Genomic DNA, 115,343 nt, shown 5'->3' with positions numbered 1-115,343 from the left:
CGCCCCCGCCCTGGGAGGGCTCCCGCACGGGGATATCGCCGGGAGACGGCGCCGGCTCACGGGCCGTCGGCTCGCGCTGTGCCGGGGCAGGCCGGGGAACCATCCGCGGCTGCTGCCGCGAGGGGAGCGAAGCAATCCGGTCCCGGTCCATATCGCCGCGAGGGGCCATTTCCCGGGGGACACGGTGCCGATCCTCGGCAAAGCGCCGGGCCTCCTTCCTGTCGGTCGCCGGCGGCTGGGGGGACAGATCGGGGATGTCTTCCAGGTCGATCATGATCGGCTCCTGGCGAACCACCTGCCTCTGCTGCGGGAAAACGAGAAAAAGGGCGAACACGCCCGCATGAAGGAGAAGGGAAAGAATCAGGAGATATAGAAACGATTTTTCGACGTAGTTGTCGGGCATCGGGCTCTCGGGGAGGGGAATCCGGATCACGGGAACGGCGACTGGACAGGGGCTGTCGGAGCGGCCCGCAGATCACCATGCCGACACCCGCTCAATCAGGGACAATTGTACGGGGCCGCCCCGAAAAATGCAATCGCTCAGGGCCCGGTGAAGGTCTGGTAGAGGATGACGAGGCCAAAGACGAGAAAAAGCACCCCGGCCACCCGGTGAATCGTGCCGAGGGGGATGACCCGCATGAGCTGCTTGCCGATGAATATGCCCAGGAGCGATACCCCCCAGAGGGCCAGGGTCGAGCCGGCAAATACCGACAGAGGCGATTCGTGCTGGGCTGCCAGACTGGTGGTTACGAGTTGGGTCTTGTCGCCCAGCTCGGCCAGCAGGATCATCAGAAACGCCGTGAGCATCGGCCCTCGGGCCGAGGCGGGGCCTTTTTCGCCGTCATTGTCACCGTCTCCTCCCCGGAGGGTAGAGATGCCAAAGAAGAGGAAGAGACCGCCTGAGACGAGCTTGATCCAGAAAATGGGCAGCACGGCAAAGAGAAACTTGCCCAGCGCCACGGCGCCCACGTTGAGAACGGCAAACGCCAGGGCGATGCCGATGAAAATCTTCTTCCAGGGGTAGCGGGTGGCCAGGGCCATGGCGGTAAGCTGGGTCTTGTCGCCCAGTTCGGCCAGGAAGATAATACCGAAGGTCGTAAAAAAAACGGCTGCGTCCACGGAAATTGTCCCTCTTAAAATGGTTATGGGCGGAAACAGACCGGGGATGGTACCGCATGTCCCGGAGATATGCAAGGACCGGAATGTGCCGCCACGAAAACCCTTGACATCGCTGGGGCGGCTGATTATCATTTTCTTTGTTAAAGGGGAGTAGCAATCGGCGTTATCCATCCGTGCGCGCCGACCCACGGCTCGTCATCACGGTGGCAACACCCGGGCCCGGGGCTTCGTGAAACATTGATTCCGATGTTGAGCGTTACAGCATGCAAGACCTTTATCCACGGCTCAGTCGCGCCGCGGGTAAAGGTTTTTTTTATTTGCCCCGGCCACAACGCATAACCAACCGGAGGTACCAACACATGATGAACCGACTCAAAACCACCCTGCTCCTGACCCTGCTCACCCTTCTCATGGTGGCCATGGGGAGCGCCATAGGCGGCAAGACCGGCATGGTCTTCGCTTTCTTCATGGCCTGCGCCATGAACTTCTTTTCCTACTGGTTCTCGGACAAGATCGTTCTCTCCATGTACGGGGCAAAGGAGATAACCGAGACCGAAAACCCGACCTTCTACGGCATGGTGCGCCGGCTGGCCGTGCAGGCGGGCCTGCCCATGCCGCGGGTCTACATCATCCCCAGCGACAGCCCCAATGCCTTCGCCACCGGCCGCAACCCCAATCACGCGGCAGTGGCCGCCACCCAGGGCATCCTCCGCATCCTCTCCCCCGAGGAGCTCGAGGGGGTCATGGCCCACGAGCTGGCCCACGTGAAGAACCGCGACATCCTGGTGTCCACCATCGCCGCCACCTTTGCCGGTGCCATCTCCATGCTCGGCAATATGCTCCAGTGGGCGGCCATGTTCGGCGGCGGCCGGAGCGACGACGAGGAAGGGGCCGGCGGCATGATCGGCGGCCTGGCCATGGCGATCATCGCCCCCATCGCCGCCATGCTGATCCAGATGGCGGTATCCCGCTCCCGCGAGTATTTGGCGGACGAGTCGGGTGCGCGCATCTGCGGCAATCCCCAGTCCCTGGCCAATGCCCTGCGCAAGCTCCAGATGGCGTCCCAAATGATCCCGATGCAGCAGGCGTCGCCGGCTTCGGCCCACCTCTTCATCGTCAACCCGCTCAGCGGCAGTTCGCTGTTCAAGCTTTTCTCCACCCACCCCCCCATGGAAGAGCGGATCGCCCGGCTCGAAGCCATGGCGTACAGTAGAAATTTCTAGCGCCCCTTGCAGCGGCGGGGCGGAAGGAGCATACCCCGGTAACCTTCCGCCCCGTCCTCCAGTCACAGATCCCGGAGTTACTCTGAATGGAAATCACTACGATGATGTGGATCGGCTTTGCCGTCATTATGCTGGTTGTTTTCGCCCTCGACCTGGGGGTGTTCAATCGCAAGAGTCATGAGATCAAGTTTCGCGAAGCCCTGACCTGGACCTTGGTCTGGGTCTCACTGGCTCTCTCGTTCAACGCCTGGATCTACTTTGAAATGGGTCCCACAAAGGCGATGGAGTTCTTCACCGGCTATCTCATCGAACAGTCCTTGTCGGTGGATAACCTTTTCGTCTTCATCATGATCTTCACCTACTTCCACATCACCAAGGTCCACCAGCCAAAGATCCTCAAGTGGGGAATCATCGGCGCGCTGGTATTGCGGGCGATCTTCATCCTGGCAGGCATAGAGCTGATCGAACGGTTCCACTGGATGATCTACGTGTTCGGCGGAATTCTGGTGGTGACGGGATTCAAGATGGCCTTCGGCGGAGAGGAAAAGATCGAGCCGGAAAAAAACCCCATAGTGCGGCTCGTGCGCAAGCTGGTACCGATCACCAAACGTATTCGCGACGACCGCTTCTTCATCAAGAAGGGAGGGGTGCGGGCGGCCACGCCGCTATTCCTGGCCTTGGTCATGGTGGAGTCGAGCGACCTGATCTTTGCCGTGGACTCCATTCCGGCGGTGCTGGCGGTGAGCCGGGACCCCTTCATCGTGTACACCTCCAACGTGTTCGCCATCATGGGACTGCGTTCCCTCTACTACCTGCTGGCCAACGTAATGGAGATGTTCGTCTACCTGAAGCTTGGCGTGTCCGTCATCCTGGCCTACGTGGGGGTGAAGATGCTGCTGGTGGACATTTACCACATCCCCATCATCTTCTCCCTGGGAACCATCGTGGGGGTGCTGGCAATCTCGATCCTCACCTCGGTCACCATCGGCAACCGGAGAACCCGCACCGCCCAGCGCGGATAACCAAGCCTTCCCTAACCCTCCCCCGGGCGGGGCCCGGCGTCATCGTCGCGTCCCGCCATTTCCTCCTGATACATATCGAAGAGTGCCAGGAACAAGGCAAGCACGAGGGGACCGATCACGGCCCCCAGCAGCCCGAAGGAGGCAAGACCTCCCAGGCCGCCAATGGCGATGACGAGCACCGGCAGCTTGGCCTTGCCGCTGATGAAAAAGGGACGGATCACGTTGTCGATGGAGCTAACCACGGCAAATCCCCAGATCATGAGCCCGACCCCCTGGACTATTTGCCCGTTAAGCAGCAGGTAGATAGCGGCAGGCAACCAGATGAGGGCCGTTCCCACCACCGGGATCAGGGCGCAGACTGCCATTATGGCTCCGAAGAGGACCGGCGAGGGGATACCGGCAACCAACAGGCCGATGCCACCGAGGGCGCCCTGCACGAGGCAGGTGAGAAAAACGCCGAACATGACCGCTGTGAGCACCCGCCGAACGGTATCGGAAAGTTCGATCTTGTGCTGCTCGGTGAGGGGAATGATCGCGAGAACCCGGCGCTGGACCCGTTCGCCGTCGAGATAGATGAAGAACAGGGCAATCACCATCAGGATAATCTTGAGGATAAAGAGGAAGGCGTTCTTGACCGCCTCCTTGGAGTAACCGAGGATCTTGGCCGCCACCTCTTTCACCTCGGGGAGAAAGGTGGTGTCGATCTCAAGGCTGAGGGGGCCGGTGTAAGCCTCGATCCGCGTAATCCAGGGGTGTATCAGGTGGTGGGCCCGAATCTTGGCCAGCACCGCCTCTCCTCCGTCGGCGGCGACCCGTTCCAGGAACTGGTAGGCGAGGGTCGCTTCCTGGATGATGAAGAACGTGAGGCCGACCACGGGGACCACGAGGGTGATGACCACTGCGGGGGTCATTATTCCCGCGGCAAGCAACTCCCTGCCGCCGACCCCGGCCCGGAGCTTCCGGTAGAGGGGAAAGGTGAGCACGCCGATGACGGCGGCCCATCCCAGCGGCGCCAGGAACGGCGCCACAATGGCATAGACGAGGTACAGCATGAGGGCAACGGCCAGAAAACCGAGCAGCGCGAAAAAGTGTCCCCGGTCCATGCCTACTCGTGCTCCGTTCCGTACTGTTCGTCACCCGCCTGGGGCGGCAGATTTTCCACGATGCGCACCTTGACGATCGCCGTCTGCTTGACCTCCTCGCAGATGAGGCTGAAGCGGTCCCATTCAACCGTCTCGCCCCGCTCGGGGAAGCGTCCCAACTGGTCGAGAATGAGGCCAGCAAGGGTGTCATAGGGCACATCCTCTTCCAGCTTGATCTTGAGCAGGTCTGCCAGGTCTCCGATCGACATGAGGGCGTCCACCAGCAGACTGCCGTCCGGCAGCCGCTGCACGGTCCCGGGCTCGCCGATGTCGTGTTCGTCCTCGATCTCGCCCACCAGCTCCTCCAGCAAGTCCTCCGTGGTGACCAGGCCGCTGATGCCGCCATACTCGTCGACTACCAGCGCCATGTGAATCCTGAGCCGCTGCATCTCCTTGAGGAGTTCGTTGACCTTTTTCCCTTCGGGCACATAGAAGGGAGGGCGGACGATCGATTCCATGGCGAATTCCGGATCGGTCACGGTCCTCCCCAGCAGATCCTTGCCATGAATGAAGCCTACGACGTTCTCGATGCTCTCGCGGTAAACCGGATAGCGTGAATACATGTTGTCCAGCACCTCCCGGACCAGCTCCATCCGGGGACGCGCCAGATCGAGCGCCACCATGCGGGTGCGCGGCACCATCACCTCACGGACGCAGGTGTGGGTGAAATCGAAGATGTTCCTGATGTACTCCTGCTCGGTGGCGCTGAACACCCCCGCCTCGTGCCCCTCGGCAACGATGTGCTGAACCTCCTCGCGGGTGACGAAGGCCTGGCTCCCCTCGGCCTTGATCCCCATCATGGCGAGCACTGCCTTGTTGGAAATGGTGAGAAAGCTGACCACCACTCCCGCGACCTTTGCCAGGGAGCTGATCGGCTTGGCCACGCGAAGCGCCATCTGATCAGCATACTGGAGTCCCACGGTCTTGGGGACCAGTTCACCGAAGATGAGGGAGAGATAGGAGATGAATACGACTGCCAGGCCGATGGCCAGAGGCTCAGCCGCATGGCGGATGAAGTCGACGGGAACCGCCTCCAGCAGCGGTTTGACCGATTGCACCGCCGCAGCGCCGCCCACGGCGGAGGCAAGAGAGCCAACCACCGTCACCCCTACCTGGACCGTGGCCAGAAAGCGGTGCGGATCATTCTGGAGTCGTTCAACAATCTGGGCGCGGGAGTCGCCGGCTTCGACCAGCTGGGCAATTCTTCCCTTGCGGGCGGAAATGATGGCAAGCTCCGAGCCGGCAAAAAAACCATTGCCGAGAATCAGGACAAAGATGACCAATAATTCTTCAATCATGGATGTTGAAACGTACCTCCCGGGAATGGAAAGAATTCATGCACTGCATCACATTCAGCAGTTGAATGGTAGCACAAATTTGGCATAGTAACATCAGTGTCGGCCAAAGAAGCCGAAAATCCGTTCGGTATCGGTATATCATTAATGGCGCGGCAGCCATGCGAAGGGGGTCCCATGCACGCGAAACACCTCTTGCTCGCCCTGATGCTGTTCCTGACCGCCGGGTGCGCTCAAACGGCCGTGTCCCTGCGTCCGGCCGAAACCTACCCGAACAGCTACGAATTCTTCGACTTTGCCTTTTCCTGGAAAACCACGATCGGCCCCGACGGCGCTACCATCGACGGCGTGGCCGAGAACAGGACCTATTACTACATCCGCGACCTGGAACTGACTGCCACGCTGCTGGACGAAGGGGGCACGCCCATCGGGACGGGGTCGTTCCTTTTCTTCCCCAACCAGCTCGCCATCGGCGAACGTGCCGACTTCTCCATCCCGGTGCGTGCCGTAATGACGGCGAAACCCAAGACCATACGGTTTTTCTACCGGTACTACCTGTCGGAAGAGCGCATGAGCGGCATCTCCCGGTTCCACACCTTCTACGGATCTCCGTGAAAAACTACCAGCGCCGGTAGGGCCTGCCCCCCCGGCGCGCCGCCCCGAAAAGCCAGAGACCTACAATCCCGGCCACAAACCCGCCGATGTGTGCGAAATAGGCCACGCCGCCACGCAATTCCCCCCCGCCGAGCCAGTTGGCGTTCAGGAACTGGATGAGCACCCACCAGCCGATGATGATGAATGCCGGTACTTCGATGAAGGTAAAAAAGAAGATGATCGGCACCAGCGTCAGTATCCGCGCATGGGGGAACAGGAGCAGATAGGCCCCCATCACGCCGGCAACGGCGCCGCTGGCCCCCACCATCGGGATATCGGAACCGGGCGCGCTTGCCACCTGGGCCAGGGCCGCCACGGCGCCGCAGCCCAGATAGAACACCACGAAGCGGAACCGCCCCAGCACATCCTCCACATTGTTGCCGAATATCCAGAGGTAGAGCATGTTTGAGCCGATGTGGAGCCAGTTGCCGTGGAGGAACATTGAGGTGATGATGGTGGGCAAGGCAAGGAGGGGATGGGAAGTAAGCACGGCGGGAACCAGCGAGTAGTCCGCCGACAGTCCTCCGACGAACTGCCGCGTTCGGACCAGCCCCCGGGCCGTCTCAACGATCAGCGGCTCGTAGTGGCCGGTGTAACGGTCGAACAGGAACGCGGCACAATTGAGAATGATGAGCGCGACGCTCACCACCGGCAAGCGTCGCGTCGGGTTGTAGTCCTTGAGCGGGATCACGGAAGTGCGAGGCCTCCGCTATTTCTTCTGCCCCTCGTCCTCGCACTTGACAGGAGCACCGGGAGCCATGCCCTCGGCGGTCTTGCACGTGCCGATCACCTTCTCGATGAGCTGGGTATTGGCGCCGTTCACATAGGTTCCCTGCACCCAGAAGGTGGGAGTAGAGTTCACGCCCAGCTTGGCCACGATCGCCTTGTGGGCGGCGAGAAGCCCCTTGTCGTCCCGGGGGGCGTCAAGGATCTCACGCTTGTTGTCCAACTCGCCCGAATAGACTTCCCAGAAGGCCAGTTCCTTGTTCTCGGCGGACAGGATGTAGCGGATCTTCTTCTCGGCATCGGGATGCATGGCAAGGGGAAGGAAGAAGACGTAACGGGTCACGTCGGGCCTGCGGCCCCAGTACTCGTGCATCTTGCGGCAATAGGGGCAATCGGGGTCGGTGATCTCGATGACCTCGTACTTGCCGTTGCCGACTTTCACCGCTTTCTCCTTGTCGGCGGCGGTGATGAGCTTGTAGCGATCCGCTACCAGGCGGTTGCTCGCCTCTGCCGTCAGGTTCTTGCCCTCCTTGGTGAAGAGATTGCCGATGATGACGTTGCCGGTCTTCGGATAGATGTAGATGACGTTGCCGTCGGTAATCACCTCGAAGAGGCCGTCGATTGGGGTTTTCTTAACGCTTGTCAGAGGCAGCGTTGGGAAGAGCGCCTTGATCGTCGCTTCGGGGCTCTCCTCTTTGGCCCCCTCCTTCGGGGAAGCGAGGGCTGAGCCTGCTGCCAGTACGGCAACCAGCGCCCCGACCAGACAGGAGTTGATCAGTCGTTTCGTCATGATACCTCCGTGGTAAAACGTTTCGCTTAATGGGTTCAGTGATACCATTTAATATAGGTTTCATCAAGTTACATATCCTAAAACCCCCGTCGCGACTAAACGGGAATGGCCGGAAAATAGGTGTTGTCATCAAGGCGAAAATATTCTATTTTACGAATGTCTTTTTCGTTGATGTCCCGCCCCATACGGAGGTACGTCGGTCGCTGGTGGGCCGCCCGGTCTTCAAAACCGGTGTGGGGGTTGAGAAAACTCCCAGGTGGGTTCGATTCCCATGTACCTCCGCCAATTATTGCAGGCTGGCACAGCTGCAGACATGAGCATCCCCTCGCACCTTAGACAAGATTAAGTCTACCTCCCCGGCCGGCCCAGAGCTGCGTGTTCGCCAGGCACCCCTCATACCAGCGAGGGGATCAGGTCTCTTTCTGCTTTCAGAAAAAGGATATTGTTTTCGAGGTGCACATGCTTGTGGAGATCATCCTCGAATTCCTTAAGTTGCTTGTACGTGACCGCGTAGGTGTTACAAGCGTCGCCGGGGACCGTAAAATCTCTGGCGAGATGGCGAATGGCGTGAACCCTATCGCCCACCTCCTCGTGCTCCCGGCGCAGCCTTATCAAATCTCCCCTGATTGCGTCGACATCCTGTTGCGCTGGTTTCTTCCCTGCCTTTCCTGCTGAGTCGGCCCGCTTCAGGGCCGGAAAAAAGATTTCTTCCTCCTCGCGCAAATGGGCTGCCAGATCGGCTGCAATCTTCTCGAACATAGCGGCGATTTCGGCCAACTCGGGATGCCGGGGGCCGTGGACCTCGGCAATCTTGTGGGTATGGGAGACAATCTGCCCGATATTCTCTTTGATGTACCCATGGTGAACAGCGACGATATAGTCTGCCAAAAACGGAAGTTCCCACGCCGCAAAGTTCTCGCTCCGTGCGACGGGGTCGGTCTTCGCAGCCTCAATTTCCAGCACGATCAGAGCCGGGTCGATTCCCTTTTGCCGGCAGGCGGCAGAAAGCGCACTATTTCCGCCGCAGCAGAAGTCAATCCCGTATTTCTCGAAAACGCCCGCCGTCCGGTAGTCCTCGGCAACAAACTCGCCGATGGTCTTGCCTGCTGTTTCTTCCCCTCGTGGATTCTTCGGCTCGTTCATTGTTCCTCCTTTCGAGCGGGCGGGAAATGCACTTAACGTTATCACATTCCCCTGCACGTTCAAGTTTCCGCCGGAAGCGCTCAGTTAATGCCGATCGGCCGATAGTCGTTATCGACCTGAATCAACTCACCAATCATCTGCCTGAGTTGTATTCTGCGGGAAGTGTAGTACCCTTAGTCCTACTCGCCGCAACTATATTCAGGTTTGTTACGTGTCCAAGAAGGCGCCGAACATGTTCGGCGCCTAAACTTTTACCTGGAGGATGCCCATGATCAAGGCACCATGGATTGACAAGGAAGAATGCATAAGCTGCGGGCTCTGCGTGGACAACGTTTCCGAGGTGTTTCGTTTCGATGACGAAAACAAGGCGGAGTGTTACGACCCCAATGGCGCATCCGAGGACGATATCCAACATGGTGCCATTGATGTCTGCCCGGTTTCGTGCATCAGCTGGAGTACCGAGCCCGACTATCTGAGGAGTTTTGCCTGACCCGGACCACAGCCGGCAAAAGCCTCCGCCATCCGCCGGCCACGTGAAACAGGGGCGGAGAGAAGAAGGAGCATGTGCATGCAGCGTTGGATCTGCACCGTCTGTCAGTATGTCTATGATCCCTTCGTGGGCGATCCCTTGAACGGTGTCCCGCCCGGAACTCCTTTTGAGGAACTTCCCGACGGGTGGGTTTGCCCGGCATGCGGAGTCGCCAAAAACATGTTCGTGCCAGCTTGAACGGGAGATTGCGCCTGCACCGGAGCGGACGGAGAAAATGGAGAAAAAGCGACCGTGCTACTGAAAAAGGAGCATCACGTCATCCGGAGGTGGTGGGCGTCGTGGTCGCTAGTGCCGACGGGTTGGACGCGGAGAAAGGGCCGGACTGCTGACAGAACAATCCGCATAGATATTCAGCACAAAACGGAGTGAGGTGAGAGCATGCAACGAAACACCCCCGACAGTTTCGGGAGCCGAGCGATCCTGGCCGTCGGCCGATCCCGCTACAACTACCACTCCCTGCCGAAGTTCGCCGAGTCGTTCCGTGCGGACATTTCGCGCCTTCCCTACTCAATCAAGATTCTTCTGGAAAACCTTTTGCGCCGCGAGGACGGTGTAACGGTCAAACGCGACGATATCGTGGCGCTCGGCCACTGGCATCCCCGGACTCTCCCGGACCGTGAAATCCAGTTCATGCCGGCCAGGGTTCTGCTCCAGGACTTTACCGGCGTGCCCGCCATCGCCGACCTCGCCGCCATGCGCTCGGCCCTGAAACGTCTGGGTGGCGACCCTGCCCGGATCAATCCCTTGCAGCCAGCCGACCTCATCATCGACCATTCGGTGCAGGTGGACCGGTACGGCACGCTCGCGTCGACCGAGACGAATGCCGAGCTCGAATTCCGGCGCAACCGTGAGCGCTACCAGTTTCTCCGCTGGGGACAGAGGGCGTTCCGCAATTTTCGGGTGGTACCGCCCGATACCGGCATCTGCCACCAGGTCAACCTCGAATACCTCGCCCGGGTTGTCGTGGTGGCCGAACAGAATGGCGGGAAATGGATCTATCCCGACACCATCGTCGGCACCGACTCCCACACCACCATGGTCAACGGTTTGGGGGTCGTGGGGTGGGGGGTGGGGGGAATCGAGGCGGAAGCGGCGCTCCTGGGCCAGCCCTGCTCCATGCTGATCCCCCGGGTGGTGGGGTTTCGGCTCGCGGGAAGGCTACCTCCCGGGGCAACGGCAACGGACCTGGTCCTCACGGTCACCCAAATGCTTCGCAAGAAGGGGGTGGTCGGCGCGTTCGTGGAGTTCCTCGGTCCGGGGCTCGCCTCGCTCACGGTTGCCGACCGCGCCACCATCGGCAACATGGCCCCCGAGTACGGGGCGACCATTGGAGTTTTCCCGGTGGACGAACAGACGCTCGACTATATGCGTCTCACCGGCAGGGCCGCTCTGGTACCCCTCATCGAAGCCTATTTTCGGGAGCAGGGCCTGTGGTACGGCCCCGACCAGCCGGAGCCGTGGTACTCGGACACCATCGAGCTGGATCTCGGCACCGTGGAGCCGTGTGTGGCCGGCCCTTCCCGCCCCCAGGACCGGATACCCCTCGCAGAGGTGCGCGGCTCATTCCGGAAATCCCTGGCCGGACTCATGCAGAACGAGGCGGCCCGCATCGACCGGAGCATCCTGGATTGCTGGCTCGGCGACGGGGGGGCTCCCCGCTATGTGGCCCCGGAGCTTTCCATCGCCCCGCCGGACGAAAAGCTCGGCCCACTGGAGCGGTGCGTGCCGGTCAGGCAGCCCGACGGCGTGGCCTACAACCTCTGCCACGGCTCCATCGTGATTGCCGCCATCACCAGTTGCACCAATACCTCGAACCCGTCGGTCCTCATGGCCGCCGGGCTCCTTGCCAAAAATGCCGTGCAGCGGGGCCTGCAGGTCAAGCCGTGGGTAAAGACCAGCTTTGCCCCGGGTTCACGGGTTGTGACCGATTATCTCGCCTCCGCCGGACTCATGGCATACCTGGAAGGGCTGCGATTCCATCTGGTGGGCTTTGGCTGCACCACCTGCATCGGCAACAGCGGACCGCTCCCCGACCATATCGCCCAGGCCGTTGTGGACGGCGGCCTCGCCGTGGCGGCGGTCCTGTCGGGAAACCGCAACTTCGAGGGGCGGATCAACAACTACGTCCGGACAAACTACCTTGCCTCGCCCCCCCTGGTGGTAGCCTATGCCCTGGCCGGCAACATCGCCATGGATCTTACCCGCGATCCGGTCGGCGTCGATCCGAACGGCCAGCCGGTCTACCTCAAGGATATCTGGCCCGCCGACGAGGAGGTTGCCGAACTGGTGCGCCGCCACGTCACGCCGGAGCACTTCAGCCGCGGCTACGCCGATATCCTGCGGGGCAACGGGGCCTGGGAGGAGCTCCCCGTTCCCGCGAGCGAACTGTACCAGTGGGAGGAAACATCCTCCTATCTCAAGGAGCCGCCATTTTTCGCCGATGTCATGGCCGTGCCGGCACCGGTCGACGATATCCGTGGCGCCCGGGTGCTGGCGCTCCTGGGAGACTCGGTCACCACCGACCATATCTCCCCGGCCGGCGCCATCGCCCGGGAGTCCCCGGCCGGCCGCCATCTCGTCTCCCTGGGGGTGAAGCCCGAAGACTTCAACTCCTACGGCTCCCGGCGCGGCAATCACGATGTGATGGTACGGGGAACGTTCGCCAACGTCCGGATCAGAAACCTCTTGGTGCCGGGTGTCGAAGGGGGGATAACGAACTACTTCCCGCCGGGGCAGGACCAGGGAGAGACGATGCCCATCTACGACGCTGCCATGCACTACCAGCAGGACGACATTCCCCTCATCGTCGTGGCCGGTGCCGAGTACGGCACCGGATCGTCCCGGGACTGGGCCGCCAAGGGGACCAGGCTCCTGGGGGTCCGCGCGGTGATCGCTCAGAGTTTCGAGCGGATCCACCGCTCCAACCTGATCGGCATGGGGGTGCTGCCGCTCCAGTTCATGGCGGGTGAAAACCGCGAGACCCATCGCCTCACCGGACAGGAGACTTATGATATCGAGGGGCTCGCCTCCCTTGTTCCCGGCGGGACGCTTCGGGTCACGGCCCGGAGCGCCGCCGGGAGCGTCAAGGAATTCCAGGTGCTGGTCCGTATCGACACTCCCAATGAGCTCGATTATTACCGTCATGGCGGAATTCTGCCCTATGTGCTGCGCCAGGCATTACTGTAATGAAACGGAGGAAACCGACATGCAGTTTGCCGCAAAGCTCGCCGAAGTCCCCCTCTGGGGCAAGAAGCTCGTCACCGTCAACGGCGAAGAAGTGGTGCTGATCAATGACAAAGGAACGATAACAGCCTGCGAGAACTATTGTCCCCACCAGGGAAGCCCGATGCTGGCAGGGGTGGTCAAGGACGGCGCCATCTCGTGTCCGCGGCACGGCTGGCACTACGATCTGGCCAACGGCGCCTGTACCGACCATCCCGGCTATACCCTGAAAACCTACCGGGTCGAGGTGGTTGGCGACGATATCATGATCGGCACGGCAACCGAATCCGACTGAACGATTGAGATGGGGCCGAGATCGTGATCGTTACCGTAACCATACTGGCACTGGCATCCCTCTTGTTCATCTCCGGGATCATCCGCCCGGATCTCGTTGCCGTCAGTGCGTTGATTCTTCTCATGCTCTTCGGCATCCTGACGCCGGACGAGGCGTTGTCCGGCTTCTCCAGCCCGATTGTCATGATGATGATCGGCCTGTTCGTCGTGGGTGGCGGCATATTTCAGACCGGCCTGGCAAAGCAGGTGAGCAGGAGGCTGCTGAAGCTGGCCGGGACGAATGAGACGACTCTGCTGATCATGGTGATGGTTGTGACGGCGGCATTCGGCACCACGGTAAGCAACACGGGCACGGTGGCGGTGTTGATGCCCATCGTGGTCAGCCTGGCCACGAGCGCCCGCATCAACCCGGGCAGACTGCTGATGCCGCTGGCCTTTGCCAGCAGTTTTGGCGGCACCCTGACACTCATCGGGACACCGCCCAACCTGGTGATTCAGGAGACGCTCGTCAGCGCGGGATACGGGAAGCTGTCCTTCTTTTCATTCACGCCGATCGGGCTGGTCGGGTTCATGGTCGGGCTTGTCAGCCTGCTCTTCCTGCGCCGGTTCCTGCCGAGGAATGAGACGGGGAAGAAGACGCGCAGCGGGCGCTCGCCCGGCGAGCTCGCCCGGAAGTATCAGCTCTCGGACAACCTGTTCCGGGCAAAGGTGGGAGCAACATCCTCCGTTGCATCGAGAACTCTGAGTGAATTGAATATCTCGGCCCGGTTTGAAGTGAATATCATCGAGATCCGGCGCAAAACATCAGCAAGGAATCAATTCCTCAAGACGATCGACCAAGAGATTGCCGGACCGGCTACGGTGCTTGAGGAAGGGGACATCCTGTATATCCACGGCACATTCGATCAGGTGCGGCGGGTTACGAAGGAGTATGGCCTGATCCTGCTGGATCACCAGGTTCCCGAGGACAGACAGCCGGCCGGCGCTGAGCAGTACGCGACCGCGAAGATCGGCATCGCCGAGGTCATGCTGACTCCCGGCTCGAACCTGATCGGCAAGCTGGTCGAGCAATCCGGGTTTCGCGAGAAATACCGGGTAAACATCCTGGGCATCCAGAGAAAGGACCGCCTGCTGCTGCATAACCTGAAGGGAGAGAAGATGCTCTTCGGTGACGCCCTGCTTGTCCAGGGCACCTGGAAGGACATCGCCCTGCTTTCCGCCGAGCAGGCCGATTACGTTGTCATAGGTCAGCCGGCCGAAGAGTCGCGCAGGGTTACCATGGACAACAAAGCGCCCATTGCCGCGGGAATCATGCTGCTGATGGTGGTCCTGCTGGTCACCGAGCTTATTCCGGCGGTTGTCTCGGTCATGATTGCAGCGGTGCTGATGGTGCTGCTGGGCTGCGTTCGCACCATGGAGGACGCATACAAAACCATCAATTGGGAGAGCATTATCCTGATCGGCGGCATGCTTCCGATGTCGACCGCCATCGCGAAGACCGGCGCCGCCGAACTTCTGTCGAACAGCCTGGCAAGCTCCCTGGGCAGTTATGGGCCGGTCGTGCTGCTTGCGGGAGTTTATGTCACGACATCCGTGTTAACATTATTCATCAGCAATACGGCATGTGCGGTGCTGCTCGCCCCGATCGCACTGAACGCAGCGGCACAGCTCGGCGTCAGTCCCTACCCGTTTATGTTCGCTGTCTCGATTGGAGCCAGCATGTGCTTTGCATCGCCATTTTCGACGCCTCCCAATGCGCTCGTCATGTCGGCCGGCCGCTATACATTCGGTGACTATATAAAGGTAGGGCTGCCCCTTCAGGTTGTCATGGGGATAGTGATGGTTTTGGTTCTGCCGCTTTTTTTCCCGTTTTGAGACGGCTGGAGAAAGCCGGACAAATCAGCTCAACCCCGTGGAGGTGATCAGATGAAAACGGTAATTATTGGCGGAGTAGCCGGCGGGTTGTCCGCCGCCAGCCAGATCAAGCGCGCGGACCGGGATGCAGAGGTGATTGTCCTGGAAAAGTCCGGCGATCCTTCCTACGCCGCGTGCGGCATGCCCTATAACCTCTTCTTCAAGGATACGCCGGTGGAAGCGCTCTATGCCCTGAGCCTCGACACGATCCGGAACGGACGTGGCATCGACTACCGGCTCCGCCATGAAGCTGTCGCCATCGACCCCCGGCGGCAGGAGGTTACGGTTGTCGACCATGAGCAGAACCGGGAGTACCGCGAACGCTACGACTTCCTGGTCTATGCCACGGGCAACCGGCCCGCCCCCCTTCCCTTGCCCGGATTCGATGATCCGGCGGTCTGCTACTTCAAGACCCTGGACGACACGAGGCGGGTCAAACGTCTGATCCATGACCAGGCACCAGCCTGTGCGATTCTGGTGGGGGCCGGGTATACCAATCTGGAGGTGGCCGACGTCCTCTACAACATGAAGATCCGGCCGGTTATCGTGGAAAAGGCCCCGGCGATCCTCCCCGCCTTTGCAGCGGAGATCCGGGATAAGGTGATGGAGAAGATTGCTGAAAAGGGGATCGAATTCCACGCCGGCGTGGACGTCCAGGGGAAGGAAGGCGCCACGGTACGGACCACTGCAGGCGATTTCGACGCCGGCCTCGTGGTCGTTGCCATCGGCGTGAAGCCGAACACCGGCCTCTTCGCCGCGGCCGGGGGCGAGCTCGGGGCGGCCGGGGCCGTCAAAGTCGACCAGTTCCTGCAGACGAACCTCCCCGGCGTCTTTGCCGCCGGGGACTGCGCAGAGCACTATGTCCGCCAACTGGGGAGAAACAGCTACATGCCGCTCGGCCCCGTGGCCAATAAACAGGGGCGTCTTGCGGGCAACAACATCGCTCACCGCGATGCCATGACGATGTTTCACGGCATCGATCAGACCGCGGCGTTCAAGTTTTTCGACCTGACGATTGCCACGACCGGCCTCAACGAACGACAGCTTCGGGAGATGGGGACAGATTTCGGGAAAATCCACGTGGACACACCGACAAGGGGATCATTCCCCGGAGGAGGCACCATGCGGACCGTGCTTCTGTTCGAGAAGGGAACCGGCCTGCTCCTCGGCGGCCAGATGGTGGGACAGGACGTGGTGGCGAAACGGCTCGACGTCCTTGCCGTCGCCGTGTACAAGCAGATGACCGTTTTCGAGCTGGCGGAGCTCGATCTGAGCTACGCGCCCCCCTACGCACCGGTGTGGGATCCTCTCCTCATTGCGGCGAACCAGGCGGTCAAGGCCGTGTGACCTGATGCCTGTCCTGTTCGGCAAGAATTTTCCTGCCACGCAGGAGGCTCCCTTGGTGGCAGGAACACAATTCCGGACAGACACAACGTAGCGAAATGCAATGCGTTGAAATAACAGCGGGTTGACGTAGGGCTGGCATTGGTATGTGCCGTGCAACCGTGCTGGTCAGAAGTGGAGCCGGTTAGCAGGAGTAGCGAGACTCACCGGAACGATGAACCCGCCGTCGGTCTGCGGTGCAATCATCATGTATTCTCCAAGACAAAACGGTAGGCCCGGAAAAGACGATCCCATGCCCATAACGATTCCTTCTGTGTTCAAAGCAAGACTGACTCCCCTGTCGATCGCGCTCATCTATGCCCTGGCCGGCGGAGCGTGGATGGTGGTGGCGAATGCCCTGATCGGCACCCTATTCGGGGGGCAGCCAGTGGCGGCGTGGCTGACCGCGTTGAACGGGGTGCTTCTGATTGGCGTGTCGGCGGTTCTGCTGTTTCTGCTGGTCCGCCGCAGAGAAGCGACCATCATACGCTCGCAGGAGTCGCTGCGGAGAACCAACCGTGCGCTTGCGACCCTCAGCGAGTGCGACCAGGCTCTCCTGCGTGCCGACGACGAGCAGGGGTTCATCAAGGATGTATGCCGGATTGCGGTGGAACACGGAGGGTATCGTCAAGCATGGGCCTGGTTTGCGGAGGCCGATGGAGTGGCATCGGTGCGGCCGGTGGCGTGCTGGGAAAGTACGGTTACGGATGCAAAGTTTCAACTCGACTCGGACATGGGACAGGGGATGGCACGGGAAGCGCTCGCTGCCGGCGTTCATGTCGTGCGGAACATCAATGCCAGACAGGGTGCCGGCGAACTCTTCAGGCGCATCACCTCTTCCGTGCTATCGCTGCCGCTGTCCGACGACGAAGGGGCCTTCGGCGCCCTCGTCATATACGCCGACGGTGCCGACGCCTTTGCCCCGGAAGAGGTCGAGCTCTTGCGGAAGCTGGCCGGCAACCTCGCGCATGGGATTACGACGCTCCGGGTTCAGGCCGAGAAATGCCAGCTTGAAAAACAGCATGCGGTTCTCGCCGCTGTTCTTGACCAGTTCATGCAGGGGGTTGTCCTTTTTGCCCCCGACGGGCTGATACGCTACGTCAATCAGGCATTTGAACGAATCAGCGGGACAGACCACGCCGGTATCATCAATAAGCGCATTCACAACTACGGCAAATCGCTCTTCGGATCTCCATTCATTCAGGCACTGACCGACGTTGTCGCCCAGGCGAGGACGCGAACCGGAAGATATGTCATCGTACGGGACGACGGCAGCAATGTGGATGTCGAGGTAATTCTTTCCCCGGTCAGGGAGACGTCCGGCACCGTCGCAAGCTATGTTGCCATTGTCCGTGACGTGACGCCGGAGATGCAGCTGGAAAGCCAATTGCGCCACGCACAGAAAATGGAAGCCGTGGGGACACTGGCCGGAGGGATCGCCCATGATTTCAACAATATTCTGGGGGCCATAATTATCAGTACCGAGTTGGCTCTTGATGACGCAAAAGAGGGGGCAAGCAACCCGGAGCTGCTTGAAATAGTGCTCAATGCGGCCGAACGCGGCAGGAACCTGGTCACGCAGATTCTCGCCTTCAGCAGGCAAGGCGAGCAAAAACGGCAAACGGTGCGAATAGCCCCGATCGTAAAGGAATGCCTGAAACTGCTGCGGGCTTCCCTGCCAACAACCATCGACATTCGTCCCACCATCTCCTGCGAAGACGCAATGGCTTCGATCGACCCGACCCAGATCCATCAGGTCATCGTGAACCTTTGCACCAATGCGGCCCATGCGATGCACGGCAAGGTGGGGATGCTCGAAGTCACCCTGACCGCGGTCACCCTCCATGATGATATAACCGGCACTCATCCCGACCTGCATGCCGGCCCCTATGTGGAACTTTCGGTCAAAGATACGGGACACGGCATGGGAAGCGAGGTTCTGGAGCGTATCTTCGATCCGTTTTTCACCACGAAGGAGCAGGGACGGGGAACAGGACTGGGTCTGCCCGTTGTCTATGGTATCGTAAAGGACCATGGCGGGGGGATCGTGGTGGAGAGCGAGCCCGGCAGCGGAACGACCGTGCGGGTCCTGATTCCGAGGGCGGAACAGATCGAGGAACAGCCGGAGGCCGCGCCTGACGGTGCACCCGCCGGGGGGGACGAGAGGATTCTCTATGTGGATGACGAAGAAGACCTGGTCGCCACCACCGGCGAGATGTTACGGCGGCTCGGCTACGACGTTGTTGCCACCACGGGCAGTGTCGAAGCGCTGAAGCTGTTCACCGCTCAACCCGGGCTCTTCGACCTGATTATCACCGATCAGACCATGCCCCTGCTGACCGGAACGGAACTGACCCGTGCACTACGCCGCCTTCGGCCGGATGTGCCGGTTCTGCTTTGCTCCGGCTTTATCGACCAGGATGAACGAACGATCCTTGAACAAGCCCGTTCGGCAGGCATTGCCGACGTCCTGCGGAAGCCGGTTGACAGAGACGAAATGGCCCGGGCTGTTCGACGGATATTGGACAGGAGAGTATAAGAAACCATGGCTGCAATCCTTATTATCGACGATGACGACTCCATGCGCTCTTCCCTGTGGCACATGGTAAAGCGGATGGGGCACCAGGTGGACAGCGCCCCGACCCTCAGGGAAGGTCTTGAAAAAGCCTCGACTGGAGCATTTGACGTGGTCCTGCTCGATGTGAGCATGCCGGATGGGAACGGCCTCGACATTCTGCCGGATATCCAGCGGACCCCGGCCGAACCGGAGGTGATCATCATCACCGGCTACGGCAACCCGGACTCAGCCGAACTGGCCATCAGGAGCGGAGCCTGGGACTACATAGAAAAGGGGACCTCGCTCAAGGCGATGACCCTGCATCTCGTACGAGCACTCCAATACCGGCAGGAGAAAATTGCCAGCCGCGGTGCGAGCGTCACCGCCCTCAAGCGTCACGATATCGTCGGCAACAGCCACAAGATCAGGGACTGCCTGGACCTGGTGGCCCAGGCGGCCGCCGGCGACACCTCTGTGATGATTACCGGAGAAACCGGCACAGGTAAGGAACTCTTTGCCCGGGCCATCCACAGCAACAGCCGCCGGGCCGAAGGCAACTTCGTGGTGGTTGACTGTGCCGCACTGCCGGAAACCCTGGTGGAAAGCCTCTTGTTCGGTCACGAAAAAGGGACTTTTACGGGCGCGGAAAAAGCCCGGGAAGGGCTCATCCAGCAGGCGCACGGTGGTTCGCTCTTTCTGGACGAGGTCGGCGAGCTGCCCCTTTCGGTCCAGAAGGCGTTCCTGCGGGTCCTCCAGGAACGCCGGTTCCGTCCCCTTGGCAGTCAGCGCGAGCAGGTGAGCGATTTTCGTCTCATCTCCGCGACCAACCGGGATCTCGACCAGATGGTGCGCGATGGCGGTTTCCGTGACGACCTGCTGTTCCGGCTCCGTGCGTTCGCCATCGAGCTTCCGCCACTTCGGGAGCGCCCGGAGGACATCAAGGAGTTGGCGCGTCACCATGTGGACAGACTCTGCGAACGCTATGGATTAGCGCCGAAAGGGTTTGCGCCGGAATTCCTAGACACCCTGGCCCAGCACTCGTGGCCCGGCAACGTGCGTGAACTGGTCAATACGCTGGAGCGGGCACTCGCATCAGCACGCCTGGAACCGACCCTCTTCCCCCAGCACCTGCCCCTCGACATCCGCATACAGATCGCGCGGGCAGCAGTGGAGCAACCAGAGCCCGGTGCAGCGCCCCAGCGGATCACCCAATCGCTGCCCCGGCTCCAGGACTTTCGCGAAACGGTATTCGCCCAGGCCGAAAAACAATACCTGCGCGACTTGCTCTCCCTCACCGACAATGATCTCAAGGAAGCGTGCCGCATTGCCGGACTTTCACTCTCCCGCTTGTATGCCCTTCTCAGTAAGCACGGAATTAAACCGGCATAGACCACCCTGCGGTTCCAGTCGTACGGAGCATTCCTGTACGACTGGAACCATTCCCGCCTGACAGGAAAATTCTCTGCCTCCCCCGAGGCTCCCGCCAGCATATCTATTTGATATTAATAGACAATCAACATCACGCCTTTCTGGCACAGGCCGTGCTTTAGCGTCATTGAATACTCAGACACGGAGCGAGGTTATTGCCTATGGATGTGCTTTTCTACGCCCCCGAAAGAGTTGGCGAGGATATTCGAAAAACGGTTTCGGGGGTTATTCCCGGCCTTGAGGTGTATCGATCAATGGCAGCGCTCGCTGAACGGTTCCGGCGGATACTGGAGCAACCCGCGATCACCGTTCTGGTAGTTCGGGACAGGGATGAGCTGGAACGCCTGCTTACCATGCGAACCGCTTTCCGGGACACAAAGACCGTCCTGGTTCTCCCCGACAGGCGAGCCGAGACGGTCTCCCGGGGGCACTGCCTGGAACCGCGATTCATGACGTACCTGGACCAGAACCCGGCGGAGGTGGTTGCCGTGCTTGCCAGAATGGCGAGTCCGGGTAACGGACCCGGGAATCCTTCAAGGAGACAGGCATCGCTGCCGTAGCGGCTGCGGGAACGCACTGAAGGCGAGGAGGCCGGGATATGGAAGTGAACGACAGGGTGCGCACCGTTGATCCGTCCGGGCCCGGAACCTGCTGGACGGGTCGATCGCTTACGGCGTGCCCGGGCCTCGCGCACTGACGACGGAGAATACTGCAATGCGTACACGATTGTCATCCAAGGGCTGGAGACTGGCCAGAGCACCGCTGGCCTGCGGTATGTGCAGTAAACAATGCAAAACTGCCGGGGGTGTCGAACACGACATCACCGGTGGAGTCGATGCCCATCAAAACCACGTTACCGGCCGGAGGCGACGTGCCGGCAGCGGAACCTTCTGTCATGGAGGATACCGCCCGGGCATGACCGATGACACCTTCTGCCCGAACCTGACCGGGTAGCGGCAATGAGACATCAGAGAGAGGAATAATGCAATGGATGCTTCGAACATATTGTTTGCCGTGGAGAACGACTGTGACCTGACTATCCTGGAAGAGCTTTTCGACAGAAACAACACCACAGTCCATCGTGTCGGCAGCGGAGAAGAGGCCCTCGCCACCCTGCACGCGATGCCCTTTGAAATCATGCTCACCGACATGGTGATGCCGGACATGGATGCCATCACGCTGGCCCGCCGAGCCCGCAGGGTCAGTCCCGGACTCACCGTTTTCATGTATACCGACTTGCCGACACGCGCCCTGCGGCGAGAGATCAGCGAAGCGGGCATTGAACGGATCTTCGACAAGCCCTTATCTCCCAACCTGGTGGGGTATCTGTTGCGGGAAGCCCGCAGGGCATCGGACAGGAGGAATGACATGAACAGTACGTCCGCTAAAGGAATGTAGGGCTTTTTCACGCTCACATGGTCTGAATACAAGAACTTACACTTCATCATCATGAGGAGGAAACATATGGACACACGAGCTATCTACGTAACAGAAGACGATCTCTCAAGACTTGAAGAGATTCTCGATACGATACCGTTTCGCGACCGTAAGGATCTCCAGAAACTGGAAGACGAACTGGCATCGGCCATGATCGTCGATCCCAAGGATGTTCCGCCGAATGTCGTAACCATGAACTCGCGGGTTAAGCTGCGCGATCTCCGTGCCGACAAGGAAATGACCATATCGTTGGTCTTTCCCAACGACGCAAACATTGCGGAAGGAAAAATCTCCATCCTGTCACCCATCGGGACCGCGATTCTCGGCTTTGGCGCCGGCGACACCCTGGACCTGGCAGTCCGTTCGTTTGCCAAAAAAATCAGAATCGAGGAGGTTCTCTATCAGCCCGGGGCGGCGGGGAGTCACGCCCGGTAAGGCATCGCCGGGAGATCAGGACTCATCGGACACACAACGGGAAGGAGATGAAGGACCATGAAATGCCCCATCTGTAACGATCGCACGACAATCGAAATCGTCATGCACTCCGACGGATATGCCGATAACCTGCTTGAATGCACCCGCTGCGGGACCATCTGGATTGCTAACGTGGATGGGATTATTCTGCTTAACAACAACGTTGTTTCCGGCTGACAAGGATTCTCCGCAGCCAGGTCTGCCGTGCCCGCCGCAGAAGGAGAGCCTGATTGACGAGGCATACGCCCACGCAGCCACCTGTGACCCGCTGACAATAAAGCCCATGGACTCATCGTCCATGGGCTTTTGTACTGCCGCTCCCGCCGCAGTCCGGCGGGAGGTGGAAGATACCGGCAGGAGGCGGTTGCGTCCCGGATGGCTAACGCTTACCCCCCAGCATCAGGACGCGCAGCATGTCCTTTGCCTCGTCACGCTTCCGTTCGAGCCGGTCCAGTTCCGCCGCGGTGTAGACGCGCTCCCCCTTGGCGATCTCTTTTTCCAGCCTGGTGATACGTTCGGGCAGGCTGTCCCGGGAGGTACAGTTCACAAGGCGGTCGTCCTTGCCCGTCGGTTCGGGTTGGGCGAAGACAGGCAGGGCGTTGAGGCCAAAGGATACGATTGCCGCAAGAACAAGTAGCTTTTTCATGGTATTCACTCTCCGTATTTGTGTAATTTACGGCCGGCATTCCCGGGGAAACCCGGCCGCAGCATTGACTGGTTCACATTCTCCGTGCTGGGTAGCCAATGCCGGACGTGGAGGGTGAAATATCGACCTGGGGGGCGGATCGGGCGGATACCCGTCACCATCCCCCCAATCGACCGAGTGGACGGCCGGAGGGCTCATGGCCAGCGCTGAGCCGGGGAGGATGGTGGTCGTGCAGTGGCAGCGGTGGCAATCGGGGTTGTGGCATGGAGTGGGACAGGGGCTATGCTCACCCCGAGCGTGCCCGTCCGCATGAGCCACGGCTCCGCCCGCAGGGTGCGGGATGACGCCGGCTCCTGCGGCAGTGACCGTTGCTACGGCGAGGACGATCAACGCTATCATTGCGACAACCCGCACCAGCATGGCTTGTCTGGATGGGAACGGTGGCGTCATTGCCTGCACCCGACCTCTCAACGTGGTGTTCTCCGGTTATTTCCGCCGCCGCGACAATCGGGCGGGAGAAGTTAAAAAGCGGCGCACTCCCGAAGGAAGAGTGCAAAGGAGTGCGCCCATTGCATACTGATGTATCTGTCGGGCCCTGGCGCCCTTACTTCTCCTTGCCGTTGAACACAACCCTCAGCGACCGGATTCCTTCGTTGAAATCGGTCACATTGTAATTCCAGGGCCGGCTCCGCACGGGCATTTTCCCGTACACCGGCTCCAGCACCAGGGTGTTGCGGCTCCCGTCGGCAAGGGTGATCTCCTTTTCAACGGCGATGGTGTCGTCAGGGATGGCCATCACGGTGCGGTGGGTGCCGGCCTTGACGTGCAGGGTCCGGCTGAACTGATACCTCATTCCGTCTCCGGCTTCCGGGTCGCGCGGCCCGACCGGCTCCTTGCGTTCGGGACGGGGATCACCCGACAGTTCCAGGGCCTGGCCGCCGATATTCAGCAGCAGCTTGTAGCCCGGGGTGCCGTGGACGTCGGCGGAGGAATACAGGCCCGGCTTATGTGTCTTCAGGAGCGAGACGATCCGGAGCTCAGCATAGCCCGGCGGCAGGGGCTGCCCCTCTGCCTGCGTGACGAATACGTCCTGACGCTCGGCTATGCCAGCGGTCCGGATAAGCTCCGCGGACCTCGCGCAGCCGCTGAGCAGGGCAATAGTAAAAACGGTCAGCACTATCCTGGTGATCCTGTTCATGGTTTCTCCTTTCATTGTTCGCGTCGTTGTAATCCATTGCCCCGTCGGGGCGGTCAGATGGCATCTCTGCCCCGTTCGTTGGTTCTGATCTTGATGATGTCGTCGACCGTGGAAACGAAGATCTTGCCGTCTCCGGCAGTGCCGGTATGAGCATGTTTCCGGATCACGGCGACGACTTCCTCGACCATCCCGTCATCAACGACGACCTCCAGCTGAATGCGGGGAACGAGCTCAACCATTTCATACACAATCTTGTCTTGTGCGTTTTTGGCCCTGCTTTTGCCGAAGCCTTTGATTTCCGATACGGTCACTCCCGGTAGCCCGTCAATGGCGTGAAGCTCCTCGGTTACCTCCAGCAATTTGGCCGGCCGGATAATCGCTTTTATCTCTTTCATGGCATGCTCCTCGGCAACATGTGTTGCGGGATGTTTGTGCTGCAGCTGGCGCTACATCTCCTCTTCCACGCTTCTCTTCTCAAACCAGCTGTACACCGACGGGATGACCAGCAGCGTCAGCAGGGTGGACGTTACCAGGCCACCGACCACAACCGTTGCCAGCGGCTTCTGGATTTCGGACCCGGTGCCGCTGGCCAGAAGCATGGGAATCAGGCTGAATATGGCGATGGATGCGGTCATCAGCACCGGCCGCAGGCGGTCGACGGTCCCCCGCCGGATGGCCTCCTGCAGCTCGAAGCCTTCATCCCGCAATTGGGATATCCGCGACACCAGCACCAGGCCGTTCAGCACGGCCACGCCGAAGAGGACCACGAAGCCGACGGATGCCGGCACTGACAGGTACTGGCCCGAGATGAACAGGGAGAAGACGCCGCCGATCAGGGCGAACGGGAGGTTGGAGATGACTAGGAGCGCCAGGCGGATGGACCGGAAGGTCACGTAGAGCAACAGCAGAATCAGGCCGATGGCCACCGGCCCGATGATCATCAGCTTTTTCATGGCCCGCTGCTGGTTCTCGAACTGTCCGCCCCAGGTAAGGTAGTAACCGGGGGGGAGCTTGACCTGCTCTTTGATCTTCTGTTTCGCCTCGGCCACGAAACCGCCGATATCCCGGCCGGTGATGTTCATTTCAATGCCGATGCGGCGCACCCCGTCCTGGCGGCTGATCTGCACCGGGCCCTCGATCATCTTCACCTCGGCCAACTGTTCGAGGGGCACGTTGATGCCGGTTTTCGTAGTGATGATCAGGTTCTTGATCGCGTCCAGAGAGTTCCGCTTTTCTTCCGGCAGGCGCACGGTTATGTCGAAGCTGCGGTTCTCTTCGTAGAGCTGCGAGGCTGCCTTGCCGGCAACCGCGATCTCGATCACCTTCTGCACGTCGCTGATGTTCAGGCCGTACCGGGCGATCCTGGACCGGTCGATGTCGACGGTGAGATACGGCTGGCCCGAGATCTTCTCCGCGTTCAGGTCGGTCCCTCCCCTGATGGTGGAGAGCACCTTGGCGATTTCCTGGGATTTAGCGCTGAGCACGTCGATATCGTCGCCGAAGAGCTTCAGGATCAACTGGGCCCGGGTGCCGGCCACCAGTTCGTCGATGCGGCACTGGATCGGCTGGCTGAAGCCGAAGGTGATGCCGGCTACCGATTCCAGGGACTCGCGCATCTCGTTGGTCAGCTCCTCCTTCGAGATGTCCCGCGGCCATTCGTCCTTCGGCTTGAAGATCCCCACGTAGCCGGTCTTGTCCGAGCCCCTGGTGTCCAGGGCCACCCCGGTCTGGCCGGTCCGCGACACCACCGTGCCCAGCTCGGGGAACTGCTTCAGCTTCTCTGCGACGCGCTGGTTGACCTCCATGGCCTTGTCCAGGGAAACGCCGGGGAGCATGGAAACGTCCATGTCGAATGCGCCTTCGTCCATGGTCGGAATGAACTCGGTGCCCAGCCGGGAGACCAGAAGCACCGACGCCACCAGGAGCACGCCGGCAACGCCCAGCACCACGCGCTTTTTGGCCATGGCGTAGTCGAGCAGCGGCAGATAGAGCCGGTGGGCGTGCCGCATGATGAAGCTCTCCTGCTCCGGCTGCGGTTTCAGGAACAGGCTGCAGAGCACCGGAATGATGAAAATGGAGAGAAACAGGGAGGACAGCAGCGCAATGGCCACGGTGATGGCCAGGGGCCCGAACATCTTACCTTCGATTCCCTCCAGGGACAGGATCGGGATAAAGGTGAGCGCGATGATCAGTTCGCCGAAGATGCTCGGCTTGCGGACCTCCATGACGGCCTTCAGCACCGTTAGCAGCTTGGGATGGTGCTCCCCTCCCTCGCTCAGGTGGCGCTGGACGTTCTCCACCTGAATGATCGTGGTGTCGATGATCATCCCGATGGAGATGGCCAGGCCGCCCAGCGACATGAGGTTGGCGCTGATCCCCGTGAGCCTCATCACGATGAAGGTGGCCAGCAGGGAGAGCGGCAGCGCGATCAGGACCACGATGCTCCCCCGGACGCTGTTCAGCAGCAGGTACAGGATAATCAGGACGAGGATCGATCCCTCGATGAGCGCCCTGTTGACCGTCCCCACGCTTGCCTTGACGATGTCGCTGCGGTCGTAGAAGGGGACGATTTTGATCCCTTCCGGCAGCACGTTGTTTTCGTTGATCTCCTTCACTTTATCCGCGACCCGGCGCACCACGTCGCGGCTGTTTTCCCCCCGCAGCATCATGACGATGCCGCCGACGCACTCGTCCTTGCCGTCCTTCATGGCCGCGCCCATGCGGACCGCCTCGCCCACCTTGACTTCGGCCACGTCGCGGATATAGGTGGGAGTGCCGCCGGAGGACTTCAGGACGATAGTTCCAATATCGTTCGTATCCGTGATCAGGCCGACACCGCGGACGATGTACTGGTCCGTCCCCCGCTCCAGCAGGTTGCCGCCGACGTTTTCGTTGTTGCTGCCGATGGCGGTATAGACGTCATCCACGGTAACGCCGTACTTCAGGAGTTTTTCAGGCGATACGAGCACTTGGTACTGCTTGAAGTAGCCCCCGAAAGAGTTGATCTCGTTGACGCCGGCAACACTTTTGAGCTGCGGGGTGACGATCCACTCCTGGATGGTCCGCAGGTTGGTCAGGTACTCGATCTTCTGCCGGGGGTCTCGGGGCATCTCCCCTTCCAGGGTGTACTGATAGATCTCTCCCATGGCCGTGCCGATGGGCCCCATGGCGACTTCGACCCCCTTCGGCACCTTCTCCCGGGCCTCGGCCAGACGCTCGAACACCAGTTGCCGGGCAAAGTAGATGTCCACGTTGTCCTTGAAGACAATGGTAACAATCGACAGGCCGAACTTGGTGACCGAGCGCATCTGCTCGATGTCGGGCAGGCCGCGCATGGCCATCTCGATCGGGTAGGTGACGTTCCGCTCGATCTCGATCGCCGACAGGCCGTCGGCATGGCTGACGACCTCAACCTGGATGTTGGTCACGTCCGGGAAGGCGTCGATGGGCAGTTTCGCGTAGGAATACACTCCAATGACGATAATCAGCAACGCCAGGAAGATGACCATCCCCTTCTGGCGCAGCGTATAGGCAATCAGTTTCTCCAGCATCGGAACCTCGCTTTACGTAATGGTCGGTGGTGGTCATTCGCCGTGGCCGTGCTCGTCCGTCATCTCGCCCTTTTTCAGCTCCGACTTCAGAATGAACGAGCCCTTGACGGCATAGCGTTCCCCCTCGTTCAGCCCTGAAACGATTTCCACCAGGCCGCCGGCCGCCCGGCCGATCTGTACCGGACGGGCCGCGAATACCGAATCCTTCTCCACTACGAAAACGACCTTTTTCCCGTCCAGATCCTGCAGGGCATCCTCGGGGACCGCCAGGACCGGCGGCGCGTCGGCCGCCAGCGTCAGTTCCACCGTGGCGAACATCTCCGGCTTCAGCTTCCGCGCCGGGTTGGGTACCTCGACCCGGGCCTTGACGGTACGGGTGCTGACGTCGACGAGATCGGCAATGTAGGTGATGCGCCCTTTCAGCTTCACGTCGGGAAACGCACCAAGGGTGACGGTGGCGGATTGCCCGCGGTGGACCTTAGCCAGGTCCTTTTCGTTGATGTCCACCATCACCCAGACCGACGAGAGGTCGGCCACGGTAAAGAGGCTCTTTGAAGGATCGGCCAATTCGCCGACGATGGCGTGTTTTTCAGTGATGACGCCGCCGATGGGAGAGCGGACCGGCAGCAGCGGCTTCCTGTGGCGTGCGTTTGTGAGGTCCGACGCCGAAACGCCGTACAGGGCGAGGCGCTCCTCGTCGGTATGCAGTTCGGTCTGGGCCATTGTGTAGTCGGTCTCCGCCTGGAGGATGTCCTTGCGGGCCGCGATCTTCTTCTCCACCAGTGCCTTGATCCGGTCCATGTTGGACTGGGCCAGGGCCAGCCGCGTCTTCGACTGGTGGTAGCGGTTCAGGGCTTCGCCCAGCTCGACGCTGTCCAGGGTCACAAGGGGCTGGCCGGCGGCGACGCTGTCGCCGAGGGAGGCCCGGACACTGACGATCTTGCCGGAAATGCGCGGCGAAACATGGGCGGTCCGGTCGGCATTGGCCTCCACTTTGCCGGTGGCGCTGATCACGCCGGCAAGCCGCTGTGCTGCGGCGGCGGCCACGACCACGCCGTTCTGCTTCTGTGCCTCGACTGCCATTGAAATCCGGCCTTCCTCCCCATGTCCGTCATGGCCGCCGTTCTCTTCGCCGTGCCCCTTTTCCCCGTCGTGACCGGCCTTTTCCTCCTTGTGACCGGCATCCTTCGAGCCGGTGTGCCCGCCGGCGCCGTCCGTCACCTGGGTGGAACGATAGGCGAAGAAACCACCCCCCAGGGCCATGGCCAGGACAAGGCCGATAATGATCCCACGTTTCCTGTTCACTGCGCACCTCCGTTGGTTCTGTTCTGGAAATCGGTCCCGACAGAGGCTTCGAGCCGGGCCAGGGCCGCCTGCCGCTCGGCGAGGGCGACAAGGTAACCGTCGTTGACTTCGATATACTTTTTCTGCTCTTCAATGACTGCGAGGATTCCGACCTCGCCCAGCCGGTACGCCTCCTGGACGAGCTTCAGGTTGTCCTCAAGCTGGGGAAGAATGCCGTCGGCGTAGAGCCTGAGGGTCTTCTCGGCCGCTGCAAGCCGCGCGTAATCGCCCTCGATCTCCCGGGGCACGCTCGAACGGGCGAACTCCAGCCGGTTGTCGGCCCCCTGCCTGACGGCCCGGGCCTCGCGGATGCCGGCCTGATTGCGGTCGAAAAGGGGGAGCGGAATAGACAGGGTCACCCCCAGCAGGTTATCGCGGGTCTTTTCATCGCCGGAGCCGGTGGCGTCCGTGCTCCGCTCGTGGGTGAAGCCGAGGCCGAGCGTCACGTTCGGGATGCGCTCCGCCTCGGCCAGCTCAACGGCGGCCTCACCCTTTGCGCTGGTGGCCTGGAATGCCTTCAGATCGGGCCGGTTCTCCAGGGCCAGACGAATGAGATCGTCAAGGGAAATCGACAGGGGCGACTGCTCGGGAATGCCGTCGAAACCGATCTCCTCCCCCGCCGGAACCCCCAGCAGAGTCCTCAGCCTGGCCAGCAGCGGAGCGAACTCCCGTTCCGCCTCGATTTTGCGTCCTTCGCTCCGGGCCACCTCCACCCGGGCAAGGTTAACCTCCAGTTCCGGAATATCGCCCGCTGCCAGACGCTCCCGTGTTATCTCCAGCAGCTTTCCGTTCAGCTCCACTGCACGCCCGGCGAGTTCCCGCCGTTTCTGAGCCAGAATCAGTTCGGAGAAAGAACTCTTTACATCCAGGGAGAGCTGCCGCTCACGGTCGGCGATCTGGAAATGAACCGCCTCCGCCTCGCGTTCGGCAACGGCCCGGCGCTTGGCCCGCTTGCCGCCGGTCAGGAACTCCTGAGAAATGCCGATGGAAAGGGCGGTTTCGTCGGGACTGCCGGTCATGACGCCGGAGTCGGCCGACAACTCCAGGGTAGGATTGGGCAGAAGCACGGCGCGCTCCAGCCCTGCCCGCGCCACGTCCTTTTCGTTGCGCAGAGCCTTCAGCTCGCCGTTGTGTGCCAGGGCATACTCAACCGCCTGCGGCAGGGTCAGTGTGCGAACCTCGCCTGAAGCCCCCAGTGGGGCGAGAATTACAGCTGTCAGGAACAGATGGACTGCTCCAGACACGAAACGAGATGCTCGTACCAAGACAGTACCTCCTTGCAGGTATTCAATGTCCGATTGGTTGGGGAAAACGAAGGAGTGCTGAAGAATGGGAATCCGGGCGCTGGACGCACCAATCCCTAACGGCCTGGCGGCCGCTACTTCAGCAGGTTAGGCGAGTATCTGGGGTGGAACGAAAATGGAGAGATACACGTCGGGTGGTGCGTTGCGATGTTCGAGGAAAGAGATGCTGGCAATAAGGGGAGCATAGGAAACCAGGGCTCCGTGGCTGCTCAGGGGGGCGCTGCAGGGGCAGGAAAAACAGGTACTGCAATGATCCGAAGCGGAATCATTGTCAGTGGGGCAACAGGGAGTCTCCTCCCCGCAGCAGGACTTGAGCACGGTCTCTCCGGCTTTCCCGTACGATGGCTGGAGGGAATTGCCCGCGTCCAGGGCAAAGCAACGACCATTGCCGGCAATGGCGACCAGAGCCACGAGGAGCATGACGGCTATCATTTTTTTGAGCACGCTGGATCGCATACGCACTGGCCACGCTTTCATGAGTTGAGTCATCATAGTCGTGCGTTGTTGAGCATGTCAATAGACAATTTCCAGACCAGCAATCGCAATTTTACCGCAACGAGCCAAAGATCAGCAAAATCAAACAACTTCTAATCGATAAGGTAACGAAGTTCAGCGGCCGTGCCGGCGGCGGCGTCCCCCCCCGAAACCGATGCCCCCAAGGGCTGGCAGGGGGGCAACGGGAAACGGACATGCCCCCTGAACAGCATGGCAGAGAGAATAACGGACAAAAGGAGACGCCGGGCCGCCCATGGGAGGCGGAAAGGAGACGTGCGGGGGAAGGATCGGTCGACCGGGGTTGACGGTCAGGCGGCTAGTCGTCGCTCGGGCCCGACGTACGGAGCCCTGTTGCCTCTGCGGCGAACGGGGTCTTCACCGATCACGACCCAGCCGCTGGAGCGGAGGAACCGGGAAATCTTCACGGAATCGATCAGGTCGTCGAGACGCGTGTGCTTCACGTAGTCATAACGGCCGTCAGGATACTGGACACGGATCAGCATAATTGATCACCCCCCAGAAAAAAATAAATAAACATTGCATACCAGCTTAGCATCTATATAGACCTAAAACCATTACACGTCAAGGGGATACACGTTACAGTCGCATAAAAATTCCAGGACACTTCCGATCCCGGCCCTGCTACGCCTACCGGTGCTTGATGAACCTCCCCTTTTCGTACTCCTCAAAGGCGGTCCGCAGTTCCTCGTTGGTATTCATGACAATGGGGCCGTACCAGGCCACCGGCTCATTGAGGGGTTTGCCGGAAATGAAGAGAAAGCGGACCGGCCGGTCGCCGGCAGTCACCGCCACCGCAGCGCCGTCGCGCTCGTAGAGGATGACCGTTTCGGGGCCGCAGACACAGCGCCGCGTCACATCCATCCAGCCCGAGCCTGTCATTTCAAAAGCAAAGGGATCGCGGCGGTCGTCGAAATACCCCTCGCCGTCAAGGACATAGGCCACGGCCGTATGCCCCTCCTTGACCGGATGGGTGAAAACCTCACCGGCCGGGACGCTGACGTCGAGCATTTCCGGGTCGATGATAATGTCGCGCACCGGGCCCTGAACGCCGTTGACCGTGCCGCTGACGATCTTGACCCGGATGCCCCGATCCAGAACGACTTCCGGGATGTCGGCGGCCTTCACGTCGCGGTAGCGGGGGTCCATCATCTTGCGGTCCGCCGGCAGGTTCGCCCAGAACTGGAATCCCCACATCATGCCGGTGGGGCTCGGCTGGGGCATCTCCTGGTGGATGATGCCGCTGCCGGCGGTCATCCACTGCACATCGCCCGCGCCGATGACCCCCTTGTTCCCCATGCTGTCGCCGTGCTCCACCAGTCCTTCGAGCACATAGGTGATGGTTTCGATGCCCCGGTGCGGGTGCCAGGGAAAGCCCGGCAGGTACTCGGCAGGGTTGGCGGTGTGAAAGTCGTCCAGCATGAGAAACGGGTCGAACAGCGGCACCTGCGAATAGCCGAAGGCGCGCTTGATGTGGACGCCGGCCCCCTCGACGGTGGGCCGGCTTTTGAAAACGCGGGAGATGCGGCGTGCGGTCATGGCTGACTCCTCTCCGGATGGCCCGCAAGGCCGGGCCTCCTTCAAACGCGGAATACCGGGTTTTCCGACAGCATCACGGCAACGGCCCCACCGGGGGGCAGGGAGGAACTGCTTACCCTTGCTGCTTCGCGGCCGCCGCGTTGCAGCGTTCGACCACATCCCTCAGCCATGCGATCTCATCGGGGAGAAACTGCTTGGAGTACTCGGTGCCGGCATTCAGCGCCCAGTGCAGCGGCGGCATGGTGGTGGCGGCCAGCACGTACCCCGGCACTTCCACGTAGCGGGCATCGGCCTGCGTCCATTCCTGCAGGCGCTCCTTCGTGTCGAACAGCATCAGGTAGTCATTGCCCTCCGCTTCGATGACGAGCGGCAGCACCTCACCCTTCTGAGCGGCGTTGTCCTCCACTTCCGCGGCTTCGTCCAGAATCGGAACATAGAAGGTGGCGTTGAGGAACAGGTCGTAAAAGGCCGACTGGCTCTTGGCATCGGTCATGTCCTGACGCAGAACGGTCAGGGCTTTGTCGAGTTCGGTCATGGGTGTGTCTGTCCTTTCAGGGCGTCGTTTCGGTTACCAGCGCTTGGTGATTTCGATGAGATGGTACCCGAACTGGGTCCGGACCGGACCGAGCACCTTGTTGATCTCGCCGGAGAAGACGATATCGTCGAATTCCTTTACCATCTGTCCCTGGGTAAAGGTCCCGAGATCGCCTCCCTGGGCGCGTGAGGGGCAGAGGGAATGCTGGCGGGCGACATCGGCGAATTCGGCGCCGGCCTCGATCTCGGCCTTGAGCTGCAGGCACTCGGCTTCCGAAGAAACGAGGATGTGACGGGCAGTTGCTGTGGGCATGAACGGTTCTCCTTGCTCAGTGACGGATAGGGAAATCTCTAGGGAACAGGGTATCGGGAAAGGGAGGCCTCGGCAACTGGAAAGCTCTCTCCGCTTCGATCTACTGGATGCAAACCCTCTGCAACCGGACGAACGGGTAGGTAAAATTATTATTTCTTGTGAAGTTATGGCGCTTAACTATAATGGTACACACACAATGCGGCAACGAGCCGACATGAATTTTGAATTGGATTTTCGGGAATCCGGCCAGCAGGGCAGAGACAGGATACGCCGCATGCCCGTCACCGGCGCGGTCCCACCGATAATCACGCCACCATGAAACTCAGGACAAAACTCATTATTCTGGTGTCGATTCTCGTAATCATCCTGATGGTGGTGACCTCGAGGATCACGCTGGGCTACCTGGAGCGGCACCTCCACGACTCCATCGCCGCCCAGCAGACCGCCACCGTCGTCCACGTGGCCACGGACATCGACAGCACCCTCCGCTCCATGCTGGAGTTGCTGACGGCAAGCGCCCGGGTCGTCCCGCCCGCAGCACTGGCCGACCCCTCGGGCGCCAAGGCGTTTCTGGAAAGCCGGACCGGCCTGCGCACGCTGTTCAACAATCACCTCTTCGTCGTTGATGCCGCCGGCAACCTCCTGGCAGAAGTGACCAACCAGGAAGTCCGACGGGTGGAAAACTTCTCCGGTCACGCCTTCTTCAACAAAGCCAGGGCAACCCGCAAGCCGCTCATCTCCGAGCTGACCACCTGCTGCACCGGCACCGCCAACTTGAGGGAAATCGTCTTTATCAGCCCCATCCTCGGGAAAAACGGATCATTCAAGGGAGCCTTGCTGGGGGGAATTGACCTGAGCGAGGAAAACGCCCTGAGCCGGTTCGGCCGGATCACCGTGGGCAACAAGGGGTTCATCCGCATCATTGACCGCAACCATATGGTACTGATCCATGCGGAACGGGAGCACACCCTGATCAAGGCGGTTCCTGAAGTTGCGCGCCTGGCCGACGCCGCCCGGGAGGGCTACGTGGGCACCCGCGAAACAAAGGGGCGATACGGCGACATCCTTCTGACATCGGTAGCGAAGCTCGGCAGCAAGGATTGGGTCGTGGCGGCGAGCTATCCGCTCACAGTGGCCTACGAGCCCGTGAAGGTGGTACGCCGGCTGTTCATCATCAGTACCGTGGTCGCCATCCTCGGTGTTCTGGTAGTGGTCTCGCTCTCCATGCAGTACCTGACCCGCCCCATTCTGGCGCTGGAGCGGCACATCAACGAACTGAGCGGCAAAAAAGGCAAGGAACGGCTGGTGCCGGTATCGAACGAGGACGAGTTGAGCCGGCTCACCGAAACCTTCAACACTATGCTTGCGGAGATCGACCGGCAAACCGAGAGCCTCAGGGAGAGCGAGGACCGTTTCCGGGGGGCTTTCGAGCAGGCGGCGGTGGGCATGGCCATCATCGACCGCGAAGGGCTGCTGCTCAGGACAAACCGGCGCTTCTGCGACATTACCGGTCGCCATGACGAGGATCTGGCGGGGCTCGACTGCCTTACCCTGGTGCACCCGGAGGACCGCAACGCCACCCGGGAGATCATGCCGACCATGGCCGCCACTGAAGGGGAGCCGTTGACGCGTGAGCTCCGGTTCACCCATGGCACGGGCCGGACCGTCTGGGCAAATACCGCGTTTTCGCCGGTCCGGGGGAGGAGTGGCACCGACGATTCCTTCATAATGGTGGTGGAGGATGTCACCGAGCGCAAGCGTGCCGAAGAGGAAATCCTGCGGTTGAACTCCGACCTGGAACAGCGGGTGGCGGATCGTACCGCCGCACTGGAGAGCGCCAACCGGGAGTTGGAGGCATTCAGCTACACTGTCTCCCACGACCTGAAGGCCCCGGCCCGCCATATCTCCGGGATCGTCGACATAGTGCTGGAAGATTGGGGTGGCTGCATGGAGCCTGCGCACCGCGAGTTGATGGAACGTGTGGCCGCGGCAGCCGGCAGGATGCAGTCCATGATCGACGGATTGCTGGAACTGAGCCGCGTTGGCAGCGATGAACTGCGGCGCCAGGAGGTTCGCCCGGCCCACCTGGCCCGGGAGATCTGCATCGAGCTGGCCGCGGCAGAGCCGGCGCGGCAGGTGGACTGGAGCGTAAAGGATGTGCCGCCGGCCAATGCCGATCCCGAACTCCTCATGACCGTGCTGGAAAATCTCCTGGGCAACGCCTGGAAGTATACCTCGCGAAACGAACGGGCTGAGGTGGAATTCGGCTGCGAATACTGTTCGGGAAAAAACATGTACTACGTAAAGGACAACGGCGCCGGGTTCGACATACGCGAGGCCCAGCGGCTGTTCGCCCCCTTCCAGCGCTTCCATCCGGCATCCGAGTTCGAAGGAAACGGCATCGGGCTCGCCACGGTCGCCAGGATCATCCATCGCCACGGCGGCACCATCCGCGCCGAGTCGGCCCCCGGCCGGGGAGCCACCTTCTATTTCTCCCTCGACTGATACCCCGTCTCCAGCCGAATGTGCCATTCCGGCCGTCACGTCCCCACGGCTCCTGTCGCCGCCTTGCCGGCATGCGCCACGCAGGGATGGGCCATCCGCTCCCGCCCGATTAACCGGTGGACTTATGGCGAGAGTACGGCTATGGTCAGCAGGGCCAGGGTGCAGAATCACACGGGGAGAACAGGGAGAGCTTGATGACCCACCAGATCGACGAACTGATCCGCAGGATAAAAGAGCTGCAAGAGGAATTGGAAACGGAGTTCAAACAGAAGCGGGAGGAATTCCAGTTTGTCATCGAAAAGAAGCGGATCCGCTTCGCCGAAGAGGTGGCCCGGCAGCAGCGTCGCCTGAAAACGGGACTCTTTCGCTACCTGATCGAGGCGCGCCCCCTGAACATCCTCACCGCGCCGATCATCTACGCCGGGTTCATCCCGTTCATGGCGCTGGATCTCTTTCTCTTCATCTACCAGGCCATCTGCTTCCCGGTTTACGGCATTCCGAAAGTGAAGCGCGCCGACTACCTGATCTTCGACCGGGAGGATCTCCCCTACCTGAACATCATCGAAAAGTTCAACTGCTTCTACTGCTCCTACGGCAACGGGCTGGCCGCCTACGCGCGGGAGATTTCAGCCCGCACCGAGCAGTACTGGTGCCCCATCAAACACGCCCGCAGGATCAAGGCGGCCCATGACCGCTATCCCCGCTTTTTCGAGTTCGGCGATGCCGAAAGCTTCAGCAAGGGGCTGGAGCGTCTCCGGCAGGAACTGGAAAAGGAACGGGAACAGGGCGAAGAGCGCCGCTGAGCCCGGCCACTGGCGGGCTGTCGATCACCAGGGGCGCCAGAGATACATGAACTGGCCGCCGCCAGTCATGTCGAACCCGCCCAGCAGGTCCGCCATGGACGGCTCGGCTGCCGACTCCGCATAGATGCTCCCCTGGTAGCTGCCGGGTCGGAAGTAGGTGACAACCCGGGCGTCGGGATCTCCTATGCGGTCACGCAGGGAGGCGATGACGTCGTCCAGGTAGCCGATCCGGTCGATGAGGCCCGCGGCAAGGGCGTCGGCGGCGGAGAAGATGCGGCCGTCGGCCAGCGTGAGCAGGTCGTGGCGCGAAAGCCGGTTCCCCGGCCGGGCCTGGACCACGTCCACGAAGCGCCCGTGGAACTGGTCGATGACCCCCTGAACCAGCCGCTCCTCCTCCGGGGTGGCGCGGCGGAACGGCGACAGGAGGTCCTTTTTCCCGCCCGACTTGATGGTCTTCTCCTCCACACCCACCTTCCCCAGCAATCCCTCCACGTTGAAGGTCATGAGCAGCACCCCGATGCTCCCGGTCAGGGCCGTGGGATGGGCGGTTATCCCGTCGGCGGCGGTGGCCACGTAGTAGCCACCCGAGGCGCCGATCCCCATGATGCAGGCGGACACCGGCAGATTCCGGCGCTCCTTGAAGGCGAGCAGGTCGTGGCGGATGATGTCGCTGGCCGTCACCGTCCCCCCGGGCGAATTGATCCGCAGGATCAGCCCGGCCACCTTGGGATCGCGCTCGGCCTTCAGGAGGACCTCCCGCACCAGGGAGACCGTGGAGGGGGTTCCCCGGCTCAGCAGGCCGCCCCCCTTGGCCTGATCGCCGATGGCGCCGCTTATGTCCACGATCAGGATCTTTTTCGTCCCCTCCCCTTCCAGCACCTGTTCGGCCAGGGGCTGAGGCGCACTCATGAGCGGCACGCTGACAAAGGCGCACCCCGTTGTCAGGAACATGCCGAGGCAGCCGAGCAGAAACGCGATGATCATCCTCATGGTACCCTCCCGTATGTCAGCGGCACGTCGGTTGAGAGATTCAATCACACCTTCCCCACCGGCGCAAGATAGACGGTGAACTCCTCCCGGCCGTCCACCCCCAGCAGTTCGTCCGCCAGAGCCTGGCGGTAGGCCGCAATGGCGCAGGTGCCGGCGCCGATGGCCTCGCAGGCCAGGTAGAGGTTCTGGCAGACGTGGCCGGCATCCAGGGCGATCACCTTGTAGGAGGCCTCGGCATAGCGCCATTCGGTGCGGGCGGGAATCGCCGTCCAGACAAAGGTAACGGCCGCCTCCCCGGCGAAGCGCTGACCGTGGGCGGCCGCGGTTACGGTGGCGGCGAGATCGGGGACCTCCCGCTCCAGAACCAGGGCATGATCGAGGGGGAGATAGCGATAGACGGCCGGCTCGATCCCCGTGACGGAGAGGATCGCCAGGTACGTTTCGAACGGATGGCGGCACCCCGCAGACGGGACAGTGCGGAGCACCGCCGCCTCGTTGAGCCGCGCGCGCACACCCTGGGTGGCCCAGAGCAAAAACGCCAGCTCTTCCGGTGTCAGGGGCACCGCCCGGAACCGGCGCCTACTCTCGCGCCGGGCAATGCCATCCGCCAGGCTGCAGGGCGGAATCCCCCAAGTCGCGGGAGGCGGCAGCGGGATCACCATCGCCCCCGGCGCAACGGGCTTCTGGACCGGCGGCGGCTCCTCCCCCCGGGCCTGGGGAGTGTTCCACCAGTCCACCTCGTGCCTGATCCGGTCGGTCAGAAAATAACGGCCAGCATCCCTGGTGATGATCGGCTGCCCCATGGTCGCCCCCTCGATTTTCGCTGTTGGCACATGGCCGGTTTTCGTTTATACCTTTGTATAACAGTCACCAATGCAAAAGGAAATGCCATGGAACAGTACACTCGGTATTCCGTCGGAATCGTCGGTGCGACCCTGGTGGTCTTCCTCGCAGCCGCGGCGCTCATGCCCGGCCGGGCGACTGCGCTGGAGGAGGACCCCAGCGGCATGTACCGCTGCATGACCCTCTCCCGGGATAGTGACGGCGACCTGAACGGCGACGGCGCGGTCACCATCCAGGATGCCCTTGCGGCGCTCCGGATAGCCGTCGGCCAAGCCACCCCCACCGACGAGCAGGCCACTCGGGGCGACGTCTACCCCCGCATCAACGGCGCCCCCTGTCCGGACGGGAAAATCGACCTCCGCGACGTCATGGCGATCGTGAAAAAGGCGAACGGAGTACAGAACTGATAACACCGCCGGCCCTCCCCGCCGGGATTCCGTACCGTATACCTCCTTGCTTCCCCGCTGAAACTGATTAAACTTCTTTCAGCATACCACGCGCCAGGAGGAAACGCCCCATGTCCATCGCGGAACGCATCCCCACCTTCTTCCCTTCCCCGGATGAAATCCCTCCCCAGCAGCTCCTGTCCGCTCCGGTGGAACTGCGGGACTACCTGCTGAACGGCGAGCTCCGCCACTGGCAGGGGGCCGTTCAGGATGTATTCTCCCCGGTCTGCGTCCGGACACCCGGCGGCCCCGAGCGCGTACGGATCGGAAGCTTCCCTCTCATGGGCGAGGCCGACGCCCATGCCGCCCTCGATGCCGCCACCGCGGCCTACGACTGCGGCAGGGGACGGTGGCCCACCATGGGAGTGGCCGACCGGATCCGGCATGTACAGCACTTCGCGTCCCTCATGAAGGAACAGAGGGAAGCAGTGGTCCGGCTGATCATGTGGGAGATCGGCAAGACCCGTTCCGATGCGGAAAAGGAATTCGACCGGACCGTCGTCTACATCACCGACACCATCGACGCCCTCAAGGAGCTGGACCGGGTCTCCTCCCGCTTCGTGATCGAGCAAGGGATCATCGGCCAGATCCGCCGGGGCCCGCTTGGGGTGGCCCTCTGCATGGGGCCCTACAACTATCCCCTCAACGAGACCTTCACCACCCTGATCCCGGCCCTGATCATGGGGAACACGGTGGTCATGAAGCCCCCGCGCCACGGGGTGCTCCTGTTCGCGCCGCTCCTGGCCGCCCTGCGCGAGGCGTTCCCTCCGGGGGTGGTAAACGTACTGCTCGGCGCCGGACGTGCCCTGACCCCCACCCTGATGCGGTCCGGCCGGATCGACGTGCTGGCCTTCATCGGCACGAGCAAGGCGGCCAATACACTGCTGAAGGATCATCCCCGCCCCAACCGACTCCGGCTGGTCCTGGGGCTCGAAGCGAAAAACCCCGCCATCGTCCTGCCTGACGCCGATCTCAACCTGGCGGTGGAGGAATGCCTGGCCGGCAGCCTCGCCTTCAACGGCCAGCGCTGCACGGCCCTGAAGCTCCTCTTTGTCCACGAATCCGTGGCGCAGCAGTTCATTGCCCTCTTTTCCCGGGCCCTGTCGGCCATCGGCACCGGCATGCCCTGGCAAGCGGGGGTGATGATCACCCCCCTGCCCGAGGAGGGGAAGACCGCCTACCTGGAGGAACTGCTGGCCGATGCCTCGGCCCGCGGGGCAGCGGTGGTGAACGAGGGGGGCGGCACGGTCACCGGCACCTACTTCCACCCGGCCCTGGTCTATCCAGTGGCGCCGGGGATGCGCCTCTACACCGAGGAGCAGTTCGGACCGGTAGTGCCAATAGTCCCGTTCACCGACATCGAGGAGCCGATCCGCGCCATCCGCGAATCGGACTACGGCCAGCAGGTAAGCATCTTCGGCCGCAACAGCGCCCTGCTGGCACCGCTCATCGACCATCTGGTGAACCAGGTGTCACGGGTCAACATCAACAGTCAGTGCCAGCGGGGTCCCGATGTCTTCCCCTTCACCGGCCGCAAGGACTCGGCCGTTGGGACCCTGTCGGTGTCGGACGCCCTGCGCGCCTTCTCGCTCCGGACCCTGGTGGCGGCACGAAACCACGAAATCAACAAGGAAATCATCACCGACATCGTGCGAGAGCGGCGCTCCACCTTCCTCTCAACGGACTTCATCCTGTGAGGCGTCACCCCCCGCAGGCCGTGATGAACGAGCTCTAATGCTTTACTTTGCGCGGTTTGTGCGTATACTGTGACCCGTCAACCTCACATCCGGAGCGTTCCTTGCTGGTATCATCCATTGAAAAGATCGGCGCCCTCACCCTCTTCGTGGTGAGGGAGATGGGGAAGATGCTCATCTTCCTCACCTATGCCCTCGTCAACATCGTGATCAGGCCCGGCAAGCCGATCCACATCTACAAGCAGATCCACTTCATCGGCGCCAAATCGCTCTTCGTCATCGTCCTGACCGCCGCCTTCACGGGGATGGTGCTGGGTCTCCAGGGGTACTACACCCTGGCAAAATTCGGCTCCGAGGGAATGCTCGGCTCGGCCGTGGCCCTCTCCCTCATCCGGGAGCTGGGGCCGGTCCTCTCGGCCCTCATGGTGGTTGGCCGGGCCGGCAGCGCCATTACCGCCGAGATCGGCATTAAAAAGATCACCGAACAGATCGATGCCCTGAAGACCATGGCCCTGGAGCCATTCAAGTATCTGGTTTCCCCCAAGATCCTGGCAGCTCTGATTGCACTGCCGCTTCTCTGCGCCATCTTCGACGTGGTCGGCATCTACGGCGGTTACGTGGTGGGGGTGAAACTGCTGGGAGTCAACCCGGGCGCCTACTTCTCCGAGATGGAGCGGAGCGTGGAGTGGAAGGACGTCTGGTCCGGCATCGTGAAATCGTTTTCCTTCGGAGGCATCATCGCCTGGGTCTGCTGCTACAAGGGATATCACGCCAGCCACGGCGCCGAGGGGGTTTCGCGGGCCACCACCGAGGCGGTGGTCATGTCGTCGGTGCTGGTGCTCATCTGGGACTACTTCCTGACTTCAGTTATGTTATAGGCCATGATCAGACTCGTTGACGTCCATAAATCATTCGGCAGCCAAGTGGTGCTCGACGGCCTCACCATGGAGATCCCTGAAGGGAAGATCACCGCGGTGATCGGCCCCAGCGGCGAGGGAAAGAGCGTGCTGCTCAAGCACATGATCGGCCTCATGAAACCGGACCGGGGCGAGGTGTTCGTGGAAGGCGAGAACATCACCACCATGCGCCGCTACCAGATGAACCGTGTCTGGGAGAAGTTCGGCATGCTGTTCCAGAACGCGGCCCTGTTCGACTCCCTGACCGTGTTCGAGAACGTGGCCTTCCCCCTGGAGGAGAAGACCCATCTGAGCCGCTCGGAGATCAGCGACCGGGTCCACGATGCGCTTGAGCACGTGGGGCTCAGGAATGTGGACAAGAAATTCCCCGACGAACTGTCCGGAGGCATGAAGAAGCGGGTGGGGCTGGCGCGGGCCCTGCTCCTGAACCCGCGGATCATCCTGTTCGACGAGCCGACCACCGGACTCGACCCCATCATCTGCCGGGCCATCCATGAGCTGATCCGGGAGACCCACGAGCGGTTCGGTTACACGGCGGTCATCGTTTCCCACGAAATCCCGGAGATCTTCGACATCTCCGAGAACGTGGCGATGTTGTACCGGGGAAAGATCATCGAGCAGGGCACGTCGGAGGATATCCGGCGCTCGGAGCATCCGGTGGTGCGGCAGTTCATCAGCGGCAGCCTCGAAGGCCCCATTCAGTTCATCTAAAAAGGTAGGCCCATGAAAAGAGTCACTCTCGAATTGATAGTAGGCATATTTGTCCTGGTCGGCATCATCTGCCTTGCCTGGCTCTCCGTAAGGCTGGGACAGATGGAGTTGCTGGGGGGGGACCACTATCAGGTCTCCGCGGATTTCGACTCGGTATCGGGCCTCAAAAAAGGCGCCACCGTCGAAATAGCCGGGGTGGAGGTCGGTCGGGTCGACCGGATCGAGCTCGACTCCTCCAACGACCGGGCACGGGTCTACCTGAGGATCAGGGACGGCGTCAAGCTCCAGGACGACGTGATCGCCTCGGTTCGGACCAGCGGCATCATCGGCGACAAATTCATCAAGCTCAAGCCGGGGGGGGCGGACAAGCTGCTGGCCGACGGCGGCCGCATCCGCGACACGGAATCGACCGTGGACCTGGAAGAGCTCCTGAGCAAGTACATCCACGGGAACGTCGAATAAAACGGGACGCAGAATTCATCCGGACACCTGACGGAGGGACCAACCATGAAGGCACTCAGACGGACGGCTCTCGCACTGGCCGTAACGCTCCTGCCGCTGGCAGCGGCGTGGGGCGCCGACGCCGGCGCCGGGACGAAGCTCACCCTCGACGACTGCATCAAAAAGGCGCTCACCGCCGCCCCTGAACTGGGCGAGGCCCAGGCGGACATCGACGCCACCTCGGCCAAGCTGGACGAGGCCAAGGCCCACCGCTATCCCCAGATCGAATTCCTGGGCCTCATCGGACCAGTGCCCCAGGCACGGGGCAACCAGGTCTACTCGCCGGACGGCATCAACGACACCGAGCGCTGGACCTGGTTCCAGCGGGGCGACGCAACCCTGGTCCAGCCCCTCTACACCTTCGGCAAGATTTCCGAGAACATGAAGGCCGCCAGCCACGGCATCGAGGTTGACCGGGCCAAGAAGGACCAGAAGGGCACCGACGTGGCGCTCCAGGTCAAGGAATACTACTACGGCATCCTCCTGGCCCGGGAGCTGAGGGAACTGGTCCTGGAGACGCGCGACATTCTGGACGACGCCAAGACCAAGGCCCGCAAGCTGATCGACAAGGGATCCCCCAACGCCGACGAACTGGACATCTACAAGCTCGACGCCTTCCGGGGCGAAGTGGCCAAATACCTGGAGGAGGCCACCAAAGGCGAGCAGCTTGCCCTGGCCGCCCTCAAGACCCGCATGGGGCTCTCGCCCGCCGAAGCGGTCGACATCGACGCCGAACGGCTTCAGCCCGCCGGCGCCACCCTGGGCGACCTGACTGCCTACGTGGAAGAGGCCCGGACCCGGCGGCCGGAGTTCCGCCAGCTCAACGAGGGGATCAAGGCCCGCGAAGCCCTGGTGGAGGCGGCAAAGGCCAACTACTGGCCCGACCTCTTCCTGGGGGGCTACGTCTCTGCCGCCTACGCCGACAAGCGGACCCGAATCGACAATCCCTTTGTGCCCGACGATTTCAACCACGTCTGGGCCGGCATCGCCCTGGGGGTAAAGTGGAAGCTTGACTTCGGCATCACCGGCGCCAAGGTGGCGGGCGAACGGGCCCAGTACAACCGGCTCCTCTCCACCAAGGCCTACGCCGACGAGTTCATCCCGCTCCAGATCCGCAAGGCGTGGCTCGAAGCCAGGGAGGCCGAGGCGAGCGCCACCGCCATGAAAGAGGCGTACACCAACGCCAAGCGCTGGGTGGTGGCCTCCGTGGCCAACTATGACTTCGGCGTCGGACCGGCCCAGGAGATCTTCGACGGGCTCCAGAACTACGCCCGCATGCGCGCCGCCTACTTCCAGGCCATCTACAACCAGAACATGGCCCTGGCCCGGCTCGACCACGCCGTGGGCCAGGCGCCGCTTAACTGAGCACCAGGAGGTCTCTGCTCCATGAAATGGATCCTGCTTCCCATCCTCTTCGTCACCCTGGCCGTCTCCGGCACCGCCCTGGCCCAGCCCTCGCCCACCGAAACGGTGAAGAAGACCGTTGACGACGTCATCAAAATCGTCTCGGACAAGGAACTGAAAAAGCCCCAGAACGAAAAACGGCGCCGCCAGGAGATCAAGCGGGCCATCGGCACGGTGTTCGATTCCGCCGAAATGGCCCAGCGGGCCATGGCGCGCCACTGGCGCGATCGGAACGCCGCCGAGAAGAAGGAGTTCGTGGATCTCTTCGAAAATCTGCTGGAGAACTCCTACGCCGGCAAGATCGAGTCCTACAACCAGGAGAAGGTGGTTTACCTGAAGGAGGCCATCGACGGCGACTATGCCGAGGTCAGGAGCAAGATCGTCACCGCCCGGCGCGACGAGTACTCTCTCGACTACCGCCTCATGCTCAAGGGCGGCAAGTGGGTGGTCTACGACATCGTCATCGAAGGGGTCAGCCTCGTCTCCAACTACCGGACCCAGTTCAACAAGATCATCACCAACCAGGGGTACGCGGAACTGGTAAAAAAACTGCGCTCCAAGAACAAGGAGATCAGCATGCCGTAAGCGTGACGGCACTTGGCAGCATCGACGCGGGGAGAGGCCACTCTCCCCGTTTTTTCATCCGGGGCGTATTTCTCCCGCCACATCGACTCCTTGCATAATCCGCTGCGTTCCGCTAGAGTGTGACTGTTGCATTTACGCCACACCTCGGACGCCCCATGGACAAACGGACCACGGACAGCACGCCTACAGCAACACCAGCCGAACGGGAACGGATCAAGCGGCGCCGCGAAGGGATCGTCATCGCCCTGTCGGTGCTCCTGATCCTGATCCTGACCCGGGTGGAGATCCACCTGTCGCGCATCAGCTCCGATGTGCCGATGGGGAGCAACTTCCTGATCTTCGGCGTCATCAACGTCATCATCCTGCTGATCATCCTCCTCATCTACCTTCTGTTCCGCAACGTGGCAAAGCTTCTGATGGAGCGACGGGGCAAGGCCCTGGGGGCCAACCTGCGCACGAAACTCGTCATCGCCTTCGTGAGCCTCTCCATCATCCCCACCATGCTCCTGTTCTTTGTCTCGGCCACCTACGTGAACCAGAGCATCCGCAACTGGTTCAACACCCAGATCGAAAACTCCCTCTCCGAATCGCTGGAGGTTGCCCAGACCTACTACAAGAATTCGGCGGCCAACGCTCTCTACTACGGTAACCAGATCAGCGCCATCATCCGGGACCAGCGCCTGCTCAACGACGAGAACCTGCCGCGGATGAAGGAGCTGATCCGCCAGAAGCAGAAGGAGTACAACCTGGGAATCGTGGAGGTCTACTCGGCCCAGAATGAGGAGCTGGTCCGCGCCGCGAACCCGGGGCTCCCGCTGGGGGAGTTCACCAACCCTTCCTCCGAAGACATCAAGCAGGGGCTCAACGGCAAGGAACTGACCCGGGTCAACACGGTGGGTAAGGCCGACCTCATCCGCGGCATCGTGCCGATCTATTCCACCTACCGCGCCGACGAGGTGGTGGGGGCGGTGGTGGTCAACTACTTCGTCCCCTACTCCCTGGTGGAGAAAATGCGGGAGATCACCGCCTCCTACGAGCAGTTCCGTCAGCTCAAAATCCTGAAGAATCCCATCCGGTCCGGCTACATCCTGGCCCTGTTCCTGATCACCATGGTGATTATCTTCCTGGCGGTCTGGTTCGGACTCCACCTGGCCAACAGCCTCACCACGCCGATCCAGGAACTGGCCGAAGCGACCCGTCAGGTGGCCGAGGGAAACCTGAACATCCGCCTGGGCCAGCGGACCGACGATGAGCTGGGCATGCTGGTGGCCGCCTTCAACAAGATGACCGACGACCTGCGAAGCAACCAGCTGGCCCTGAAAAACGCCAACGACGAGTTGTCGCGCAGCAACCAGGAACTGGAACAGCGGCGGCGCCATATGGAAATTGTGCTCCGCAACGTGGCTGCCGGGGTCATCGCCGTGGACCGGGGGGGGACGATAACCACCATCAACCCCTCAGCGGCCCGGCTCCTGCAGATCGACATGCCCCGGGCCGTGGGCCACAACTTCCGGGAGGTGCTCAAGGGAGAGCAGCTCGACATCGTGAAGGGGGTCCTGCGGGACATGGTCATGGCCAAGAAGGACAGCATCAGCCGCCAGATCACGGTGCCGGTGCGGGACAGCCGGGCGACGTTCCTCTTCAACCTGTCGGTCCTGCGGGACGAGAGCGGCGAATTCCTCGGCACCGTGGTGGTCTTCGACGACATGACCCAGTTGATCAAGGCCCAGCGGATGGCCGCCTGGCGCGAGGTGGCCCGCCGCATCGCCCACGAGATCAAGAATCCGCTGACCCCGATCCAGCTCTCGGCCCAACGGCTGCGCAAGCGCTACCTTCCCCGCTTCGGCGACGAAGACCGGGTCTTTGACGAGTGCACGGCCATGATCGTCAAATCCGTTGACGAACTGAAGACCCTGGTGGACGAGTTCTCCAACTTCGCCCGGATGCCTGCGGCCCATCCCTCCCCCAACGACCTGAACGCCGTCATCCGCGAGGCAGTCACCCTCTTCCGGGAAGGGCACCGCGGCGTCGCGTTCGGCTTCAGCGCCGACGACCGGCTGCCCCTGCTGCAGCTGGACCGGGACCAGATCAAGCGGGTCTTCATCAACCTCCTGGACAACGCCGTGGCGGCCATGGGGGGGACGGGCGAGGTCCGGATCATGAGCCGCTTCGATCCGGAGCTGAAAATGGCGGTGGTGACCGTGGCCGATACGGGGCCGGGCATCCCCCCGGAGGACAAGACGCGGGTCTTCGAGCCCTACTTCTCCACCAAGGCGTCGGGCACCGGCCTGGGGCTCGCCATCGTCAGCAGCATCATCACCGACCATCACGGGTTCATCCGGGTGCGGGACAACGAGCCCCGGGGGACCAAGTTCGTCATCGAACTGCCCGTGACGGGATAGAGAGGATTACGTGAACGAAACGATACTCGTCGTGGACGACGAACAGGACATCCGCACGGCCCTGGCCGGCATTCTGGAGGACGAGGGGTACCGGACCGCCTTCGCGCGCGACGGCGTCGAGGCCCTGGAGACGGTCCAGAAAGATCGGCCCGACCTGGTGCTTTTGGACATCTGGATGCCCAGGCTGGACGGCATGGAGACCCTCCAACGGCTCAAGACGGCCGACCCCGGCCTCACGGTGGTCATGATGTCGGGCCACGGCACCATTGAAACGGCAGTGAAGTCCACCAAAATGGGGGCCTTCGACTTCATCGAGAAACCCCTCTCCCTGGAAAAGATCCTGGTCACGGTCCGCAACGGCCTGGACGCAGGACGGCTCCGGGCCGAGAACGATTCGCTGCGCGCCCTGAGCTTCAGGGGACACGAGATCATGGGGGAGTCGGAGGCCATGGGACGGCTGCGGGAGCAAGTCCGGCTGGCCGGCCCGGCCGACGCGCCGGTGCTCATCACCGGCGAAAACGGGGCCGGCAAGGAACTGGCGGCCCGGTCGCTGCACTACCACAGCCCCCGCCGCGACCGGCCCTTCGTGGAACTCGACTGCGCCGCCCTGCCCGAAGAACTCATCGAGAGCGAGCTCTTCGGCCACGAAAAGGGCTTTGCCGGTGCCGCGACCCAGAAAAAGGGGAAGCTCGACCTGGCCAACGGCGGCACCATGTTTCTGGATGAGATCGGCGACATGCCGCCCCGCGCCCAGGCGAAGCTCCTGCGCCTCATCCAGGAGCGGAAATTCGAGCGGGCCGGTGGAACTAGGTCCATCGAGGCGGACGTGCGCATCATGGCCGCCAGCACGAGGAATCTGGAGGAAGAGGTCCGGGCGGGCCGCTTCAGCCCCGACCTGTTTTACCGGCTGAACGTGGTCAGCCTCGCGGTGCCGCCGCTGCGGGAGCGGCAGGATGACATCGTGCCGCTGGTGGAGCACTTCCTCGACATCTTCGCCCGCCGGGAGGGCCAGGAACGCAAAACCATGCCTCCCGAAGCCTTGGCCATCCTGGCCCGGCACGACTGGCCCGGCAACGTGCGGGAGCTGCGTACCATCGTGGAGCGGCTCGTCATCATGACCCCGGGGCGGGTGATCACCCCGGACAGCATTCCCCCGTCGATTGGCGAAGGCGCGGGTCGCGAGGGAGTTCTGCCCCGAAGCGAGGCCGCCCTGGAGCCCTCGTCGCTCCGAGAGGCACGGGAAGAATTCGAGCGGGAATTCATCATCCAGAAACTGGAGGAGTACGGCTGGAACATCTCGCGCACCGCCGACGCCATCGAGCTGGAGCGGAGCAACCTCTACCGCAAGATGAAGAGTTACGGGATCGACGCTAAAAAATGACGGGCATATCCTTTCGCACGAAAAAGGCCGTCTTCCCATGGGGGAGACGGCCCTTTTTCTTCAGATCGCGGCCGCTACTTCTTGATCACGCAGTCGATGATGGCGTTGATCCGCCGGTTGAGGGCCCGGCCCTCGGCCGTGGAGTTGTAGGCGATGGGCCGGCTGAAGCCGTATCCCTTGGCGGAGAGGCGCGAACGTTCGATGCCGAAGTGTTCGACCAGGTAATTGACTACCGCCTCGGCCCGGCGCAAGGAGAGCTTCATGTTGTGGTCGGCGGTGCCGACCCGGTCGGTATGCCCTTCGATGATTGCCGTGGTAGTAGGATTCCGCGTCATGAAATCGCCCACCTTGGCGATCTCTCCGCGGTATTGGGGCTTGATGTCCCACTTGTCCGTGTCGAACTGGACCTTCAGGGCGATGCAGAGCCGGTCAGGCAGGGCCGCGATGACCTTGGGGTCCTCCAGGGCGCAGTCGATGATCGCCTCGATCCGGCGGTTGCGCTGCTTTCCCGCCTCGGTGGAGTTGTCGGCGATGGGGCGGGTCTTGCCGAAGCCCCGGGCGGAGAGGCGTGTCCTGTCGATCCCGAAATTGTCCACCAGGTAGTTGACCACGCTTTCGGCGCGCCGCTGGGAAAGCCTCATGTTGTAAGCGTCGTCCCCCACATTGTCGGTGTGTCCCTCAATCACGGCCGTGGTCGAGGGATACTCCTTCAGGAAGTCAGCCACCCGCTTCACCTCGTCGTGGTATTGGGGACGGACGTCGGCCTTGTCGATGTCGAACTCAATGTTGAGGGTGATGCAGTACTTCATGAGGCCCGGCGTCGGCTCGGCAGCCATGGGGAGCGGCGCAGGCTCGGGTTCGACGACAGGGGCGGGCTCCGGAGCCGGCGGTGCGGGCGCAGCCTGCGGCGCTGGAACTGCCCTGGCCGCCGGGGCGGCTCCGCCGAACAGATAGCTCAAGCCGACCGTGTACTCGACGTTGCTGTACGAATATCCCAGATCGAAGATGCCCCGCACGTCGCCCCGTACCGCCACGACGTCGGTGATGAAGTACTTGACCCCGCCGCCGTAGGTGAGGATGCCGTCCGTGCGATCTCGGCCGTTGGAACCGGCGGCGTAGTCGAGGGTCGTCCCGCCCGCGCCGACCGCCAGGAACGGCACAAGGGAGCTTTCCGGCATGAAATGGTAGAGCCCCTCAAGCCGGTAGGTATAGGAGTCCACGTCGACCTGGCTGCCCTTGGTCTCCTCGGCCGGAGAGAAGCCGAACACGGTCTCCACCCCCCAGGTTGGAGTAAGGTTGTATCCGCCCCGGATGCCGAAAGTGGGCGCTGTGCGGATGTGCTGCTCCCCGTCGAAGGTATAGCCTCCGAAATAGGGACTGAGTGAAAAGAAACCGGCCCTGTTCTCCGCGGCTGCCGTCGACGCGACCAGCAGGGCGACGGCAAACGCGACACCAACGATGGTTCTCACCTTCATGGCGACCTCCCTGTAGACAGGCAACGGATATCGGGATCAAATCCCTTTCAAACCTTACCAGCGCACGGCAAATTGTCAAACTACGTCGCAGAGTTACACGCTATCACCCTCTGCAGTGGCAGGAGAAACCCATTGACAGGAGGGACGGCCGCCGGTATATATGGCGTCGCTCAAACCTGTGCGAGGAAATGCCATGACCCTTCTCGACACCATTCTGGACGCAAACAGAAAGTTCGTCCGCCCCGGCGCGTTCCCCCCCCTGGCCAAGAACCCGAAAAAACAGTTCGCCATCTTCACCTGCATGGACACGCGCCTGGTGGATTTCCTGGAACCAGCCATGGGAATCAGGCGGGGCGACGCGAAGGTCATCAAGAACGCCGGCAACACCATCGTGGATCCCATCAGCGGCGGCGTCATCAGGAGTCTCGTGGCGGCGGTGTTCATGCTCGGCGTGGAAGAGATCTTCGTCATCGGCCACCGGGACTGCGGCATGGCGGCGGTGGATTCCGGCGACCTCAGGCAGCGGATGGTGGCGCGCGGCATAGACCCCTCCGTCATCGAAGCCCAGGTGCCTGATCTGGCCCAGTGGATGGGTGCATTTTCGTGCCCCGAGGAAAACGTGGCCCGCGTCACGTCGGTGATCCGCCAGAACCCCCTCATCCCGCGGGATGTACCGGTCCACGGCCTCATCTTCTGCCCCAACGACGGCCATCTTGAAGTAATCGTCAGGGGATACTGATCCCCCGGTTCGCGAGGATCCCATGTCCAGGAACCACCTGCCGTTCAGCGCCGGCGAACTGGAAGCGCTGCCCCTGTTCCGCTTCGTTCCCCTCGAGTGCATCGAAGGCATTCTTGAGCACAGTTGCGTGGTCAGCCTGGAGCGGGGCGAGCGCTTTGAGCCGGCCGGCCCTCTGGGTCGAACCATCCACCTGATCCTGGACGGCCGCCTCGCCCTCTACTACGACGTCCGGGAACGGGACGACACGCCCCTGCACCTGGAGCGGGGCGACATCGTCGGTCAAAGCCTCGTTTCCGGTGAGCCGGAAGTCCCCTGCACCCTCGTGGCCGCTGAAGAAACGCGGCTCATGATCCTGGAGGAGGACCTGATCTGGTCCCTGGCCCAGGCATCCCACGCAGCCGCCTGCAACCTGCTCGGCATCCTTCTGCGCGGCAGGGGAGGCTCTCCCCAGGAGAGCTTCTCGGGGACCGTGCGCGACTACGCCCTCCGCAACCAGGCGGTGGTGGACCCCCTTACCGGTTTCCAGAGCAGACGTTGGCTGGAGGGGATTCTCTCGCGGCAGGTGGATCGCTTCACCGCCAACGGCCGGCCCCTGTCCCTGGTGATGATCGACATCGATGGCTTTCGCGCGTTCAACGAGCGCCACGGTCGCGCCGGCGGCGACCGGGCCCTGCACGACGTCGCCAAAACCCTCCGGAACTCCCTCCGCCCCGGCGAGCTGGTGGCGCGCTACGGCGGCGACACCTTCGCGGTGCTCCTCCCCGAAACGGAACCATCCACAGCATGGATGATCGCGGACCGGCTCAGGCAACGCCTGATGCGCACCGTCATCGACATGGGGGACGGCGCCATGCTGCCGCCGCTCTCCATTTCGGCGGGGGTGGCCGAAGCCACCCCGGGCATCGACGGACCCACCATTGCGGATAACGCGCTCGCGGCGCTCGACAGGGCAAAGGCAGCGGGGGGCAACACCGTTTCCCGTTAGCCTCCCGACCGGATCGTTCCTTCTCGCAATTTTGTTCTGTGACCGGAGCCGGCAGCGGTCACAAGGGCAGACATTGCGGAACGTGCCAGTCAGCCGGACCACGAGCCTCCTTCCCCTCTTTAATGTATACACGTTATTATTTCCGCAGCCTCCATGCTACAATAAGCAACGGTATTCACCGACATCGAGTTGTCGGCCTAGTCGGAGTGGTGGAGCGCCCCATGGACGTACCCTCGAAAACGTGGCGCGGATGCGCCGTTCTTAGTCCCGGCCTTTCCGCACGGCGCCAGGACGTGCTTTCCCTCTACCTGGACGCCGGCTACCCGACCACCCTGATCCTCTCCCTGGCTACGCCGGAGGGCGGTCTTGACGACCGGCTCGAAGCAGCTCTGTCGATTACCTTCCGGAACTTGGTGAAGGTTCTCCCCGAGCTGCTCAACCTCAAGAAATCTGGTGACAAGGACGATACATATGCTATTATGCACGTCCCTTTGGACGCGATTGAGGTTAAAAGACGCTGTATTGCCCTGGAGATGGGAACACCTTTTTCGCAGCTCATCGATCTGGATGTGTACGACGGCAGCGGAACCCGGATAAGCCGGGCGCTCCTCGGACTCACCCCTCGTCCTTGTCTCGCGTGCGGCCAACGGGCCGCCGACTGCATCCGCCACCGACACCTCACCCCGGCGGAGATACCCGGGAGGCTTCATGAACTCCTCGCGCATCTTCGAGATTGAGCAGTTTGCCCAGTCCCTCGTCAAGGGGGGGGCCATGGCACTCTATCTGACGCCGAAACCGGGGCTCGTGGACATGGCCAACCAAGGGTCCCACCCCGATCTTACACTCGACAAGATGGAGCGGTCGCTCCATATTCTGGGCGACTACCTGGCGGAACTGATCCGTTCGCTTACCGACGGAGAGCGTTTCCTCTGTCAGGCCGTGATCGGCCGACGGGCCGAAGAGGTCATGATGGAGGAGCTGGGCTCAAACACCCTCAAGGGCTACTTCTTCCTGAGCGGACTTCTGCTGGTTGCCCGCTGGCGCTGCGACTCAGATGACGAAAAGCGGTTGAGCCGGGCGGTGTCCGAGCTGGGCGAGGAATTCTTCGCCCTGCGCCGTGAGCAGGCAACCAACGGCCATTCGGCCCGTTCCCGCTTCGGCACCGGCGGGGTCGTGCACGAGGTCCTGGACGGGCTCCCGTCCCTGTTCACCTGTGCCGTGCCGGTGTATCTGGCGGCCATCGAACGGACCGGCTGCTTCACCAGCGCCTCCTTTGCCATGCTTGCCCGCCTCATGCAGACGGTGGACGACACCACCACCCTCCATCGCTGCGGCACCATGGGGCTGGCCCGGTTGCGGCGCGACGGCCAGACCCTGGAGCGGCTCATTGCCGAGGGGGGCGATCCGGTCGCGTTTCTCACGGAACTAGACCGCAAGTACGTGCGGATGAATCTCACCATGGGCGGTGTCGCCGACGTCCTCGGCCTGGCCTACGGCTACCTCGTGGCCACGGGACGGCTGGCGGGCGCGTCGGAGACCACCCGCTCCAGAAACTCCAAGCCGCGGCTGCGCCTCTGCATGGGCGACGCCTGAGGGCCGTCCCCGCGTCCCCGGCGCGCTGCCGCGCTCATCCTTCATGCTCCTGAGACTCTTTCTCATCTTCAGTGTTGTTCCGATCATCGAGCTCTACCTCCTCATCAGGGTGGGCAAACTGATCGGCGCCCTGCCCACCGTGGCCCTGCTGCTGGTCGTCAGCCTCGCCGGCGCCTGGCTGGTCCGCTCCCAGGGCTTCGTGATCCTGCGCCGCATCCAGGATGAGCTGGCCATGGGGCGGCTCCCGGCCGCCGGCCTGCTCGACGGCGCGCTGGTTCTCCTGGGAGGGCTGCTCCTCCTGACCCCCGGCTTTTTCAGCGACGTGGTCGGCCTGTTCTTCATCATTCCCCCCACCCGTGCCGTCATCAAGCAGTTCCTGGGCCTCTGGCTCCAGAACAGGCTCGCCCGCGGCCAGTTCGTCATCCGCCGGTTCTGACCCTCTCCCCGCCGCTTCGTTGCATCCCCGCCGGATTGCGATACGCTTTTTCCTGCTGGTCACCACTGCCGTCAGGAGGAGCTTTGTCATGAACGTACTCATTGTCTACTATTCCATGTACGGCCACATCCATCGTATGGCCGAAGCCGTGGCCGAGGGGGTCCGCGAGGTGCCCGGCGCCGAGGCGGTGCTCCGCCGCGTGCCAGAAACGCTGTCGCCCGACGTGCTCGAAAAGATGGGCGCCGTCGAGCCCCAGAAGGCCTTTGCCCACATTCCGGTGGCCACGGTGGACGAGCTTGCCTCGGCAGACGCCATCATCTTCGGCACGCCCACCCGCTTCGGCAACATGTGCGGCCAGATGCGCCAGTTTCTGGATGCCACCGGCGGGCTCTGGGTGAAAGGCTCCCTCGTGGGCAAGGCCGCCGGCGTCTTTACCAGTTCCGCCACCCAGCACGGGGGCCAGGAATCCACAATCCTCACCTTCCACACCTTCCTCCTCCATCAGGGGATGGTCATCGTGGGCCTTCCCTATGCCTTTGCCGGCCAGACGCGGATCGACGAAATCACCGGCGGCTCCCCCTACGGCGCCTCCACCATCGCCGGCGGCCAGGGGGAACGGCTGCCGAGCGAGAACGATCTGGCCGGGGCCCGCTTCCAGGGCAGGTATGTGGCGCAGATCGCCGCCAAACTGAACGGATAGGAAGCACAGGGAGGTTCTTCCATGTCCTGGATTCGCTGGTTCTCGGAAATAACCATTGATGACGTCCCCCTGGTCGGGGGCAAGAACGCCTCCCTCGGCGAAATGTTCGGGGAGCTCAGGCCTCTGGGGGTGCGGATTCCCAACGGCTTCGCAATCACGGCGGAGGCCTACTGGCACCTGATCCGGTCGGCGGGTATCCTGGAAGAAATGAAACAGGCCCTGGCGGAACTGGTCAAGGAGGACGTGGATGACTTGGCGCTCCGGGGGCGCCGGCTGCGGGAGCTGGTGTACGGCGCCCCCCTCCCGGGGGAATTGGCGGAAGAGATCAGGGAGGCCTACCGGGGGCTCTGCGCCGAGTATGGCGATAACTGCGACGTGGCGGTCCGCAGCTCGGCCACGGCAGAAGATCTCCCCACCGCCTCCTTCGCGGGGCAGCAGGAGACCTACCTGAACGTCCGGGGCGAGGCGCAGCTCCTGGACGCCTGCCGCCGCTGCTTCGCCTCCCTCTTCACCGACCGTGCCATTTCATACCGCATCGACCAGGGGTTCGACCACTTCAAGGTGGGGCTCTCCGTGGGCGTCATGAAGATGGTCCGGTCGGATCTCGCCTCCAGCGGGGTCATCTTCACCCTAGACACCGAGACCGGCTTCCGGGACACGGTTTTGATCACCGGCGCCTGGGGGCTGGGCGAGAACGTGGTCCAGGGGGCCGTGAACCCGGACGAGTTCACGGTTTTCAAGCCCGCGCTCCGGCAGGGATTCCGCCCCATCGTCCGGCGGCGGCTGGGGGAGAAGAAAATCCGGATGATCTACGGCACCGGCACCTCCAAGCACCTGACCAAGAACGTGGAGGTGCCCCGGGAGGAGCGGCGCCGCTTCTGCCTCAGCGACGACGAGGTGCTGGAGTTGGCCCGCCAGGCCCTCATGATCGAGTCGCACTATGAGAAGCGGGCCGGCCGCGAGATGCCCATGGACATCGAATGGGCCAAGGACGGGGAGTCGGGCCGGCTCTTCATCGTCCAGGCCCGGCCCGAGACGGTGGAATCCCGCAAGCGGCTCGACTTCCTGGAGACCTACATCCTGGAGCAGAAGGGAGAGGTGCTGGCCACCGGTACCAGCGTGGGCGGAAAGATCGCCGCCGGCCCGGCCCGGGTCATCACCGACATCCACAAGCTGGGCGACTTCAGCCCCGGCGAGGTCCTGGTGGCCGATACCACCACCCCCGACTGGGAGCCGGTCATGAAGACCGCCGCGGCCATCGTCACCAACAAGGGGGGGCGCACCTGCCACGCCGCCATCGTCAGTCGCGAGCTGGGCATCCCGTCGGTGGTCGGCACCGGCGACGGGACCGAGCGGATCGCCAGCAACCGGGAGATAACGGTGAGCTGCGCCGAAGGGGAAGTCGGCAGAATCTACAGCGGCGAACTCCCCTTCCGGGTGGAGCGGGTTGACCTGGCCGGCATGCGGCGCCCCCACACCAGGATCATGATGAACCTGGGCAATCCGGAGGAAGCCTTCTCCCTCTGCCGGATTCCCAACGACGGGGTGGGGCTCGCCCGGATGGAGTTCATCATCACCAACCACATCAAGATCCATCCCATGGCCCTGGTTCACCCCCTCCGGGTGGAGGACGAGGCATCGCGGCGCGAGATCGCGCGCCTCACCGCCGGCTATGCCGACCCGCCCGCCTACTTTGTGGAAAAGCTTGCCGAGGGGATCGGCACCATTGCCGCCGCCTTCCATCCCAAACCGGTCATTGTCCGCATGAGCGACTTCAAGACCAACGAGTACGCCTCGCTCCTGGGGGGCCGGGCCTTCGAGCCCGACGAGGAGAACCCCATGATCGGCTTCCGGGGGGCGTCGCGCTACTACGACGAGCGCTACCGGGAAGGATTCGCCCTGGAGTGCCGGGCCCTGAAGCGGGTCCGGGACGAGATGGGACTCGTGAACGTAATCCCCATGATCCCCTTCTGCCGACGCATCGTGGAGGCGGAGAAGGTACTGGCCGAAATGGCGGCAAACGGCCTCGTCCGGGGCGAAAACGGCCTGGAAGTCTACGTCATGTGCGAGATCCCCAACAACGTCATCATGATCGACGAGTTCTCGCGGCTTTTCGACGGTTTTTCCATCGGCTCCAACGACCTGACCCAGCTCACCCTCGGCGTGGACCGGGACTCGGCCCTGGTGGCCCACGTCTTTGACGAGCGGGACCCGGGGGTCATGGAACTCATCGGCCGGGTCGTGGAGGGGGCGCGCCGCAACGGACGCCACAGCGGCATCTGCGGCCAGGCCCCCAGTGACTACCCCGAGTTCGCGGCCTTTCTCGTGGAGCAGGGAATCGACTCCATTTCGCTCAACCCCGATTCGATCCTCAAGATCACGATGAGGGTCCTGGAAATGGAGGAGCAGCTGGCGCAGCAGGGGAACAAGAGGAGTTAGACATGTCGCTCAACGATGCAAAGGTAGTAGTGATCGGCGGCAGTTCCGGCATGGGGCTCGCCGTGGCGAAGATGGCCGCGGACGAGGGGGCCCGGGTGGTGATTGCCGGCCGGTCGGAGGAGAAGCTCCGGCAGGCCGCGGACGAGATTCGCCAGCCGGTTGAGACCCGCTCCCTTGACGTGACGCAGGAACAGGCCGTGCAGGCGTTTTTCGTCGAAACCGGCGAACTGGACCACTTGGTCGTAACCGCGGCCACCGGCGTGGCGGGATCGTTCCTGGAGCTGGAAACCCCGTCGTTCCGCCAGATCTTCGACAGCAAGTTCTGGGGTCAGTACTTTGCGGCCCGCTACGGGGCCCAGCGGATCAGGGAGGGGGGCTCGATCACCTTCTTTTCCGGCGTGGCCGCGGCCAAGCCCGTGGACGGCCTTTCGGCGTACGCCGCAGTGAACGGCGCCGTGGAGGCCCTCTGCCGGAGCCTGGCCGTGGAACTGGCGCCCCTGCGGGTGAACGCCGTCTCGCCGGGGATCGTGGATACTCCCGCCTATGCCGGCATGAGCCCCGCCGAACGGAAGAGAATGTTCGATGCCCTCGCCGCCCGGCTCCCGGCCCGGCGGATCGGCAGGCCCGAAGACGTGGCCGCTGCAGTGATCTCGCTTATGAAGAACGGTTATGTCACCGGATCAGTGGTGTACGTGGACGGAGGACACCGGCTGGTCTAGCAGACAGCCGGCGGTCGCGGACAGCCCCAGCGGCGCCGGGACCGCCGGCCCCCCCTGGCGGCTCCATCCGACACTCCCACCGGCAAGATCATTGCATTGTCGCTTAAACCAGAGGACCGGGAAGCAGGCACCTCTCGGAGCGCCCGCATTCCACCTTCCGACATGGCGTGTGCCACACCCCGGCCTCGCCCACCCAGATCGAACATTCCGATATCCCATCTCGTCGCAACGGCTGTGCGCCTTCGTGCCGCGCCCGGGTGCGCGCCCGCGAAGCGGATCATTCGGCCGGGGACTACAGAGGAGGCTGACGGAGCAGTGAGCGTGAAGATGCCGAGATCCGGTCGTACCCTGATGTTCCATGCCGCGGCGCTCGCCTTGGCAATGGCGCCGGTTGCCGCGGCCGCGGCGGCAGGAGAGAATGGCGGTGACGGGAAAGGACGGCGGTATCAGCTGTGCCGGTTCGACGAGGACTGGTCGTATCTGCGCGCCCCCTCCCGCCGCGACGACCTCTGGGACCCGGTCAAGTACCTGCCACTGACGTCATCGGGCGACGCGTACCTCTCCCTTGGGGGCGATGCCCGGCTCAGGTACGAGTACTTCAACAATGCCAACTGGGGGCGCGGCCCCCAGGACAATGACGGCTACCTGCTCCAGCGCTACCTGGTCCATGCCGACCTTCGGCTGACCGATGCGGCGCGGCTGTTCGCCCAACTCCAGAGCAGTCTCGAGGAAGGGCGGAGCGGCGGACCGCGCCCCACCGACGAGGACCAGCTCGACCTCCACCAGCTTTTCGTCGACGCAACACCGGCAGTGGGAGACACCCGCCCCCTCACGGTCCGGGTGGGGCGGCAGGAGCTGACCTTCGGCTCGTCACGCCTCGTATCGGTGCGCGAAAGCCCCAACAACCGCCGCAGCTTCGACGGGGTCCGAATCATCGGCCGGGTGGCCGGCATGAGGCTTGATGCGTTCGCCACCCGGCCGGTGGAAACAAAGCCCCATGTATTCGACAACCGGAGCGACGATGCCCAGGCATTCTGGGGAGCCTATGGCGTAGCCCCGCTGCCCGTGCTACCCGGCGGCTCCATCGACCTTTACTACCTGGGGCTGTACCGCAGGGGCGCACGCTTCGACCAGGGCCGCGCCCGCGAAACGCGCCATGCCGGCGGCACGCGGATCTGGGGCGCGGCCGGGGCGTGGGACTACAATGCCGAATTCGTCTTCCAGTGGGGCAGTTTCGGCAACGGCCGCATCCGGGCATGGACCGCGGCATCGGACACCGGCTACACCCTGAGGAACGCGCCGTGGCAGCCGAGGCTCGGCCTCAGGGCGAACATCGCCAGCGGCGACAGCGACCCCACGGACCGCACTCTCGGCACGTTCAACCCGTTCTATCCCAAGGGCAACTATTTCAGCGAGGCCGGACTCATGGGACCCGCCAACCTGATGAATCTCCACCCCGAGATTACGGTGAAGCCGGCCCGAAACCTGTCGATGCGGCTCGACTGGGACGTCATCTGGCGCCACAGCAGGCATGACGGCATCTACGCCAACAGCCTGAGCGTTGTCCGCTCCGGCACCACCGGCGGTTCGCGCTCCGTGGGGAGCCAGCTCCAATGCCAAGTCGACTGGCAGGTCGACCGGCACCTGCTGCTGACGGCCAACTACTCCCGCTTCTTTGCCGGTCCGTTCATCCGGGAGAGCGGACCGGGAAAGGATGTGGATTACGTCGGCACCTGGGCGACCTATCGTTTTTGAGCAGGGGCAAAGAAGAATGGGGCTTCCCGCCGCAACGGGGCAGTTGCACCGGGACGAGCCGGCCCGATTTCCACGATGCATCGGCAGGCTTCTCATTACTTGACGCACTGTCACCTTTCTGCAATAATTCGCGTTCGGTGTTGGCAAATTGTTGTTCCATGCAGTTAAATTCATTTTAAGGAGAGGTGCCGAACGTGAAAAAACTCGTATTGCTGATGGTCTCTGCCCTGCTCGTTGCTTTTGCCGCAACCGCCTTCGCGGCCGACGGTTCCTGGAACCGGGTCAAATCCGCCGGGAAACTTGTCATCGGCCTCGATGACGCCTTCCCCCCCATGGGATACCGCGATGCCAGCGGCAAGCTGATCGGCTTCGACATCGACGCCGCCGAAGAAGTGGGCAAGCGCCTGGGCATCAAGATCGAGTGGCAGCCCACCGCCTGGGACGGGGTCATCCACTCCCTCAACTCCAAAAAATTCGATGCCATCTGGAACGGCATGACTATCACCGATGAGCGGGCCAAGCAGGTAGCCTTCACCAAGCCCTACATCATGGACGGCCAGATCGCCGTGGTGAAGTTCTCCGAGAAGCGCTTCAAGAAGATCGCCGACCTGAAGAACGTGAAAATAGGCGCCCAGAAGGGCTCCTCGGCCCTCAACGCCGTGAAGAAGCTCCCCACCGCTCCGGCCGAGCTCAAGGAGTACGAGGACAACCCCAAGGCGCTGCTGGATCTTGAAGCGGGCCGCATCGACGTGGTGGTGATCGACAACGTGACCGGCCGCGACTTCATCGCCAAGCGTCCGGGCCAGTTCAAGGTGGTCCCCGGCTTCATCAGCAAGGAGCCCTTCGGCGTCGCCTTCCGCAAGGAAGACAAGGAACTGCGTGAGAAGGTGCAGAAGACCCTGGACAAGATGGTGAAGGACGGCTCCCTGGCGAAGATCTCCCGCAAGTGGTTTGCAGAAGACATCACCAACCCCAAGAAGTGGTAAGCAAAGCGCAGCTTTTCCGCAATCTCGGCATTGGGCTTCGGATTTGATTGTGCGGCGTACAGAAGTACGCCTCCGCTCAAATCCTTGCCCGCCTTGACCTTTGCGAAAGATCCACGCTTCTCAAATGAGCTTTTCTATGAACCTTAAACCATACACTCTCGGCAGGGTCGCTACGGCCCTGCTTTTTTTGTGGATCACCACTGCAACGGCGTTGGCGTCCGAAGCCGATTACGACGCCCTCTTCCGCGAGGCCAATGACCTCATGGGGGCAGGAGATCTCCCCGCCGCCATGGAGGTACTGAAAAAGGTCCCGGCGCCCCGGGCGGGCGAAGAAGGTGATGCCTTTGTCCGGAGTCGGATGCAGATCGCCAAGCTCCACTTCGCGGCCAAGGAGATGGACGAGGCCCTGGCCGCGGCCCGGGAGGTGCTTTCCCTCTACCCCGACAACAGTGAGGCGAAAAACTTCACGGCCTCGGTGGAGCGGGAGAAGAAGCCCGGCTACGTCACGTTCCTTCAGGACTGCCTGAAGTTCCTGCCGGTGCTTCTCAAGGGTGCGGTGATGACGCTCCTGCTGGTGCTCTGCACCATGTTCATCTCTCCCATCGGCGGGCTCCTCATCGCCTTGGGGCGGATCAGCACCTTCAGGCCCCTGTCGGCCCTCTGCTGGTTCGTCATCTGGCTCTTCCGGGGCACCCCCCTCCTGCTTCAGCTCTTCTTCATCTACTACGGCCTCCCCTCCCTCGGCATCACCCTCAAACCCATCACCGCCGCGGTCATCGGCCTGGGGCTCAACTACTCGGCCTACCTTGGCGAGATCATCCGGGGAGCCATTCAGAGCATCGACCACGGCCAGACCGAGGCAGCCAAGGCCCTGGGCATGACCTATGGCCAAACCATGCGCCGGGTCGTCATCCCCCAGACCTACAAGCGGCTCATGCCCCCCATCGGCAACGAGTTCATCGCCCTGATCAAGGACACGGCCCTGGTTTCCACCATTGCCATGGTAGAGCTGATGCGGGCCGCGGACCAGATGTTCAACACCTACTTCAACGTGACGGCCCTCGTCCTGGCCGCCGTCATCTACCTGATCTTCACGACCTTCTTCACCTTCCTCTTCGAAAAGATCGAGCACCGGGCAGGGATCTATGAGCGACGTTAAGCCCCTCATCCAACTGGAGAACATCACCAAGCGCTTCAAGAGCCTCACGGCGGTGAACGGCGTCAACCTGGCGGTCCATCCGGGGGAAAAGCTCGTGATCATCGGCCCGTCCGGGTCGGGCAAGTCGACGCTGCTCCGCTCCATCAACTTCCTGGAGGAGATCGACGAGGGGACCATCCGCTTCGAGGGAAACGAGGTTGGCTACGTCCGGCGCCACGGCAAGCTCCATCTGGACAAGCAACCGGTGATCTGCGCCCTGCGGGCCGAGATCGGGATGGTCTTCCAGCACTTCCACCTCTTTCCCCACATGACGGTCCTCGGCAACGTGATGGAAGGCCCCCTCACCGTGCAGAAGAAGAGCGCCGCCGAGTCCCGGGAAATCGCCCTGGCCATGCTGGCCAAAGTGGGGCTCACCGACAAGAAGGACGTCTACCCCGCCACCCTCTCCGGCGGCCAGAAGCAGCGGGTGGCCATTGCCCGGGCCATTGCCATGCGGCCGAAGCTCATGCTCTTCGACGAGCCCACCTCGGCCCTGGACCCGGAGCTGGTCGGGGAGGTCTTCGACACCATCCACGCCCTGGCCGACGAGGGGATGACCATGATCATCGTCACCCATCATATGGGCTTTGCCCGGGAACTGGCCGACCGGGTGATCTTCATGGAAAAGGGGAACTTCCTGGCCGAGGGGACCCCCCAGGAATTCTTTGCCGAAGGGATGAACAACGAGCGGATCCAGTCGTTCCTGAACCGGATTCTGTGACATGAGCATCTACGCCAACTTCTTCGTCGCTATCTGGCTCAAGTTCTTCTTTCTCCTGACCCCGTTCTTCGTGATGTCGGTCTTCCTCTCCATGACCCAGGAGATCGCACCCCGGGACCGACGGCGGCTCGCCCTCAAGGTGACCGTGGCGGTGCTGGTCGCCTGCTTCACCCTCTTCTTCTTCGGCAACCACCTCTTCTCCCTGTTCGGCATCACTATCGACTCGTTCCGGATCGGCGCCGGCGCCCTCCTCTTCCTCTCCGCGGTGCAGATGGTCCAGGGTGATGCCGCCGTCTCCCCCAGCGACCGGCAGGGCGACATCTCCGTGGTGCCGCTGGCGATCCCCGTCACCGTGGGCCCCGCCACCACCGGTGCGCTCCTGGTCATGGGGGCCGAACTCCAGGGGGCCTGGCAGACCGTGATCGGCTGCGCGGCCCTGGCCGCGGCAGTCCTCTGCATCGGGGCACTGCTGGGCTCCGCCGCCTCCATCGAGCACGTGATCGGCAAGCGGGGAATCACCATCCTGAGCAAGCTGACCGGGCTCATGCTCGCCGCGCTGGCGGCCCAGATCGTCTTCACGGGCATCAAGAGCTTTCTCGCCATCCACTGACCACGCGAGGTACACATGACACACGCAACGGAAACGCACCATCGGGAATGGACCCTGATCGAAACCCTGCTCCCCCAGGACACCAACCCGGCGGGCTCCATCTTCGGCGGGGTGATCATGGGGCTCATGGACAAGGCCGCCGCCATAGCCGCCTGGCGCTACACCCGGCGCGAAGTGGTCACGGCCGGGGCCGAGCATATCTCTTTGCTGCGGCCGGTACGGCTGGCGGAGGTGGTCAAGGTGGAGGCCCGGGTGGTCTGCACCGGCCGGACATCCATCGATGTGGACGTGGTGGTTGAAACCGAGAATGTCCTCACGGGCGAGAGCGCCGTGGCGGCCACGGGATTCTTCACCATGGTCGCCCTGGACAAGGAGGGCAAGCCCACGGAAGTCCCCCGCTGGGAGCCCCGCACCGAGGAGGAGCGGCGCCTCTGCGAGGCGGCCCGGGAACGGCGGGCCCAGCGCGTACGCACATCAGAGCAAAGGTAGTGGGGCAGAGGTAAGGGGAAAAACGTGTGCCCCCCTTAGCCTTCCCCCAATGACACGACGGCCGGTGCGTGGCAGCGCCCGACAGGGGCGTCCCGAATGGACAAGCAGCACCAGGTCCGCAAAGAGTTGCCGGCCTGATCACCCGGAAAACCATCTCGCCTTCAGCGTCTCGCGCAATGACGTGCTGGAGAACGCGGCCATGTCGCGTCGCGCGTTCCGAGGCATGTATCACCATTTCCCCCCAACCTCGCTGCAGTACACCAAACAACCACGGCCTTATCGGGTTGCCCCTGATGGCCGCGGGCGGGTCCGCGCGCAGGCCATTCGAGATATTTGGTCTGTTTGCATGCCTCGCCGCTTGCACTGCCGGCCCGCCGTCTTTATACTCAACCTGTGCCGATACTACGAAATCGATTTCCCGCCCGAAATATGAGGAAACGAGATGCGGTCCAATGAATTGCTGAAACGCAGGAAAGCGAACAACCCGCCGACGGTTATCGATGTCCGGACCGGCTTTGAGTTCAAGGCCGGTCACGTCCCCGGCGCGGTCCATGCCCCGGCCTGGAAAATCCTCCTGATGCTCGCCCGTCTCCCCGCCGACAAGAGTGCGGAGCTGGTGGTCACCTGCGAACACGGACCGCGCGCCCAGATGGCCAAGGGGCTGCTCGGGTTATACGGCTACCGGAATGTGGAGTTGCTGGACGGGCACATGTCCGCCTGGCGGCAGGCCGGCCATCCCCTGGAAAAGTGATGGCAGCACCGGCAGCACCGGCGACGTGCCGGACACTACTATCTTGAACCGGAGATACGTGCATGAAGATGAGCATTGTGGTGATCGGCGCAAACGCCGCCGGCGCCAAGGCGGCCTCGAAAGCGAAGCGGATCAACCCGACAGCCGAAATAACCCTGATTGACCGGGGCACCTTCATTTCCTACGGTGCCTGCGGTATTCCCTATTTCGTTTCTGATACCGTTGAAGACGTGAAGGAGCTGATGAGCACGCCCGTCGGCGTCGTTCGCGACCATCAGTTCTTCAGGAAGGTCAAGGGCGTGACCGTCAAGACCGCTACCGAGGTCATTGCGATCGATCGCGCAGCAAAAACCGTATGCATGCGTGATTGCCAGACATCCCGGGAAACGAAGCTCCCTTATGACCGCCTGGTTCTGGCCACCGGCAGCACCCCGTTCATCCCGCAGATCAGCAACGTCAATCTGGCCAATGTTCTCACCGTCAAGAGCATCGAGGATGCCGAACTGCTTAAGAGTCTGGCTGTTCCCGGCACCCGGGCCTGTATCGTCGGCGGCGGACTGATCGGGCTGGAAACGGCTGAAGCGCTGCGTCACAAGGGGTTGCAGGTAGCGGTCGTCGAAATGCGGGACCAGATGCTGCCCGGCGTACTGGACTGGGAGATGGCGGCACTGGTGGAAAAGCAACTCAGGCAGCAGGGCGTCACCGTCATGACCGGCAGCGCGGTGACCGGCCTCGTCGGTGATGCCGCCGTCGAGGCGGTACAAATAGGGGACGTGCGGATCCCGGCCGATCTGGTGGTCCTTGCTCCCGGCGTTGCCCCCAATGTCGAGCTGGCCCGCGGCGCCGGACTGGAGATAGGGCCCACCGGAGCCATTGCGGTCGATACGCGCCAATGCACCACCGATCCCGACATCTACGCCTGCGGCGACTGCTGCGAAACCACGCATCTCATTACCGGCAAAAAGGTGTTCATCCCCCTGGGGAGCACCGCCAACAAGCAGGGCCGGGTTGCCGGGATCAATGCCGCCGGCGGCGAGGCAACCTTTGCCGGGGTCATCGGCACCAGCATTCTGCGGGTATTCGCTGTCAATGCCGGCAAAACGGGTCTCACCGAGGCAGAGGCCAAGGCGCACGGGTTCGAGGTGGAGACTGTCCTGTCGCCGTCCCACGACAAGGCTCACTTCTTCCCCGGGGCCAAGCCCATCATTCTCAAGCTGGTTGCCGAACGGGGCACCGGCCGGATTCTCGGCCTGCAAGCCGTGGGCGAAGGCGCCGTCGACAAGCGGCTCGACGCCGCCGCCACTGCCATCACGTTCGGCGCAACCGCCGAGCAGGTGGCGCAGCTCGATCTCGCCTATGCGCCGCCCTACTCCGCCGCGATGGACAATCTGATCGTTGCCGCCGACATCCTGAAAAACAAGCTGGCCGGCCATGCCCGCGGCATCACGCCCCGGGAGGTGAAACGCAAGTTCGATGAGGGTGATGACTTCATCCTGCTCGATGTCCGTTCGCCGGCAGAGCACAACGCAGTGGGGATCGAAGGCGCCAAGCTGATCCCGCTCGGGATGCTGCGGGAGAAGCTTGAGGAACTGCCCAGGGACAAGGAGATCATCGCCTTTTGCAAGATCAGCCTTCGCGGCTATGAGGCCCAGAAGATCCTCGACGCGGCAGGCTTCAGGAATGCAAAATTCATGGACGGCGGGATTCTGGCCTGGCCGTTCGCCCTCAGGACTTCTGACAAATAGTGGGGCACCAGGGCGGCCCCTGCATGTTCATTTTCGGGACTCATCGCAACGAGCCCCGGCGGGGGGTGCCACAACCATCGCAGGCGGCGTAATGAGTGCGCCGAAATATCACACGAGGAGGGATGTGCATGAGGCAATTCCGTAAGCTGTTCTGTCTGGCCCTGTCGCTGACCATGACCATCGTTGTTTTCACGGCCGGGGTTGGCGCCGCATCGAGCCACGGGAAGGACGTTTCGGCCCACAAATCGTGCCAGTACTGCGGCATGGATCGGGAGAAGTTCGCACACAGCCGCATGCTGATCGAGTTCGAGGACGGCACCACCGTAGCCACCTGCAGCCTGCATTGCGTCGCAGTCGACCTGGCAAACAACATCGACAAGGCCCCGAAGTCCATAATGGTGGCCGACTACTCCACCAAGCAACTCATCGATGCCGAAAAGGCCTATTGGGTTATCGGCGGCAGCAAACAGGGGGTAATGACCAGAAATGCCAAGTGGGCCTTTGCCGCCAAGGATGCGGCGGAAGCGTTCATCAAGGAAAACGGCGGCAGGCCGGCCTCCTTTGACGAGGCCATCAAGTCCGCCTATGAGGATATGTATTCCGACACCAAGATGATTCGCGACAAGCGCAAACAGATGAAGATGAAAAGGGAGGGGCACGCAAAGGGAAGCGACATGAAATAGCAGCGGCCGCAACCGGCACCACACGCCGCAGACCCGCGCGCAAGGAACCGCCCATGTGCCTGATCCTCTTCGCCCTCGATGCCCATCCGCGCTACCGCCTGGTGCTGGCCGCCAACCGGGACGAGTTCTACGCCCGCCCCACGGCACCGGCCGCCTTCTGGGACGATGCCCCTCAGGTCCTGGCCGGGCGGGACCTGACGGCCGGCGGCACCTGGTGCGGGGTAACGCGAGACGGCAGGATCGCCGCGGTCACCAACTACCGCGATCCCGGAGCCCATCGGGTGGGCGCGCGCTCACGGGGTGAGCTGGTGGCCGGCTTCCTGGGCGGAGACGAGGCACCGTCCCGGTGGCTGGAGCACCTGCAGCGGAACGGGCACGACTACAACGGCTTCAACCTGATCTTCGGCGACGGCAACGGGCTCCACTACCATTCGAACCGGGGCGCGGCCGCATCACCCCTGTCGCCTGGAATCCACGGCCTTTCCAACCACCTGCTCGACACCCCCTGGCCCAAGGTGGCGCGGGGCAGGGATGCCTTGGCGCGCCTCCTGGCAACAGCGGACGAACCGGCCGTGGACGACCTCTTCGCCATCCTGGCCAACCGTACCCCAGCGCCCGACCATCTGCTGCCCGACACGGGGGTCAGCCTCGATTGGGAGCGCCTCCTCTCTCCCCTCTTCATCACCAGCCCCACCTACGGCACCCGCTCGTCCACGGTGATCCTCGTGGATCGCAGCGGGCAGTGCACCTTCGTGGAGCGGAGCTACAACGGCGCTGCCGACCATCCGCGCACCGTGGAGTATCGGTTCGAGGTCATCACCTGACGCAACCGCCTTGAAGGACAACCGGCTTTTGCTACACTGTGTTCCAATTGCCGGTCACCGGACATCGGTCACTCCTGCCCGGCCCACTCAGAGGGTCGACAGACATCCGGCGAAGCGGGAGGGAAACCCATGAAATTCCCACGGCTTGTCCCCTCAAAGATCAAACGGCACGGCCTCCTGCTGGACCGGCCCGCCAGTGACCCCCTGCCCTGCAAGACCTGCGATGGCGCCTGCTGCCGCGCCTTTCCCAGCGTACCTATCTCCTGGCCCGAGTATGAACGGCTCCACGCCCTCGGGGCCACCCGTCTCCACTTCTCCCTCACGGGCCGACACCTGTTGCTCATTGAGAACGGCTGCGAGTTCCTCGCGGACGGCCGCTGCGCCATTTATCCGGACCGGCCCGATGTCTGCCGCCGCTTCATCTGCGAGGAATGCTGAAACCAACCGATCTGTAACATTTTTCAAACGTACGGAGGTGGCTCTCGCACTCCGGACGTATACATCTGCCCCCATTGCTCGCCCGCGGAGGTCTGCTACACTGTCTCAGGCAAGAAGTGAGTGCCCGATAGGCCAAAGGGGGGTTGAATGAGGATAGTGCTAGCGTTTCTCTTTTGCGCTGTTGTGGCGCTGCCGGCGTGGGGGGCCGGTTTTACGGGGCGGGTGGACGGGGGAGTGCTGGCGGTGGCCAAGGCCGACAACCTCTGGGGCCGGGGGAAAAACCACATCGACAGCATCCACGCGAAGCCGAAGACCGTAACCCACCTCTATCCCATTGCCCTCGTCGACCTCAGGTACCGGGCCGAAGGGAGCGCCAACGAGTTCTTTCTCTCCACACCACCCGACGAGGTAGGGAGCGTAGCCCTGGGGCTCAAGCGCACGCTCGGCTTCGGCACGGCGACCGGAGCGCTGTTCTACCAGTTCGCGGGGCGCGTCTGGGAGAACCCCTACGTGACGGACCGGGAGGACACGGACAACCGGATCTACGGCGTAAGGCTCGGTATTGAGGATATGGGCCCGGCCCGGCTCGGGATCACCTACCGGGCAACGCTTAATGATGTGGACCGGGATCTGATCGGAGATCTGAGCCCTGACCTGGAAAGGGACGGCTCCACCCACCGTCTGACCCTGTCGGGCAAGATCGAGGCATCGCGAGAGATCACGGTAACGCCGTCGGTTTCCTACGAGCGCGGCGCGGCGGACGGTGAAAGCAATCGTTACCACAGCGGCGAGGCGCGCCTGTCCGTTGGCTGGCGCAAGGGCGACCTTTCCCTTTCGGGACGGGTGTCGGGCAGCTACGCCGGATATGATGCCGTCCACCCTATCTACGACCAGACCCGGACGGAATGGGGCTACGGAGCCGGTGCGACCGCATCGGCCTCCAACGTGGCGGGCCTGCGCAATGTGTCGGCCACGTTGGGCGTGATCTGGGAGCAGACCCTGGCCAACATCGACTTCTTCGGCACCCGGTCGACCCTGGCGTTCGGCACCATCGGTTATTCGTTCTGACACAGCCGGTTTCGATCTACGCCTGCAACTGGCATTATTTTTGTTGATGAATCTCCATCACCAGAAATCGATTCTCAAAGCCCTCAGGGGATATACGCCAAAAGCGCGTGATTATTGAGCTTAACCACAGTCGAACCATTGGTTTCCTGAACGGGGTGCGACATTTTGTCCCAATACAGAGCAGAAATGATCACACAAGTCATGGAGGACGTCATGTTCGGTGGTTCCGTGCTGATCTGTGACGATGAAGAAGGGATGCTGCGTTACCTCAAAAAGATGATCGAGGCGGCGGGGCTGAGGGTTGAAACCTTCGGCAACGGAACGAGCCTGCTGGCGAGGATCGAGGGGGGAGACCCCGGAGACGCGAGTCTGCTGTTGCAGGACATGCGGCTCCCTGATGCCGACGGGTTGGAGATTCTGCATCGGGTGAAGGAACTGCGCCCTGCCCTCCCCGTGGTGATGATGACCGCCTACGCCTGCGACGAGGTGGTCCGCGCGGCCTTTGACGGCGGGGCCAGCGATTTCCTGCCCAAGCCCTTCACCCGCGAGGCGGTGCTCGGCGTTATCAGGACGACGACGGCGGAACACTAGCACAACGGGCAGGACCATAACAAAAGAGAGGAGCCTCGCGGCCCCTCTCTTTTGTTATGACATCAACGGGCGGACGACGTCGCATGCGGCAGGTTGCCGTTTCGCCCGGCCGATTTCACTACTTTGCGGCTTCAGGGAGCTGGGCCGAACACAGTCGTGCCGCCTTCGCCCCGTGCGCTACTCAGACCTCGCCGCCCCCCCTGGGCCTGAACCGGGACCAGAAGTCGGAGAGGGCCCGGGTTTCGGCCAGAAGCGTGGTGCAGGCGAGCAATGCGCCGAGGGCGATCCCGCCGAACCCGTAGACGTGGTGAACCTCGGGCAGTGAAAAGAGCACTCCCGCCGCGAACAACGCCACTGCACCAATGATGACCGTCAGCATGACACACCTCCCGCTTCCATGACCTACCCGTCGATCAGGCCTCGTTGGTCTTGTTGATGACCTTCACTTCGTCTTCGTTCATCCCCTTCTTGAAACTCTTGATGCTGCTGCCAAGGGCCTGCCCCAGCTGGGGCAGCTTGGACGGCCCCACCACCACCAGGGCGATGACGAGGATAATGATCATTTCAGGCATTCCGAATCCAAACATGGTGCGTTCCTCCCGCCGGCTCCGGGTCCGGCGTAATGCTGAGCCCCTGCGGGGCGGCTCAGTTCCGTGCGTGTACCTCGTGTCCGAGGGAGCGCAGTTCGTCGACGATAAGTCCCGCCACACGGGGCAGACACTCGCTCAGGACCGGCGAGAGATCGCTCCCCGGGTCCAGGGAAGAGGGGATGACCCCCAGCAGACTGATCCGGTCCGGGCAGGCCCCGCGCATCTCGCTGATGAAGAGCATCTCCTGGATGCCGATCTGGTGCGGCGACAGCTTGACCGGCAGGCGGTTGAGCATGATGTCTTCCTTTTCGAAGCGGAAGACCTCGCCCGGATTGCCGGCGGTCTCCACCGTATCCACCAGGATGACCCGGTCGGCCTCCTCGATCTTGTGGGTGACCATGATCCCGAGGGTGCCGCCGTCGTACAGCTCCACCTCGGGCGGGAATACGTAGTTCTCTTCCAGGTGGTTGATGCAGTGGACGCCGAAGCCCTCGTCGGTGAGGATCAGGTTGCCGGCGCCGAAGATTAGGGTTCTCATTCGCTACTCCATAGAGGGGGGCTGAAGCCCCCCCCGGGTTTCCGTTACAGGACCTTGACCTTGGTGATCTCCTTGCCGGCCGGGTCGATGGTGTGGACGGCGCACGCAATGCAGGGGTCGAAGGAGTGGATGGTGCGCAGCACTTCCAGCGGCTTGTCCGGCTGAGCCACGGGGTTGCCCACGAGGCAGGCTTCGTAGGGACCGGCAACGCCGTTCTCGTCCCGCGGCGAGGCGTTCCAGGTGGACGGAACCACGGCCTGGTAGTTCTTGATCTTCTTCTTCTCGATGACTATCCAGTGGGACAGGGCACCACGGGGCGCCTCGTGGAAGCCGACCCCCTTGTACTCGCCGTCGGGGATTTCCGTGTGGTTGGCGTAGGTGGAGTCACCCTTACCGATGTTGGCCACGAGCTTGTCCAGGTACTCCAGGGAGTAGTCGGCCATGACGTGGGCGCGCACGCCCCGGCAGAAGAGCCGGCCCATGGTGGAGTGGAGCTCCTTGGGACCGATGCCGAGCTTGGCTGCGGCGTCGTCCACCAGCTTCTTGACCTTGGGATGGCCGGTGGCGTAGGCGGCCATGACCTGGGCGGGCGGTCCAACCTGCATGGGCTTGCCGTTGTAGCGCGGCGACTTGCACCAGGTGTACTTGCCGTTCTCCTGGAAGTCGGTGTACTGGGGCTTGGTCTCCCCTTCCCAGGGGTGGAGCGAATCGGAGCCTTCGTACCAGGCGTGAGCCACCCCTTCGGTGACCCCCTGAATGAGCGCCGCATCCTGGTGGGTGGTGATCGCCTTGAAGGTACCCAGATCGCCGCCGTAGATGGTGCCGCCGGGGAGGCCGAACTTGGTGTTGCGGGTGTCTTCGGCGAACTCGGGGACCGCCAGGTAGTTGGTGACGCCGGCGCCGTACTTGAACCATTCCTTGTAGAAGGAAGCGATGGCCACCAGGTCCGGGTAGTAGACCTTCTGGACGAACTCGCGGGTCTCTTCCATAAGGGTGCGGAGGAAGGCGATCCGCTCCATGTTGAGGGTGGCGATGTTCTCCATGTTCACAGCGGTGGCTACCCCGCCCACCACCAGGTTCTGAACGTGGGGGTTCTTGCCGCCGAGAATGGCCACAGCCTGTGAAGCCCGGCGCTGGTAGTCGAGAGCCTTGAGGTAGTGGGCCACGGCGATCAGGTTCACCTCGGGCGGCAGCTTCATGGCCGGATGGCCCCAGTAGCCGGAGGCGAAGATGCCGAGCTGGCCGCTGGCCACGAACGCCTTGAGCTTGTCCTGGACCGCCTTGAACTCCTTCTCGCTGTTGCCGGGCCAGTCGGACAGGCTCTGGGCGATGGAGGAGGCCTTCTTCGGGTCGGCCTTCAGGGCGGACACGATGTCGACCCAGTCCAGGGCGGACAGGTGGTAGAAGTGGACGATGTGATCCTGCACCGAGTGCTGGGCGATCATGATATTGCGGATGTACTGGGCGTTGAGGGGAACTTCCACGTTCAGGGCGTTCTCCACGGAACGGATGGACGAGATGGCGTGCACCGTAGTGCAGACGCCGCAGAAACGCTGGGCGTAGGACCAGGCGTCCTGGGGATCGCGCCCCTTGAGGATGGTCTCGATGCCCCGCCACATCTGGGCCGAGGACCAGGCCTTGGCAACCTGGCCGCCATTCACTTCCACATCGATTCTCAGGTGACCCTCGATCCGGGTGATGGGGTCTATGGTGATACGTTTAGACATGTATTCCTCCAGAGATGAATTGTATGCGTTCGACCGCGGGTCGGCCGGCGGCCGGGGATGCTCCCCGGGCGCCGGCCACCGCCCATTATTTTCCTGCGTACACGCCGCCGGGAGCGACCTGGCCGGCAGTTTCCTCCACCATCTCTTCGCCCTCTTCGGCGAAGTGCTTCTTCGGATTCGGCATGACCGGGAAAATCTTCACCAGGGTCAGGTAGCCGAGGATCTCGATGGCGATGATGCCCACGGTGATGAGGAATTCCGCCACCGAGGGGAAGTAGCTCCACCCCTCGCCCGGATTGAAGCCGATCAGGTAGACGTTGAATCGGTAGAGCCCGCCGCCGAGCATCAGCAGGGCACCGCTCAGGAACAGGAGCCGCGGAGAGAGCCGGTTCTTGCGCGACAGCATCATGAAAGCGCCGCCACCGATCAGGAGCACCTCCAGGAGGAAGAACAGAGCGTTCTTGTCAAACGTCAGGATGGTGGGGATCTGGTTGCGCCAGATCAGGTCGCCGAAGCGGATCGCCATCCAGAGCCCTGCCACCCACGGCACGATCCGGGCGATGCCGGACAGTTCGTGCACCTCATAGGCCCGCTTGAAGCCGAAGGAGGAGAGGATCGACTCGAACATGACCGTGGAGTAGCCGATGAAGATGCAGTTGATCAGGAAGAGCAGCGGCAGGAAGCCGGTCTGCCACAGAGGGCTCAGCTTCTCGCCGGCAATGATCATCATGGAGCCGAGCGACGACTGGTGCATGGACGGCAGCGTGATCCCCAGGACGATGAAGAAGATGAGGACCTTGTCGAGCCGTACCTGGAGATGCCCCGCCGCCTTGCTCACGTTGGTCAGGCCGTTGCGGAGCGCGTCGGTGTCGGGGATCAGGCGCGCATAGAGCCAGTGGGACGATTCGCGCACCCACTTCCACTTGCTGTGCTCCAGGGTGTAGAGCACCGCCGGGAGGAACTCGATGATCAGGACCGTGGAGTACGACATGACGCAGAGAGCGACCTCGAACATGACCGAGTTGCCCTGCCAGCGGCTGGGCATGAAGAAGCCGTAGGCGTTCCAGTAGCGGCCCAGGTCGACCATGACCGAAAAGCCGGCCAGGCAGTAGCCGAACACGCTGGTCAGGATGGCCGAGCGGATGAGCGGATGGTACTTCCACCGGTTCATGATGTAGATGAGCAGCGCCAGTGCGTAGCCGCCGCAGGCGAAGGCGGTGCCGGTGGCCACGTCGTAGGCGATCCAGATTCCCCAGGGGTAGCCGTCGGACAGCCCGGTAACCGCGCCTACGCCGGCGAAGAACCGGTAGGCGATGAGCGCCAGCCCTACCAGGACGAAGAACAGGAGGATGAAGAAGGGCCGGGTTAAGATCTTGCCGGGCTGAACCTGATATTCATCGTGATGCGATCCCATCTTAATCGTCCTCCCCGTGTCCGAGATCTTCCTGCTTCTTCTTGTTCCTGAGGGCAATGGCCGCCAGGGTCCCGTAGAGGGCAACCGGGGCGATGAACCCCTTGTAGATGGTGTGCTGGATATGCTCGGAGAAGGCGGCGGGCGACTCCTCCTTCAGTTCGGGCAGGCCCAGCTTCTGGAACGGGAAGGCGGCCAGATACAGGTGGTTGGCGCCGCCAACTTCCTTCTCGCCGTAGACCTTTGGAATGTAGCGGTCCGGGTTCTCCTTGATCCGGTTGTGGGCCTCGGCCAGAAGATCCGTGCGCTTGCCGAAGGCAATGGCGCCGGCGGGGCAGGTCTCGCTGCAGGCGGGCATCCCCTTGGCCTTCAGGTTCGTGTCCTTGCAGAAATCGCACTTGACGATCTGGGGCAGCGCCTTGTCCCACTGGAAGCGGGGGATGTTGTAGGGACAGGCCACCTGGCAGTAGCGGCAGCCGATGCAGGCGTTCTTGTTGTAGGCCACCACGCCGGTGACCGGGTCCTTGGTCATGGCCTTGACCGGGCAGGCGGACACGCAGCCGGGCTTCGTGCAGTGCATACAGGAGTGCTTCACGTAGGAGAAGCGGGTGTCGGACTCCTTGTAGAGCTTGATGACCGTGCGGGTGTCGCCGGACAGGTCCTTGGGGGCGTCCCAGAGTTTGTCCCCGTCGGTGGGCAGGTACTCGTAGGAGAGATTGTTCTGCTCCATGTTGACCCGCTTGCAGGCTGCCATGCACGCCTTGCACCCCACGCACTTGGTGGCGTCGTAAAGCATGGCGATGGCGGTTTCGCTCTCGCCGGCCGGGCCCGTGGAGGCCGACAGGGGCGCGGCGCACGCCAGGCAGGCGGCGCCGGTCATCCCCATCATCTTGAGGAAATCGCGTCTAGTCGTGCTTTTCATGACCTTCCTCCCCGCTGGGCAGCTTCTTGGCCAGCATGGCGCCGGCACCCAGGGCTACGCCGCCGGCCAGGCCAACGAGACCGGTGGCCGCCGGGCTCACGCCGGGACCCTTCTGCCCCAGTTCGGCCGGAGCATAGGTGTCGGGCGGCGTGGGCAGGTGGATCTGGAGCTTCTCGGCGATGGGCTTCTTGAAGAGGATATCCGGCTCGGTGCAACCAATGCACGGGTGGCCGACGGAAACGGGCCATACCCCCACGTCGTTGAAACGGGTGACGGAGCAGTTGGCGAATGTCGCCGGCCCCTTGCAGCCCAGCTTGTAGAGGCAGTACCCCTCGGCATGGGTCTTGTCGCCGTAGGCGGTGGCGAAGCGGCCCGCGTCGAAGTGGGGACGGCGCTCGCAGTGCTCGTGAATCTTCCGGCCGTAGGCAAACTTGGGACGGCCCAGTGCGTCGAGCTCGGGGAGCTTGTTGAACGTCAGGTAGTAGAGGACCGTGGAGAGGAAGTTGTAGGGGTTGGGCGGACAGCCGGGAATGTTGACGATCGGCTTGTTCTTGATCAGGTCGCGGACCCCCACGGCGCCCGTAGGGTTGGGAGGAGCCGACTGGATGCCGCCGTATGAGGCGCAGGTGCCGATGGTGATGATGGCGGCAGCCCCTTCGGCGGCGGTGGTCAGGGAATCCACGGCGGTCTTGCCGCCCACCTTGCAGTAGATGCCGTTGTCCTTGGTGGGGATGCCACCCTCCACGACCAGGATGTACTTGCCGTGGTTCGCCTTCATGGAGTCGTGGAGCGACTGCTCCGCCTGATGCCCCGAGCCGACCATGAGGGTTTCATGGTAGTCCAGCGAAATCATGTCAAGTATCAGTTCGGAAACATCCGGGTGCCCCGAACGGAGAAGCGACTCTGAACAGCCGGTGCACTCCTGGAAGTGAAGCCAGATCACCGGCGGCCGGCCGGCCTTCTGGGCAGCTTCGGCCACCTTTGTGTGCATGCTGTAGGGCAGCCCCATGATAGCGGTGGCTGCAACACAGGTCTTCATGAAATCCCTTCGCGACACGCCGCCGCGAAGCACAGCTTCCTTTCCCATAAATCCCCCTGTCGGTATGATGCGTGATTGTCAGTAGCCCGAAATCACTTTAGCCCTGCAGTACAAGATTAAAAATAGCACATCTTTTTTCTACATAAAATGTAAACATCAACATATGTGCCAAAAATGAAACAAGGCGACATTACCGCTAAAATACGCATAACATATCAATATTACTAAAAACAATGCCAACTGTCCGAAATCACGCCTTCAGTGGATTATGTATACCTTTTCCTCGCATTGCATCGTTTTGTCTATTTGAACTGTATACTTTTGTCTCAAAAAAAGCAACCCCTGTGTCATTATGGCGATTACTTTTTTACACGTATGCATCATCGCCTCAACCAACCACGCAACACAGCGTAAACAGCTTGATTTATTTGTGCTTTTTATTTTCCGCCACATGCATCATCCCTCCTGTCCCAAGATTACAAAACCATAACAAAACAACTAATATCCACGAATTTCGAGTCATTCCGCCGCACCGGGCACAAAAAAACCCGCCTCCGTTGCCGGAGGCGGGTAGATGTGCGAGGAAAGCGCGCGGTCAGCGGGTCAGGCGTGCTCGTCCTTTTCCTTTACAGTAATCTTTTCGGGCTCTTCCAGAGACGCCTTCTTGAAATTCCTGATGCTCGCGCCCAGGGACTGACCCAGCTGGGGAAGTTTCCCCGGGCCGAATACCACCAGGGCGATGACGAGGATAATGATCATTTCGGGCATGCCGAATCCGAACATGGTTCTGTCTCCTTTTTATTACAGCGTTACGCCGACGCCCCGGCCCGCTCGTCGGCCGGGGCGGGCAGGGCCTCGCCGCGCTCGATCTCTCTCAGGCGGTAGTAGTCGGTCGGTGTGTTGATGTTGCGGAACGAATTGAACTCGGGGTCGAACGCGGCAATCTGGGCCACATTGACGCGATTGACATTGGTCCTGCCGAAAAACGAGACGATCCGTCGCTGGCCCGAGAGGAGCGTCGCCTCGATCGCGGCGAGGCACCCCTTGCCGTACACGGCGTGGAGCGGTTCCAGGCCCGTGGGACTCTCGGGGATCAGGACCCCGCCGGGATCGGCCATAGAGGCCAGGTGGCGGATCAGGTCGCCGTTGAGATAGGGCATGTCGCAGGCCACCACAAAGGCCGCCGGATTGGAACTATGGTGGAGACCGGCGTGGATGCCGGCCAGGGCGCCCATTCCCTCGTGGATGTCGGTCACCTTCCGACAAGGGAGGAATTCGTACTGCTCCGGCGTGTTGGTGACGACGATGACCTCGTCGAAATACTCGGAGAGCTGGCGGTGGATCGACTCGATGAAACGGCCGCCCCGATAGGGGAGGAGGGCTTTGTTGCTCCCCATGCGGCTGGACTGGCCGCCGGCCAGGATGACGCCGGTGACGCCGGGAATTCGGCCCCGCGGCACCGGCCCGGGCAGGGATGCCGCAGCCTGCTCCGGCACCAGCAGCCGGTCGCTGTGGGTATAGACCGTGAACTTGCCGCCGCGCACGTAGCCCAGAAGGCAGATCCCCGCCTCGTGGCAGAGAGTCGCCGCCATATCGGTGGCCGAAGTGCGGGATGCCACCAGGGCAATGCCGAGCCGGGCGCACTTGGAGGCCATCTCCGTGGAGACGCGCCCCGAGGTCACCAGGATGCGGCCGGCCAGATCGATCCCCTTGAGCAGGGCCTCGCCGGCAATCCGGTCGAGGGTGTTGTGCCGGCCGATGTCCTCGGCAAAGAGGAGGAGGTTCCCCTCCCCGTCCCCCACGGCGGCCGAGTGGATGCCCCCGTGGTTCCGGTAGTTGTCGGCCTGCCGCGCCAGTTCCTCCATGAGCCGGAAGACCGCCTCCGGTGCCACGGCGGGCGACGGCGCCACGGCCGCTTCCCGCCCCCCCGTCTCCAGGGTGAAGGTGATGCCGGTGCCGCAGCCACTGGTGAGGACCGGCTTGAGCCGCTCGGGCAGTTCCTGCCTGATCCGGACATTGGCGATGCCGAACTCGTCGCAGACGGCCAGCATGTGGAAATCCGCCGCCGACTCGACAAAGCCCTGGTTGCGCAGGAACCCGGCCACCAGGAAGCGGAGGTCGTGGGGAGATGCGATGAGGGTGGCGATCTCCCGGCCGTTCACCTGGAGCACCAGGGGAAACTCCCGCACGATATCGCCCCGCTTTTCTTCGAGTCGGCCGTTAGTGTAGATGTGGATGGTTTTCATGGGGTCTCGTGGTTGCAGGGGCAATCCATGAATTGCCCCTGCGCCGTTGGATTACGTGAACTACGCTTCGCTCGCCGTCCCGTGGCCGTGCTTCTCGATCTTGCGGAAGCGGTCGGGTATGGTGTAGTCGGTGGCCTCCGGATGGTGCTCGAAGATCGGGAAATACTTGGCAATGAGCACGAAGAAGAGGATGTGGGCCGCGATGATGCCGATGGTCACCACCGACTCGATGAAGTTCGGGAAATACACGGGCTGACCGGGCTGGTGCATGGCGAACATGGAGACGTTGAACCGGTTCAGGATGAGACCCACGATCACCAGGGAAGCGGCCCGGAGCTGCATCTGCTTGTCGGTCCTGATCCGCTTGGTGAGGAACATGGCGAAGGGGATCAGCAGACCCACGATTACCTCAACGCTGAAGAGGGCCGTCAGGACCGGCCGGTCGAAGAGCGGGCCGTGGGAGAGGAACGCCAGGGCGTAAGCCTTGACCGCTATGTAGACCCCCATGATCCAGGGGATGATCTTGGTCAGCGTGGCCAGCAGGTCCGACTCGTCCGGCTGCCCCATATACTTATGGACCAGGCTCGCCTCGAAGATGACGATGGAGAGGCCGGTGAAGATGGCGGAGAGCCAGAACTGCAGCGGCAGCAGCGGATTGTACCAGAGGTTGTGAAGCTTGTCGACGGCGATGAGGAAGAAGGTCCCCAGGGTCGACTGGTGGAGCGTGGAGATCATGGCCGCCAGGATGGCGAACGGCAGCTCCAGGGTCCGCAGCAGACGCAGCGGGATGTGCCAGCCGAACCGCTCGCTCACCGGGTGGAGGAACTCCAGGAAGAGGACCGTGGTGTACGCCATGACGCACATGGAGACCTCGAACATGGGGGAGTGGACGTTCCAGTTGAAAAGGACGTACGGTCCCCGCTGGGGCTGGCCCAGGTCGAGCAGCAGCCCGACACAGACCAGCGAATAGCCCAGGAACCCGGTGACGATGGCCGGCCGGACCAGGGGCTCCAGCTTCTTGATGTGGAAGACGTGGGCCACGATGCCGATGGTGAAGGCGCCGGCCGCCAGGGGCACGGCAGTGACCACGTCGAAGGAGATCCAGAGGCCCCACGGGTAGAGGTCGTTCAGGTTGGTGGTGGCGCCCAGGCCGAAGATGAAGCGGACCGCGGAGGCCACGGCCGCCGCACCCACCAGGACCATCAGAAACTTGATGAACCGGTGGTATCCCTTGATTTCATTGATGACGATACGTGCTGCGGTCATTGGTTCCCCTCCTTGCGGTTCTTCTGCTCCTCTTCTTCCTTCCGGACCCGGTCCTTGCGGTGCTGGAACCAGGTAATGAGGGAGAGGGTGCCGCCCACGGTCAGGAAGATCCCCGGCACGAGGCGCAGGGCCTGCCAGGTGTAGGACGGCAGCGGCCGCTTGGTGACCGGCTTGAAGCCGAGCTCGTCCAGGGGCTGCTGGGTCAGGTAGAGGACCGTGGTGCCGCCGGCCTCTTCCTTGCCGTAGACCACTTTCACGTAGCGGTCGGGCCTGGCGGACATCCGCTTCTCGGCCTCCTTGATCATTTCATCCCGGGGACCGTAGGTTATGGCCGTGGGGCAGGCGGTGGCGCAGGCGGGATCGAGGCCGTTCTTCACCCGGCTGTAGCAGCCCGTGCACTTCTTGACCAGCGGGAACGCCTTGCTCCACTCGTACTTGGGGATGCCGAAGGGGCATGCCACCATGCAGAAACGGCAGCCGATGCACTTCTTGGAGTGGTAGACCACCGGCCCTTCGGCGGTCTTCTCGAAGGCACCCACGGGGCAGACGGAGGCGCATGCGGGATCGTTGCAGTGCATGCACATCTCCTTGTAGAAGGCGAACTCGTTCTGGCCGTGCTTCTGGTAGTCCTTGAACTTGACCCGGGTGAAGGTGAATTCACTCATCCCCGGCGGGTTCTGGTAGCCTTCGCCGGTGAAGAAGGTCGTATTCTCGGCCTTCAGCTGGTTCCACTGCTTGCAGGCCACCTGGCAGCCGCGGCAGCCGGTGCACTTGGTGGTATCGATCAGGAACGTCTTGGTTTTTGAATAGTCGATGGCTCCGGCACTCATGCGGCCTTACCTCCTTTTTCAATGTTGCAGAGGAACGCCTTGAATTCCGGAATGCCGGTGTTGGCGCACCCCACGGTGGGGGTCAGGACGTTGCCGCTGTCGCCGGTGGCAAGGCCGGCATAGCCGAAGTGCCACGGCATGCCGACCTGCTCGATCAGCTTGCCCTGCACGTTGAAGGGCTTGAGGCGGCTGGTGACCAGGGCCTTGGCCTGGATGCTCCCCCGCTCGGTGGAGACCTTCACCATATCCCCCTGGCTGATCCCCTTCTGCTTCGCCAGCGTCTCGCTGATCTCCACGAACATGTCGGGCACCAGCTCCACGAGCCAGGGAAGGCTGCGGGTCATGGCACCGGCCTGCCAGTGCTCGGTCACCCGATAGGTGGTGCCGATCAGGGGGAACTTGGAGGTGTCGCTGGACACGTTCGAAGGCACCTTGACCACCGGGTTGGTCTGGACCTTTGAAAGAAGGTTCTTGGCCGGGCTTTCCACCGGCTCGTAGTGCTCGGGGAACGGGCCGTCCTTCATGTCGAGGGCGTAGAGGCGGCCGTGCCCTTCCGGAAGCATGATGAAGGGATACTTCCCTTCCTTGTCGTCCTTCATGGGCGGCCAGGGACCGTCGGGGACATCCCCTTTCCACTTCTTCTCCAGGGCATCCCAGGCGATGACCGGACGCTTGGGGTTGAAGGGCTCGCCCGCCGGGTTGACGGAGGCGCGGTTGTAGATGATCCGGCGGTTCACCGGCCAGCACCAGGTCCACTTGGGGAACAGGCCGAGGCCGGTGGGGTCGGACGGGTCCCGCCGGGCCATCTGGTTCCCTTCGTTGGTGTAGGAGCCGCAGTAGATCCAGCAGCCGGAGACGGTGGAGCCGTCGTCCTGGAGGTACTTGAACATGGGGACCTGGTCGCCCTTCTTGAACTCCAGGACCTTGTCCTTCTCCTTGATGGTGACGTCCTTGGTGAAGTAGCCGTTGATCTCCTTGGCCACCAGATGGACGTCGGGCTCGTGACCGGTGCCGTAATTCCAGGCGAGCTTGGTGAGGGGCTCGGGGAAGGCGCCCCCGTCCTTCAGGTAGAGGGCCTTGATCCGCTTGTAGAACTCGTCGATGATGTGGAGGTCGCTGCGGGAGTCGCCGAGGGGGTGCACAGCGGCGTAGCGCCACTGGGCCCAGCGGCCCGAGTTGGAGATGGAGCCTTCCTTCTCGATGGAGGAGGCGGCCGGCAGCATGAATACCTCGGTCTGGATCGACTTGGGGTCGACGCCGGGGCGTTTCCAGAAGATGCTCGTCTCGGTCTCCCAGAGGTCGGCGGTGACGAGCCACTTGAGCTTGCCCAGGGCCTCGCGGGCCGCCACGGAGTCGGGACCGCCCACGGCCGGGTTCATCCCCATGCAGACAAGCCCTTCCAACTCGCCCTTGGCCATTTTCTCCATGATCTTGACGTAGGAGTAGTTCCCCATCCGCTTGGGCAGGTAGTCGTAGCAGAAGTCGTTCTCGGCCGTGGCATTGTCGCCGTACCAGGCCTTCAGGAGGCTCACGGTGTACTTGGGGGTGTTGCCCCACCAGTTGGCGCTCTTGGGGTCCTTGGTCTTGGGGGTCCACTTCTCGACATAGGCCTTCAGGTCCACGTTGTCGAACTCCGGCGACTTCAGGTAGCCGGGGAGGATGTGGAAGAGAAGTCCGTAGTCGGTGGAGCCCTGGACGTTGGACTCGCCGCGCAGGGCGTTTACCCCGCCGCCGGCGATGCCGATGTTGCCCAGCAGCATCTGGAGGAGCGCCACGGCCCGCACGTTCTGGCTGCCGTGGGTCGACTGGGTGATCCCCATGGCGTAGAGGATGGTCCCTGACTTGTCGGGACGGCCCGTCGCGCAGAAGGCCTTGACCACCTTGAGGTAGTCCTCCTTCGGGGTGCCGGTGATGGCGCAGACGGTGTCGATGTCGTAGCGCTTGTAGTGGTTCTTCATGAGCTGATAGACGCACTTGGGGTCCTTCATGCTCATGTCGCGCTTGGGCTTGCCGTCGGCGCCGGTGGAGTAGGCCCAGGACTTGAGATCGTAAACCTTCTCCTGATCGTCAAAGGCGCAGAACATGCCGTCCTGGAAGTCAAACTGCTCGGAAACGATGAACGTGGCGTTGGTATACTCGCGCACGTATTCCTCGTGGATCATCCTGTTCTGGATGGCATAGTTGATCATGCCGCCCAGGAAGGCAATGTCGGTGCCCGGACGGATCTGGGCGTAGATATCCGCCTTGGAGGAGGTGCGGGTAAAACGCGGATCCACGGAGATCAGCTTGGCGCCGTTGTCCAGGGCCGCCTCGATCCACTTGAAGGAAATGGGGTGGTTCTCGGCCGGGTTACAGCCGATGGCAAAGATGACGTCGGAGTTCTTCAGGTCAATCCAGTGGTTGGTCATTGCGCCACGACCAAACGAAGCCGCCAGACCGGCGACTGTGGAGGAGTGTCATAATCGGGCCTGGTGCTCCAGCTGGCCCACCCCCATCGCGCGGGCGAATTTGGTCCAGAGGTAGCATTCCTCGTTGTCGAGGCCGGCGCCGCCGAAGAAGGCCATGCCGTCGGTCCGGTTCACCACGTATTCTTTGTTGTCCTTCTTGTTGAGTTCGGTCTTCTTAAAGGACTTGTCGCGGGTTTCCTTCATCCGCAGGGCGATCCGGTCAAGGGCCCAGTCCCACGACTTCTCTTCCCACTTGTCGGAGCCGGGAGCCCGGTACATGACCTTCTGGAGCCGCTTGTCGTTGTTGGCGATCTGGAACAGCGCGCCCCCCTTGGGACAGAGCGAGCCCTGGTTGATCGGGTGCTGCGGATCTCCTTCGGCGTTGATGACCTTGCCGTCCTTGGTATGGACGATCAGGCCGCAGCCCACCGAACAGAACGGACAAACGGTCGTGGTGACCTTGGTCCCCTTGGTGCGCAAGTCCGGGGAATCGGCGCTCGCCTCCCCCGGCGTGCCGGAAAGGGCCAGCGCAGCTCCGGCCAGCGCCCCTCCCTGCAGGAACTGCCTTCGTGAAATACCCATTACATCCCCCTTAGGTGTCAGGCCCCTCCGGGCCGGTTTGAAGATAGCCGAAGCGTATACGGGCAAGCATTGTGCCAATTCGGTTACAGGCCAACATATCGGAATAACATTGCGCAATTATTAGTTTTTATCATCTCAACCCCGTAGACCCAGCCGGGAAATGGAATTCTTGTCTTGCAGAATTCTGGCCGCATCTGTATCATTTTGTCCATGTAGACACGTCTACGAAGACCACAGGGTTACCTCTCACACATCCCCATGAACAAAGGAATCCGGGCAACGATGCTCAAGGCGAAAATACTCATTTGCGACGATGAAGAAGGAATCCGGCGCTACCTTCAGAAGATGTTCCAGGCCAAGGAGTTCGAGGTGGAGACCTTTGCCGACGGCACGAGCCTGCTGGCCCGGATCGAGGCCGGCACCGACGGCGATGCGGACATCCTGCTCCAGGATGTGCGGATGCCCGACATGGACGGCATCGAAGTGCTCAAGCGGGTCAAGAAGCTCCGCCCCTCCCTGCCGGTGGTGGTCATGACCGCCTTCGGCACCATCGATTCGGCCGTTGACGCCATCAAGCTGGGGGCCTACGACTACGTCACCAAGCCGTTCCCGCGCGAGAAGATCCTCGGCGTCATCGACAACGCCCTTGAGCTGGACCTGCTCATGAAGGAGAACAAGGCCCTCAAGGAGGAGCTGGCGCGGCCCGACACCCCCGACAACATCATCTTTACCAGCGCCAAGTTCCGGGAGGTCTACGAACTCACCCTCCAGGTGGCCGGCAGCGACGCCAACATCCTGATTCTCGGCGAATCCGGCACCGGCAAGGAGCTGATCGCCGGCGCCGTCCACTACAACAGCCCCCGCCGGGGGCGGCGTTTCCTCTCCATCAACTGCGCCGCCCTGTCCGACACGCTGCTCGAAAGCCAGCTCTTCGGCCACGTGCGCGGCGCCTTCACCGGCGCCATCACCACCCAGAAGGGGCTTCTGGAGGAGGCCGACGGCGGCACCCTCTTCCTGGACGAGATCGGCGACGTGTCGGCCGCGGTCCAGGCGAAGCTGCTCCGGGTTATCCAGGAGCGTGACTTCATCCCGGTGGGCGCCACCAAGGCCAAGAACGTGGATATCCGCTTCGTGGCCGCCACCAACAAGGATCTGGCCAAAGAAGTACGGGAGGGGCGCTTCCGCGAAGACCTCTACTACCGCCTGAACGTCATCACCATCAACCTCCCTCCGCTGCGGGAGCGGACCGAGGACATCATTCCCCTGGCCGAGCATTTCCTCCAGAAGTACTCCCGTCGCGTCAGGAAAGAGCTGAAGGGAATCTCGCCCGAGGCGGCCCAGGTACTGCAGGCCTACCACTGGCCCGGCAACGTCCGCGAGCTGGAGAACGTGGTGGAGCGGGCCGCCATCCTCGCCCGGGGGGAGTTCGTGACCCCCGACGTCCTTCCCATGTACCGGCAGGCAGCAGGAGCCCCCGCCCCTATCGCCCCGCCGAAGGAAGACCGTCTTATCTCCCTTGAGGTGATCGAGAAGGAGCATATCGAGCGGGTCCTCCACCAGACCGGCTGGCACAAGAGCCGGTCCGCCGAGATCCTGGGCATCTCGCGCAAGACCCTCGACCGCAAGATCGTCGAGTACGCCCTGACCCTCCCGGGAGGCGTCCCGGCCGACGACGAATGAAGCCACTCCGCTTCCCCATACGTCTCAAGCTGACCTTTGCGACCCTGATCCCCCTCTTCGTCGCCACCAGCATCTGCTGGCTCATCGGCGTCTACATCATCAACTCCCGCATCGTGGCCCAGGCCCAGGAAAAGGTCCGCACCGACCTGAACGCGGCCCGGGCGGTCTATGACGGCGAAGTGGAGCATATCCGCGACGTGGTGAAGTTTACCGCCACCAACCCCTTCACCGCCGCGATCCTGGAAAAAAGCGACCGGGACACCCTCCGCAGCCTCCTGGCTCCCCTGCTCAAGGCCGAAGGGCTCGACATCCTCACCGCCGTGGACGCGGGGGGCAAGGTCATCTTCCGGGCCAGCAACGCCGAGGCCCACGGCGACCTGAAGTCGTCCGACGCCGTGGTCTCCCGTGCCCTGCACGGCGAACTGGTGAGCGGCACCGACGTGCTCACCCCCGAGGAACTGGTCAAGGAGGGCACCGCCCTGGCTGCCCGGGCCGCCATCGAGATCGTCCCCACCCCCCGAGCCCGCGCGCGGAAGGATGAGCTCGTGGAGCGCACCGGCATGGTCATGGTGGCCGCCTCGCCGGTGCGCGACGAGCGGGGCCGGATCGTGGGGGCGCTCTACGGCGGGGTGCTCCTCAACGGCAATAATGAGTTGGTGGACCGGATCAAAAAGATCGTCTTCGAGGCAGTCCGCTTCCAGGGGAGAGACGTGGGGACCGCCACCATCTTTTTAGGCGACCTGCGCATCGCCACCAACGTCTATACCGCGCCGGACCGCCGCGCCATCGGCACCCGGCTGTCGGAAGAGGTCTTCAACCGGGTGATCCTGAGCCGGGAGAAGTGGGTGGGACGGGCCTTCGTGGTCAACGACTGGTACTTCTCCTCCTACGAGCCGATCCTCAGCCCAGGGGGGGTCCCTATCGGCTCCCTCTACGTGGGGATGCCCGAGAAGCCCTACAGCGAGATGAAGCGGGAGATAGCGCTCATCTTCGGCGTGGTGCTCTTCTGCGGCTCATTCATCGGGCTTGCCATCTCCAGCTTCATCGCCTCGCGGCTCGCCCGCCCCATCGGCGAGCTGGAAACCGTGGCCCGGCGCATCACCGCCGGCGAACGCGACCTGGAGATCGCCATCCATACCCGCGACGAGATCGGCGACCTGGCCGGCGAGTTCGCCCAGATGACCCGGACTCTTGCCCAGCGGGAGGAGGATATCCGCAAGCTGAACCGGGAGCTGGAGCAGAAGGTCCTGGACCGCACCGCCCAGCTGGAGGAAAAGAACCTGCTCCTGGTCAAGACCCAGGAAGACCTGGTCCGGGCGGCGAAACTGGCCGACATCGGCATGCTGGCCGCCGGCGTGGCCCACGAGATCAACAACCCCATGGCCATCATCCGGGGGAATGCGGAACTCCTTCAGATGGCGCTGCCCGACGAAGACCCCAACCGGGAGGAAGTGGACACCATCGCCCAGCAGGTGGGGCGGGTGGAGCGGATCATCGGCAGCCTCCTGAAATTCGCCCGCCAGCAGCAGCGCCGGCTCGGCACGGTCTCGCTCCCCCCCCTGCTGGACGACATCCTCAAGCAGATGGGTCACCAGGTGCCGCTTACCCGCATCGAGATCAGGAAAGCGTACGCCGTCGACCTGCCGCCCCTGGCAGGGGACCCGGACCAGCTCCGGCAGGTCTTCACCAACCTGGTGCTCAACGCCATCCAGGCCATGCCGGACGGGGGCAGCCTCACCGTGGCCACGGCCCGGGACGAGGAGGCCGGCACCTGCACGGTTTCCGTGAGCGACACCGGCAGAGGCATCGCCCCAGAAAACCTGAAGAGGATCTTCAGCCCCTTCTTCACCACCAAGAGCGAAGGGACCGGGCTGGGCCTCTCCGTCTCCTATGGCATCGTCAAGGATCACGGGGGGAACATACTGGTGGAAAGCACGGAGGGAGAGGGAACCACCTTCCGGGTGGTGCTGCCGCTGCAACAGGGGGGGACGGAACGGTCCGAGGGCGCACCGGGGGCGTGACCCGACGCGGGCAGAGAGGTGCTTCAGGGAAAACAGGCAGGGGATGGAGACGGATCAGGGTGATCCAGCAGGTTTTTTCCCGCGCGGCACGCCGGCTTCGCACGGGACGCGGGTCTGGCAGAGACCGCAGCCGGTGTGGGAGACGCCGTAGCGTTCCGCCAGCAGGGCGGGGGCCGAGCCGTAGACCAGCTCCCGGCAGCGGGCCTTGTCGTGGCCGGCAAAGGTGATGGCCCCCACCGGGCAGCGACCGATGCAGACGCCGCAGGTCCCTTCGCGGTACCAGAGACAGTTGTGGCGGTAGGTGCGGGCGGTGCGCGGCGTGGCCGGAAGGGCCAGGGTCGTGACAACGCTTCCCACCCGGTGGGCGATCCCCCGGCCGGTGATGAGGCCGTCCGAGAGACTGAAGGTGCCGAGGCCGGCGGCATAGGCGGCGTGCCGCTCGGACCAGGTGGAGGCGATCCCCACCGGCGTGTCGGAAAACTCCCGCCAGGCCGGGGAGTACTGGGGCGCCACGGCCCGGTGGCCGAGCCCTTCCAGGTAGGCGACCAGATGCCGCCGGAGGGCCCCGTTCAGGGTCTCGCCGTGGGTCCGGGTGAGGGCCCACGAGCGCGAAGGCCAGGTGGTTTCCAGCCGGTTGCTCACGCGGGTGGACTCCGTCACCGGCAGAACCCAGACGATTACCGTGGCCGCCCCCTCCAGCAGTTCGGCCGGGGTCAGGTGGAACTCGCCGATGATCCGCTTGTACTCGGTGAACAGGGGATCGCCTGCCGCGGCGAAACCCACCAGAGGCTGATCGAAGTAGGGACCGCTCCCGTCGGGGAAGCGGTTGTCCGGGCTCTCCGCCACAAAGCGCCCGACCTCGGCACTGATGGTCTCATCCATCCGATCCTCCTTTATCCGGTTGCGAAAAGAACGCGGCGGCTCCCTCAGGCCGATGGCCCGACTACGGACACGGGCCGCCGATAGAGGGCGACGAACAGGATCAGCGTCGCCAGTCCCACCACGCCATTCAGGAAAAACCCGGTCCGGAAGCCCTCTTCCCTGATTACTGGCCCCATGCCGGCCGCGCAGAGCATCATCCCCGCATAGACACAGGTATTATAGCACCCCATGGCGAGCCCCCGCTGCTCCCGGGGCACCACGTCGGCGATCAGGGCGGAGACGGCGGTGAAGGCGACCCCCATGCTCATCCCCATCAGTGCCGCGACACCCATGAGCGGCACCACGGACCGGCAGAGACCGAAGGCGGCCAGGGCCACGGCGAACACGGCAAGCCCCCCGGCCACCAGGCGGCTGCGGTCGGCCACCCGGTCGCTCAGCTTCCCGGATGGCAGGCGCGAAACGGCATTGGCCAGGGATTGGGCCGCGAAGACGAACCCCACGTGCCCCGAATGCATCCCCTGGCTCCGGATGTAGAGGGGCATGAAGGTGACGAACATGCCGAAGCCGAAGCAGGTGCCCATGGTGGCCGCCAGGCAGGCCAGGAGGCGACGGTTCCCCATGAGCCCCCTGAGCGTCGGCAGGATCGCCCGGTGCGGAGCGGCGCCGGAAGCGGCCCTGGGGGTCGCGGGCAGGAGGAAGAGCGCCACCACGAACATGGCCAGGATCAGCCCGCCGGAGACCAGGAACACGGGCCGCAGCCCCAGGGCCGTGCCGAGGAAGCCGCCGGCGGCGGGGCCCAGAGTCATGCCGCCGTAGAGGGCCATGGTGTACCAGCCGTAGGCCTGCCCCAGCACCTCGGGCGGGGTGACGTCCGCCACGTACGACATGAGGGTCGGCGAGAAGGCCGACAGTCCGATGCCGAAGAGGAGGTAAACTCCCGCCATCTGCAGGGGGCTGTTGCTCCAGTAGAGGAGGAACGACGAGCCCGCCAGCAGGAGCAGCCCGCCCAGAAGGGGAATCCGGCGTCCCAGCCGGTCGGAGACGAGGCCCGACGGGATGGAGAGCGCCCCGGCCATGAGCATGAACGCGCTGTTGATCAGCCCCACCTGGGCAGCATCGGCCCCCATGGACGTGGCAAAGAGGGGGACGATCGGAATCCGCATGTAGGAGCCGAAAAAGCAGACGAAGCTGATGGCGCAGGCGATGAGCAGGAGCCTGCCCGCCCGGTGTTCTCTCGATTCCATGACGCGCCGCTACCGGACCGCGGCCGGGGCCGGAACACGCGGGACGATGCCGGTTGCCGTACGGGCCATGACTATCCCTTCCCCTGCCCGACGATCTCCCGCGCCGCCTGCTCCGCCTCCCGCAGGTACTGCTCGGGCACCTTGTCCACGGTGGACGGGCCGAAGCCGCAGGCCCTGATCAGGCGGGCATCGACGAAGCCCAGCCACGTGAGAAATCCCTCGTAGCGGGGGAAGATGTCGGCGAACATCCCCTCGTCCGGGTGCCCCTGGGTAAGGACGAACACGAGCTTTTTGGGCGAAAGCCGGCTCGGTTGCGGGTTGGAGAGGTAATCGGGCTTGAGGTACGAAAAGGTCCGGTCGATGAACCCCTTGAGCTGGGCGGTCACGTCGCCGTAGTAGACCGGCGAGGCCAGCACCACCACGTCGGCCCCGCGCACCGCATCCAGCACTTGGGCCAGATCGTCCGTGAGCACGCAGTGGTCCAGGGTCTTCTTGCAGGCGTAGCACCCTTGGCACCCCCGGTAGGCGAGCCGGTTCAGCTCGAAGGTCCGGGTTTGGGCGCCCAGCCCGGCCGCGGTGTCGGTGAAGCGGGCGGCGATGGCGGCGCTGATCCCCCTGGAGCGCGGGCTGCCCAGCAGTGTGACGATGTTCATGGTTCCTCCCCGTATGAATATGTTCTTATCTCCTGAATCCTGGCAGCGGGCGCACCGACGGAGCGACTGTGCCCGAGCGCCAGCCGCTGTAGGCGAAATAGAGCGGCAACCGGCCTGATTGTCTGAACCCGCCAGGGTGAGTTTCAGGCCGGTAGCGAAGTGAGCCGTACAGCGGCAGTGCGAGAGGCACGCGGAGCGACGCGGGGTGCCCGCTGCCAGGATTCAGGCTACCTGTCTCAGCTTTCCAGCAGGTTGACCACGACGCGCCCCGTGATCCCCCCGTGGAGAATCGTCTGGATCATGACTTCGAGCCCCTGCAGGGAGCACTCGGTCACCATCCCGGCCAGGCCGGCGGGCTTCCAGGCTCCGGCCAGGCGCTGCCAGACCTCCCGGCGGATTCCGGGCGACGCCTGGACCGAATCGATACCGAGCAGGCTCACCCCCCGCAGGATGAACGGATAGACGTTCACCGGCAGATCCGGCGACCCCACGAGCCCGCAGCAGGTGACGACGCCCCCGTATTTCACGCTTTTGAGCACCGCCGCCAGGGTCGGGCCGCCCACCACGTCCACCGCGCCGGCCCATCGCTCGGCCAGGAGCGCCTTTTCCGCTCCGGCGGTCAACTCCTCGCGGCCGATCACCTCGGTGGCGCCCAGTTCCCGGAGGTACTCCTCCTCGAACTCCTTGCCCGTGGAGGCCGTCACCCGGTAGCCGGCGGCGGCGAGGATGGCGACCGCGATGCTCCCCACCCCGCCGGTGGCGCCGGTGACGAGGATCTCGCCCCGGTCGGGCGTTACACCGGCCCGCTCCAGCCCGAGCACCGACAGGGCCGCCGTGAGGCCGGCGGTGCCCAGGGCCATGCTCTCGCGCAGGGAGAGCCCCTCCGGCAGCGGCACCGCCCAGGCCGAGGGGATGCGGATGTACTGGCCGAAGCCTCCGTCGGTCTCCATCCCCAGGTCGTAGCCGGTGACGATGACTCTGTCCCCCGGCGCAAAGGCGCCGCTGTCGCAGGCGACCACCTCACCTGCCGCGTCGATGCCCGGCGTGTGGGGGAACTGCCGGGTCACGCCGGGGTGGCCCGTGGCCGAAAGGGCATCCTTGTAGTTGAGGGACGAGTAGTGGACCCGCACCACCAGGTCGCCGGGCGGCAGGTCGTCGATGCTCCGCTGCCGCACCTCCCGCACGAACTGCTTATCGGCCGTCTTTTCCACCACCAGCGCCTTGAACTGCGTCGTCGTATCCATCTGATCCCTCCTGAGAGTTAGAACGTATCCGCACATACGAACAAGTGTATCGACTATTCGACCCCCCTCAGTCCCCCCTATAAAATAGGGGGGAAGCCGAAGGCCGGGGGGTACGATGCGCTGTCCAGTAGTCAGGTTACGTCTTAGTAACCTCTACGGCTCGCATCCCGTATCCATGCGCCCCGCCGGCCGACAGGGCGTGAAACCGCTAGACCGATCGCCTAGTTGTTTGAAATCGCTGTCACGCCTGTCGGCGCAGCACCGAAGCGAAGAGTATTTCGATGAAATCCCGCAGCGGCTGGGGCGACTTCATCACCTTGGTCCGCAGGATCGCCCCCTCCAGGCCCGAGAGGATGAACCCCGCCGCCACCCCGGCATCGAGCTCCGGGGCCAGCTCCCCCCCCCGCTGGGCTTCCCGCAGGCAGGCGGCGAAACGATCCTTCCAGGAACGAAAAATCTCGTCGAGCCGCCCCCGGAACCGCTCGTGCTGGTCGGCCAGTTCCTGGCCCAGGTTGCCGATGAGGCATCCCTTGCTGCACTGGTTCTGCTCCAGCCGCGCCAGCGCGCTCTCCAGGTAGTTGCGGATGCGGTTCAGCGGCGTCACCTCCTCGTCGTTCAGGAAGGTGTCGAGCCGCTGGTCGTAGCGTTCGGCGAAATGGTCGATCACCGCCAGGCCGAACTCCTCCTTGCTCCTGAAATAATAGTAAAAGGAACCCTTGGGGACCCCCGCCTCCTTCAGCACCGCGTCGATGCCGGTGGCGTTGAATCCCTGGCGGGAGATGAGATCGGTGCCGATGCGAATGATCGTGGCGCGCGTTTCGTTCTTGTCCATGGGAGAGATTATTAGACCGGTCGTCTAGAAAGTCAAGTCCGTTCCCGGAACAGTTTACTTCTTTTCATAACAGTACAGTTGTTAGCTGCCCCAATCTGTACCGGTAACAATTTTTAAATTGTGCAACTGTTATTCTTGTCTGGAATCGGCGATACTGCGACCATCACAGTCCGCCCGCACCGGAACAGCGGCGGAGAGGAGAGAGGATCATGGAATTGCGTCTGCCGAAGAACGAAACGGTCGCCATCGAGGGGAACCCGCAGGGGCTGGTGCTCTACTGCAAGGAGGGGATCATCTGGCTCACCCAGGAGGGGGACGACCGGGACCGCTTCCTGGGCGCCGGCGACATGTTCTGCTTTACCCACGGCGGCAAGGCGGTACTGGAGGGGCACCGGGACGCCCTGGTGGCCATCGTGCCGGCCGCCCACGGCCCGGCAGCGGCACCGGCCGGGGCACGGGAGCCTTCTTCGGGCTTTCATGCCGGCATCCGCCTCGTGTATCATGGGAGCGGCCAATGAAGGAACTGGTTCTATCGCCGGCCCGCACGCCCGGCCAGGAGGCAGCCATGACCAATCCGCCGGACCACGAGGCGCGGGAGGCCCGCACCGGTGTGATCTTCGGCCTCGCCGCCTACCTCCTCTGGGGGTTCTTTCCCATCTACTTCAAAGCCTTGGCCGGCGTGACCCCGCTGGAGGTCCTGTCCCACCGGATCGCCTGGTCGGTGGCGACGCTGGCCGTGATGCTGACCGTGGCCCGCCGGTGGGACGGGGTCCGGGCCGCCTTCAGCCAGCCCCGCACCCTGATGACCCTCTGCGCCACCACACTCCTGATCGCCGTCAACTGGCTGGTCTTCATCTATGCCGTGGGCGCGGGCAAGGTGCTCCAGTCGAGCCTCGGCTACTTCATCAACCCCCTGGTGTCGGCCTTCCTGGGGGTGGTCTTCCTGCACGAGCGGCTCAGCCCCAAGCAGAAAGCGAGCTTCATCCTGGCCGCCGCCGGGGTGGCGATCCTCACGCTCCGGCACGGCGAGTTCCCCTGGATCGCCCTGTCCCTGGGACTTTCCTTCGGCCTCTACGGCCTGCTGCGCAAAAAGGCGCCCGTGGACTCCCTGGCCGGTCTCACCGTGGAGACCCTGCTCCTGTTCCCGCTCGCCCTCGGCTATCTCGGCTGGCTGGCGTACCAGGGAAAGAGCGCCTTCGTCTCCGGGCCCACCCACATCACCGTCCTGCTCGCCTGCGCCGGGGTCCTCACCTCCACCCCCCTGATCTGGTTCGCGGCGGCCACCAAGCGGCTGCGCCTCGCCACGGTGGGGCTGATGCAATACGTGGTGCCCACGCTTCACTTCGTGCTGGCGGTCTTCGCCTTCGGCGAGACGTTCACCCCCACCCACCTGGCAAGCTTCGCCCTGATCTGGACGGGGCTCGTCCTCTACACCTACGACGCGGCAAAACTCATCTTCGGCAACGGGGGGCGCTGAGCCCCCCCGTCCGTCAGACAACCTTTCCGATCAACCAGTAACAAAGCATCCCCACCACCACGGTGAGGCCCAGGGAGCGGGTTTTCAGCGCCACCGCAAAGGTGGGGAGCGCGGCGATCAGCTCCGGACGCCCCAGCTCCAGCGCGCGGGTTTCGCCCGCCAGGAGGCCGGGGGCCAGCAGGGCGCCGAGGATGGCCGCCGGGATCAGGTCCAGCCAGTCGGCCAGCCAGGGAGGTATCTGCCGGTTGGAGAGGAGAACGAGGGGGATCATGCGGGGGAGATAGGTGGCGAGCGCCATGCCCGCGACAACGGCCAGGTAGGTCTGAAAGTCCATCACACCACCCCCCTGGCCGCCCGGTTGCGGCGCACGGCGTAGCCCGCCGTGGCGGCGGTGACGGCGGCGATCACGATGTGGGAATTGCCGGGGATCGTCACGTAGAGGGCCGTGGCCACCAGCCCCGAGAACGCGGCCACGATGACGTAGAACCGGCTCCGGAGCTGGAAGATCAGCAGGCAGATGAACATGGCGGTGAGGGCGTAGTCGATGCCCAGGGCCCCGGCGGGAACGAACTCCCCGGCATAGGCCCCGGCAATGGTGCTCAGGATCCAGGTCAGGTTGGCCGTCTGGTTCACCACCAGGGCCCGCCACCGGTCCCACCCATCCGCCCGGAACCGGGCCATGTTCACGGCAAAGCTCTCGTCGGTCACGCCATAGGCGAACAGGGCCAGGAACCGGCGGCGCACCCCCTGGAGCGGCACCGCCAGGGCCGACGTCATGAGGGCATGCCGCAGGTTCACCATGAACGTGGTGGCCACGATGGCGGCCAGGGCTGCCCCCGACTTGATCATGGCCACCGCGATGAACTGGGAGCCGCCGGCAAACACCAGCACCGACATGATCCCCGTCTCCAGGGGACCGAGCCCCGCCTTCTGGGCCAGCACCCCCAGGGCCAGCCCGATGGGGGCATACCCCAGACAGATGGGCCAGGCCGCGCCCAGCCCGTCCCTCACCACTCCCCTGCTCCGCTCTTCCGTCATCCGCACACCATCCGCTCGAAATCGCCCCGGTCACGGGCCGTGCACCAATCAGCACGGGATGATGTGTAGCACAACAACGGGCAAAAAGAAACGGGTGCCCCGGCTCAGAACTTGACCCGGAACCCCACCATGCCGTTGTGGCTCTCGTACTTCAGTTTGGTCGTGGTGATCCAGTCGGAATCGAAGGTCCCCTTGGTGGTGCCGAAGTAGCGGTATCCCAGGTCAAGGGACAGGCTCGGATTGATGGCGATCTCAACACCGCCGCCCGCCTGGTAGGCGAACACCGTGGTATCGTCCTCCGGGTAGAGGAGCAGCCGGCCCGAGGTGTCGCTGCCGTACGTGTCGCTCAGGCTCAGCACGGCAAAGCCGATGCCTCCCCCGAAGTAGGGGGTGACCGGCGTATTGTTGTGCAGATCCACAAAGGCGTTGGCCATGAACGCCAGGGCGCCGAGGTTGCCGTCCACCCCCCGGAACCGGAAGCCGGTATCGTCGGTGATCGAACTGATCTCCGCATGCTTGTACGAGAGTTCCCCCTCCAGCCGGAAGTGGCCGAAGTCATACCCGCCGGTACCGCCCACGTAGATGTTCGGGTCATACTCCACCCGGTCGTTGAAGACGTCGCCGAACTGATTGTCGATACTCGTCACATCGGCATCCGACGCGGCGCTTACCCCGAAGAAGCCCGAGACGTATCCCCCCGGCCGAGCCGGAGTGGCGCCCGCCACGGCGGGCAGGGTGCAGAGCGCAAAGGCGGCAATGGCAATCGTGTGTTTTTTCATGACTGTTCCTCCTTCAGAGAGTGCGAATGTCAGGGCTCGCGGCACTGGTAACAGTGTACCCCTATTCGCTTGAAATGAAACCCGGACGGGAGCGCCCCCCCCGGCACGCCCGGCCCCGTATACGGCAATTGGCGGTTTATCACCAAAAAACATTAAGACAAAACGGTTTACAGCCGATACGTACCATATGAATCCTTTGATGCGTTCCAGCAGGAGGAACCATTAGCATGTCACTGTCATTCAGAAATGCCCGGCTGCGGGCGAAGCACATCCTCGCATTCAGCACCATGGCCCTGATCGTGGCCGTCACCGGCATCTTCGGCATCTGGCGGGTCGACAGCGTGGTGACGCAGGTGAAAACCATGCTCCGGGGCCGCGCCCTCCAGGAAAAAGCGGTCCTCAACATGCAACTGAGCCAGAAGTCGTGCCGGGTCAACCTGGTCGAGGCCGCCATGGTCAGGACCGACCCGGACGAATTCGAGGAGCATGTCAACAACTATCGCGCCAAGAACGAGCTGTTCAAAAAATACTCGAACGCCCTGCTCAACGGCGACCCCGCCCTGGGCATCCCCCCGTCTCCGGCCGGCAGCCCCATCGCAACCTACGCAGCCGCCGTCCTGGCAAGCTGGGGCGAATTCGAAAAGGCCGCGGATCAGCTCATCGCCCACAAGCAGCGCCTGCTGAAGGGACTGCGGAGCGGCGTGGTGGACCAGGCCGCCAAGGATGCCCTGGCCGATGAAACCCTGAACCGGCTCGCCCTGGAAACAATCCGCGACACCAGCGAGAACGCCAAGCTCGACATCGACGACCTGGCCGACTACCTCGAATCCCAGACCTACGCCGGGCTCAAGACCACCGAAACCATCCGCCAGTCCACCCGCTACACCTTCATCACGGTCATCATCATGGCCGTTGCCGCAGCCATCGGCCTGGGGCTTCTCTTCACCCGCATGATCGTCGGCCGGGTCAAACGGGTGGCCGCGGCCCTCCAGAGCGGCGCCCGGGGCGACCTGACCGCCGCCGTGCCGGTGGACTCCCGCGACGAGCTCGGCACCCTTGGCGACGACTTCAACACAATGGCCGACCGGCTCTCGGGCATGCTCACCTCGGTCCGCAAAGCCGTGGGCGAGCTGCACGCCCTGTCCGACAAGATCGCTGTCGCGGCCGGCAAGGTAACCGAGGGCGAAGAGATCCAGGCCAAGGGCGTCAACGCCGCCTCTTCGGCCATCTCCGAAATCAACGCCTCCATCCGCGAAGTGGCCGACGGCGTCGCCAACCTCTCCCTCAGCGCGGCCGACACCTCATCCTCGATCCTGGAAATGACCGCCAGCGTCGAAGAAGTGGCCATCAACGCCGACAACCTCTCGCGCCTGGTGGACGAAGTAAGCTCCTCGGTCATCCAGATGGCCGCATCCATCAAGCAGATCGACGGCAGCGTCCAGAGCCTGATGGAAATCTCCACCACCACCGCCTCCTCCGTGGCCCAGATGGACACGGCCATCGGCCAGGTCGAAGTGAACGCCCGCGAAACAACCGCCCTCTCCCAGGACGTGGAGCGCGAGGCCGAACGGGGCAAGCGCGCCGTGGAAGACGCCATCGCCGGCATCGTGGCCATCCAGCGCTCCTCGCGCATCACCACCGAGGTCATCGACGTCCTGTCCCGCAAGGTGGAAGACATCGGCGGCATCATCTCCGTCATCGACGAAATCGCCGAGCAGACCAACCTCCTCTCCCTCAACGCCGCCATCATCGCGGCCCAGGCCGGCGAGCACGGCCGCGGCTTCGCCGTCGTGGCCGGCGAGATCAAAGACCTGTCCGACCGAACCCGCACCTCCACCCGGGAGATCGCCGAGGTCATCATGGGGGTCCAGAGCGAAACCCGGCGCGCCGTGGAAGCCATCAGCCGGGCAGACAAGAGCATTGCCGACGAAGAGCGCCTCTCCGCCAACGCCGACGAGGCCCTCGGCAAGATCGTCATGCGGGCCCGCGAAGCCTCCTCGCGGGTGGCCGAAATCGCCCGCGCCACCGTAGAGCAGGCCACCGGCAGCAAGATCATCCGCGACGCCATAAACCGCGTCACCGACATGACCAGCCAGATCGCCAGCGCCACCAGCGAACAGGGCGCCGGCGGCGACCTCATCATGACCGCAGTGGAGCGGATGCGCGACGCCACCGCCCAGGTCCGCAACTCCACCCGAGAGCAGAGCGCCACGGGAAACATCATCGCCCGCTCCACCGAAAACATCACCGACATGATCGGCCAGTTCCGCAGCGCCAGCGAAGAACAGTTCCGGGGCAGCGAGCAGATCGTCCGGTCCATGGAAGAGATCCAGCAGTCCGCAACCATGAGCCTCGAAGTCTCGCGGGTCATGGAAGAAGCGGCCATCACCCTCAGCCGCCAGGTAAAAGTGCTGGAAACCGAGATGGAAGGCTTCCACATCCGCGGCCAATCCTCCTCCCGCTGATCCTGCCCTCATAACGCACCACAGGGGGAGCCGGTGTACCGGTTCCCCCTTTTTTGTGTCCTCTCCCCCGAATCCCCCGTTGTATCAGGATTTTCCTGACTTGACTGCGCTCGTGCGCGCAGGGATAGTCGGGGCGTATACTTGTGGTGGGTTAATGAGTTTGAGTTGTTGTCAAAGCCATCCCCGCTATACCATCAAAGTCAAAGGAAAAGGAGAAACTAAACATGAATCCTGCAATCTGCCAAGCAATCAGAGAAAGAAGAATCCTCGCCTTTACCTATGATGGACATCCGAGAATTGTTGAGCCTCATTGCTACGGGCTGACAAGAACAGGCAAAGAGGCAATCAGGTGCTACCAAACCGGCGGAAGCGGAGTAAGGCCCGACGCAACGCCGTGGCACTTAATGACCGTTTCCAAAATGATCGGCTTACAAATATTGGAAGATTCATTTTCAACCTCAAGACCCGGATACAAGCGAGGTGACGAGCATATGACCACCATCTTTGAACAGCTTTAGCCGCTCCGCAATCGCAAGGACCGGGTTCATCATCGGTATAACCAGGAAGAAGCAGCGGCCAAGCCGCTGTTCTCCCGGCCCGTTGGTGTGGTGATCGTTGTGGATGCAGAAATCTGAAAATAGTAGCGGAGGAAGTATGCCTGACAATGAAACCCGATGGTGGATGCTACAGATTCAGTACCAAGAGCGACATCCTGGACAACTTAACCTGCTGTCTCAGCCACTACCGAGAGATGAGGTGTTGCGTCAGTCTTTAGAATTGATCCCATCGAGCATACGTTCAATAAGTGGCGACCGAACATGGGGCCTTGCAGACTTGATAAAAGTACGCCCAGACGTTCTTGCTGCTGATTTAACCGTTCGTCCTCCTCTTGGGCGTATAGCAGAGGAGCCACGACCAGGTGTGCTTGAGGATGCAAAAGAGCCGAGATTTTTCACTCCCGTCGTAGTTCATATCCCGCTACAAATTATTGTCGTGCATCGCGCCTCAGATGTTTCAAGGTTTGCTAGATCAGCAAAAGCTTTCGCAACAGTCTTTTACGATCTACTCGACGAGGCACTACGAAAGCTTGAAATGGACCAACACTATGTGCTGGAGGTGGAGCCCATCGCCAAGATTGGCTCGTTCGTTGAGTGGTTTAACAGTCTTGACCATCTCAATAGAATAATCGTTCATTATGTAGGCCCTAATTTGCCTGCAAGGCCTGGGAGCTTGGTGCAGTCAATTCGGGATACAGCGAATTCCTTCCGAAAGTCTCTTCGTTCCGAAACTGTAGATCTGATTGCTAATGAACCAAAACTTGAAGAAACTGATGTCCAGGAACTAGATCAAGCCGTAGCTGATAGAAGATTACGCATGAGAGCCAGGGGCACTAGGTCTGGAATTGGCACTAACTGGAGCAGTCGACATAAGCCTGAGGCAGAAACGGCTATCGTGCCGCTTACAGAAGAGCAACTTACAAACCCTAAAACTACATCCGAAAAGATTACCGGTTATCTTGAGGATTATTTTGGCCAGCGGTATCAGTAAATGGCAACGCAATCTGAACCTAATGTATCGGTTATGCGCGATTTGATTTTTGCAGCCTTAATTGCTAGCACAACATTGGGTGCCTGGGTAACTGTATTTACTTTGCTGGGGGACACTTCAAAGTTAGATACAGGATTTGTTACATTTCTTGGCGGTGTTCTAGCAATATCAGGCCTGCTATTTAGGCAATACATGTTCAAGGAAGTCCTCGATTACTTAAAATCGTGGGATAGAATGGATAATATTTTGCGTGATTTAATGCAAATTGGTTTAAAACAGGGCTATGCTGAAGATGATCACCTCAAAGATCTTGCCTCGCAAGAAATTCAAGCGCAACGGTACAGTAAATACATTAAGCATGAACTCACTTTTGTCCCAATAGTCCCTATTGTCCTTATTTTTTTATATGGATGTGCTCTTCTTTCAGATAATTCTATTGCATTTAGAGAAGTGTGCCTTTTTTTAATGATGCTCTTGGTTGCTTATTTGGCACTTGCCGCAGTTAGTTCAACAAAATTAGCGTGTGCCTTCCCTGACCTTGAAAAAACGATTACCGATTTGGAAGAGCTACGCCGAGAACTGGAAACAAGTCAACAAGGGTAAACGGCGCCTACACCACCCACTTCAACGTCAAGCGGAAACGGGCGGGACATCTCTTCCAGAGGAGGTAGAAACGATACTCGTCGAGGCTGCCGAATATGCGAGCTTTCCCCGTACATCATCAGGGCAGGGATTGTTGCGGGGCCGGAGGAGTATCAGTGGCCAAGCTATCTAAGTTTCATCGGGCGTGGCCCAACACCGGACTGATTGAAACTTTGCTAACAGCGCATCGGAAGCTCGGACGTAATTCCGGAGACAATTTATTCAATTCAGTTGAGTTAAATATATTCTCATAATATTCATTAGCCGCTTTAAGATGAGATAACAGCAGAATAGCCATGAGCAAGAAGGGGACACACATGACTTTCTTTAATCTAGCGGGAGTTGATAGTTAATGACTACGGTCAGCAGGCAGATCCAGAGCGCTGACGAGGCGATCTGTCGGAATATCGAATCGCTCGCTGACCAGCGGGCATTGCTCTCCCAAAATGTTCTCGCACAGCTCCGGAACCTAGTCGAGGGAGTTGCGGTCCGTCTCCACACGGGCTCACCCGATGCCGAATTCAACTACGCCGCAGTAGAACCGGCACTCGCCTTCGTCAAGAGTGAGGCAAGATTCAACTTCCTCGGCAAGTTCCATAAACTGATTCAGAAAAGTGTGTCCCACTACACCCTGGACGGGGACGCTTCCGAGCGTTTGATGCTTAAGTACTACGAGTACCTCCACCGCGTCCGTAGCTTGCTTCAAGACAACTGTGGAGTTACGGTGCTGGCGAACCTCGAGGCCTTCCCGGTCGACCTCGATCCGTCGCTGCAGGAGTACCAAGAAAAGATAGCAGCAAGAATTGAGGCAGTCCGTTCATCTCGACCAAGCAGCAGCATCCGCGACAGGTATTACATCCACAAAACGCGCCCGTTTTTCGTCGGCGGGCGCATATACTACGAAGTCACCTTCTACCGCGCCGTCGACAAGGTGAACAAGTTCGACCGTATCATTGCCTTCAGCTACATCGATATGACTGACAAGTACGCGGCCATGTTGACGCTCCAGCGCGACTCAATCGAAGTGCTCGGCCAGACAATGCCGATCACAATCGTCCGCGAGTGGGAGGTCTCTATCCGCCCGTGCGAATTTAAAAACTTCGCGCGCCTTCTGGGCATCACCTTAGACGTGCGGACCAGCTCGGTGGAGTATCGCTACCTGATGCGTGGGCTGACTAAGAGTTCCGTCAATCTGCTCGACCTGGTTGATATGCCCGACGATAAGTACACACAGGTAAGGACAGCAGGTACGGGTGACGCCACCAAATCACAGGTCTTTCCCGTACTGGATGAAGTGCGCCACATTGTGAGATCAGCCGCTCCGGGTCACAACGTACTCCGCTATCTCATGCTACGAATGCATAACCAGATCCTCAAGCCGCAGCACCTCCAGGGCGGCTGTTACCTTCTCTCCGACATGAAACTTCAGTTCGGCTGCATCCCCTTTGACACCATGCCGTTCTGTACCTCGCTACCGGGGCACAACCCCAGGTACTGGGACCTCGTCGAGAGCCTCGATGCAACCGATCGGAACCACGAACTGCTCGCTCGATGCGTGAGGAACAATGTGGAGCGTCACGGAATTCTCTACACGCCAGTTGTTGAGCTCGAGAAATTCGGAAACGTCAACGGCTTGATCTCCACTTACAACAACAAGCTCTACTACAAGCATCCGGAGCGCCGGCTCGTGCTCGACAAGGGGCACGTCTTCATCTCCGGGTATGAGAACGACACAGTCTCCATCGTTGAGAAGCTCCAGGAGCATGCATCAGCCGGAATCGCCGGCTACACCCAAGCCGTCGAGCGCTGGCTCGATGAGACATCTCGTAGCATTGACGACCAGGTGAAGAAGGATGCACTCAAACAGTTGTTCAGCCAGTCGCGTGTCGCCCTGATCTACGGGGCGGCTGGCACTGGCAAGTCAACGATGGTGGACCACATCGCGCACTACTTTAACGACAAAGCGAAACTCTTCCTCGCGCACACTCACCCAGCGATCGACAACCTCAAACGCAAGGTAACCGCGCAGAACTCGGCCTTCCGAACAATCAGCAGCCAGATCTCCAGGAGAACCACCGATCCGGTTTACGACCTCCTCATCATCGACGAGTGCAGCACCGTGAGCAACGCAGACTTGATCAAGGTACTGGAGAAGACCTCCTTCAAGCTGCTCGTACTCGTCGGCGACGTCTACCAGATCGAGTCGATCGAGTTCGGCAACTGGTTCGGAATCATTCGTTCATTCATCCCGAGCACGTCGGTGTTCGAGCTGACGACGCCCTTCAGAACCAAGAATGACTCACTCTTGGGCTTCTGGAATAAGGTTCGAGCCATCGAAGACGACATCGCCGAGGTCATGGCCCGCAACGGGTACTCGACCGCACTCGACAAGACGCTGTTTGAGACCCAAGGGCAGGACGAGATTATCCTGTGCCTGAACTACGACGGCCTCTATGGTATCAACAACATCAATCGATTTCTGCAGAGCAGCAACCCCGGTACTGCGACCACTTGGCGCGAGTCCACATATAAGATCGGTGACCCTGTCCTATTCCACGAGACCGAGCGGTTCCGCCCGGTGATCTATAACAACCTAAAGGGCTGGATCGTCGGCATCGCCCACGCCCCTGGTCGGATTCAATTCGACGTCAAGCTCGATCGACCGCTCAGCGAGTTCGATGTCGAGTGTGATGAGCTCGAATGGGTGGTTGACTCGACAGTGCGCTTCTCCGTCTACGAGTACGATGACACCAGCGATGAGGACGACGACTCACTGAACTCCAGTGTACCATTCCAAGTGGCCTATGCCGTATCGATCCACAAGGCGCAGGGCCTCGAGTACGATTCCGTCAAGATCGTAATCACCGATGCCAATGAAGACGACATTACACACAGCATCTTCTACACAGCCGTAACTCGTGCACGTGAGCGTCTGCGGATCTTCTGGACGCCCGAGACGCAACAGAGTGTTCTAAAGGGCCTCCGCCGTAGCGCCAACCCAAAGGACGCCGCTCTTCTCGCTAGCCGTCGTGGCCTTATGCCGGTCAGTGGAGGGGTGAAGACTAGGGGGGCGTAGTTGATTTGTTGGGCAACTAGACAGAAAGTCAACAAATCAACTACTTCCTTTCAGGCGCCCCTGGGGGGATGAGCAGTTCACGCGTGCGCGTGAACTGCTCAATAAGGAGTTAACCCAAGGAGTAACAATGGAATCTTTGCCTCAAAGGTTAAAGGACATGTACCGGCGTGAACGCGCAATGTTGCCGGGTGATGATGAGTTCGAAAATAGGCACATCAACTATACGGATGTGTTGCGAGGATACTATTTTCTGGTTGATTTATGGCGGCCCCGGTTTTCTTGGACACGAAAATGAGGTAAATCTAGGTGTTCAAGGAGGTCGTCAATGGAAAAGGATGTCAGTGTCTCCGGTGCGGCGGAAGGAGAGCGTAGCTCGACTGGAGCAGCACCGGAAGTCAAACGTTGGAGCGCCAACCGCAAAAAGGAGGTTGTCCTGCGGTTGATGCGCGGTGAACCAATCGATGCCTTGTCCCGTGAGTTGGGCATCGAAATCTATCGCCTGGAAGAGTGGCATCAGAAAGCACTCCAGGGGATAGAATCTGCTCTCAAGGCTCGTGAAGGTGATCCGTTGGCAGCGGAACTCGATGCAGCCTTCAAGCGCATCGGTGAGATCACCATGGAAAACGAGCTACTGCGGGAGAAAGCGAGGCGTGCCCACCCTTTGGCCCAGAGGAGATCGAAGAAATGAGTGCTACGATCTCCCCTGCCACCGGTAAAGCCTATGGCGTTCAGCGCGTCTGCCTTGCCTGGGGAGTGCCCCGCTCGTCGTTCTATAGCCGTGCAGGCAGAAAAACATTGCCTGCTGTACTGCTCAAGCGTGGTCCAAAAACACCGCTCTCTGACGACGAGGTACTTTCTCTCATCCGGACCGACCTGGAGACATCCCCCTTTGTCGGCGAAGGGCACCGTAAGGTCTGGGGACGACTACGCTTCGTCAAAGGGATAAAAGTCGGCCGCAAACGAGTGTTGCGTCTCATGCGGGAGAACAATCTGCTCTCCCCTCACCGGGTTGTTCAGGGACAGCCCAAGGACCACGCCGGCAAGATCATCACGGCGGCCCCCAACGTCATGTGGGGTACCGATGGCACCAAGATCTTCACCCTGGAAGAAGGGTGGTGCTGGTTGTTTACCGCCGTCGAGCATTGGAATGCCGAGTGCGTCGGTTGGCATGTGACCAAGAATGGCGACCGGTTTGCCGCATTGCAGCCGCTCGCCATGGGAATCAAGGCCCGTTTCGGCTCGGTCGGTGCCGCTGCTGCTCGAGGGTTGGCACTGAGGATGGATCACGGCAGCCAATACCTCTCAGAGCATTTCCAGAATCAGATCAAGTTCTGGGGAATTGCCCCAAGTTTCTCATTTGTTGCCGAACCGCAGACCAACGGGGTGACGGAACGGTTTAATCGGACTATCAAAGAGCAGGTCATCTATGGCCGCCATTACCGCACAATCGAAGAAGTAAGGATGGCAGTAGCTGACTTCATGGATCGTTACAACCGGCTGTGGCTGGTTGAAAAGCTCGGGTTCAGAAGCCCACGACAGGCTTTCGAGGAGTATCAACTCAAGAAGGCTGCGTGACTCTTATCTTGTGTCCAGGGTACCGGGCGCGCTACAAACACAATATCGAGCTATTACTTTTAGAGAATTAAAAGCCGTTCTACAGAAACATGCCTGCGACATAGATGATCCTTATCATAATTCTATAAGTGTTTATCAGAGCAAAGAAGTCAGTGCATGGCTAGGGTTTAAGAAAAGGACTGAACGTGTAAAGGTTGGGACAATCGGTTTTCCTTCATGGACCAAGCAAGTATCGGAAAAAGATATAAGTCATGTGAGAAAAGTAACTGGCCTAACTAAAGAAAATGGTATTGATTCTATTGTTTTTTATGGCGGAGGTGAGCCAGTGTACAAGCTAATTGAACAGTTTGAAAAACCTCTGATTAGGTTAAAGGATAAATAGCGCCTGCAACGTGATTCGGGTCGGACCAAGACAACCTATCGACATTCCGACACTTACACCTCTTTTTCGGAGGATTTTTACTCTTAGATGAGTATTTTCAAGGTCATAATCGAGCACTCGACATGGCACGAGTGAATCGGCACTACATACGGGGTCAGGTGTGGCACATCACACACCGGTGCCAGCCCATGAGAAGAGTTTATGACAGTTGACGACATCAATCTTTGTAGTTCATGTAACGAGCCAATTGTAAGCGACGGCCCCAATGGTGAGCGCTGCCCCTGTCCCAAGTGTGGCTCTTTGAATCGCCAAATTTTTCTTCGCGGCACGAGCTCAGGGAGGTCCACGTTGACAGCTGAGCTAACTGTTGTGACGTATCCGCAGGCACTCCTGACCTTTGCAGAAGGCCTTCTTATATCAGAGCAACCGGGGATCGCAGTAGTCGTTGCCCACATGGCGGCCGAACTTGCCGCTGAACGGAGCTTCTCGGAAGCTTTCGGGAACCGTGGTCTCACATACCTCGAAGACCCCATCACCGAATTCTTCCCCAGCTACAATCTTGCTAACGACCGGGTTCGTCGAATCTTTACAGCGCTTACTGGCAACAACTTAGAGAAGTTTGACTTTTGGCCCGCGTTCAAGACGTCGAGTGCTCGACGTAACAAAATTGTCCACGAGGGCGGGCGTTGTTCCCACGCGGAGGCGACCGAAAGTATCAAGGCAGTGCGTGAGCTAGTCGAACACCTTGGGAAGTACCTTTCAAGCTGATCGGAGTGGGGTATGCCGTTGCCCACGTGTGAAACGTGATTCGAGTCGGACCAAGCCAACCTCCTGATATTTAATCAATTATGGATGCTTTTTACCCTTAGAAGCGCATTTTCAGGGTCATAATCGAGTATGGGACAGCAGATATTATAAAGGTAATAAGACATTGACAGAATATAAGTATTATCTTTGATTGCCCTAGCTGGCATAGGGTCATCAGGACCAACTATGACAATATTGAGCATATATTTGGATATAGCCAACTTTTACTACGGCTTAACTAGTAGTACTCGATAGCTAACATAATTAACTCAAAGGTGACATTATGGCCAAGTCGAATTTTGAAATGTACACAGGCCTGTACGAGATGCTTGTTATTTTAATTGTTTCATATATTGTTTACTGGAAAGCAAAGAAAGGTAAAGTCGTTGCTGACTCACGTTTCTGGTTAAAACTGATATTTATATTTTGGATACTTTTACCTTATGTGTTTATAGCTGATTTGCAATTAAGTATTAAATTATTGATAGGTTTGATTACATTAGCTGCAGGTATTATCTATGGATTTGGCCTTGTGACTCTTACTCATAAAATAGGTAAAAAGCATACATAAAATTGAGCAGTCTCTTTAATGCGGTGTTATTGCCTTTACGCGAGGTGCTAACTTGCAAGCGAGCTTGGTGTTTCATCGTCAAGGAAGGACATCACGAAGTGAACTGAAATACATGGGAATAATGGGACAGGCACCTAATTGATAACGTAGCGGGCAGCGAAGATGGAAAAGAGTTAATTGGTGCCCGTCCCCTTATTCCCATTCTGATTTTTCAGGGCAATCCGACAGTTACAACCTAAATGCGATTCCCCAGAAGGCCCTTAGACGCCGACCGGGGCTGAAAAGCGCCCCGGCGCGGGTCAAGTCCCAGCCCGCTCAGCACAACACTTAGGAAATCATACCATGAGACGCGCACACAAAATCCTGCTCTTGATCCTGATGACCATCGTCCTGACAACCATGTGCGGCTGTGGCGGAAGTGGAAGCTCCGGCAACGGCAACAGCAAGGGTACCGGCAGCCTGACCGGCAGCGGCAAATAGAAGGGATGGGGCAGTGTAATGAGCAGAATCATTCCATTGATTGTTGGCGCGGTTCTCTTTTGTTTTTCAGCGGCCAGCTACGCGTTGCCGGCTCAACTACCGTTGAGCAAGGATCTTACGGTCCGGCTTTCAGCCCTCAGCGCCCAGGGAGAGTTGCAGACAGTGGCCGAGGTGGTGGCCAGGACCGACGCGCTCGGCAAGATAGCCTTTGATTTTTCGACGGTTCCATCTTCGGCAACGACACCGTTCCTGCATATCCGGATCATGGACGGCGAGAATGTGTTGCGGCAGGCGATCGTGCCGAGCCCGCAACCCGGCGGGACCGTTGATGCGGGCGTGAGCGAAGTGACCGATCTGCAGGCGCGGGCACTGCTGAAGGCCACGGCCCTGTCGGGCAGGCTGACGCCGGTGCATATGCTGGTTGCCCATACGCTTCTGCGAACGCCCACGATCAGCACAACGGATGCCGAAGCCATAGGTTCCGCCATTGTGGCCGGCGCCGATGCCCTGTTCGCTGTTCTGGCAACGGATGGCCTGAGCTCCGAGCAGCATGCCGCATTTCTGGGGTCACTAAGAAACGGACTGGCCGATGCCGCAGGGATTTATCGCAAATCGGTCGATGATTCGATCGTGTTCGATCAGAACGTCGAGGCATACCGGCGGGGCGAGGCGTATGCGGTACTCCTGCAGTCGTTGATCGACGCCGGCATTGATGCGGGAATAAACCTGGAAACCGTCTCAACTGCTTTTGCGGCGGCCGGAGCGGCAACAGAGGCGACACTGGAGAGCAATCTCGCTGTCGGGGCTGTTGCGAGGGCAGGCATGCGGCTGGGGTATGTCACCGGCATGTTGAGTCTGAGCAATTACAGGTCGATTCGGGAACTGGTTGCCGGCTTCAGACATGCCGGTTTTTCGCCGCCGAGGTTTTCCAGACTCCATTCCGTATTCGATCTGGTGTGGCAGGACACAACCACCAGCCTTAAGGCAGCGGATCGTGACCTGCTGGCAAGCTCATCGGAAAACGACCTCCAAGGATTGAGAATCCAGGAATTCAATGCCGCAGCAAGGCGGGATGTGCAGATGCTGAAGCTTGCGCTTGAAAGTTATGATCTTCGCACAATTCCGGAGTCTGTTGAGCTCATGCTGGAAATCACTTCGCGCATGGCGGGCCAGGGTGGGGTAATGGCCGGAATGACTCCTGAACACCTGATGGAAATTCTTGGGAGATCGACATCGGCATCTCCGGAGTCGCCCCCCGTGCCGGTTGACGTGCCAACCCTGACGCCCTACGAGTTGGCGGCCTGGGCATATATTCACACGGAGCCCGGGTTTGCGTATACCCCGATTGCGGGACTCATCGACCAGCTTGAGAGCAAGCCGACGGCCCCCCCTCAGTTCGACAAACTGGCAGAGCCCTACAAATCCCTGGCATTGTTGACGTACGATCTTATTTTGATCAGCAGATTGTATTGGCAGGAACAACAGAATGCCGAAACCGCCCTTGAGGCGAACCAAACGGATCCGCCACGCTGGCACCCCCTTGCCACTATTCGGCAGATATCTGAAAACAATCGCCAACGATTGGCCCTGGCCCGCCGGCATATATCCGGCGTTTCACCGGAAGCGAAAGACGCCTTGATCTATCTGGTACATGCGAACCGGTTCGTCAGGTTTTAGTCGTACCGTGAGGAGTGACCCGACGGGATGCTCTTTTCTATTTATCTAAAGGCGCAAAAGAAAAATAAACATGAATATCCCCTCGCGAAGGTTCGCGACCCTGAGCACCCTGGGGACAAAATTCTTTTCGCGAACGGTAACTCAGCCGGACACAAGGGGCCCGGCAGCCTTCCATCCGGGCCAAAACGTTTAATAACCCGCTTGCTTATTTAACGTTTTGAGCGGCCTGACGCGCCGCCTCACGCCAGCCCGAAGGCCCACGCCAGCCCCACCACCACGAAGACCGACGGCAGCAGGTTGCCGACCGGGATTCTCTTCAACTCCATCATGTCGAGGGCAATGGCCACGATCAGCAGGCCGCCGGCGGCGTTCATCTCCACGATGACCGGTTCGGTCAGCACCCCCCTGGCCACGTCGGCGGCCAGGGTGATTCCGCCCTGGTAGAGGGCCACGGGCAGCGCGGCGAACAGGACGCCGATGCCGAGGGTGGAGGCCAGGGCAATGGAGGCGACGCCGTCAAGGGCGGCCTTGGCGTAGAGGATGGAGGGCTTGTCGCCGAGGCCGTCCTGGAGCGAGCCCATGATGGCCATGGCGCCGACGCAGTAGAGCAGGCTCGCGGAGACGAACCCCTCGGCGATGTTGCCGGCGCTGGAGAAGCGCGCCTGGAGCCAGCGGCCGAAGTCCTCCAGCCGGGCCTCGATCTGGAGCATCTCGCCGAGGATGCCGCCGATGATCAGCCCGCCGATCACCAGGAGCGGCTGGCGGCTCTTGAGCGCCAGCTGCAGGCCGATCAAGAGGACGGTCAACCCCAGCCCCGCCATGACCGTCCGGCGCGTCCGGGCAGGGACGAAGCGGCCGGCATAGCGGCCGATGAGGGCGCCGGCGCAGATGGTGGCGACGTTGGCGATGGTTCCGGTGAGAATCATGGGCGTGGCGCTCCTTGCGGGGAAGTGCCGCCGTGATAGCATGGCAGCCGGAAACTGGCAATGAAAAATACCGCGGCCGCGCCATGCGAGAACAGGGCGGCGCCGTCGGGCTCGGGGACAAAATTCTTTGTATGCACGGTAAACCCGAGCCGGCGTCGTACGTTGTCCATAACTAAACCGGCCATGCCCCGACCGGGAACCCGGGTGACAATCAAGAGCCATGGATACCAACAACACACACAAGACAAAATGCGACCTCAACCTCGAAGAAGACGTGTCCATCCACATCTTCACCGCCTCGGCGGCCATGGTGGGGGTCTGCCTCACGGTCATCGGGCTGCTGCGCGTGGCGCTGACCATCCGCGGGGGAGTAACCCTGGCGGATGACATGCTCGCACTCGATGCGTTCCTCTTCCTTGCGTCGTGCATCCTCTCCTATTTCGCGCTTCGTACGCGCAGCTCCCGCAGGATGCATCGCGTGGAGCGCTGGGCCGATTCCATCTTCATTACGGGGCTGGTCCTGATGGTGTCCGTGTGTGCCATTATCGTGTATGAAATCGTGTAGATCTCCCGGAGGCGTTATGACGAGAATACTGGCGGTCGCTCTCCTGCTGACGACGGCGTGCGCCCAGGCCGGCGGCGGCCTGCTGTCGGCCCCGACCACGGTGGTCCCCTGCTCCGCCCCCTGGAACCAGGCGGTCGAAGAGAGTGTGCCGACCGGCGACGGACAGGGGCACGGCCCGGACATCGGTTCCGAGGAGTGGAAATCTGCGATCGAGTTCAGGCTGGGGGTCCGGGGCAACCCGGACGTGCCGGATCGTACCGGCGACGCCTGGTGCGGGTATATCGACCGGCTCGTGCGCGAGCGAGCCCCGGCCGGGGCAACCGCGCCGGAGGGGCCGTCGTACGACTGCGACACAGTGACGCCCGGCAGCATCGAGGCGCTGGTCTGCGGGGACAGGGAACTGTCCGCCCTCGACCGGAAGCTGGCCGACGTGTACGCGGCCGCCTCAGCCAGGGCGGTGAACGAACACCCGCCGCGTCTCGGGGCGGAGCAGCGGGGCTGGATCAAGGGGCGCAACGACTGCTGGAAGAGCGACACGGTGCGTGAGTGCGTCCGGGACGAGTACCTGCGCCGGACCGCCGAGCTGCAGGCAACGTACCGGCTGGTGCCGGGCATCGGCCCGGTCCGTTTCGTGTGTGATGGCAATCCTGCCAACGAGGTCGTGGCCACCTTCTTCCAGACCGAGCCCGCAACGCTGATCGCGGAACGTGGCGACGAGGTGTCGCTGATGTTCGTCCAGCCGAGCGGGAGCGGCGCAAAGTACCAGGGCCGCAACGAGACCTTCTGGGAGCACCAGGGCGAAGCCTCGATCACCTGGGGCTACGGCGCGCCGGAGATGCGCTGCGTCAAGGCGCCCTAGCCTGCTGCTTTGCCTCTCCAACTGAAAAGGCCCGCTTGCGCGGGCCTTTTCAGTTGGGGAACATACCTACTCTGGGCCGCTCAGGCCAGCCGGAACTGCTGCACCATGCCCTGCATATCTTCCGACAACCGAGACAGGGAGTTGGCCGCGGCCACCGTGTCCTGGGCGCCGCGGGCCGTATCCTGCACCACCTGGCTGATCTGGTGCATGTTGTTGCTGATCTCGCCGGTGGTGGCGGTCTGCTCTTCGGCAGCCGTGGCGATCTGGCTGATTTGGTTGGTGACGTCGCCGATCTTGGCCAGGATCATCTGCAGGGCCTGCCCGGAGCGGGCCGCCTCGGCCGTGCCGGCCTGGACGTCCGACACCCCTTCTTCCATGGAGTGGACCGCGCTCTGGGTATCGTGCTGGATGGCCCGGATCATCTCGCTGATCTGGCGGGTCGCCTTGCTGGTCCGCTCGGCCAGGGCCCGCACTTCGTCGGCCACCACGGCAAAGCCCCGCCCCTGCTCGCCGGCCCGGGCCGCCTCGATTGCTGCGTTCAGGGCCAACAGGTTGGTCTGATCGGCGATATCCTCAATGGTGCCGATGATCTCGCCGATCTCTTCACTGCGCACCCCCAGCCCCTCGACGGTTTTCGCCGAGGCGTGGACCCGCTCGGCAATGCGGTCCATGGCTGCAATGGCCGCCTGCACCACCTGGGCGCCCCCCTCGGCAGCATCATTGGCCTGGGTGGACCCCTCTGCCGCGGTGACGCAATTGTGGGCAATGTCGTTGGATGTGGCCGCCATCTCCTCGCCCGCGGTGGCGATGGTTTCAGCCTGGGCCGCCACCTCTTCGGAGGCCGTGGCCATTTGTTCGGCCGTGGCGTGGAGTTGGGCAGAGGCGGAGGCAACCGACCCGGCAGCCTGTGCCAACTGGCCAATAATTTTACCGATTTTTTCAGCTGTTACGTTCAACTCGCGGCCCAGCAACCCCATCTCGTCCCGGCTGTCGATCTCGGCCCGGGCGGTCAGATCCCCCGCGGCCACCCGCTGCAGCACTTCGAGAATCCGGTTCAGCGGCCCGCTGATGGATGAGGCGATGGCCAGACCGGCCACGGCGGAGACGGCGACCACCACCATGAGGATGACTCCCATGACCAAGACCGATCTGCGGTAGGACGCCATGTCCGCGTCGTACACTTCACCGCCTTCCTTGATGCTGATCTCGACCAGTTCCGCAAGTGCCTGCGCCGGCTTGTTGTAGAGCGGGGCCGCGGTGGTTACGGCATATCGCACGGCTTCCTCGCGCCCTGCGGCGTTTCCCGTTTCGGCGGCTGCCTTGGCCATGGCCGCCGACTTGGTGCCCTCGGCAAGGTATGCCTCATAGCCGTCACGGAATTCCGTAATTTTTTTCTTTTCTTCCGCGGCAAAATTGTGGTGCTCCAGGGAAGCCAGGCGTTCCTTGATCCTGGCGGCGGCCGCGCCGAAGTCCCGCTCTTTTTCGGCCAGCTTGGCGGAATCGGTCAGCGCCAGCATGTAGACGATCGCCAAGCGCATCTCCAGGAAGTCGTTCTTCATTGCCGACAGGGTGGCCACGGACTTCTGCTCCTCGTTGAGCTCGCCGAGGCTTTTGCCCATGCTCCTCATCCCGCCAAACCCCAGCAGCCCGACCGCAATCAGGCCGACGCAACATACCAGAATCAACGTGAAAATCTTGTACTTCACCTTGAGGCTTTGCCATGCGGCCATAATTGCTTCCTCCCGAACTGGATCGTGTGTGGTCACCGACCGATCAATGTATCGGCGCTTCCCTGAGGCGTATCAGGACTTTCCTGATACGCCTCAGTTATTCCCTGATACTTATCGAGAGAGATGTATATTTCTTTAGTAATTTTTTCTTTTTTTTCGTCCGGAATCAGACTATGTATGAAAACTATTTTATGCTGCAAATGCTTTCAACAACTTATCCATATTCATTGAATTATCACGCCATCTCACTCCAAAAGAAGCCCTGCCGATATCCCGGCAGGGCTTCTTTGCAGCATCAAATGGAACACCCCGATGGTGCCTGATTGTCCGCTTCTGGCCGATGCGGGGGTAGGTTCCCATGATGTCATTGATGCAGTCGATGGGCTTGGCACTGCCGGGTGTGGCCTCGTTGAACACACGGGCACAGCTCTCTGCAGCCAGTGCCTGAAACGCTGCCGACAGATCAACTGCGACTGACAGTCCGTTGTGTCGTGACACCCATTCACCATCTCTCAATTTTCGGCAAGGGGTATGCAATAAACGGATGCCGGACAGGCCTAATGCATCGGTTTGCTGTAATGAGATTCTTCCTCCGCCAACTGCGCATTTCAGGGCCAACCCGCCAGCCCCGGCCTTTTACAGACAAAATTTATTAGCCATACAAAATAAGATATGCATTAATTAGCCGAATCATGCCAGTCTGGCGACGAGTCAATATTCCAACGCTTTGCATACAAATCACCCAATTTTGTCACCGTAAACCACCCATGAATTGATGAAGGCATGTGCCGCGAGGCACCGTTATTCAAGGAGGAAGCATCGTGCACAATCAAACCCGTTCGGCGACCGTATTCACTCCGCTCCAGCGACCAATCAGCCGGTTTCCGGGCCGCTGCCGTCCCCTGGGCACCCTCGGGATAGTGCTGGGGGTGATCCTTGCGCTCATGGTCATCCTTGGCGGCGTCGCCCAGGCGGCCATCACGGCCCGGATCACCATGACCACCTACCCGGAGTTCGCCTCGCAGAACACGCCCCCGGGCCATATCACCTTCATGCGGGCGTCCATCCCCAATGCGGGGAATAACTATGATGCCGCCGTGGCCTGGCAGGACATCACCGGCAACGTCACCAACCTGGCGGTGAACCTGGGGACGACCCCCGGCTACTTCACCATGGGGTTCAACGACAATTCCTACATGAGTGCCTCATCATGCACGAGCAACGTGAACTTCTCCACCTCGTCGGCCTACATGACCGACGGCGGCTCCTTCGACGTGCTCATCACCTGCACCGTGCCCGACACCACGCCGCCTACCCCCCAGAGCGCCGCCACCAATGCCGCGGGCACCACGGTCACCATCACCTTTGACGAGAGCATCGAGGCCAGCGACGGGTGGGCTTCCACCACCGACTTCACCGTCACGGTCAATTCCACGCCGGTTGCTGTCAGCGGCCTGAGCTTCAGCGGCGCGTCCGTGACCCTGACCCTGGCAACGCCGGTCGGCATCGGCCAGACCGTGAAGGTGGGCTTCGACGACAGCAACATGGGCCTCGTCGACGCTGCCTGGAACCAGGTGGCTTCCTTCTCAAACCTGGCCGTGACCAACAATTCAACGGTGGTCACCAACGCTGCCCCGACCTTCGTCGGTGCGACCACGGCGCTGACCGTTAACGCCAACTCCGGCGCCGCGGATATCAAGGGCCTGCTGCACGTCAGCGACAGCGACGGCAGCCAGACCCTGACCTGGTCCCAAAACACGGCGCCGAGCCATGGCTCCCTCAGCTTCGCAGGGGCAACGGCGTCGTCCGGCTCCGCCGACATCACCCCCGGCGGCACCATCACCTACACGCCCGCTGCCAATTACGCCGGAAGCGACAGTTTTGCCGTCAGGGTCAGCGACGGCACCGACACGGCTACCCGGACGATCACGGTAACCATCAATGCCGTGGCCCCCGGCGCGCCGACCATCGGCGCCGCTACGGCCGGCGACACGCAGGTCTCGGTCGCCTTCACCGCCCCGGCCAGCACCGGCGGCGCCGCCATCACCGGCTACACGGCCACGGCCAGCCCCGGCGGCGCGACCGGCACCTGCGCCTCCTCGCCCTGCACCGTCACCGGCCTGACCAACGGCACCGCCTACACCTTCACGGTCGCCGCCACCAACAGCGCCGGCACCGGCAGCGCCTCGGCGGCCTCCAACAGCGCTACCCCCAAGGCCGCCCAGACCATCACCTTCACCAATCCCGGCGGCCAGAACTTCGGCACCACCCCGACCCTGACCGCCACCGCAACCTCCAACCTGGCAGTCAGCTTCAGCTCTGCGACCGTCGGGCTCTGCACCATCACCAGCGAGGGAGCGCTCACGTTTGTCGCCACCGGCACTTGTACCATCGAGGCCAACCAGGCGGGGAACAGCGTGTACGCCCCCGCCCCGACGGTCTCCCGGTCGTTCGCCGTGAACGCCGTGGCGCCGGGCGCGCCGACCATCGGCAGCGCCACCGCCGGCAACGCCCAGGCCTCCGTGACGTTCACCGCCCCGGCCAGCACCGGCGGCGCCACCATCACCGGCTACACGGCGACCAGCAATCCCGGCGGCCTCACCGGCACCTGTGTCGGCTCACCCTGTACGGTAACGGGGCTGACCAACGGCACCGCCTACACCTTCACCGTCACCGCCACCAACAGCGCCGGGACGGGTTCCGCCTCCGCCGCCTCCAACAGCGTCACCCCCAAGGCCGCCCAGACCATCGCCTTCGCCAATCCCGGCGCCAAGAACTTCGGCACCACCCCGACCCTGACCGCCACCGCCACCTCCGGGCTGACGGTCAGCTTCACATCCGCGACCACCGAAGTCTGCACCATCACCAGTGGGGGAGCGCTCAGCTTTGTCACTGCCGGCATCTGCACCATCAATGCCGATCAGGCGGGCGACAGCTCCTATCTGGCAGCGACGACGGTCAGCCAATCATTCGCCGTGAACGCCGTGGTGCCGGGCGCGCCGACCAGCGTCACCGCATCCCCCGACGACGGCCAAGCCACGGTCTCCTTCACCGCCCCGGCCAGCACCGGCGGCGCCGCCATCACCGGCTATACGGTCACCTCCACCCCCGGCAGCATCACCGGTACCTGCGCCGCCTCGCCCTGCCTCA

Annotated in this window: 110 protein-coding genes and 1 tRNA gene (2 of these 111 cut by a window edge); 67 read left to right on the top strand and 44 right to left on the bottom strand. The window is 62.0% G+C overall.

Annotated features, from left to right (window positions below; all coding sequences use genetic code 11):
• Together GS_RS04305 and GS_RS04300 are read right to left on the bottom strand one after the other, a co-directional pair.
• Positions 1-403 carry the start of an energy transducer TonB gene (locus GS_RS04305; RefSeq protein WP_010941522.1) on the bottom strand. 479 nt of this gene lie to the left of the window's left edge, so 403 of the gene's 882 nt are visible here — the first part of the coding sequence; the start codon lies at positions 401-403; the stop codon falls past the left edge of the window.
• 137 nt (positions 404-540) lie between these two features.
• The gene (locus tag GS_RS04300) at positions 541-1,119 is read right to left on the bottom strand and encodes a TMEM165/GDT1 family protein (protein WP_010941521.1); all 579 of its coding nucleotides are present in this window, start codon (positions 1,117-1,119) and stop codon (positions 541-543) included.
• A 362-nt stretch (positions 1,120-1,481) separates the two neighbouring features.
• Between GS_RS04300 and htpX the strand changes: the two genes are divergently transcribed.
• Together htpX and GS_RS04290 are read left to right on the top strand one after the other, a co-directional pair.
• Positions 1,482-2,342, top strand: a complete 861-nt coding sequence (gene htpX / locus GS_RS04295) for a zinc metalloprotease HtpX (protein WP_193360263.1) — start codon at positions 1,482-1,484, stop codon at positions 2,340-2,342.
• An 86-nt stretch (positions 2,343-2,428) separates the two neighbouring features.
• Positions 2,429-3,364, top strand: a complete 936-nt coding sequence (locus GS_RS04290) for a TerC family protein (RefSeq protein ID WP_010941519.1) — start codon at positions 2,429-2,431, stop codon at positions 3,362-3,364.
• A gap of 11 nt (positions 3,365-3,375) precedes the next feature.
• Here the strand turns inward: GS_RS04290 and GS_RS04285 are convergent, their stop codons facing one another.
• Together GS_RS04285 and GS_RS04280 are read right to left on the bottom strand one after the other, a co-directional pair.
• A complete protein-coding gene (locus GS_RS04285; RefSeq protein WP_010941518.1) occupies positions 3,376-4,467 on the bottom strand; it encodes an AI-2E family transporter in 1,092 nt (363 codons plus the stop codon).
• Between the two features lie 2 nt (positions 4,468-4,469).
• Complete coding sequence (locus GS_RS04280; RefSeq protein ID WP_010941517.1) at positions 4,470-5,804, bottom strand: hemolysin family protein; 1,335 nt, start codon at positions 5,802-5,804, stop codon at positions 4,470-4,472.
• Between the two features lie 174 nt (positions 5,805-5,978).
• Between GS_RS04280 and GS_RS04275 the strand changes: the two genes are divergently transcribed.
• Positions 5,979-6,416: an FxLYD domain-containing protein gene (locus tag GS_RS04275; protein WP_010941516.1), complete on the top strand. Its 438-nt coding sequence runs from the start codon at positions 5,979-5,981 to the stop codon at positions 6,414-6,416.
• 4 nt (positions 6,417-6,420) lie between these two features.
• Here the strand turns inward: GS_RS04275 and GS_RS04270 are convergent, their stop codons facing one another.
• Together GS_RS04270 and GS_RS04265 are read right to left on the bottom strand one after the other, a co-directional pair.
• Positions 6,421-7,146 (bottom strand): rhomboid family intramembrane serine protease, encoded by a 726-nt coding sequence (locus GS_RS04270; protein ID WP_010941515.1) that lies wholly within the window; start codon positions 7,144-7,146, stop codon positions 6,421-6,423.
• A gap of 18 nt (positions 7,147-7,164) precedes the next feature.
• Positions 7,165-7,971, bottom strand: coding sequence for a DsbC family protein (locus GS_RS04265; RefSeq protein ID WP_010941514.1), 807 nt, complete (start codon positions 7,969-7,971; stop codon positions 7,165-7,167).
• A gap of 187 nt (positions 7,972-8,158) precedes the next feature.
• Here GS_RS04265 and GS_RS04260 point away from each other — a divergent pair.
• Positions 8,159-8,256, top strand: a tRNA-Sec gene (locus GS_RS04260).
• A 108-nt stretch (positions 8,257-8,364) separates the two neighbouring features.
• Here GS_RS04260 and ric read toward each other — a convergent pair.
• Entirely contained in the window at positions 8,365-9,114 is a 750-nt protein-coding gene (ric, locus tag GS_RS04255; RefSeq protein WP_010941513.1) for an iron-sulfur cluster repair di-iron protein, read from the bottom strand.
• 268 nt (positions 9,115-9,382) lie between these two features.
• Between ric and GS_RS04250 the strand changes: the two genes are divergently transcribed.
• The 12 genes from GS_RS04250 (at position 9,383) to GS_RS17395 (ending at position 22,550) form a co-directional block, all read left to right on the top strand.
• Positions 9,383-9,604: a ferredoxin gene (locus GS_RS04250; RefSeq protein ID WP_010941512.1), complete on the top strand. Its 222-nt coding sequence runs from the start codon at positions 9,383-9,385 to the stop codon at positions 9,602-9,604.
• A gap of 78 nt (positions 9,605-9,682) precedes the next feature.
• Positions 9,683-9,841: a rubredoxin gene (locus GS_RS04245; RefSeq protein ID WP_010941511.1), complete on the top strand. Its 159-nt coding sequence runs from the start codon at positions 9,683-9,685 to the stop codon at positions 9,839-9,841.
• Positions 9,842-10,042: 201 nt separating this feature from the next.
• Positions 10,043-12,850 (top strand): aconitate hydratase AcnA, encoded by a 2,808-nt coding sequence (gene acnA / locus GS_RS04240; RefSeq protein ID WP_010941510.1) that lies wholly within the window; start codon positions 10,043-10,045, stop codon positions 12,848-12,850.
• Positions 12,851-12,869: 19 nt separating this feature from the next.
• Positions 12,870-13,181: a Rieske (2Fe-2S) protein gene (locus GS_RS04235; RefSeq protein WP_010941509.1), complete on the top strand. Its 312-nt coding sequence runs from the start codon at positions 12,870-12,872 to the stop codon at positions 13,179-13,181.
• 23 nt (positions 13,182-13,204) lie between these two features.
• A complete protein-coding gene (locus GS_RS04230) occupies positions 13,205-15,055 on the top strand; it encodes an SLC13 family permease (protein WP_010941508.1) in 1,851 nt (616 codons plus the stop codon).
• Between the two features lie 51 nt (positions 15,056-15,106).
• Entirely contained in the window at positions 15,107-16,441 is a 1,335-nt protein-coding gene (locus GS_RS04225; RefSeq protein WP_010941507.1) for an FAD-dependent oxidoreductase, read from the top strand.
• 310 nt (positions 16,442-16,751) lie between these two features.
• Positions 16,752-19,016: a hybrid sensor histidine kinase/response regulator gene (locus tag GS_RS04220; RefSeq protein WP_010941506.1), complete on the top strand. Its 2,265-nt coding sequence runs from the start codon at positions 16,752-16,754 to the stop codon at positions 19,014-19,016.
• A gap of 6 nt (positions 19,017-19,022) precedes the next feature.
• Entirely contained in the window at positions 19,023-20,423 is a 1,401-nt protein-coding gene (locus tag GS_RS04215; RefSeq protein WP_010941505.1) for a sigma-54-dependent transcriptional regulator, read from the top strand.
• Between the two features lie 293 nt (positions 20,424-20,716).
• On the top strand, positions 20,717-21,022 hold the full coding sequence (locus tag GS_RS04210; RefSeq protein WP_144011893.1) for a hypothetical protein: 306 nt from the start codon (positions 20,717-20,719) through the stop codon (positions 21,020-21,022).
• A 454-nt stretch (positions 21,023-21,476) separates the two neighbouring features.
• Complete coding sequence (locus GS_RS04205; protein WP_235044968.1) at positions 21,477-21,860, top strand: response regulator; 384 nt, start codon at positions 21,477-21,479, stop codon at positions 21,858-21,860.
• 66 nt (positions 21,861-21,926) lie between these two features.
• Positions 21,927-22,334 (top strand): nucleoside diphosphate kinase regulator, encoded by a 408-nt coding sequence (gene rnk / locus GS_RS04200; protein ID WP_010941503.1) that lies wholly within the window; start codon positions 21,927-21,929, stop codon positions 22,332-22,334.
• Positions 22,335-22,391: 57 nt separating this feature from the next.
• Positions 22,392-22,550, top strand: coding sequence for a hypothetical protein (locus GS_RS17395; protein WP_010941502.1), 159 nt, complete (start codon positions 22,392-22,394; stop codon positions 22,548-22,550).
• 202 nt (positions 22,551-22,752) lie between these two features.
• Here GS_RS17395 and GS_RS04195 read toward each other — a convergent pair whose 3' ends face one another.
• From GS_RS04195 to GS_RS04145, 11 genes are all read right to left on the bottom strand, one after another.
• On the bottom strand, positions 22,753-23,019 hold the full coding sequence (locus GS_RS04195; protein ID WP_010941501.1) for a hypothetical protein: 267 nt from the start codon (positions 23,017-23,019) through the stop codon (positions 22,753-22,755).
• Positions 23,020-23,623: 604 nt separating this feature from the next.
• Positions 23,624-24,217: a lipoprotein gene (locus GS_RS04190; protein ID WP_010941499.1), complete on the bottom strand. Its 594-nt coding sequence runs from the start codon at positions 24,215-24,217 to the stop codon at positions 23,624-23,626.
• A gap of 53 nt (positions 24,218-24,270) precedes the next feature.
• Positions 24,271-24,612 (bottom strand): P-II family nitrogen regulator, encoded by a 342-nt coding sequence (locus tag GS_RS04185; RefSeq protein ID WP_010941498.1) that lies wholly within the window; start codon positions 24,610-24,612, stop codon positions 24,271-24,273.
• A gap of 51 nt (positions 24,613-24,663) precedes the next feature.
• Positions 24,664-27,768, bottom strand: a complete 3,105-nt coding sequence (locus GS_RS04180) for an efflux RND transporter permease subunit (RefSeq protein WP_010941497.1) — start codon at positions 27,766-27,768, stop codon at positions 24,664-24,666.
• Positions 27,769-27,801: 33 nt separating this feature from the next.
• Positions 27,802-29,073 (bottom strand): efflux RND transporter periplasmic adaptor subunit, encoded by a 1,272-nt coding sequence (locus GS_RS04175; protein ID WP_010941496.1) that lies wholly within the window; start codon positions 29,071-29,073, stop codon positions 27,802-27,804.
• Entirely contained in the window at positions 29,070-30,377 is a 1,308-nt protein-coding gene (locus GS_RS04170; protein WP_010941495.1) for a TolC family protein, read from the bottom strand. Before GS_RS04170 ends, GS_RS04175 begins: the two co-directional genes overlap by 4 nt.
• A 126-nt stretch (positions 30,378-30,503) precedes the next feature.
• Positions 30,504-30,860, bottom strand: coding sequence for a hypothetical protein (locus GS_RS04165; protein ID WP_235044967.1), 357 nt, complete (start codon positions 30,858-30,860; stop codon positions 30,504-30,506).
• 359 nt (positions 30,861-31,219) lie between these two features.
• Positions 31,220-31,414, bottom strand: a complete 195-nt coding sequence (locus GS_RS04160) for a GSU3473 family protein (RefSeq protein ID WP_010941493.1) — start codon at positions 31,412-31,414, stop codon at positions 31,220-31,222.
• 145 nt (positions 31,415-31,559) lie between these two features.
• Positions 31,560-32,468 carry a pirin family protein gene (locus GS_RS04155; protein WP_010941492.1) on the bottom strand — a complete coding sequence of 303 codons (909 nt, stop codon included), beginning with the start codon at positions 32,466-32,468 and terminating at the stop codon, positions 31,560-31,562.
• 112 nt (positions 32,469-32,580) lie between these two features.
• On the bottom strand, positions 32,581-33,003 hold the full coding sequence (locus GS_RS04150; RefSeq protein WP_010941491.1) for an SseB family protein: 423 nt from the start codon (positions 33,001-33,003) through the stop codon (positions 32,581-32,583).
• Positions 33,004-33,036: 33 nt separating this feature from the next.
• Complete coding sequence (locus tag GS_RS04145; RefSeq protein WP_010941490.1) at positions 33,037-33,315, bottom strand: peptidylprolyl isomerase; 279 nt, start codon at positions 33,313-33,315, stop codon at positions 33,037-33,039.
• Positions 33,316-33,630: 315 nt separating this feature from the next.
• Between GS_RS04145 and GS_RS04140 the strand changes: the two genes are divergently transcribed.
• Both GS_RS04140 and GS_RS04135 read left to right on the top strand, forming a co-directional pair.
• Positions 33,631-35,820 carry a sensor histidine kinase gene (locus GS_RS04140; RefSeq protein ID WP_010941489.1) on the top strand — a complete coding sequence of 730 codons (2,190 nt, stop codon included), beginning with the start codon at positions 33,631-33,633 and terminating at the stop codon, positions 35,818-35,820.
• A 194-nt stretch (positions 35,821-36,014) separates the two neighbouring features.
• Entirely contained in the window at positions 36,015-36,623 is a 609-nt protein-coding gene (locus GS_RS04135; RefSeq protein WP_010941488.1) for a hypothetical protein, read from the top strand.
• A gap of 24 nt (positions 36,624-36,647) precedes the next feature.
• Here the strand turns inward: GS_RS04135 and sppA are convergent, their stop codons facing one another.
• Both sppA and GS_RS04125 read right to left on the bottom strand, forming a co-directional pair.
• Positions 36,648-37,613 (bottom strand): signal peptide peptidase SppA, encoded by a 966-nt coding sequence (gene sppA, locus GS_RS04130; protein WP_010941487.1) that lies wholly within the window; start codon positions 37,611-37,613, stop codon positions 36,648-36,650.
• 44 nt (positions 37,614-37,657) lie between these two features.
• Entirely contained in the window at positions 37,658-38,416 is a 759-nt protein-coding gene (locus tag GS_RS04125) for a SagB/ThcOx family dehydrogenase (RefSeq protein WP_010941486.1), read from the bottom strand.
• Positions 38,417-38,503: 87 nt separating this feature from the next.
• Between GS_RS04125 and GS_RS04120 the strand changes: the two genes are divergently transcribed.
• From GS_RS04120 to GS_RS04080, 9 genes are all read left to right on the top strand, one after another.
• On the top strand, positions 38,504-38,863 hold the full coding sequence (locus GS_RS04120) for a dockerin type I repeat-containing protein (RefSeq protein ID WP_010941485.1): 360 nt from the start codon (positions 38,504-38,506) through the stop codon (positions 38,861-38,863).
• Positions 38,864-38,973: 110 nt separating this feature from the next.
• Complete coding sequence (locus tag GS_RS04115; protein ID WP_010941484.1) at positions 38,974-40,599, top strand: NADP-dependent glyceraldehyde-3-phosphate dehydrogenase; 1,626 nt, start codon at positions 38,974-38,976, stop codon at positions 40,597-40,599.
• 101 nt (positions 40,600-40,700) lie between these two features.
• The gene (locus tag GS_RS04110) at positions 40,701-41,474 is read left to right on the top strand and encodes an MlaE family ABC transporter permease (RefSeq protein WP_010941483.1); all 774 of its coding nucleotides are present in this window, start codon (positions 40,701-40,703) and stop codon (positions 41,472-41,474) included.
• A 3-nt stretch (positions 41,475-41,477) separates the two neighbouring features.
• Positions 41,478-42,224 carry an ABC transporter ATP-binding protein gene (locus GS_RS04105; RefSeq protein WP_010941482.1) on the top strand — a complete coding sequence of 249 codons (747 nt, stop codon included), beginning with the start codon at positions 41,478-41,480 and terminating at the stop codon, positions 42,222-42,224.
• Between the two features lie 12 nt (positions 42,225-42,236).
• A complete protein-coding gene (mlaD, locus tag GS_RS04100; RefSeq protein WP_010941481.1) occupies positions 42,237-42,686 on the top strand; it encodes an outer membrane lipid asymmetry maintenance protein MlaD in 450 nt (149 codons plus the stop codon).
• Between the two features lie 45 nt (positions 42,687-42,731).
• Entirely contained in the window at positions 42,732-44,090 is a 1,359-nt protein-coding gene (locus GS_RS04095) for a TolC family protein (RefSeq protein ID WP_010941480.1), read from the top strand.
• A 21-nt stretch (positions 44,091-44,111) separates the two neighbouring features.
• Positions 44,112-44,714 (top strand): MlaC/ttg2D family ABC transporter substrate-binding protein, encoded by a 603-nt coding sequence (locus tag GS_RS04090; RefSeq protein WP_010941479.1) that lies wholly within the window; start codon positions 44,112-44,114, stop codon positions 44,712-44,714.
• Between the two features lie 155 nt (positions 44,715-44,869).
• Complete coding sequence (locus tag GS_RS04085) at positions 44,870-47,116, top strand: sensor histidine kinase (protein ID WP_010941478.1); 2,247 nt, start codon at positions 44,870-44,872, stop codon at positions 47,114-47,116.
• A 10-nt stretch (positions 47,117-47,126) separates the two neighbouring features.
• Positions 47,127-48,497 carry a sigma-54-dependent transcriptional regulator gene (locus GS_RS04080; protein WP_010941477.1) on the top strand — a complete coding sequence of 457 codons (1,371 nt, stop codon included), beginning with the start codon at positions 47,127-47,129 and terminating at the stop codon, positions 48,495-48,497.
• Positions 48,498-48,571: 74 nt separating this feature from the next.
• On the opposite strand, the gene GS_RS04075 is transcribed toward GS_RS04080, so the two are convergent.
• Complete coding sequence (locus GS_RS04075; RefSeq protein ID WP_010941476.1) at positions 48,572-49,972, bottom strand: OmpA family protein; 1,401 nt, start codon at positions 49,970-49,972, stop codon at positions 48,572-48,574.
• Between the two features lie 193 nt (positions 49,973-50,165).
• Between GS_RS04075 and GS_RS04070 the strand changes: the two genes are divergently transcribed.
• The 21 genes from GS_RS04070 to GS_RS03965 all read left to right on the top strand — a co-directional run bounded on the left by GS_RS04070 (position 50,166) and on the right by GS_RS03965 (position 69,442).
• Positions 50,166-50,711, top strand: coding sequence for a beta-class carbonic anhydrase (locus GS_RS04070; protein ID WP_010941475.1), 546 nt, complete (start codon positions 50,166-50,168; stop codon positions 50,709-50,711).
• 22 nt (positions 50,712-50,733) lie between these two features.
• A complete protein-coding gene (locus tag GS_RS04065) occupies positions 50,734-51,696 on the top strand; it encodes a diguanylate cyclase (RefSeq protein WP_010941474.1) in 963 nt (320 codons plus the stop codon).
• A gap of 221 nt (positions 51,697-51,917) precedes the next feature.
• On the top strand, positions 51,918-52,433 hold the full coding sequence (locus GS_RS04060) for a citrate lyase holo-[acyl-carrier protein] synthase (protein WP_010941473.1): 516 nt from the start codon (positions 51,918-51,920) through the stop codon (positions 52,431-52,433).
• Positions 52,405-53,289 (top strand): triphosphoribosyl-dephospho-CoA synthase, encoded by an 885-nt coding sequence (locus GS_RS04055; protein WP_010941472.1) that lies wholly within the window; start codon positions 52,405-52,407, stop codon positions 53,287-53,289. Before GS_RS04060 ends, GS_RS04055 begins: the two co-directional genes overlap by 29 nt.
• A gap of 43 nt (positions 53,290-53,332) precedes the next feature.
• Positions 53,333-53,725: an FxsA family protein gene (locus tag GS_RS04050; RefSeq protein WP_010941471.1), complete on the top strand. Its 393-nt coding sequence runs from the start codon at positions 53,333-53,335 to the stop codon at positions 53,723-53,725.
• A gap of 88 nt (positions 53,726-53,813) precedes the next feature.
• Positions 53,814-54,425 carry an NAD(P)H:quinone oxidoreductase gene (gene wrbA, locus GS_RS04045; protein ID WP_010941470.1) on the top strand — a complete coding sequence of 204 codons (612 nt, stop codon included), beginning with the start codon at positions 53,814-53,816 and terminating at the stop codon, positions 54,423-54,425.
• A gap of 21 nt (positions 54,426-54,446) precedes the next feature.
• The gene (ppsA, locus tag GS_RS04040) at positions 54,447-56,864 is read left to right on the top strand and encodes a phosphoenolpyruvate synthase (RefSeq protein WP_010941469.1); all 2,418 of its coding nucleotides are present in this window, start codon (positions 54,447-54,449) and stop codon (positions 56,862-56,864) included.
• 2 nt (positions 56,865-56,866) lie between these two features.
• Positions 56,867-57,583: an SDR family oxidoreductase gene (locus tag GS_RS04035; RefSeq protein ID WP_010941468.1), complete on the top strand. Its 717-nt coding sequence runs from the start codon at positions 56,867-56,869 to the stop codon at positions 57,581-57,583.
• Positions 57,584-57,910: 327 nt separating this feature from the next.
• Positions 57,911-59,338: a DUF1302 family protein gene (locus GS_RS04030; protein WP_235045022.1), complete on the top strand. Its 1,428-nt coding sequence runs from the start codon at positions 57,911-57,913 to the stop codon at positions 59,336-59,338.
• 194 nt (positions 59,339-59,532) lie between these two features.
• Entirely contained in the window at positions 59,533-60,324 is a 792-nt protein-coding gene (locus GS_RS04025) for an amino acid ABC transporter substrate-binding protein (protein ID WP_010941466.1), read from the top strand.
• Positions 60,325-60,460: 136 nt separating this feature from the next.
• Positions 60,461-61,483: an amino acid ABC transporter permease gene (locus tag GS_RS04020; protein ID WP_010941465.1), complete on the top strand. Its 1,023-nt coding sequence runs from the start codon at positions 60,461-60,463 to the stop codon at positions 61,481-61,483.
• Entirely contained in the window at positions 61,470-62,243 is a 774-nt protein-coding gene (locus GS_RS04015) for an amino acid ABC transporter ATP-binding protein (protein ID WP_010941464.1), read from the top strand. The genes GS_RS04020 and GS_RS04015 overlap by 14 nt, the downstream gene beginning before the upstream one ends.
• Before the next feature lies 1 nt (position 62,244).
• Positions 62,245-62,853 carry a MarC family protein gene (locus tag GS_RS04010; protein WP_010941463.1) on the top strand — a complete coding sequence of 203 codons (609 nt, stop codon included), beginning with the start codon at positions 62,245-62,247 and terminating at the stop codon, positions 62,851-62,853.
• A 15-nt stretch (positions 62,854-62,868) separates the two neighbouring features.
• Positions 62,869-63,342 carry an acyl-CoA thioesterase gene (locus GS_RS04005; protein ID WP_010941462.1) on the top strand — a complete coding sequence of 158 codons (474 nt, stop codon included), beginning with the start codon at positions 62,869-62,871 and terminating at the stop codon, positions 63,340-63,342.
• Between the two features lie 442 nt (positions 63,343-63,784).
• On the top strand, positions 63,785-64,093 hold the full coding sequence (locus tag GS_RS03995) for a rhodanese-like domain-containing protein (RefSeq protein WP_010941460.1): 309 nt from the start codon (positions 63,785-63,787) through the stop codon (positions 64,091-64,093).
• 62 nt (positions 64,094-64,155) lie between these two features.
• Entirely contained in the window at positions 64,156-65,838 is a 1,683-nt protein-coding gene (locus GS_RS03990; RefSeq protein WP_010941459.1) for an FAD-dependent oxidoreductase, read from the top strand.
• Between the two features lie 128 nt (positions 65,839-65,966).
• A complete protein-coding gene (locus tag GS_RS03985; RefSeq protein WP_010941458.1) occupies positions 65,967-66,521 on the top strand; it encodes a nitrous oxide reductase accessory protein NosL in 555 nt (184 codons plus the stop codon).
• 53 nt (positions 66,522-66,574) lie between these two features.
• On the top strand, positions 66,575-67,345 hold the full coding sequence (locus GS_RS03980) for an NRDE family protein (protein WP_010941457.1): 771 nt from the start codon (positions 66,575-66,577) through the stop codon (positions 67,343-67,345).
• Between the two features lie 129 nt (positions 67,346-67,474).
• A complete protein-coding gene (locus GS_RS03975; protein WP_010941456.1) occupies positions 67,475-67,783 on the top strand; it encodes a YkgJ family cysteine cluster protein in 309 nt (102 codons plus the stop codon).
• 147 nt (positions 67,784-67,930) lie between these two features.
• On the top strand, positions 67,931-68,851 hold the full coding sequence (locus GS_RS03970; RefSeq protein WP_010941455.1) for a DUF2860 domain-containing protein: 921 nt from the start codon (positions 67,931-67,933) through the stop codon (positions 68,849-68,851).
• A 186-nt stretch (positions 68,852-69,037) separates the two neighbouring features.
• The gene (locus GS_RS03965; RefSeq protein ID WP_232008971.1) at positions 69,038-69,442 is read left to right on the top strand and encodes a response regulator; all 405 of its coding nucleotides are present in this window, start codon (positions 69,038-69,040) and stop codon (positions 69,440-69,442) included.
• Between the two features lie 181 nt (positions 69,443-69,623).
• On the opposite strand, the gene GS_RS03960 is transcribed toward GS_RS03965, so the two are convergent.
• From GS_RS03960 to fdnG, 12 genes are all read right to left on the bottom strand, one after another.
• Positions 69,624-69,821: a hypothetical protein gene (locus GS_RS03960; protein ID WP_010941453.1), complete on the bottom strand. Its 198-nt coding sequence runs from the start codon at positions 69,819-69,821 to the stop codon at positions 69,624-69,626.
• A gap of 34 nt (positions 69,822-69,855) precedes the next feature.
• Complete coding sequence (locus tag GS_RS03955; RefSeq protein ID WP_010941452.1) at positions 69,856-70,029, bottom strand: twin-arginine translocase TatA/TatE family subunit; 174 nt, start codon at positions 70,027-70,029, stop codon at positions 69,856-69,858.
• A 58-nt stretch (positions 70,030-70,087) separates the two neighbouring features.
• On the bottom strand, positions 70,088-70,570 hold the full coding sequence (locus GS_RS03950) for a HyaD/HybD family hydrogenase maturation endopeptidase (RefSeq protein WP_010941451.1): 483 nt from the start codon (positions 70,568-70,570) through the stop codon (positions 70,088-70,090).
• Positions 70,571-70,614: 44 nt separating this feature from the next.
• Positions 70,615-72,297 (bottom strand): nickel-dependent hydrogenase large subunit, encoded by a 1,683-nt coding sequence (locus GS_RS03945; RefSeq protein WP_010941450.1) that lies wholly within the window; start codon positions 72,295-72,297, stop codon positions 70,615-70,617.
• Positions 72,298-72,382: 85 nt separating this feature from the next.
• On the bottom strand, positions 72,383-73,711 hold the full coding sequence (gene hybB / locus GS_RS03940; protein WP_010941449.1) for a Ni/Fe-hydrogenase cytochrome b subunit: 1,329 nt from the start codon (positions 73,709-73,711) through the stop codon (positions 72,383-72,385).
• A 1-nt stretch (position 73,712) separates the two neighbouring features.
• Positions 73,713-74,630: a hydrogenase 2 operon protein HybA gene (gene hybA, locus GS_RS03935; RefSeq protein ID WP_010941448.1), complete on the bottom strand. Its 918-nt coding sequence runs from the start codon at positions 74,628-74,630 to the stop codon at positions 73,713-73,715.
• A complete protein-coding gene (locus tag GS_RS03930) occupies positions 74,614-75,717 on the bottom strand; it encodes a hydrogenase small subunit (RefSeq protein ID WP_010941447.1) in 1,104 nt (367 codons plus the stop codon). The genes hybA and GS_RS03930 overlap by 17 nt, the downstream gene beginning before the upstream one ends.
• A 555-nt stretch (positions 75,718-76,272) precedes the next feature.
• The gene (locus GS_RS03920; RefSeq protein WP_010941445.1) at positions 76,273-76,452 is read right to left on the bottom strand and encodes a twin-arginine translocase TatA/TatE family subunit; all 180 of its coding nucleotides are present in this window, start codon (positions 76,450-76,452) and stop codon (positions 76,273-76,275) included.
• 26 nt (positions 76,453-76,478) lie between these two features.
• Positions 76,479-77,915, bottom strand: a complete 1,437-nt coding sequence (gene fdhD / locus GS_RS03915) for a formate dehydrogenase accessory sulfurtransferase FdhD (protein ID WP_010941444.1) — start codon at positions 77,913-77,915, stop codon at positions 76,479-76,481.
• Between the two features lie 60 nt (positions 77,916-77,975).
• Entirely contained in the window at positions 77,976-79,181 is a 1,206-nt protein-coding gene (gene nrfD / locus GS_RS03910) for an NrfD/PsrC family molybdoenzyme membrane anchor subunit (RefSeq protein ID WP_010941443.1), read from the bottom strand.
• On the bottom strand, positions 79,178-80,011 hold the full coding sequence (locus tag GS_RS03905; protein ID WP_010941442.1) for a 4Fe-4S dicluster domain-containing protein: 834 nt from the start codon (positions 80,009-80,011) through the stop codon (positions 79,178-79,180). Before GS_RS03905 ends, nrfD begins: the two co-directional genes overlap by 4 nt.
• Positions 80,008-83,040, bottom strand: a complete 3,033-nt coding sequence (fdnG, locus tag GS_RS03900) for a formate dehydrogenase-N subunit alpha (protein ID WP_010941441.1) — start codon at positions 83,038-83,040, stop codon at positions 80,008-80,010. The genes GS_RS03905 and fdnG overlap by 4 nt, the downstream gene beginning before the upstream one ends.
• 282 nt (positions 83,041-83,322) lie before the next feature.
• Here fdnG and GS_RS03895 point away from each other — a divergent pair, with 282 nt between their 5' ends.
• Positions 83,323-84,720, top strand: coding sequence for a sigma-54-dependent transcriptional regulator (locus GS_RS03895; RefSeq protein WP_010941440.1), 1,398 nt, complete (start codon positions 83,323-83,325; stop codon positions 84,718-84,720).
• Positions 84,717-86,741 (top strand): cache domain-containing protein, encoded by a 2,025-nt coding sequence (locus GS_RS03890; RefSeq protein WP_010941439.1) that lies wholly within the window; start codon positions 84,717-84,719, stop codon positions 86,739-86,741. Before GS_RS03895 ends, GS_RS03890 begins: the two co-directional genes overlap by 4 nt.
• 54 nt (positions 86,742-86,795) lie before the next feature.
• On the opposite strand, the gene GS_RS03885 is transcribed toward GS_RS03890, so the two are convergent.
• The 5 genes from GS_RS03885 to GS_RS03865 all read right to left on the bottom strand — a co-directional run bounded on the left by GS_RS03885 (position 86,796) and on the right by GS_RS03865 (position 91,596).
• Positions 86,796-87,623: an epoxyqueuosine reductase gene (locus tag GS_RS03885; protein ID WP_010941438.1), complete on the bottom strand. Its 828-nt coding sequence runs from the start codon at positions 87,621-87,623 to the stop codon at positions 86,796-86,798.
• 44 nt (positions 87,624-87,667) lie between these two features.
• Positions 87,668-88,867, bottom strand: coding sequence for an MFS transporter (locus tag GS_RS03880; protein ID WP_010941437.1), 1,200 nt, complete (start codon positions 88,865-88,867; stop codon positions 87,668-87,670).
• A 71-nt stretch (positions 88,868-88,938) separates the two neighbouring features.
• Positions 88,939-89,520 carry a flavodoxin family protein gene (locus GS_RS03875; RefSeq protein ID WP_010941436.1) on the bottom strand — a complete coding sequence of 194 codons (582 nt, stop codon included), beginning with the start codon at positions 89,518-89,520 and terminating at the stop codon, positions 88,939-88,941.
• Positions 89,521-89,756: 236 nt separating this feature from the next.
• Positions 89,757-90,764 (bottom strand): oxidoreductase, encoded by a 1,008-nt coding sequence (locus GS_RS03870; RefSeq protein ID WP_010941435.1) that lies wholly within the window; start codon positions 90,762-90,764, stop codon positions 89,757-89,759.
• A gap of 241 nt (positions 90,765-91,005) precedes the next feature.
• On the bottom strand, positions 91,006-91,596 hold the full coding sequence (locus GS_RS03865) for a TetR/AcrR family transcriptional regulator (RefSeq protein WP_010941434.1): 591 nt from the start codon (positions 91,594-91,596) through the stop codon (positions 91,006-91,008).
• 209 nt (positions 91,597-91,805) lie between these two features.
• On the opposite strand from GS_RS03865, the gene GS_RS03860 reads away from it, so the two are divergent.
• Complete coding sequence (locus GS_RS03860) at positions 91,806-92,114, top strand: DUF2917 domain-containing protein (RefSeq protein ID WP_010941433.1); 309 nt, start codon at positions 91,806-91,808, stop codon at positions 92,112-92,114.
• 47 nt (positions 92,115-92,161) lie between these two features.
• Positions 92,162-93,073, top strand: a complete 912-nt coding sequence (gene rarD / locus GS_RS03855) for an EamA family transporter RarD (RefSeq protein ID WP_010941432.1) — start codon at positions 92,162-92,164, stop codon at positions 93,071-93,073.
• Positions 93,074-93,086: 13 nt separating this feature from the next.
• Here the strand turns inward: rarD and GS_RS03850 are convergent, their stop codons facing one another.
• From GS_RS03850 to GS_RS03840, 3 genes are all read right to left on the bottom strand, one after another.
• On the bottom strand, positions 93,087-93,407 hold the full coding sequence (locus GS_RS03850) for an AzlD domain-containing protein (RefSeq protein WP_010941431.1): 321 nt from the start codon (positions 93,405-93,407) through the stop codon (positions 93,087-93,089).
• Positions 93,407-94,111 carry an AzlC family ABC transporter permease gene (locus GS_RS03845; RefSeq protein WP_010941430.1) on the bottom strand — a complete coding sequence of 235 codons (705 nt, stop codon included), beginning with the start codon at positions 94,109-94,111 and terminating at the stop codon, positions 93,407-93,409. Before GS_RS03845 ends, GS_RS03850 begins: the two co-directional genes overlap by 1 nt.
• A 104-nt stretch (positions 94,112-94,215) precedes the next feature.
• On the bottom strand, positions 94,216-94,890 hold the full coding sequence (locus GS_RS03840) for an outer membrane protein (RefSeq protein ID WP_010941429.1): 675 nt from the start codon (positions 94,888-94,890) through the stop codon (positions 94,216-94,218).
• Positions 94,891-95,117: 227 nt separating this feature from the next.
• Between GS_RS03840 and GS_RS03835 the strand changes: the two genes are divergently transcribed.
• The 12 genes from GS_RS03835 to GS_RS03780 all read left to right on the top strand — a co-directional run bounded on the left by GS_RS03835 (position 95,118) and on the right by GS_RS03780 (position 108,113).
• The gene (locus tag GS_RS03835; RefSeq protein WP_010941428.1) at positions 95,118-97,355 is read left to right on the top strand and encodes a methyl-accepting chemotaxis protein; all 2,238 of its coding nucleotides are present in this window, start codon (positions 95,118-95,120) and stop codon (positions 97,353-97,355) included.
• A gap of 224 nt (positions 97,356-97,579) precedes the next feature.
• The gene (locus GS_RS03830; RefSeq protein WP_010941427.1) at positions 97,580-97,873 is read left to right on the top strand and encodes a hypothetical protein; all 294 of its coding nucleotides are present in this window, start codon (positions 97,580-97,582) and stop codon (positions 97,871-97,873) included.
• 136 nt (positions 97,874-98,009) lie between these two features.
• Entirely contained in the window at positions 98,010-98,903 is an 894-nt protein-coding gene (locus GS_RS03825; protein ID WP_164930421.1) for a hypothetical protein, read from the top strand.
• Positions 98,904-99,506 carry a hypothetical protein gene (locus GS_RS03820; protein WP_010941425.1) on the top strand — a complete coding sequence of 201 codons (603 nt, stop codon included), beginning with the start codon at positions 98,904-98,906 and terminating at the stop codon, positions 99,504-99,506.
• 391 nt (positions 99,507-99,897) lie between these two features.
• Positions 99,898-102,621 (top strand): ATP-dependent DNA helicase, encoded by a 2,724-nt coding sequence (locus GS_RS03815; protein ID WP_010941424.1) that lies wholly within the window; start codon positions 99,898-99,900, stop codon positions 102,619-102,621.
• 325 nt (positions 102,622-102,946) lie between these two features.
• Positions 102,947-103,309, top strand: a complete 363-nt coding sequence (locus GS_RS03810) for an IS3 family transposase ISGsu7 (RefSeq protein ID WP_010941222.1) — start codon at positions 102,947-102,949, stop codon at positions 103,307-103,309.
• Positions 103,306-104,196, top strand: a complete 891-nt coding sequence (locus tag GS_RS03805) for an IS3 family transposase (protein ID WP_010941223.1) — start codon at positions 103,306-103,308, stop codon at positions 104,194-104,196. The genes GS_RS03810 and GS_RS03805 overlap by 4 nt, the downstream gene beginning before the upstream one ends.
• 10 nt (positions 104,197-104,206) lie before the next feature.
• Entirely contained in the window at positions 104,207-104,578 is a 372-nt protein-coding gene (locus GS_RS03800; protein ID WP_010941423.1) for a hypothetical protein, read from the top strand.
• Positions 104,579-104,926: 348 nt separating this feature from the next.
• Entirely contained in the window at positions 104,927-105,346 is a 420-nt protein-coding gene (locus GS_RS03795; RefSeq protein ID WP_164930420.1) for a hypothetical protein, read from the top strand.
• A 322-nt stretch (positions 105,347-105,668) separates the two neighbouring features.
• Entirely contained in the window at positions 105,669-105,956 is a 288-nt protein-coding gene (locus GS_RS03790) for a hypothetical protein (RefSeq protein ID WP_010941421.1), read from the top strand.
• 342 nt (positions 105,957-106,298) lie between these two features.
• On the top strand, positions 106,299-106,436 hold the full coding sequence (locus GS_RS03785; protein ID WP_010941420.1) for a lipoprotein: 138 nt from the start codon (positions 106,299-106,301) through the stop codon (positions 106,434-106,436).
• An 18-nt stretch (positions 106,437-106,454) separates the two neighbouring features.
• On the top strand, positions 106,455-108,113 hold the full coding sequence (locus tag GS_RS03780) for a hypothetical protein (protein ID WP_010941419.1): 1,659 nt from the start codon (positions 106,455-106,457) through the stop codon (positions 108,111-108,113).
• A gap of 239 nt (positions 108,114-108,352) precedes the next feature.
• Here the strand turns inward: GS_RS03780 and GS_RS03775 are convergent, their stop codons facing one another.
• Positions 108,353-109,039, bottom strand: coding sequence for a DUF554 domain-containing protein (locus GS_RS03775; protein ID WP_010941418.1), 687 nt, complete (start codon positions 109,037-109,039; stop codon positions 108,353-108,355).
• 220 nt (positions 109,040-109,259) lie between these two features.
• Here GS_RS03775 and GS_RS03770 point away from each other — a divergent pair, with 220 nt between their 5' ends.
• On the top strand, positions 109,260-109,604 hold the full coding sequence (locus GS_RS03770) for a hypothetical protein (RefSeq protein ID WP_010941417.1): 345 nt from the start codon (positions 109,260-109,262) through the stop codon (positions 109,602-109,604).
• 16 nt (positions 109,605-109,620) lie between these two features.
• Positions 109,621-110,463, top strand: coding sequence for an MliC family protein (locus GS_RS03765; protein WP_010941416.1), 843 nt, complete (start codon positions 109,621-109,623; stop codon positions 110,461-110,463).
• 80 nt (positions 110,464-110,543) lie between these two features.
• Here GS_RS03765 and GS_RS03760 read toward each other — a convergent pair whose 3' ends face one another.
• The gene (locus GS_RS03760; protein WP_010941415.1) at positions 110,544-112,193 is read right to left on the bottom strand and encodes a methyl-accepting chemotaxis protein; all 1,650 of its coding nucleotides are present in this window, start codon (positions 112,191-112,193) and stop codon (positions 110,544-110,546) included.
• A 189-nt stretch (positions 112,194-112,382) separates the two neighbouring features.
• On the bottom strand, positions 112,383-112,811 hold the full coding sequence (locus GS_RS03755) for a hypothetical protein (protein WP_010941414.1): 429 nt from the start codon (positions 112,809-112,811) through the stop codon (positions 112,383-112,385).
• Between the two features lie 203 nt (positions 112,812-113,014).
• Here GS_RS03755 and GS_RS17685 point away from each other — a divergent pair, with 203 nt between their 5' ends.
• Positions 113,015-115,343: the 5' end (the start) of a fibronectin type III domain-containing protein gene (locus GS_RS17685; RefSeq protein WP_010941413.1), read on the top strand. 4,250 nt of this gene lie beyond the right edge of the window; the window shows 2,329 of its 6,579 coding nt (coding positions 1-2,329); it begins with the start codon at positions 113,015-113,017; its stop codon lies off the right edge, out of view.

The sequence above is a fragment of the Geobacter sulfurreducens PCA genome (assembly GCF_000007985.2).
GTDB classification, from domain to species: domain Bacteria; phylum Desulfobacterota; class Desulfuromonadia; order Geobacterales; family Geobacteraceae; genus Geobacter; species Geobacter sulfurreducens.
The sequence above is the reverse complement of the archived record's forward strand: the minus strand, read 5'-3'. Positions and strand labels throughout refer to the sequence as shown.

What these genes read in the sequence shown, in the direction of transcription:
- GS_RS04180 (WP_010941497.1), bottom strand. Translation starts at nt 27,768, where the DNA reads ATGCTGGAGAAACTGATTGCCTATACGCTGCGCCAGAAGGGGATGGTC.
- GS_RS03990 (WP_010941459.1), top strand. Translation starts at nt 64,156, where the DNA reads ATGAAGATGAGCATTGTGGTGATCGGCGCAAACGCCGCCGGCGCCAAG.
- rnk (WP_010941503.1), top strand. Translation starts at nt 21,927, where the DNA reads ATGGACACACGAGCTATCTACGTAACAGAAGACGATCTCTCAAGACTT.
- GS_RS04105 (WP_010941482.1), top strand. Translation starts at nt 41,478, where the DNA reads ATGATCAGACTCGTTGACGTCCATAAATCATTCGGCAGCCAAGTGGTG.
- GS_RS03770 (WP_010941417.1), top strand. Translation starts at nt 109,260, where the DNA reads ATGGATACCAACAACACACACAAGACAAAATGCGACCTCAACCTCGAA.
- GS_RS03865 (WP_010941434.1), bottom strand. Translation starts at nt 91,596, where the DNA reads ATGGACAAGAACGAAACGCGCGCCACGATCATTCGCATCGGCACCGAT.
- GS_RS03765 (WP_010941416.1), top strand. Translation starts at nt 109,621, where the DNA reads ATGACGAGAATACTGGCGGTCGCTCTCCTGCTGACGACGGCGTGCGCC.
- GS_RS04090 (WP_010941479.1), top strand. Translation starts at nt 44,112, where the DNA reads ATGAAATGGATCCTGCTTCCCATCCTCTTCGTCACCCTGGCCGTCTCC.
- mlaD (WP_010941481.1), top strand. Translation starts at nt 42,237, where the DNA reads ATGAAAAGAGTCACTCTCGAATTGATAGTAGGCATATTTGTCCTGGTC.
- GS_RS03955 (WP_010941452.1), bottom strand. Translation starts at nt 70,029, where the DNA reads ATGTTTGGATTCGGAATGCCTGAAATGATCATTATCCTCGTCATCGCC.
- GS_RS03875 (WP_010941436.1), bottom strand. Translation starts at nt 89,520, where the DNA reads ATGAACATCGTCACACTGCTGGGCAGCCCGCGCTCCAGGGGGATCAGC.
- GS_RS04030 (WP_235045022.1), top strand. Translation starts at nt 57,911, where the DNA reads ATGCCGAGATCCGGTCGTACCCTGATGTTCCATGCCGCGGCGCTCGCC.
- GS_RS04275 (WP_010941516.1), top strand. Translation starts at nt 5,979, where the DNA reads ATGCACGCGAAACACCTCTTGCTCGCCCTGATGCTGTTCCTGACCGCC.
- GS_RS04125 (WP_010941486.1), bottom strand. Translation starts at nt 38,416, where the DNA reads ATGGGGCAGCCGATCATCACCAGGGATGCTGGCCGTTATTTTCTGACC.
- GS_RS04140 (WP_010941489.1), top strand. Translation starts at nt 33,631, where the DNA reads ATGAAACTCAGGACAAAACTCATTATTCTGGTGTCGATTCTCGTAATC.
- GS_RS04120 (WP_010941485.1), top strand. Translation starts at nt 38,504, where the DNA reads ATGGAACAGTACACTCGGTATTCCGTCGGAATCGTCGGTGCGACCCTG.
- GS_RS03775 (WP_010941418.1), bottom strand. Translation starts at nt 109,039, where the DNA reads ATGATTCTCACCGGAACCATCGCCAACGTCGCCACCATCTGCGCCGGC.
- GS_RS17395 (WP_010941502.1), top strand. Translation starts at nt 22,392, where the DNA reads ATGAAATGCCCCATCTGTAACGATCGCACGACAATCGAAATCGTCATG.
- GS_RS03835 (WP_010941428.1), top strand. Translation starts at nt 95,118, where the DNA reads ATGTCACTGTCATTCAGAAATGCCCGGCTGCGGGCGAAGCACATCCTC.
- GS_RS03860 (WP_010941433.1), top strand. Translation starts at nt 91,806, where the DNA reads ATGGAATTGCGTCTGCCGAAGAACGAAACGGTCGCCATCGAGGGGAAC.
- GS_RS03995 (WP_010941460.1), top strand. Translation starts at nt 63,785, where the DNA reads ATGCGGTCCAATGAATTGCTGAAACGCAGGAAAGCGAACAACCCGCCG.
- GS_RS04150 (WP_010941491.1), bottom strand. Translation starts at nt 33,003, where the DNA reads ATGACCGAACTCGACAAAGCCCTGACCGTTCTGCGTCAGGACATGACC.
- GS_RS03785 (WP_010941420.1), top strand. Translation starts at nt 106,299, where the DNA reads ATGAGACGCGCACACAAAATCCTGCTCTTGATCCTGATGACCATCGTC.
- GS_RS03870 (WP_010941435.1), bottom strand. Translation starts at nt 90,764, where the DNA reads ATGGATACGACGACGCAGTTCAAGGCGCTGGTGGTGGAAAAGACGGCC.
- GS_RS04160 (WP_010941493.1), bottom strand. Translation starts at nt 31,414, where the DNA reads ATGCTGATCCGTGTCCAGTATCCTGACGGCCGTTATGACTACGTGAAG.
- acnA (WP_010941510.1), top strand. Translation starts at nt 10,043, where the DNA reads ATGCAACGAAACACCCCCGACAGTTTCGGGAGCCGAGCGATCCTGGCC.
- GS_RS03890 (WP_010941439.1), top strand. Translation starts at nt 84,717, where the DNA reads ATGAAGCCACTCCGCTTCCCCATACGTCTCAAGCTGACCTTTGCGACC.
- GS_RS03825 (WP_164930421.1), top strand. Translation starts at nt 98,010, where the DNA reads ATGCCTGACAATGAAACCCGATGGTGGATGCTACAGATTCAGTACCAA.
- GS_RS04115 (WP_010941484.1), top strand. Translation starts at nt 38,974, where the DNA reads ATGTCCATCGCGGAACGCATCCCCACCTTCTTCCCTTCCCCGGATGAA.
- GS_RS03850 (WP_010941431.1), bottom strand. Translation starts at nt 93,407, where the DNA reads ATGGACTTTCAGACCTACCTGGCCGTTGTCGCGGGCATGGCGCTCGCC.
- ppsA (WP_010941469.1), top strand. Translation starts at nt 54,447, where the DNA reads ATGTCCTGGATTCGCTGGTTCTCGGAAATAACCATTGATGACGTCCCC.
- GS_RS04055 (WP_010941472.1), top strand. Translation starts at nt 52,405, where the DNA reads ATGAACTCCTCGCGCATCTTCGAGATTGAGCAGTTTGCCCAGTCCCTC.
- htpX (WP_193360263.1), top strand. Translation starts at nt 1,482, where the DNA reads ATGAACCGACTCAAAACCACCCTGCTCCTGACCCTGCTCACCCTTCTC.
- GS_RS04250 (WP_010941512.1), top strand. Translation starts at nt 9,383, where the DNA reads ATGATCAAGGCACCATGGATTGACAAGGAAGAATGCATAAGCTGCGGG.
- GS_RS04070 (WP_010941475.1), top strand. Translation starts at nt 50,166, where the DNA reads ATGACCCTTCTCGACACCATTCTGGACGCAAACAGAAAGTTCGTCCGC.
- rarD (WP_010941432.1), top strand. Translation starts at nt 92,162, where the DNA reads ATGACCAATCCGCCGGACCACGAGGCGCGGGAGGCCCGCACCGGTGTG.
- GS_RS04280 (WP_010941517.1), bottom strand. Translation starts at nt 5,804, where the DNA reads ATGATTGAAGAATTATTGGTCATCTTTGTCCTGATTCTCGGCAATGGT.
- GS_RS04010 (WP_010941463.1), top strand. Translation starts at nt 62,245, where the DNA reads ATGAGCATCTACGCCAACTTCTTCGTCGCTATCTGGCTCAAGTTCTTC.
- GS_RS04085 (WP_010941478.1), top strand. Translation starts at nt 44,870, where the DNA reads ATGGACAAACGGACCACGGACAGCACGCCTACAGCAACACCAGCCGAA.
- GS_RS03975 (WP_010941456.1), top strand. Translation starts at nt 67,475, where the DNA reads ATGAAATTCCCACGGCTTGTCCCCTCAAAGATCAAACGGCACGGCCTC.
- GS_RS03815 (WP_010941424.1), top strand. Translation starts at nt 99,898, where the DNA reads ATGACTACGGTCAGCAGGCAGATCCAGAGCGCTGACGAGGCGATCTGT.
- GS_RS03970 (WP_010941455.1), top strand. Translation starts at nt 67,931, where the DNA reads ATGAGGATAGTGCTAGCGTTTCTCTTTTGCGCTGTTGTGGCGCTGCCG.
- GS_RS03930 (WP_010941447.1), bottom strand. Translation starts at nt 75,717, where the DNA reads ATGGGAAAGGAAGCTGTGCTTCGCGGCGGCGTGTCGCGAAGGGATTTC.
- GS_RS04185 (WP_010941498.1), bottom strand. Translation starts at nt 24,612, where the DNA reads ATGAAAGAGATAAAAGCGATTATCCGGCCGGCCAAATTGCTGGAGGTA.
- GS_RS03960 (WP_010941453.1), bottom strand. Translation starts at nt 69,821, where the DNA reads ATGCTGACGGTCATCATTGGTGCAGTGGCGTTGTTCGCGGCGGGAGTG.
- GS_RS03820 (WP_010941425.1), top strand. Translation starts at nt 98,904, where the DNA reads ATGGCAACGCAATCTGAACCTAATGTATCGGTTATGCGCGATTTGATT.
- GS_RS03895 (WP_010941440.1), top strand. Translation starts at nt 83,323, where the DNA reads ATGCTCAAGGCGAAAATACTCATTTGCGACGATGAAGAAGGAATCCGG.
- GS_RS03790 (WP_010941421.1), top strand. Translation starts at nt 105,669, where the DNA reads ATGGCCAAGTCGAATTTTGAAATGTACACAGGCCTGTACGAGATGCTT.
- GS_RS04060 (WP_010941473.1), top strand. Translation starts at nt 51,918, where the DNA reads ATGGACGTACCCTCGAAAACGTGGCGCGGATGCGCCGTTCTTAGTCCC.
- GS_RS04065 (WP_010941474.1), top strand. Translation starts at nt 50,734, where the DNA reads ATGTCCAGGAACCACCTGCCGTTCAGCGCCGGCGAACTGGAAGCGCTG.
- GS_RS04075 (WP_010941476.1), bottom strand. Translation starts at nt 49,972, where the DNA reads ATGAAGGTGAGAACCATCGTTGGTGTCGCGTTTGCCGTCGCCCTGCTG.
- wrbA (WP_010941470.1), top strand. Translation starts at nt 53,814, where the DNA reads ATGAACGTACTCATTGTCTACTATTCCATGTACGGCCACATCCATCGT.
- GS_RS04145 (WP_010941490.1), bottom strand. Translation starts at nt 33,315, where the DNA reads ATGCCCACAGCAACTGCCCGTCACATCCTCGTTTCTTCGGAAGCCGAG.
- GS_RS04095 (WP_010941480.1), top strand. Translation starts at nt 42,732, where the DNA reads ATGAAGGCACTCAGACGGACGGCTCTCGCACTGGCCGTAACGCTCCTG.
- GS_RS03985 (WP_010941458.1), top strand. Translation starts at nt 65,967, where the DNA reads ATGAGGCAATTCCGTAAGCTGTTCTGTCTGGCCCTGTCGCTGACCATG.
- GS_RS03760 (WP_010941415.1), bottom strand. Translation starts at nt 112,193, where the DNA reads ATGGCCGCATGGCAAAGCCTCAAGGTGAAGTACAAGATTTTCACGTTG.
- GS_RS04215 (WP_010941505.1), top strand. Translation starts at nt 19,023, where the DNA reads ATGGCTGCAATCCTTATTATCGACGATGACGACTCCATGCGCTCTTCC.
- GS_RS04235 (WP_010941509.1), top strand. Translation starts at nt 12,870, where the DNA reads ATGCAGTTTGCCGCAAAGCTCGCCGAAGTCCCCCTCTGGGGCAAGAAG.
- ric (WP_010941513.1), bottom strand. Translation starts at nt 9,114, where the DNA reads ATGAACGAGCCGAAGAATCCACGAGGGGAAGAAACAGCAGGCAAGACC.
- GS_RS03980 (WP_010941457.1), top strand. Translation starts at nt 66,575, where the DNA reads ATGTGCCTGATCCTCTTCGCCCTCGATGCCCATCCGCGCTACCGCCTG.
- GS_RS04050 (WP_010941471.1), top strand. Translation starts at nt 53,333, where the DNA reads ATGCTCCTGAGACTCTTTCTCATCTTCAGTGTTGTTCCGATCATCGAG.
- GS_RS03920 (WP_010941445.1), bottom strand. Translation starts at nt 76,452, where the DNA reads ATGTTCGGATTCGGCATGCCCGAAATGATCATTATCCTCGTCATCGCC.
- GS_RS04020 (WP_010941465.1), top strand. Translation starts at nt 60,461, where the DNA reads ATGAACCTTAAACCATACACTCTCGGCAGGGTCGCTACGGCCCTGCTT.
- hybA (WP_010941448.1), bottom strand. Translation starts at nt 74,630, where the DNA reads ATGAAAAGCACGACTAGACGCGATTTCCTCAAGATGATGGGGATGACC.
- GS_RS04035 (WP_010941468.1), top strand. Translation starts at nt 56,867, where the DNA reads ATGTCGCTCAACGATGCAAAGGTAGTAGTGATCGGCGGCAGTTCCGGC.
- GS_RS04225 (WP_010941507.1), top strand. Translation starts at nt 15,107, where the DNA reads ATGAAAACGGTAATTATTGGCGGAGTAGCCGGCGGGTTGTCCGCCGCC.
- GS_RS03945 (WP_010941450.1), bottom strand. Translation starts at nt 72,297, where the DNA reads ATGTCTAAACGTATCACCATAGACCCCATCACCCGGATCGAGGGTCAC.
- GS_RS04155 (WP_010941492.1), bottom strand. Translation starts at nt 32,468, where the DNA reads ATGACCGCACGCCGCATCTCCCGCGTTTTCAAAAGCCGGCCCACCGTC.
- GS_RS04005 (WP_010941462.1), top strand. Translation starts at nt 62,869, where the DNA reads ATGACACACGCAACGGAAACGCACCATCGGGAATGGACCCTGATCGAA.
- GS_RS04285 (WP_010941518.1), bottom strand. Translation starts at nt 4,467, where the DNA reads ATGGACCGGGGACACTTTTTCGCGCTGCTCGGTTTTCTGGCCGTTGCC.
- GS_RS04015 (WP_010941464.1), top strand. Translation starts at nt 61,470, where the DNA reads ATGAGCGACGTTAAGCCCCTCATCCAACTGGAGAACATCACCAAGCGC.
- GS_RS03950 (WP_010941451.1), bottom strand. Translation starts at nt 70,570, where the DNA reads ATGAGAACCCTAATCTTCGGCGCCGGCAACCTGATCCTCACCGACGAG.
- GS_RS03830 (WP_010941427.1), top strand. Translation starts at nt 97,580, where the DNA reads ATGAATCCTGCAATCTGCCAAGCAATCAGAGAAAGAAGAATCCTCGCC.
- GS_RS04245 (WP_010941511.1), top strand. Translation starts at nt 9,683, where the DNA reads ATGCAGCGTTGGATCTGCACCGTCTGTCAGTATGTCTATGATCCCTTC.
- sppA (WP_010941487.1), bottom strand. Translation starts at nt 37,613, where the DNA reads ATGAGGATGATCATCGCGTTTCTGCTCGGCTGCCTCGGCATGTTCCTG.
- GS_RS04135 (WP_010941488.1), top strand. Translation starts at nt 36,015, where the DNA reads ATGACCCACCAGATCGACGAACTGATCCGCAGGATAAAAGAGCTGCAA.
- GS_RS03885 (WP_010941438.1), bottom strand. Translation starts at nt 87,623, where the DNA reads ATGGATGAGACCATCAGTGCCGAGGTCGGGCGCTTTGTGGCGGAGAGC.
- GS_RS03805 (WP_010941223.1), top strand. Translation starts at nt 103,306, where the DNA reads ATGAGTGCTACGATCTCCCCTGCCACCGGTAAAGCCTATGGCGTTCAG.
- GS_RS03845 (WP_010941430.1), bottom strand. Translation starts at nt 94,111, where the DNA reads ATGACGGAAGAGCGGAGCAGGGGAGTGGTGAGGGACGGGCTGGGCGCG.
- GS_RS04290 (WP_010941519.1), top strand. Translation starts at nt 2,429, where the DNA reads ATGGAAATCACTACGATGATGTGGATCGGCTTTGCCGTCATTATGCTG.
- hybB (WP_010941449.1), bottom strand. Translation starts at nt 73,711, where the DNA reads ATGGGATCGCATCACGATGAATATCAGGTTCAGCCCGGCAAGATCTTA.
- GS_RS03810 (WP_010941222.1), top strand. Translation starts at nt 102,947, where the DNA reads ATGGAAAAGGATGTCAGTGTCTCCGGTGCGGCGGAAGGAGAGCGTAGC.
- GS_RS03840 (WP_010941429.1), bottom strand. Translation starts at nt 94,890, where the DNA reads ATGAAAAAACACACGATTGCCATTGCCGCCTTTGCGCTCTGCACCCTG.
- fdhD (WP_010941444.1), bottom strand. Translation starts at nt 77,915, where the DNA reads ATGAAAACCATCCACATCTACACTAACGGCCGACTCGAAGAAAAGCGG.
- GS_RS04190 (WP_010941499.1), bottom strand. Translation starts at nt 24,217, where the DNA reads ATGAACAGGATCACCAGGATAGTGCTGACCGTTTTTACTATTGCCCTG.
- nrfD (WP_010941443.1), bottom strand. Translation starts at nt 79,181, where the DNA reads ATGACCGCAGCACGTATCGTCATCAATGAAATCAAGGGATACCACCGG.
- GS_RS04265 (WP_010941514.1), bottom strand. Translation starts at nt 7,971, where the DNA reads ATGACGAAACGACTGATCAACTCCTGTCTGGTCGGGGCGCTGGTTGCC.
- GS_RS04195 (WP_010941501.1), bottom strand. Translation starts at nt 23,019, where the DNA reads ATGAAAAAGCTACTTGTTCTTGCGGCAATCGTATCCTTTGGCCTCAAC.
- GS_RS03905 (WP_010941442.1), bottom strand. Translation starts at nt 80,011, where the DNA reads ATGAGTGCCGGAGCCATCGACTATTCAAAAACCAAGACGTTCCTGATC.
- GS_RS03880 (WP_010941437.1), bottom strand. Translation starts at nt 88,867, where the DNA reads ATGGAATCGAGAGAACACCGGGCGGGCAGGCTCCTGCTCATCGCCTGC.
- GS_RS03965 (WP_232008971.1), top strand. Translation starts at nt 69,038, where the DNA reads ATGATCACACAAGTCATGGAGGACGTCATGTTCGGTGGTTCCGTGCTG.
- GS_RS04210 (WP_144011893.1), top strand. Translation starts at nt 20,717, where the DNA reads ATGGCAGCGCTCGCTGAACGGTTCCGGCGGATACTGGAGCAACCCGCG.
- GS_RS03780 (WP_010941419.1), top strand. Translation starts at nt 106,455, where the DNA reads ATGAGCAGAATCATTCCATTGATTGTTGGCGCGGTTCTCTTTTGTTTT.